This window comes from Nitrosospira multiformis (genome assembly GCF_900103165.1).
Classification (GTDB): Bacteria; Pseudomonadota; Gammaproteobacteria; order Burkholderiales; family Nitrosomonadaceae; genus Nitrosospira; species Nitrosospira multiformis_D.
Map to the genome: position 1 here is coordinate 2,018,212 of NZ_FNKY01000001.1, position 113,600 is coordinate 2,131,811.

Here is a 113,600-nt window from a genome sequence, read left to right on the forward strand (position 1 = left end):
CCGCTACCGGCTTTTGTGCTGGACATGATGTTTACTTTCAATATCGCGCTCTCCATCATGGTATTGCTGGTCAGTATTCATACGCACAAGCCATTGGAGTTCGCGGTATTCCCGACGGTGCTATTGCTCACGACCTTATTGCGGTTGTCGCTGAATGTGGCTTCAACCCGCATTGTGCTGATGGAGGGCCATACCGGCCCGGATGCGGCCGGCAAGGTGATCGAGGCATTCGGTCACTATCTGGTGGGAGGCAACTACGCGGTAGGCATTGTTGTGTTCATTATCCTGGTGGTGATCAACTTCATCGTGATCACCAAAGGCGCCGGCCGCATTGCGGAAGTTGCTGCGCGCTTTACACTGGATGCGATGCCAGGCAAGCAAATGGCGATCGATGCCGATTTGAACGCCGGTCTGCTGGGCGAGGAGGAGGCGGGCAAGCGCCGTACCGCTATCGCTCAGGAAGCGGAATTCTACGGGTCGATGGATGGCGCCAGCAAGTTCGTTCGCGGCGACGCGATAGCGGGCATCCTGATTCTCTTCATCAATGTGATCGGCGGCTTGCTTGTCGGCGTACTTCAGCACGACCTGGACATGGCCACCGCTGCCAAGACCTATACGCTGCTCGCCATCGGGGATGGCCTGGTGGCGCAGATCCCTGCGCTCATCATCTCCACCGCAGCGGGCCTGGTAGTGAGCCGCGTCGGCACGGATGAGGATATCAGCGGCCAGCTCGTGAGCCAGCTTTTTTCCAGGCCGCAGGTACTGGTCCTTACCGCCGCCATCATCGGCCTCATGGGCCTGATACCCGGCATGCCGCACATTGCCTTCCTGTTGCTGGCCGCTGTGCTGGGCGGTGGCGCGTACATGATGACTCAGCGCGAGAAGCGGGCCGCGGGGCGAGTGGCGGTCGCACCTGCCGTACAGCCTGAAGTCCAGGACGCGAGCTGGGACGATGTAACGCCGGTCGACGTTCTGGGGCTTGAGGTGGGCTACCGGCTGATCTCACTGGTGGACAGGGCACAGGACGGGGAACTCCTGCGGCGGATCAAGGGCGTACGCAAGAAGTTCGCACAGGAGATCGGGTATTTGCCGCCATCGGTACACATTCGCGACAATCTGGAGCTGCGCCCCAATGCTTACCGCATTACCCTCAAAGGCGTTGCGATCGGTGCCGGCGAGGTCAACGTGAGCCAATATCTGGCAATCAACCCCGGCGGCGTCTCCGGCACCTTGCCGGGACTCGCCACCAGCGACCCCGCCTTTGGACTGCCGGCCGTCTGGATCGAGGCCAGCCAGCGTGATCAGGCCCAGATAATGGGTTATACCGTGGTCGATCCCGGCACGGTCGTGGCGACTCATTTGAACCATTTGATGCATACCCATGCAGCGGAATTGCTTGGCCGCCTTGAAGTGCAGCAGTTACTCGACCGTGTGGCGAAAGATTCACCCAAGCTGGTGGAGGATCTGACTCCCAAACTCCTCCCGCTTTCCACCGTACAAAAGGTACTACAGAACCTGCTCGACGAGAGTGTCCATATTCGAGACATGCGGACCATCATCGATGCCATGGCTGAGCATGCCGCCCGGGTGCAAGACCCGCACGAATTGACGGCTTTGATTCGCATTGCCCTGGGTCGCGCGATTGTTCAGCAAATCTGGCCCCAATCCGGCGAATTACAGGTCATGGCACTGGATGCTGGGTTGGAAAGGTTGTTGACACAGGCTCTGCAAGCGAGCCCGAATAGTGCCGGCATTGAGCCGGGGCTGGCCGATACCCTGATGCGCGAAGCCGCGGGGGCGAGTCAGCGCCAGGAGCAGGTAGGCCTCGTTCCGGTATTGCTGGTACCCGCGCCGCTGCGGACGCTATTAGCACGCTTTCTGCGCAGGGCGCTTCCACAGCTCAAGATCCTGTCGCACGCCGAAGTACCTGATTCCAGCAACATTAAAGTTACCTCTATTCTGGGAGCAAGAGCATGAGCATTAAACGATTTTTCGCAAAAACGACGCGTGACGCATTGCATATGGTGCGCGATGCGCTCGGGCCCGATGGGGCGATTATTTCTAATCGCGCGGTGGATGGGGGCATTGAAATACTGGCATTGGGTCCCGACGACATCACGGCGCTGATGCCGCCGTCTATAGCGGACGGGATTGAAGGTGCTTCAACTCCGGGCAATGGAGCGCGGGAAGTCGAGTTGCTCAGCGAACCGCTAATCGAACCGCTGAATCAGGCGCGGGACATGGACCCCACTGCCACAGGAAAGTTTGCTGAACGTGGAGTGCCGGCCGATGCCGGAGTCAAAGATTTGCCGCGGCTTCATTTCCCCGTTTTTGACGGGAACCAGGAGCAGCAAGCCGAACGCTGGATCATTCCGGATCTTTCGGCTGAATCCCGTCAAACGAAAAGCCGGACGCTGTCCGGAGTGCATGAGGCGAAGGCGAAACCGGATTTCATCAACGGAGACGACCATGGGCAGTCTACTATAGGGTCTCGCAGCTGGGCAGACATATCAATGGAGCGGGTAGTGGGCCGGATAACGGGTGGGCGGGAGCCGGTGGATCTGCCAGCTCCGGAATCCGGGACCCCTCGCAAAAAACGGCGTGCCGCAATCAATCCACGCGAAAAATCCAGCCCGGGGACTCAAGTTACCCGAGCTACCCGAGCAGCTCCGGTTCCTGCAAAAAAAACACCACCCGTATTTGATCCCCGTCAGATCGCTGACGAGGTTGCCGCAAGCGTACTCAGCGAAATCCAGTCGATGCGCGGCACTCTGGAACAACAATTGGCCGCACTGAGCTGGAACGAACAACAACGGCGTTATCCCATACGCGGGCAAGTGTTGCGTCAACTGCTGGCGGCAGGCTTTAGCGCCTCCCTTGCACATGATTTGCTGGATCGGTTGCCCGTAGGACAACTTACGGGACAACGGACGGGACAACCCACGGAACAATTCGCGGAACCCATCACGGGTCAGGAAGGACAGCGGGCGGAGAAGCGCGAGAAAGATGCGATGAACTGGGTAAAGACGGTATTGGCAGGCAATCTTCCAACGATTGGCAACGAGAACGAAATGCTTGAAAAAGGTGGTGTTTACGCGCTGGTGGGGCCAACCGGTGTGGGTAAGACCACTACCACGGCCAAGCTTGCAGCGCGTTGTGTCGTGCGCCATGGGTCGGACAAGCTGGCGTTGCTGACGACGGATGGTTACAGGATCGGCGGGCACGAGCAACTGCGCATCTACGGCAAGATTCTGGGCGTCTCGGTCTACGCGGTGAAAGATGCCCAGGACCTGACCCTTGCCTTGGCGGAGCTGCGAGGCAAACATATGGTACTGATAGACACGGTGGGGATGGGCCAGCGCGACAAGATGGTAACCGAGCAAGTGGCAATGCTGGCCGGATGCGGTACCGGGATCAAACGTTTGCTGTTGCTCAATGCGGCATCCAGTGGGGACACGCTGAACGAAGTGGTTCACGCCTATCAGGGCGATGACCTGGCGGGAGCCATCATCACCAAACTGGACGAAGCGGTTACCACGGGTTGCGTGCTTGACACGGCGATCCGCCATCAGTTGCCGCTTTACTATGTCGCTACCGGCCAGCGTGTTCCGGAGGATCTGCATCTGGCCGATTCCACCCATCTGGTTGACAACGCATTCAACAATCTACCCGTCGCATCCCCTTTTGCTGTGCCGGAGGATGCCTTGCCGATGCTCATGGCGGGTGTAAAGAGGGGTATGGCGAATCCGGATAGTAATGGAGCTTATTTTGGCTAATCCAACCGAAGACCAGGCCGAGGGATTGCGCCGCCTGCTGGCGCAGGACTCCCCGCATATCATAACCGTCGTATCGGGCAGCGTGGGGGCGGGCAAGACAAGTACCGTAATCAATCTGGCGGCGGCCCTCGCGCGCAACGGCAAGGATGTGCTGGTGATCGACGAGAATGCAGGTGCCACCAATCTGGCTGGCACGCTGGGACTTAGCGCTCACCGCGACTTGCTGGACGTAATCCGGCGCGACAAAACGCTCGATGAAGTGATAATTTCCGGCCCCGATGGAATCCGTCTTTTGCCGGCGGGGCGCGGTATGCCGGTACTCGGGAAGCTGGGCCTGCCTGATCAGACCCACCTGATCAATTGTTTCGACGGTTTTTCGCAGCCGATGGACGTCCTATTGATCGACGCTGCGCCAGGCCGGATCAGCCGGATGCTGTCCCTTGCCCTTTCCAGCCATGAAATTGTGGTGGTGGTTTCGCCTGAACCGGCCTCGATTACCGCGGCGTATGCATTGATCAAGCATATCAGCGGTGACCATGGCATCCAGCGGTTCAGCGTGCTGCTCAACAGGACCGTCATCGAGACCGAAGCGCAGATGATATTTGACAACATGGCGGGAGTAGCGAGCCGCTACCTGGCAGTCTCGCTCGATTTCATGGGTTTTATCCCGCCGGACGACAAGCTCAGGCAATCGAACCGTCGCGGGCACTCGGTAATCGAAGCATTTCCGGCCGCCATTTCAGCGACGGCGTTCCGCCGCGCGGCGGAGGCGCTAACCCACGGGCCGCGCTGCGAGGGTGAAGGCAATGAAAGCAACGAAAAGGGACTGGGAGGCTTCATGCAATGCCTGATGCAGGGCAGTCAGAGCCAACGTCAGCATGCCAGCAATAATGGCGGTAATCAGGATGGTTCCATCAAACAAAGCGCCTCCAATCACCCCGTCAAGCAAGGTGATCGCAGCAGCCCGGTCAGGCAGATCAATCGTAATAACATAGCGGCTAAGGGTCCAAAGGGCCCGGTGGTGAGACATGTATAACGCGGCCGGGGTCATCGATAAAAAACAGTCACTGGCCGAATTTGCGCCCCTGGTCAAACGCATCGCTAATCATATGATTGCCAAACTACCTCCTAGCGTGGAGGTGGACGACATGATCCAGGTAGGCATGATCGGCCTGATGGACGCACTGAGCCGTTATGAGGAAACCGCAGGCGCCCAGTTCGAAACGTATGCGGCGCAACGTATCCGCGGTGCGATGCTGGATGAACTGCGCCAAATGGATTGGCTGCCCCGGGGGGCGCGCAAAAGTATGCGCCAGATCGACGCGGCGGTTCATGCGTTGCAGCAACGTTCAGGCCGGGCCCCTACCGAGGCGGAGATAGCCAGCGAGCTCAAAGTGCCTGTCGCCGAGTACCAGCAGATGCTGCTGGAAGGCCGGGGGACACAGCTTATCCATTACGAAGATTTTCTGGAAGATGGCGACGACGATTTTCTGGAGCGCAATTGTGCCGACAGCAGTGCCGACCCCCTGGCGAGCCTGCTGGACGACAATCTGCGGGAGGTGCTGATCGACGCGATTGCCAATCTCCCCGAGCGGGAGAAAACGCTGATGGGGTTGTACTATGAACAAGAGTTGAACTTCAAGGAGATCGGCGCGGTTCTCGGCGTGTCCGAATCCAGGGTATGTCAGATACATAATCAGGCGGTTTCGCGGCTGCGCGTCAAACTCAAGGAGTGTGCATGGACTTCAATAGCGTAATTGGTGTAGTCATTGCTTTAATCGCCGTCTTCGGCGGCCAGGTGCTGGAAGGCGGCCACCCCGGCTCGCTTCTCCAGCTTACAGCCTTTACGGTCGTGCTGGGGGGGACCCTGGGGGCGGTGCTGTTGCAGAGCCCTGTGCGTCAGTTTGTATTGGGCATGAAAATGAGCCGCTGGGTATTTGTTCCGCCGCTACTCGACGCTACCGCGTTGGTGGAGCATATCGCAGCCTGGAGCACTACTGCGCGTAAAGAGGGATTGCTGGCGCTTGATCCGCATATTGCGGGTATCGACGACCCATTCGTGAAGAAAGGACTGCAACTGGTGGTGGATGGCACCGAGCCGCGGGAATTGAAGCGGGTGCTGGAAGTAGAGATCGAGACTTTCGACGATCTGCATCGCCAGGGGGCCAGAGTGTGGGAGGCGGCCGGCGGATATGCGCCGACTATAGGCATTCTGGGAGCGGTGATGGGGCTTATCCAGGTGATGGAGAATCTTGCTGACCCGGCTCATCTGGGTGCCGGCATCGCGGTGGCATTCGTGGCGACCATTTATGGCGTGGGGCTGGCAAACCTGGCATTTCTACCCATTGCCAACAAGCTGAAATCGCTTATCGCGCGCCAGGTATTAATGCGGGAAATGCTCGTGGACGGGCTGGTGGGAATCGCCAATGGCGAGAACCCGAGATTGATTTCGGGTCGATTGAAAGGATATGTGGTGTAAGAAATGCATACGGTTTGCCATTGGGCTATTCGCGAACCAGAGTCCGAGCCCGAATTTCAACCTTGCGTTGCAAATACAGTTTTATGCAGGATAGTTGGGACGAAGCATAACCCGGAATATTTTCCACACAACAACGCGGCCACATTATGACAAAGTATCGGCGCAATTTCCTCAGGGGTGACAGAACTTTTTTCGACGCCATGCTCGCCGGCCGTAACCAAGGCCTGCTGGTAAACCATATTGCAGCCTTATGGGCATCATGGCGCAATGTTAATGCCGTCTATACATCCGGCATCGAATTGAAATCATATAATCCGAGAGTCGGGCTAAGAAACCTAAGGAAGCGATTACCTTGAAGCTCAGTATGCGGCGCGGTCATAGGCCGGAAGAGCAGGCAAACCACGAGCGCTGGCTGGTATCCTATGCGGACTTCATTACGTTGCTGCTCGCGGTTTTTGCGGTAATGTATGCGCTCTCCCAGGTAAATGAGGGCAAATATCGCGTGATGGCCGGTTCGCTCCTGAATACTATCGCCAAGGAACAGGGTCGCCGCGATAACCTGATCGTGGCACACGAGCCGGCGCCGCCGCCGATTGCACCGATCGACGACCTGGCGGCAAAAAGAGCAAGCCGCATTGGGGAAGCGCAGCTCCGGCAACAGGAAAGGATGCGCATCATCGCCCGCGATATCATGGCGGCATTCGCTCCGCTCGTGAAAGACGGGCAAGTGCGGATGACCCAAAGTGAGCGCGGTGTTCGTGTGGAGATCAACGCCAGTGCGCTGTTCCCGCTTGGCGAGGCGACGCTGCAGGGAGATTCCATCAAGGCACTTAACGCCGTGGGGCAAGTGCTACGGAACAGCGAACATGCGATTCACGTGGAAGGGCATACCGATGACATACCAATCATAACTCCAAAATTCCCCTCCAACTGGGAACTATCGGCGGTGCGTGCCAGCAGCGTGGTGCGATTGCTGATTGAAAACGGCGTTCAGGCAACAAGGCTTACGGCGGTGGGTTACGGTGAAAACCGTCCCGTGGAATCGAATGACAGCGAAGAAGGCCGCGCACGCAACCGGCGCGTCACGCTGATGATCCTGTCCAGCTTGCCTGATGTTTCATCCGATAGCTTTTCCGATACCGAAGATTTACCCGCTGCTGCCGTGCCTGATCCCGCATCCGATCCTTTGCCTGGCATCTCAGCTTGATTGATTAACCTAAATCCGTTCTGTAGCGACTTACCATAAAGGTGAAAGTCGTCCTGGAAAAAGACGTTAAGAATCTTTTTATGGGCGGTCAACTGCCGAATTTAGGAGTAGGAGGTCACCGCCATAATAAGGATAATAGGGCGCGGTTTACGAAGAAATTGTTGCACCGAGGGGCCCATCATTGGGAAGCTCTATTCCCCAAATTTCCCAGAATGTTGCTGCAACGTTGGGTCAGGCGGCTTCTACTGCATTAACCAGGCGTAAATAGTTGTAAGGGCAGGTAACGAAATATGTTAATGAATAAGAAATGCAAAGATTTACTTAATTTAGCTGACCAGTACGTAATGAGCGACAAACGAGAGGAAGCCAAGGGGTTATTGATGAGGCAATCCTTCTTGCCCCAACCAATAAACGGGTCGTTTCAGATTCCATAAGCATTCTCAAGTCTGGGGAGTTATACAGCAGCGCAAGAAAGTATTACGAAAATTACCAAGCGCTAACGGGAGAGAAACTGATAGCTTATTATGAAGGAATCATCCAGCGGGAACAGGAGAACTTAATGGTGGATGACATCCCCGTCTTCGATCTAACCCTGGGATCGATCCGGTTTAAAAGGATGTCGGATCTGGAACGTGGAAGTCTTTTCAGCTATGTCTCAACCTCAACACCAGTTGAGGAAATCGAAGTTTCGGAACAGGGATTAAACATTACTCAATCCAAAGTGAAGTCTGCATACAAATGGGATGAGATCACCCGGGCGAGCATCGTTACAAGAACAATATTTAAGGGCATAGGAGTCACTGGCCGTGATGAGCCACAAAAGATTATCACGCTGGAGGCACCGGGGAAACGATTCCAGTTCGACATCTCGCCAACTTTTCCTGATCTGAAAGGAACAACGCTGCTGCGTACGATCGTGACCCACTATCTGACCATTGAAGAGATTGATGAGAGAGTACCCGGATTTAAACCTCGAAAAGACGATCCTATCCGGAATCTGAACCAAGGTGAAAATCGCAGGATCTGGATGGTTGTTGGTGCATTCCTTCTGTTCGTTATATATCTTATTTATGAACGCGCTAGCTCTTGAGTAGCGGGCCACTCATTGACAGTCAACCCAAATTCAATTCAATGGTTAGCCCCAATTAAATTTGTAAGCTATTGGATTTATTAATTCTTCACTTGACTAATGTACGCTTTTTTCTGTTTCGTGAAGCAAGCGAAATAGTCCCGAACATGGGGGAAATGCGGAGGAGAATCAGCCTTCGCCGAGCTGGCGTCCGCCGGAGAAAAGTGTGGGCTGCCCATCCGCGCCGTACAGACCGGCACTACGGGTTGCGGCTTGCAGCACCGAGAGTGCCTGCTGGTTATAGCGCAGACGCTGACCGATGAGAATGCCATTGATTTTATTAAGCTGGCTGGCGGTTTCCGCCAGTTGAAGCAGCTCCCGCCAGGCATCGGCGGCACCCGGACTATCGCAGCTTTGTAATCCCTGTTCCATGCCATTGCGATCCCGCGTATAGCCGAGTGTGACAAGCCAGCGGTTGCGTACATCGGCCAGCCGAATCAGCTGCTGTGCTTGCTGCGCTTTTTCCTTTGCCAGCGTCAGCAGTGAAGAAACGTCCGCCTGGCGCAACGCGCGCTGCTCCCGCTCCAGGAGGTCAATGAAATTTTGCGTCTCATCACGCTCGCAGGTAATAGCGGCGAGTGGATCAAAGACCATAGCTTGCATGTCAGGTCTGCCTGGTCTGGATCAGGTCGCGCACCGTTTCCAGCAGACGATCCGCGACTTTCTCAGGATTCACGACGAAATGACCCTGGCTGATTGCCTGCTTGATTTCTTCGACTCGCGCGGCGTCGAATACTTCGCCATTGGCGAGGTTTTTCTCGATACTCCGCAGTTGCGTACTTAACTGAACACTATCATTCGAATTTGCGACATCCTCGGTTCTTTGCCCGGTCTTGCCGGGGCGTGCCTGCGTATCGCTTAGTGATACGGTAGTCTGGATGGAATTGTCAATTTTCATGGTATATCTCCTACGGTTGACCATAAATAGTTTAACGGCGGCTTGGCGGAAAACTTGAGGTTAATCCAGATTAAGAATGATTTGAATAGGCTGTAAACAGCCTTTTCAGGAGAAAGCTGCCTCATCACTTTCAACCGGGCTCCCGCAGTAACCGCCTTAGTAGCTTACTTCCACTACCGCACCGGGGCGAGCGATCCCGCTCACAACGGGGCCCGACGCGCTTCGAACCTGTACCAACTGTCCATCCAGCGCGTTGCCGAGGGCCCTGCCTTCCGCGCTCACACTGAATCCACGTCCATTCGAAACCAGTTTCACGCTCTGGTTTACCATCACGGCTGCCTGTGCACGCAGCATATCCTGGCGCAACGGACTGCCGAACGGGATGCTGCCGGCCATTGTCCTGCCGAAAGCCTGGTTAACGTCGGTTACGATGCCGGGCGGCAGTTGGGTCAGGTCTCCCCTGCGAATTGTCACATCCGCGGCGGTGAGCATCTGTCCATGCGTCAACGGTCTGGCGCTGACCACATAATCAGCTACTACCTTCACGGTGGCACGTACGTAAACGGTCCAAGGGTGCGGCACGGCACAATTTACTATCACGGTCGTGTTGCCCCATGGGCGGCTGCCAGGCGGCAATGCTGGCTCAAGGGCCGCGCAGGCCGGAAGATTGACCCGTGCATCCACCGCGCCGGGCGCGATTTCCACTTGCCCCGGCAAACCCGCCGACTGGGTGCGCAGGAAGTGTGCGACCGCTTCCTGTATAAGGCGCGGGTCTTGCTTCCCGCTGGTTGATGCCAACGCCGGCTTTGATCCGGAAAAAATGGCAATCAGAGCCAGGCAGAACGATAACCGCCGCAAATACGTGATATGCATGATGAGGTTCCTCCAATAATGTTTTCCGGATCGGTGAGCCGAGAATGAGGGCCATTCTAGCCTGCACCCGCCGCAAGCAGCAGCCGGAAATGAAGCCGGTTTCGCTCGCTATTCGTTGGATTGCCCGGATGCGGCTTCACTATCATATTGTCATCATCGGCCTGGAATCGGCGAAGGACCGGGGAACGGATGCAGCTCATTGGTGGATACAGAGTTTCAAAGCCCGGATATAAGGGAATTTTGCCTCGCTGCTTGGCCATTTGAATGAAATCGCCATGCAATACCATGCTTATGCAGCATTTAACGGCAAGAGAATGCACGACTTGAGGAGATTTTATGATTGACAAGCTTGATACGGCATTTCGTTTTTATCAGGACTCCGCCAATTTGCGAGCCCACCGTCAGCAATTGATCGCTTCCAACATCGCCAACGCGGATACACCAGGCTACAAGGCGCGTGACATTGACTTTAAAGCCACGCTACAGGGTGCGCTGACGGGTAGTGGAGCAGTGACGCTGGCCACTAGCGCAGCCCATCATATTGCCCCCGACACCAGTAGCGCATCGGGTGGCGGCGGCGCGCCCTTGCTGTACCGGAGCGTCGTGCAGGGCAGTGTGGATGGCAATACGGTCGATATGGACGTGGAGCGAAGCCAGTTTGCCGACAACGCGATCCACTATGAAGCCAACCTGACGTTTATCGGCAACCAGATCAAAATGATGCTGGCTGCTATTCAGAGCTAAGGAGAAACATACCATGTCACTGTTCAATATATTTACCGTTGCCGGCTCGGCGATGACGGCCCAGAACCAGCGTCTCAATGTGGTTGCGAGCAATCTGGCCAATGCCGATAGCGCGGTGAGTTCCAACGGACAGCCTTACAAGGCCAAGCAGGTGGTATTCGTAAGTACCCAGCCCGCGGGAGGGGCCGAAGCGGGCAGCTCCGCCAGTAGCGTCAATGGTGTCAGGGTGGGGAGGGTGATCGAGGATCAATCGCCGATGAGAATGGTGCACGAACCCAGCCATCCGCTGGCCAACAAAGAGGGCTTCGTGGCCATGCCCAATGTGAATGTAGTGGAAGAGATGGTCGATATGATTTCAGCTTCGCGCTCATACCAGAACAACGTGGACATGATGAATACCGCCAAGACACTGCTGTTGAAAACTTTAACCATCGGACAATAAGGAGAATCACCATGAGTTCTGTTCAAGATACCGGACCTGCTTCCAATCTATTTACGTCGTATAACACCAAGAATGCCGCGAAGCCAGCTGCAGAAGATCCGCAGGACCGGTTCCTCAAGCTATTGGTCACTCAAATGAAGAACCAGGATCCTCTAAACCCTCTCGATAATGCTCAAGTGACTACCCAGCTTGCGCAAATCAGCACCGTAAACGGTATCGAGAAGCTAAACGCCACGCTGCAAGGCATGGCAAGCGGCATTACCGCAGGACAATCCCTGCAGGCTGCGAACATGATCGGACATGCCGTTCTCGTACCCGGTTCAGCATTGCAACTGGCGGGCGGCGGCGGTGTATTCGGTGTTGATCTGGCTCAGCCCGCGGACAATGTAAAAGTGACCATATACGATAGCGCCGGCCAAGCGGTACGGGTCATGGATCTGGGTGCGCAAGTAGCCGGGCCGCTAACCTTGCAGTGGGATGGCATGTCTGATAACGGCACGCCCGCAGCTGACGGCAACTACACCATGAGCGTCAGCGCATTACGCGGCGATCAAAAGGTTGATGCGCAAACGCTCGCGTTTGGTACCGTCCAGGGTGTTTCCCAGGGAAGCCAGGGTATTCAGCTGAACGTGGGGGGCGTGGGATCGGCGAGCCTGGCGGATGTCAAACAGATTTTTTAAACAGGTATTTCCGAATATTCGCAGGAGCGCCGGAGAAGTATTAACCCGATTTGTCTTCCCTCCCTGTTTCCCAGGGTGAAACGACCTTTACTAAGGAGTGCATCATGAGTTTTCAGCAAGGTTTAAGTGGTCTGAACGCAGCAGCAAGGAACCTGGATGTCATCGGCAACAACGTCGCCAACACCAATACGGTGGGTTTCAAGCAGTCGCAAGCGCAGTTTGCTGACGTTTACGCCAATTCGTTGTCGAACGGAACTCAGCCGGGTCTTGGTGTCAAGGTGGCCGCGGTTGCGCAGCAATTCAGCCAGGGCGGCATTACTGCTTCCAACAACTCACTGGATATCGCGATCAGTGGCAATGGCTTCTATCGTCTGAGTGACCAAGGCTCCATCAGCTACTCGCGCAACGGTCAGTTTCATCCGGACAAGGACGGATACATTGTCAACAGCAGCGGCCTGCGTCTCACCGGATATACGGCGGATGCCGCCGGCCAGATTAATGCGGGTGCACCATCCGATATTCAGATTTCCACGGCTGATTTACCGCCGCGTGCAACGACTTCGGTGAATACCCTGGTTAATCTGGATTCGCGCGAAGCAGCGCTGAGTTCCGCTGCCTTCGATCCGGCCGATTCAACCACTTACCACAGTTTTATCCCCATGCCGATTCACGACAGTCTGGGTAACTCGAGCACGGTGTCGACTTATTTCGTCAAGACTGCTGCCAATAGCTGGGATGTGTTTGCCGCCAGCGAAGGAACGCTGCTCAATGGCGGGGCACCGCTGGGTGCATTGAATTTTCTGTCTACCGGCGGCCTTGATCCGTCAAGCTCCGCAATATTCAGTGTGACGAAGCCCGTGACCACCGGTGCGAACTCGGTGGTTTTCGATATGGACTTTACCGGCACGACACAGTTTGGCTCCAACTTCGGTGTCAACGCGCTGGCCGAGGACGGCTATGCCTCCGGCCGGTTGACCGGTTTTGATGTCGGTGCCGATGGCATGATCCGCGGCAGCTACTCCAGCGGCAAAATCTTAAACCTTGGGCAGGTTGTACTGGCTAATTTTTCCAATCCGCAGGGCCTGCAGATACAGGGTGACAATACCTGGACGGAGAGTTCGGCGTCCGGCGCCCCCCTGGTGGGGGCGCCGAACACGGGTGGCCTCGGGAGTTTGCAATCCGGCGCAGTAGAAGATTCGAACGTGGAGCTGACCTCCGAGTTGGTCAATATGATCACGGCGCAGCGAGTTTACCAAGCCAACGCTCAGACCATCAAAACGTATGACCAATTATTACAGACATTGGTGAATCTGCGGTAATGAAATAACGAAAATGGGTGATGGATGACGCACCGCCCATTTCCGGCCATTATGAAATACAGGAGTAAAAAATGGATCGCATGATCTATACAGCAATGACCGGTGCCAAGCATACGATGGGGCAGCAGGCTGCCATGTCGAATAATCTGGCGAATGCGAATACCACCGGCTTCCGCGCAGAAACGAGCGTATTGCGCGCGGTCCCGGTCTTCAGCGAAGCCCTCGCGACCCGGGCATTTGTGGTGGATTCAAGTGCGGGCGCGGATTTTCGTCCGGGTACCGTACAGCAAACAGGGCGCGACCTCGATGTGGCGGTAGAGGGGCGGGGATGGATCGCCGTGCGGCTGGAGGATGGCAGCGAGGCCTATACCCGCAACGGCAGCCTCCACGTCAGCGCCAATGGGGTATTGCAGACGCGTGACGGTCTGAATATACAGGGTGATGGCGGCGCGATTGCCATCCCTCCCGGCTCGACCATCACGATTGCGAAAGATGGGACCGTTTCCACCGTGGCCATTCGTCCGGGATCGAACGAGTCGAATGTCGTGCTGACAGCCGGCCGCATCAAGCTGGTCAATCCACCCGAAGCCCAGCTTACGCGTGGTGCGGATGGCCTGTTCCGGCTTGCCGGCGGCGTGGCGAATGAGGATGCCAATGTCACTCTCATCAACGGCGCTCTGGAAGGGAGCAATGTCAACGTCGTGGAGGCGCTGGTTGACATGATTTCGCTGTCCCGCCAGTTCGAGACGCACATGAAATTGTTGAAGAATGCCGAAGGCAACGCGCAGCGGGCGAGTAGCCTGCTCAACCTAAGTTAACCATCGATTGAAGCAGGGGTTGAAGTGGGGCGGGTCAGGGTGAAACCGGAAAGTAAAAGGCAATTGTCCCTCTTTTTCAGGCACTGACTTTGCCCGCTCTGTCATAAGATGCCGCAAATGATTTTCCGTATAGCTTGACCTGGCAATGCCTAACTTTACCCCAGGATAGATTTACTCTCAGGAGATTTACATGATCCGCTCGTTATGGATTGCCAAAACCGGTCTCGATGCGCAGCAGACGCAGATGGACGTCATCGCCAATAATCTGGCCAATGTCAGCACCAATGGATTCAAGCGCTCACGCGCGGTTTTCGAAGACCTGCTCTATCAGACCTTGCGCCAGCCCGGTGCACAGTCGTCACAGCAAACGCAGCTGCCATCAGGCTTGCAGATCGGCACCGGTGTCAGGCCCGTCGCAACCGAACGCGTATTCACCCAAGGCAATTTGCAGCAAACCGGAAATTCGAAGGATGTTGCCATCCAGGGCCAGGGGTTCTTTCAGGTGCTGATGCCCGATGGCACTACCGCTTATACCCGGGATGGCTCGTTTCAATCCGATTCCCAGGGTCAACTCGTGACATCCAGCGGCTATCAGATTCAGCCGAACATCACCATTCCTGTCAATGCCCTCAGCATTACCATCGGCCGCGACGGCACTGTTTCGGTTACCCAGCCGGGCTCCAGCACGCCGGTTGAAGTCGGCTCTTTGCAACTGGCCACGTTCATCAACCCGGTCGGGTTGCAGAGTGTGGGTGAGAATTTCTATGTGGAAACCTTCTCCAGCGGCCCGCCCAACATCAATACACCCGGCATAGATGGCGCCGGGGTGCTCAACCAGGGCTATGTGGAAACTTCCAACGTCAACGTGGTGGAGGAACTGGTCAATATGATCCAGACCCAGCGTGCTTACGAAATCAATAGTAAAGCAATTCAGACCTCGGATCAGATGCTTCAGCGTCTGTCCCAGATGTCATAAGCGATGACAGCGGTGAGAACAGGGATGTATCGGCAATATAAAGATAACCCGATGGCTGCATATTCTTCCGGAAAGCGCAGTGGGCCGCTTGTGTGGCATGGAATACCCATGGTCATCATGGTGCTTGCACTCTCCGGCTGCATAACCCTGCCCGCTCCCCAGGCGATCGTACAACAACCGATGTCCGCCCGTACGGGAGTGGGCGGCCCCCCGCCTGCCAATGGTGCCATTTTCCAGGCAGGTACGCATGACCGGCCGTTATTCGAGGATCGCCGTGCGCGCGTGGTAGGCGATACCCTGGTGATTGTTCTTAATGAGCGGACCAACGCAAGCAAGAAATCTGCCAGCAGCGCGAACAAGAGCAGCGGCATAAATTATGAAGTTCCGCCCATGATATTCGGAGTGCCCATCACCAAGAATTTTGATTTAGGTGCGTCGACTACCAACGATTTCTCGGGTAAGGGCGAGGCAGCTTCCACCAATAATTTCACTGGTACGATCACTGTCACCGTGCTGGAAGTGCTGCCCAACCGCAACCTGGTGGTGAGCGGAGAAAAGCAACTGGCCATGACGCAGGGCACCGAATATATCCGTTTCTCCGGAGTGGTGCGTCCCGAAACGGTCATCAATAATACAGTATCATCGATCCAGGTAGCGGATGCAAAAATCGAGTACAAGGCCAACGGCTATATCGACGAGGTGCAGACCATGGGCTGGCTCTCGCGCTTTTTCCTGACCATATCACCGTTCTGAGCGAGGCTGATCATGCCGCATGACATACTTCATTCGCCACCGCGTACCGCGATTCTTAAACAGGTCAGCTTGCTGTTTCTTATGCTCTGGCTGGGGTGGGGTGCCATGACTACTCCGGTGCAGGCCGAACGGATCAAGGATCTGGCCACGATCCAGGGCGTGCGGGCTAACCAGCTCATCGGATACAGTTTGGTGGTGGGTCTGGATGGCACGGGCGATCAGACCAGCCAGACGCCATTCACTGTGCAGACCATCGTCAGCATGCTGATGCAAATGGGCATCAATCTGCCGCCCGGCACCAACTTGCGGCTGCGGAACGTGGCTGCGGTGATGGTTACCGCTTCGCTGCCGCCATTTGCCCAGCCAGGCCAGGTCATTGACGTGACAGTATCCAGCATGGGTAATGCCCGCAGCCTGCGTGGCGGCACGTTGCTGATGACTCCGCTCAAGGGCGCTGACGGCCAGGTTTACGGCATGGCGCAGGGTAATTTGCTGGTCGGCGGTTTCGGCGCTTCCGCCAGCGGCAGCCAGGTACAGGTCAATCACCTAAGTGTCGGGCGTATTACCGGCGGCGCGACAGTCGAGCGCGCGGTGCCTGTCGCCTTGGGCCAGGATAACGTCATCCGGCTTGAGCTTAACAGCACCGACTTTTCCAATACCAAAAGAATCGTGGATGCCATTAACGGGAAGTTCGGCACGGGTACCGCAGCGGCGCTGGACGGCAGGGTGATCCAAGTGCGTACGCCGGAGGGAAGCGATCAGCGCGTGGCATTCGTTGCGGACATGGAAAGCCTGAATATAAATCCGGCACCCACCTACGCCAAGGTCATTGTCAACAGCCGTACCGGCTCGGTGGTTATGAATCAGGCGGCTACGGTCGATGCCTGTGCCATTGCACACGGCAATCTATCGGTGGTCATCAGCACTGAACCGGTAATCAGCCAGCCGGGGGCTTTTTCCAGCGGGCAGACGGTGCAGGCGCAGCGTTCGACCATCGAAATCAGGCAGGAGTCTGGCATGCTCACAATGGTCGAGGGCGCCTCGCTGGCCGAAGTGGTGAAGGCCTTGAACGCGATCGGCGCGACGCCGCAGGATCTGCTGGCGATCCTGCAGGCGATGAAATCCGCCGGGGCGCTGCGGGCGGATCTGGAAATCATCTAATGATGACTTCGGCCGACCTCTCGGGCAAATTCGCGCTTGATGTGCAGGCGGTCAATGAGCTGCGCACCGATGTTAAAAGAACCGACAAGGCCGGGCTTGAAGCTGCCGCAAAGCAATTCGAGGTCCTGTTCATGAACATGATGCTGAAGAGCATGCGCGAGGCGACTTCCCAGGATAGCTTGATGGACAGCGACCAAAGCCGTCTTTATACCTCCATGCTCGATCAGCAGTTATCGCAAAGTATGGCTTCACGTGGCATTGGCCTGGCCGACATGATGGTGCGCCAATTGGGCCGCGGATTGCCGGTAGATTTGCCGGGGGAAGGCACTGCACCCGCTTCCGCGCATTCTGGGACCGGTGTTCCGGAGACATCGCCGCAAGAGAACATACCCGTACAGCAGCAGCCGCTGCAACAGACGCAGCCGCCGCCGCAGCAGCAGAGCAGCGCGCTGACTCCGCAGCCCTCGCAGTTGCCGCAGGCGCCTCAACAGGCTGCACTTCAACCGGGATCGCAATCGCAAGTGGCCGAATTTCAGAGCAGGCTAATGCCGCATGCAGTCCAGGCCAGCCAGACGACAGGTATACCGGCGCGGTTTATGCTCGGACAAGCGGCGCTCGAGAGTGGTTGGGGCAAACGCGAGATTCGCGCGGCGGATGGCACCCCCAGTCACAATCTGTTCGGCGTGAAGGCCGGCAGCAACTGGAAGGGCTCCGTGGTGGAAACGGTAACGACCGAATATGTCAATGGCGTAGCGCAGAAGAGCGTGGAAAAATTCCGTGCCTACTCTTCATATGCTGACGCCTTCCGCGACTATGCCAATCTGCTGCGCAACAATCCGCGTTATGCGGACGTAGTGGCGCAAGCAACGCAAGGGATCGATGCGGCGGGCTTCGCGCAAGGATTGCAGCGTGCGGGCTATGCCACTGATCCGAACTACGCGGACAAGTTGACCCGCATCATCAAGACGACGCAATGGTCCTGAGGACCATCATTGCCGGTACTGCTGCCAGTTCCGCCATCTTGCCGTTTGACCAGCGACGCGGGCGTAGAGTCATTTGGTGCCTACCGCTAAATATTTTCTGCCAGCAGCCGTTAATATTGGATATAGCTATGGCCATCGCTATGGGTGAGGAGAAATTACATGAGTAACGGAATTTTCGGCATCGGACTGAGCGCGCTCAATGCCGCGCAGAGGGGATTGCTTGTTACCGGCCATAATGTCAGTAACGCAGCCACCCCCGGCTATACTCGCCAGCAGATCGTGCAGTCGACCAACCCGGCCCAAGGCACCGGCACCGGATTTATTGGCCAGGGAGCGAAGGTCGATACGGTGAGCCGTTCATATAATCAGTTTCTGACCCAGCAGGTTACTCAGGCAAAAACGGAATCCGCCCAGCTCGATACGTATTTTGCCCAGATGCAGCAGATCGATAAGTTGCTGGCCGATCCGGGCGGAAACCTCGGCCTCGCACCGGCACTTCAGAATTTTTTCGGAGGCGTGCAAGACGTCACCACCAATCCGTCCGACATGCCTTCCCGGCAGTCGATGCTATCCAGCGCGGAGGTGCTGGTACGGCGATTCCAGTCACTGGATAGCCGCCTTAACGAAATACAGGACGGGGTAAACACGCAAATAAAGGATAGCGTGTCGCTGATCAATACACTCGCGGCGCAGATCGGTAAGCTGAATGCGACCATCAGCCAGGCTGAAGGCTCCGCCCGAGGCCAGCCAGCAAATGATCTGCGGGATCAGCGCGATGAGCTGGTGGGACAGCTCAATCAGGAGATTCGTACCAATGTCGTGCAGCAGGGTGACGGTTCGTACAGCATCCTGATCGGTAACGGTCAGCCGTTATTGGTCGGCACCCAGGTTTTTCAGCTCGCGACAGCGACTTCTCCGACCGACGCGCGCCGTATCGACGTGACTTACGTTGCTGACGGCAGCAGCACGCCGATCCGAGAATCGACTCTGGATGGCGGCAAGCTCGGCGGGTTGCTGCAATTTCGCAGTGAATCGCTTGATGCTGCCCGCAATGGTCTGGGGCGTGTCGCCATCAGCCTAGCGGGGACCTTCAATGAGCAGCACCGCCTAGGGCAGGATTTACACGGTAATCTGGGTGGCGATTTCTTTACCGTGCCGAGTCCTTCGGTGGCGGCCTCCACCAATAATAGCGGCAGCGCGGTTATCGCCGCGGAAATCACCAGTTACAGCGCGCTCACTACCAGCGACTACCGTCTCCGCTATGATGGCGCCAATTATACTGTTACGCGCCTGAGCAACGGTGTCGCGCAAGGAGCCGCGCAGACCTTTACCACATTTCCGCAGACGGTGGACGGCGTACGCCTGGATATTGCATCGGGCACCATTGCCGCGGGCGACGAATTTCTGATCCGGCCTACCGTAAACGGGGCCGGTCAGATTGGGGTCGCCATTCAGGACACCAGCCTGATCGCGGCCGCTGCGCCCATCCGCACCGATACGCCGCTTGTGAATACCGGCACCGGACGCATCAGTGCCGGGACGGTCAATGCGCCGCCGCCGGCCGATCCCAACCTGCAACAGCCCGTGACGCTTACCTTCACCAGTGCAACCACTTTCGACGTGAGCGGCACCGGCACCGGCAATCCCTCCGGTATTGCGTTCACGCCGGGCGGCACCATCAGCTACAACGGATGGACTGTTCAAATCACCGGTTCGCCCCAGCCGGGCGATACGTTCAGTATCGGCCCCAACATCAATGGTGTGGGCGACAATCGCAATGCCTTGCTATTAGGGGCGTTACAAGGCAGCAACACCATGGCGGGTGGCACGATAAATTACCAGACCGCCTATGGTCAAATGGTCAGCCAGATGGGCAACAAGACCCGCGAGCTGGAAGTCACCAGTGCCGCCCAGGCCAATCTGGTAAGCCAGACCCAGGTTTTGCAGCAATCAGAGTCGGGGGTCAACCTGGACGAGGAGGCGGCCAACTTGCTGCGCTATCAGCAGGCGTATCAAGCAGCCGGCAAGATAATACAGACCGCCAGCCTGATGTTTGACACACTGCTTGAGATGTCGAGATAGCAAAGCAGGCCCTCAAATGCAATATTTGAGACCCCTGATTCGTATTCATGTCTATGAACCATTCTCAATTTGAGGCTTATGTAGGATGGGTGGAGCGTTGCGTAACCCATCAAAATCCTACATAAAGCGAACCATCAGATCATGACCGTACTCGTGTGATTGTGGTTTGGTGAGGTGTGAAAATAATCCAATGATGGGTTGTGCTACGCTCCACCCATCCTACCGGAAGCCGTATAGATGCATGCAGCAAAGCACGTGATGAAATGAATAGATAACAGGCCGGATAGCAAAAAAACAAAGGAGAAATCACCATGCGCATTAGCAGCAACACCAGTTATGAACTCGGCATCGCTGCCCTCAATCGCCAGCAAGCCGCGCAGGTCAAGACCCTGGAACAGATTAACAGTGGCACGCGTCTTCTTACGCCTTCGGAAAGCCCGGCAGCCTATGTTCGCGCGCTAGGGGTATCCCAGGCCGATGCAAGCAATACCCAGTATGCAGCTAACCGGCAGAGCGCCACGAGTAGCCTGGGGATGCTGGAAGGCACCCTGAAGGACGTAGTAAATCTGGTGCAGAATGCGCAGGAACTCGCCGTGTACGCGGGTAACGGTACGCTTAACGACAGCGGCCGTACTGCTATCGCCACCGAATTACGCGGCAATCTTGATGAATTGTTGAGTCTTTCCAATCGTACCGACGCCAACGGGCAATACCTGTTTTCCGGCTATCAGGGATCGACCAAACCTTTCGTGGATACAGGCAGCGGCGTGCAGTACATGGGCGACGATGGCAAGCGCCTGGTACAGGCCAGCGATTCGCGCCAGCTCGCCGTGAACGCATCGGGGCAGGAGGTATTCCAACGCATTCCGGCTTCCGGTGGCGGCTACCAGAGTCTGTTCAAGACACTCTCTGATCTGATCGGCGTGCTCGAAATCCCAGTCGTCACTGCTGCCGACAAAACTGCGCTCGCCAGCGGCCTGAACGCAGCCCAGAGCAATTTATCCAGCTCACTGGACAATGTGCTGCGCGTCCGCTCCGACGTGGGCACACGCATGAATGAAGTGGACACGCTCAACAACACAGGTGATGCGTTGAGCATTCAGTACAAGCAGCAGCTTGCTGACCTGCAGGATGTCGATTATGCCAAGGCCATTAGTGACCTGACCCAGCAGCAAGCATACCTGGAGGCGACGCAGAAGGCATTCCTGAAAGTGCAGGGGTTGTCGTTGTTTGATTATATTCGGTAGTGATGTACTACTGAACGTTATTTACTGCACGGTTTATTCAAGCCGGTGGGATTGTCGTTGCCCCAGCACAAAAGGGGATGATTTAGAGATTGGAGCCAGACAAAATTTAAATTTCTGTAATTTGATATCTAAAAATCGGACGACTTTACCCAAAGTCTTGGTTAAACGGTATATTTTTGCAGGGGCTGAGGCGAAAGTATTTCATCAAAATCATACACAAGCGCGATGGTATCTTGTGCGAATGGTTGTTCTTTTATTATTAAATTTCCTAACTAAATCCATCGATATGATGGGCAACTTCATTGCTCATGCCTGTATATTTCCTTTATTCCTTCTCGACAATTGTGCGGTGGTTGAATGATCTTGATCCCTGCATTGCAGGCTCTCGTCGTTTGGTGCCCTACGGGTAGTAAAGTCGACAGGGCCTGCTAAAATGCAATTTTTCCGCGTTATAATCTTCTTTTCTAATTAGATAGAATTTCTGGCCTATAAATAATAATTTACCTCAATTCTACGCACTGAGTCATCTCAAGCTCACCATAGCAAAGACTGGAAGAGAGAATAACCTTGCTGCTCACTGGAGCAGCTCCATCGCTCGGTATCCTCACCAAATTAACAATAAAAGCTACTGGGCTTAAGTACGTTTCTTTGGGAATACATGAGAGCATAAAGCTGGAAATTTTCGAATCTTAACGGATAGACCTGAACAGCAGCGTACCGATGAAAGACGCGGATAAATCAGAAGAAAAAATAGAAGACGCCATGCAAGCAGCGGAAGGGGAAGCGCAGTCGCTTGCCATCGTTGCCAATGCGCCCGGCATGGTATTTCAGTATGTCCGGTATGAGGATGGCCGGCACATTATACCGTTTGTCAGCGACCAGTGTTTTAACCTGCTCGGCATCACGGTTGAGGCATTACAGGCTAATCCCGAGTTGTTTATGGATATCGTACTGCGGGAAGACCGGGAGGGTTTGCGCCGCTCCAGGGATCAATCAGCCACCAGATTGAATACATGGAATTGGGAGGGCCGCCTGTGGATTGAGTCGTTCCGAGATGTAAAGTGGGTGAGCCTGCGAGCCAGTCCGCGCCGGGAGAAGGACATTGGCGTGATCTGGGAAGGCATCATCATCAATATCACGCAAAGCAGGCGGCGGGAGACGGAACTCAAGGAATCCCACGAACGCCTGAGGGAAGTATCATCGCATGTCATGGCGGCGAGGGAGCATGAGCGCATCCGCATCGCCCAGGAGATTCACGATGATCTTGGCGGCAATCTGACAGCTATCAAGATCGACCTGGATTGGCTGGGCCGTCATATCACGGATGAAGACTCGGTATTGCTCGCAAAGATCCATACCATCGATCAGCTGGTCGACCGTACCATCGATTCGATACGGCGCATGTCCCGCGATCTGCGTCCCGGCATCATGGATTTCGGCATCGTTGCGGCAATCGAATGGGAGGCAGGTGAATTCAGCAAGCGGCTCGGCATTCCGTGCGAGGTCGTGTGCGCTCAGGAGGATATTGAACTGGACCAGGACGCGGCGGTCGCCGTATTCCGGATCTTTCAGGAAGCGCTTACCAACATTGCCAAGCATGGGCGGGCTTCGCATGTCTGGGTACGGCTGGATGCGGATATATCCGCTAAAGGGCAGCTGGAGCTGGAGGTGCGTGATAACGGTCGCGGCATTACAGCAGCGGACACGGGGAAGTTAAATTCTTTCGGCATTCGCGGCATGATCGAGCGCGCAGGTCTGCTTGACGGCAAACTGACCGTCAGCGGCGCGCCAGGGGAGGGCACTGCGGTGCATTTGTCGATCCCGCTCGCGCTGGGGCGGGATAGCCTTGCGATCCCGCGATCGAACATCCGGCCGTCATAGCAGATGAATATACTGATTGTCGACGATCACGCTATTGTCCGGCAGGGCTTGCGGCAAATCCTGATGGAAAGCGGTGAAGCCATTTTTATCAAGGAAGCGGATTGTGGTTCCGACGCAATCCGGCAGGTACGCGAGGGCGAATGGAACGTGGTGGTGCTGGATATATCGCTGCCGGACAGGAGCGGTATCGAGGTTCTGAAACAGATTAAGAAAGAGTGTCCAAGAATTCCCGTGTTGATGCTCAGCATGCACGAAGAAGGTTTATATGCCATCCGGGCGCTGAAAGCGGGTGCATCAGGATATATCACCAAGCAAAGCGCGCCTGGCGAGCTGATGGCGGCTATCCGCCAGGTGGCGCGGGGCCGCAAGTATCTCACCGCGACCCTGGCCGAGGCGATGGCGGATAGCCTGGGTGCCGATTATGAGCGGCCGCCTCACGAGACTCTTTCCGACCGGGAATACCAGACGTTGTGCCTGATCGCTTCGGGTAAGGGCCTCACCGATACGGCTGAGGAAATGCGTCTGTCCGTCAAGACCGTCAGCGTCTACCGCGCGCGGCTGCTGGAAAAGATGAAGCTCAAAAATAATGCCGAATTGACCCATTATGCTATTAAAAATGGGCTGGTCTGATCGGCGCACCGCCATTTCCTGTTATTCCGCTTTTACATTGGCGCGCAGGAAAGCGGCGTAATCCCCTTCATCGAGCGAGCCGCCCGCCAGCTTTAAAACACCCTGCGCCGCGTCCTCTTCGCTGGCGGTAAAGCGGTAGCCGTTCAGTTCGAGAAACAGGATGCCGATAACAAAGCCGGTACGCTTGTTGCCATCTACAAAGGGATGGTTGCGCACGATGCCTGCTGTGTACGCCGTCGCCATGCCGATGATGTCAGGTGTATCCTCATAGGCGTAAAGCTGCTGCGGCCGTGCGAGGGCGGATTTCAGCAGGGCACCATCACGCAAGCCCGTAGCACCGCCATGGAGCGCGAGCAAGCGATCATGCAGCGTAAGCGCATCCCATTCTTCTATCCAAACCGGTTTCGTCACTTAGCCAGCGTGTGCAGTGTGTTGCGATAGCGGCTGATGATGTCTTCGGCCTTCGCCATTTTTTTTTCGAAGGCGGGATCATAGGAGGTCAGCCGGTAGCTGCCATCCGGTGCTTCGATCAGGAACAGAGGTTCTCCATCTTTCGTGTGTAGACGGTTGATAACATCTTTGGGCAGGACGACTCCGAGCGAATTGCCAAATTTACGGACCTTGAGTTCAACCATGACGGTCTCCTATGTTGTTATTACTATTGTAATAACATTTTAAATGCTTTGGCAACCGTGTTGTTGCGTGGTTTTGATGGGTTACGCTACGCTTCACCTCATCATACATAAGCTTCATATCCAAGTTCAGATATAGAACGTGTATTTCTCATTAATCGAGAGATTGCGCATCTCTCTGTCCGCTTATCATAACGGTCTGATTATTTGTTGAGTCTCACGGTGGATAGCAGTAACTGGGACGCTCCGGGCCGGTTGGAATTACGCAGAAAAATCTTGCCAAATCGATTAAATTTATTTTGTGAGGCGCCGTTAATCAACATAACAGCGGTTGATCAGCCTTGGATTTGGGTGGATCAAAGTCGAAAGCTGTAGGGTTTAATTCCATCACACTTTAATCGAGGAGATTTTGAAATGGCTGCAATTATCAACACCAACGTAATTTCGCTGAATGCGCAACGCAACCTTAGCAGTTCGCAAAGCGCGCTTGCCACCTCCCTGCAACGCCTGTCTTCCGGCATGCGCATCAACAGCGCCAAGGACGACGCGGCGGGATTGGCGATTTCCGATCGGATGACTTCCCAGATTCGCGGTCTGAACCAGGCGGCACGCAACGCCAACGACGGCATCTCGATGGCGCAGACCGCCGAGGGCGCGTTGGGAGAAATCGGCAACAACTTGCAGCGCATTCGCGAGCTGGCGGTGCAATCGCGCAATGCCAGCAACAGTGTTAGCGACCGTACCGCGCTCAACAACGAAGTCCAGCAGCTCAAGGATGAAATCGACCGGGTATCTTCAACGACCGCATTCAACGGCATCAAGCTGCTCGATGGCACATTTACCAATCAGGCATTCCAGGTTGGCGCCAACGTTGGCGAAACCATCTCCATCAGCGGCCTGGTCAACGCACAGAGCACATCTCTCGGCACGAGCACCAGCAGCACCGCCAATGTTACCGGCGTCGCCGCCACGGCTTTCACCGCGATCACTGCGGGTGACCTGACCATCAACGGCACCAGCGTGGGCGCGGTTGCCGCCGGTGGTAACGCCGTGACGCAGGGCGCCAACATTGCGGCTGCCATCAACACGGTATCGGATACCACCGGCGTTACCGCCACCGCCGACGCCGCCGGCGTGGTCTCGCTGACCAACGTATCGGGCAATACCACGGTCGTGGCCTTCGCCGGCGCCTCCGCCACCACGGCGACCACCGGCCTGACAGCCGCCACGACCGCGGTAACGACCGCGACGGGCGCGGGATTCGCGAATCTGGACATCAGCAATACTACCAATGCCGACTTCGCCATCGCTGCGATGGATTCGGCACTGAGCGCACTCAATGCGGGCCGTGCCGACCTGGGTGCCTATCAAAACCGTTTCTCATCGGCGATCTCAAACGTGCAAACCGCCGCGGAGAATCTGACTGCATCGCGCAGCCGTATCGTCGATACCGATTTTGCGGCGGAAACCGCCACATTATCGAGGAACCAGGTACTGCAACAGGCGGGTACGGCGATGCTGGCCCAGGCCAATGCCATGCCGCAGTCCGTGCTGGCGCTGCTGAGAGGATAATTGAAGGAATCAGTCTTACTCAAAGCTGATTGACGGATGCAACCCCGGGGCGAAGCCCCGGGGTTGCATTTGTACCTTAGCCGTTCAGATGGTTTATACCTGCTTTACCACTTGATGGGTTACGCTACGCTTTACCCATCCTGCATAAAGTAAGCATCGCCGAGGTTCTCACATTCACTTTGCGATGCAATGAGGCCCAGGATGTTTTGGTGCGGGCTTCTCACCGCTGTTTTTATGGTCGAAATCCGGATATACGGTGTGGATTACCCGTTAATCGTTGGATTGCGCAACGTCCCCTCCGCTTATCATTCCAAGTCTGGCTATTTGTCATTGACGTTCTGAGAAATCTTGATAAATCGATTAAATTTATTTTGTGAGGCGCCGTTAATCAACATAACAGCGGTTGATCAGCCTTGGATTTGGGTGGATCAAAGTCGAAAGCTGTAGGGTTTAATTCCATCACACTTTAATCGAGGAGATTTTGAAATGGCTGCAATTATCAACACCAACGTAATTTCGCTGAATGCGCAACGCAACCTTAGCAGTTCGCAAAGCGCGCTTGCCACCTCCCTGCAACGCCTGTCTTCCGGCATGCGCATCAACAGCGCCAAGGACGACGCGGCGGGATTGGCGATTTCCGATCGGATGACTTCCCAGATTCGCGGTCTGAACCAGGCGGCGCGCAACGCCAACGACGGCATCTCGATGGCGCAGACCGCCGAGGGCGCGTTGGGAGAAATCGGCAACAACCTGCAGCGCATCCGCGAACTGGCGGTGCAATCGCGCAATGCCAGCAACAGTGTTAGCGACCGTACCGCGCTCAACAACGAAGTCCAGCAGCTCAAGGATGAAATCGACCGGGTATCTTCAACGACCGCATTCAACGGCATCAAGCTGCTCGATGGCACATTTACCAATCAGGCATTCCAGGTTGGCGCCAACGTCGGCGAAACCATCTCCATCAGCGGCCTGGTCAACGCGCAGAGTTCAGCTCTGGGTTCCACGACCAGTACTACAGCCAATGTTACCGGCGTCGCCGCCACGGCTTTCACCGCGATCACTGCGGGTGACCTGACCATCAACGGCACCAGCGTAGGCGCGGTTGCCGCCGGTGGTAACGCCGTGACACAGGGCGCCAACATTGCGGCCGCCATCAACACGGTGACGAATACTACCGGTGTAATCGCCACCGCCGACGCCGCCGGCCTGGTCTCGCTGACCAATATGTCGGGCAGCAATACGGTCGTGGCTTTTGCCGGCGCCTCCGCCACCACGGCGACCACCGGCCTGACAGCCGCCACGACCACTGCGACAACGACTACTGTCGCCGGTTTTTCAGGGGTGGATATCGGCAATACGTGGGGTGCCGACATTGCTATTGCCTCAATGGATTCGGCGCTGAGCGCGCTCAATGCGGGCCGCGCCGACCTGGGTGCCTATCAGAACCGTTTCTCGTCGGCGATCGCGAATGTGCAAACCGCTGGAGAGAACCTGACCGCATCACGCAGCCGTATCGTCGATACCGATTTTGCGGCGGAAACCGCCACATTATCGAGGAACCAGGTGCTGCAACAGGCGGGGACGGCGATGCTGGCCCAGGCCAATGCCATGCCGCAGTCTGTGCTGGCACTGTTGAGAGGTTAACCAGGCAGGCGATTAACCGGTCAAGAGCCGGTTATCAGGAACGAATCCGGGGGTGATCCCCCCGGATTCGAGTTTTGAAATCAAACGCTTTGTAATCCGATTTCGACTGAAGTCGGATTACAAAGATAGCAGCGAATTGAATAAACCCGTGCCGGATCGCCAGCAAGCTTCCGGCCGCGTGGTAAATGGGACCAATAGGACCCTAACGAGTATAGGCGGAGACATGGGCATATCTGCAGCAGGCATTGGCTCGAATCTGGATGTGGATGGAATCGTCAGCCAGTTGATGGCGGTCGAACGGCAGCCGCTTACGCTGCTGGCGAAACGCGAAACCGACTACCAGGCGAAGCTGTCCGCGTACGGGACACTGAAAGGCGCGCTGGCATCGTTCCAGACGGTGATGAAAGGAATGGCTGATGGGACCAAGTTTCAAGCGCTCACAGCCAGCCCGGGGGATGCTTCCATATTAACCGCCACGGCCAATGCCGCTAATAAAGCGGTGCCGGGGAGCTATTCAATAGAGGTGCAGCAACTGGCGCAACAGCAGAAAATCCGTTCCGACGGCTTTGCCAGCACCGCCAGCGTGGTGGGTAGCGGTACCCTGACGATTCAGTACGGGAGTTACGACAGCGGTAGCAACAGCTTCACCCTGAACAGCGCAAAACCGGCGCAGACGGTGGTTATCGATCCGTCCAACAACACGCTTGCCGGCGTGCGCGATGCGATCAATACTGCCAATATCGGCGTTAGTGCGACGATCATCAACGATGGCACCAGCAACAGGCTGGTGTTGACCGCAAAGGATACCGGCGCCGCCAGCAGCATCAAGATCACTACCGCTGACAGCGATGGCGTCAATCTGGACGCGGCCGGCTTGTCCCGGCTCGCCTTCGACCCGACGGCGGCAGCAGGTTCCGGCAAGAATCTGACCGAAGTGCAGGCTGCGCAGGACGCCAAACTTGTAATCGATGGGATCGCCATCAGCAAAGGCTCGAACATCGTTACCGATGCAATTGAAGGTGTGACGCTCAATCTACTCAAGAGCAGTATCGGCACCCCGACCACGCTAGCGGTGGCGCGTGACAGCGCTGGCATCAAGGCGTCAGTCGAAGCATTCGTCAAGTCTTACAACAATGTCAACCAGACGCTTTCGGATCTCAGTTCCTATAACGCAGCGGCAAAAAAGGGCGGCATACTGCAGGGCGACTCGGCAGCTTTATCGATTCAGATCCGCATTCGCGCCACGCTATCGGTCGCGGTGGGAGGCGTGTCGGGTGGCATTGACTCATTGTCCCAGATAGGCGTCGCTTTCCAGAAAGATGGCAGCCTGGCGCTGGATTCCACCAAGCTCCAGACAGCGCTCGACAATGGCTTCGATGGCATCGCCGGTCTGTTTGCCGTGCGTGGTACGCCGACGGACAGCCTGGTTTCCTATGGCGGAGCCACCAATAAGACGGCAGCTGGAAATTATGCGGTCGCGGTTACGCAACTTGCGGCCCAAGGCAGCCTCATCGGCAGCCAGGTGGCGGGACTGGGCATTATCGCCGGAGTCAACGACCAATTGAATATCAATGTGGATGGCGTAGCGGTCAGCGTCACACTTGCCGCAGGGACTTACGCATCGGCGGATGCGCTGGCGGCTGAGGTGCAAAGCAAGCTGAACGGCGCCGCCGGCCTGATGGGTGCGGGTAGTTCAGCCGTGGTTTCACAAGCAGCCGGGGTGCTCAGCATCACGTCGGCACGCTATGGTTCCGCCTCCAGTGTCACCGTCACGGGTGGTAACGGTGCCGCCGGTCTGATGGGTGCAAGTCCCGCGTCGGCGGCCGGAGTGGATGTGGCCGGCACTATCAACGGTGTAGCCGCGACCGGAACGGGACAGACTCTCGCGGCTGCAACCGGGAACGCCGCAGAGGGCTTGCGCCTGACCATCAACGGCGGCGCGCTGGGCGTCCGCGGTACCATCAGTTTTTCGCGCGGTTATGCCGATCAGTTGAACACGCTGGCGGCAGACCTGTTGACGAGCGACGGCATCATCGCCAGCCGCACCGACGGCATTAATGCCAGTATCAAGGATATTGATCGCCGCCAGGAGGACTTTACCCGCCGCCTGGAGGGTATTGAGGCGCGTTACCGGGCGCAGTTCACCGCGCTGGACACGATGCTCAGCAGCCTGAACCAGACCAGCCAGTTTTTTGAGCAGCAACTGGCCAGCCTGCAACAAAACAAATCTTAAAAGGAGAAATCTGATATGTACACCGCGTCCGGCTATGGCATTCATGGCGTCAGCGCCTACGCCCGGGTGGGCCTGGAAACCGGCGTTATCGCGGCTAGTCCGCACAAGCTTATTCTGATGCTGTTCGAGGGTGCGCGCACTGCGTTGTCATCCGCTCTCCTCCATATGAGAAATGGCGAAATTACCCCCAAGGGGGAAGCAATTTCCAAAGCCATTGCGATCATCAGTTCCGGGTTGCAGGCCAGCCTCGATGTCAAGGCCGGTGGCGAACTGGCCCAGCAGCTTCATGCGCTCTACGATTATATGAGCCGCCGGCTGTTACAGGCCAATCTGCACAACAAACCCGAGTATATCGAGGAAGTGGCCCGCCTGCTGGGCGAACTGAACGAAGCATGGGAAGCGATAAGTTTATCCCCTTCGCCACAAGCGGGGGATTCCAGTGTTCAAGCAGCGGGGCTTGCCGCCGGTTATGGAAAGGCATGAATCCCATGAATAGCACGGATACGCTCGCCGCCTACCAGAACATTTCCAATGTTACCGGCGAAATGGTCGCAGCTGCCCAAGCCGGTGAATGGGACCGTCTGACGGTACTGGAACGGCATTACGCCACACTGGTGTCGCGTCTCGCGACCGCGCAGCCTGCGCGGCTTACAAACGAAATGCTCCGGCAAAAAATTGAATTGATTCACAAAATCCTGGCTGATGATGCCGAAATACGCAGCCACACCGAGCCCTGGCTGGGGCGTGTGCAGAGTTTGCTCGGCAATGCGGGAATGGAACGGCGTTTACGCCGCGCGTACGATCAGGAGCCGGGTGGCACATAACAAACCGGATGGGGCGGCGACCTTACAAAGTACCCTGGACACACGATATGTTTGCATTCAATGCACTCAACGCATTAACCCGTATTTATCCCGGCCTGATGCTGGCGCGCCGGCAATCCGGCGACACCCAGTTGCTGGCGGGACTGGAACCGGGCCAGCGGCTGCGGGCCACGGTACAGAATAGTCTTGCCAACGGCGAGTTTATGGTGGCGCTGGATGCCCGCAATGCAGGCAATACGGGGAGCGGGCAGACATTACACATGAAGCTGCCCGCAGGAGTCAGCTCAGGTGACGTGTTGAACCTGATTTTTGTCTCCCGCGAGCCCCAGCCAACATTTACGCTGACCACTGAGGCGTCACCTGCGGGAGTTTTTTCACGATTGAGCGAGACTGGCCGTCTTATCGATAGTCTGCTGCGCCACCCGATCTTCCCAAGCGGTTCCGCAACGTCGTCAAGCGCGACTTCCTTTCATTTTCCGTTGCTCGCCATGCCGCCGGCCGATGGCACTGACCTGGCACGGAGCCTGGAAAGTGCTCTTAGCCGTAGCGGGCTATTCTACGAATCTCATCTGGCACAGTGGGTCGCGGGCACAAGGTCGTTGGCGGAACTGCTGCTGGAGCCGCAGGCGCGCCTGTCCGGACAGCCAATCCGGTTCTTTGCGGACGCCGAGTCGAACGCGGCCATCGCGCTACACAACAATAGCGCTGATGATACCGGCACCGCTGACGCCACGTTCGCATCCGAGGTGCCCGATCCGGTGCATCCCTCCGCCATGGCTCTTGTGCGGCAACAACTGGAAGCTTTCGAGATGCGCCATTTTTCCTGGCAGGGTGTGGCATGGCCCGGTCAGGCCATTGCATGGGAGGCGCTCGAAGAAGCACCGCAAGAGCAAGAAGAGCGGGAAGGGCTGGAAGGGCTGGATCAGCCCGCCGCAGCCTGGCAAACCCGCTTGCGGTTGACGCTGCCGAACCTGGGGCTAATTACCGCCAGTTTGCGGCTCAACACTCGCGGCACGGGCGAGATGAGCAGCGTGGATGTGCGGCTCACCGCGGCGGAGTCAATGACGGCGACCGCTCTACGGGCAGGCGTTGCACCGCTGGCGAATGGTCTGGAAGCCGTTGGAATCAAACTGCTGAACATGGGCGTGGATCTTGATGAAGAGGCCTGATCCACGCGAAGCCGCCGTCGCGCTGGCCTATCGTGCCGGGCAATCCGCCCCGCAAGTCATCGCCAAGGGACGTGGCATGGTTGCCGAGAGTATTATCAGGAAGGCGCGAGACCACGGCGTCTACGTGCATGAGTCGGCGGAGCTGGTATCGCTATTGATGCAAGTGGATCTGGATCAACGTATCCCGCCTCAGCTATATCAGGCGGTAGCGGAATTGCTCGCCTGGCTTTACAAGCTGGAGGCGGGCGCGGCTCTTCCACTTCCCTATAAGGCTTTGCCCTCTCCATCCGAATCCACCGGAAGAACGGAAACCCTTCTACTCGACAAACGCGGCACCCTGCCGGATAAATCTAAATCCGGTAGTTGACTGCTCATTCATGAGTTTAGTTCTATGATTCATAAAGATTTCCTGTGTCATTTGAGGTTTACCTTTTGGGTGAGTCCGCTACAGGGCGGATCGCACGGTTTTTATGGCGCATGGCGGTGTTGCAACGCCTTGAAATGGAACGGTGCCCCGAAGCGTCGCACGAGGGGCCCCGCGAAGCGGGGATCGGGCAGCGTAGGGGATGCCGCGCCCGCGCCCAACGTCCATGGGGCGCCCGCATCCCGCTTCGGGGTCGCACCTTCCTGCGGAAGGCACTGCTCCACCCTACGCGGTCGCATTTCGCGTTGTTACGTCTTGCCCCGCACCCCAAAAACCGCACGCTCCACCCTGTCCAACTACCGGATTTAGGTTAAACCGCCAGATCGATAAATGCCAGTTTTACACCGGCATGTTCATGATGTCCTGATATGCCATGACTAGTTTGTTGCGAACCTGCAAGGTGTATTGAAGTGAAATGTTCGCTTTTTGCATCGAGATCATCGCTTCGGTCAGATTGGCGCCCGGCGCGCCTATTTCAAAATCCTGCATGAGTTTTGCGGCATTTTGTTGCGAGTTATTGACCTGATCCAGCGAGTGTTTGAATACCGTGCTGAAATCAACGCGTCCACCTTCATTCGTTTCGCGCACGCCTGGCGTGGTTGCGCCGGATACCGGTTTGCCGGAAGCCACCGCCGCACCGGCCCGCAATTGCGCGAGCATTGCGTCTATCTTCGATACATCCATACGGTCCCCACTTTTCATATCCGAATATGCGCACGATAGCATTCCCGCCTTAAATCCGTGCCCTGAAATGGCGGTAAAACTGGCTTCTGTTCTCCGCTTTAAATTCGGCCGGGACATTGATAATGCTGTCATTCGGTTAAAGCAAGCGTTGCATCCAATGATTGGACGCGAGTTGCGTTCGATGATCGCGAGTAGGAAAACACTTTTGATTGATATTGAATCACCGGGGAGAGCATGATGACGGCGGGCGCGGAAGCGGTTGCGGTAAGCAGTCCAATGAGTTTGAGTGGTCCACAGATTTTCCTGAGCCGGATGTCCAGCCAGCAAAAGATGGGTTTTATGCTGGCCGTTTCCGCCATCATTGCATTACTCGCGGGCGGCTGGATGTGGAGTCAGGCTCCCGACTACAAGGTGCTGTTCAGTAACGTGTCCGACCGCGACGGCGGCGCCATTATTGCAGCCCTGCAGCAAATGAACGTGCCGTATAAATACGCCGACGGTGGCGGCGCCATCCTGGTGCCTGCCAAGGAAGTACACGATGCCCGTCTCAAGCTTGCTGCACAAGGGTTGCCCAAAGGCGGCCTGGTGGGCTTCGAGTTGATGGAAAACCAGAAATTCGGTACCAGTCAGTTTCTTGAACAAGTGAATTTCCAACGCGCACTGGAAGGGGAACTTGCACGTTCGGTCCAGGCGCTGGCGGCGGTCAGCAGCGCCCGCGTTCATCTGGCCATGGCCAAGCAATCGGTATTCATGCGTGAACAACAGAAACCCAGTGCCTCGGTGCTGGTTAATCTTTACGCGGGACGCACACTTGATTCGCAGCAGGTGAATGCGATCGTGCACCTGGTATCGAGCAGCGTTCCGAATCTGCCCATCAAGAATGTGACAGTGGTGGACCAGACCGGCAGCCTTCTAAGCAAGACGGATGAAGCCAATCCCGGCACCGGCCTGGACCCCAACCAGTTGAAGTACGTGCAGGCATTGGAGCAAAGCTATGTGAAACGGATCGAGGCAATCCTGATTCCGATCGTCGGACAGGAAAACGTGCGTGCCCAGGTTGCGGCAGATGTGGATTTCGCCCATTCGGAGCAGATGGATGAGCGCTACAAGCCCAATCAGACGCCGGAAAGTGCCGCGTTGCGCAGTCAGCAGACGTCGGAATCGATGACCTCCGGTCAAGGCGAAGGCGGGGTGCCCGGCGCGCTCTCCAATCAGCCTCCCGCGTCCGCGACAGCCCCGATTACGACAACCCCGGCCACGCCGCCCAATCAGGCGCCGATACCCGGAACGCCTGGCGCACCCGCCCAGGCGGGCGGCGAGCCCGCCGTCCCAGCCGTGCCACCGCCGCCCGTCAATACGCGCAAGGATGCCACCACCAACTACGAAGTGGACAAAACCATCCAGCATGTGCGCAAGCAGGTTGGCGGAATCAGACGGCTGTCGGTTGCGGTGGTGGTCAATCACCGCAGGGTGACGGACGAGAAGGGAATAACCAGCATGCAACCCCTGGGCGAAGCGGAAAAGGCGCAGATCATGGATCTGGTGAAAGAGGCCATGGGTTTCAGCAGGGAGCGCGGCGATACCCTGAACGTGGTCAACAGCCCCTTTACGGATATAGAGAAAGAATCTGTGCCGGAGCTTCCCTTGTGGCAGCAACCGGAGATGATCGAGCTTGCCAAGGAAATCGGCAAGAATGTGCTGATCGGCGCACTGATTCTGTATCTGGTACTCGGCGTGCTGCGGCCGATGCTGAAGCGCATGAACCAGCCACCGGCGCAGGCGCCCGCATTACTAACTGGGAATAATGAGGATCAAGAGATGCAATCGACGTCTGCTCTAAACCAAGCGCCGCAGCTTTCCCAGTACGATGAAAAACTGGCTCTGGCCCGGCAACTGGCAAGGGACGATCCGAAGATGGTGGCGAGCGTGGTCAAGAAGTGGGTGGCCGGCCATGACTGAGCTGGGTGTCAATAAAAGCGCGATCCTGCTCATGTCGCTGGGTGAGGACGAAGCGGTGCAGGTGCTCAAGCATCTCACTCCCCGTGAGGTGCAGAAGGTCGGCACTGCCATGGCAAAGATCAAGAACCTGAGCCGGGATCAGATCGATAGCGTGATCAGCGATTTCTGCAGCCAACCGAAAGATAAGACCACCGCTTTGGCTCTCGACCCGGAGGGCTATGCCCGCTCGGTGCTTCATAAAGCGTTGGGCGAGGACAAGTCCGCGGATCTCATCAGCCGCATTCTGGAAGGCAGCGATACCAGCGGCATAGAGGGCCTCAAATGGATAGATTCGCCGTCGGTGGCGGAGCTGATCAAGAGCGAGCATCCGCAGATTATCGCCACCATCCTGGTGCATCTCGACCGTGATCAGGCAAGCGAGATTCTGGGACAGCTTCCCGAATTGCTGCGTAACGACGTGCTGCTGCGTATTGCCACGCTTGACGGCATCCAGCCTTCGGCATTGCGGGAACTCAACGATGTGCTGACCGACCTGCTGTCGGGGAGCGAGAATATCAACAAAAGTCCGGTGGGGGGCACCCGCACCGCGGCAGAAATCATTAATTTCATGGGCAGCGCAGCTGAGACTTCCGTACTCGACAATTTGCGCGAATTCGATCCGGATCTGGCCCAGAAAATAATAGACCAGATGATCGTGTTCGAAAACCTGATGGATATCGATGACCGCGGCATACAGCTGGTGCTGCGCGAGATCCAATCCGACACGCTCATCATCGCGCTGAAAGGCGCCGTGCCGGAACTGCGGGAGAAAATATTCAAGAACATGTCCAGCCGGGCTTCGGAAATGCTGCGCGAAGATCTGGAAGCAATGGGTCCGGTGAAAGTGCGAGAAGTAGAGGCCCAGCAAAAGCAAATACTGCAGACCGTCAGGCGCCTCGCTGATGAGGGTCAGATCGCATTCGGCGGCAAGGGCGAAGAGAGCTACGTTTAACCCGATAATCCATTAAGGCACTAGCACCCAGGTAGGTTTGGAGAGCCGCCTGATGGATTATCCGGGCTTGAATAAATAGTCTCCCTGTAAATTTGGTTTCAGGTTTTGAATTCATAAAGGCGCTTCAAATTTCGACTCCCAGCCGGGAGGGAATGACGCAGGAAATAACAGCCAATGGTCAGTCAAATTATTCCTAGAGAACACCTCGCCACTTATGAGCGCTGGGAAATGAGCGCCTTCAAAAAAACCGGTGCCTCCGCCATGGCACCGGCATTTGGTTTCGAGATCGAGGAGCCGGAACAGCAGTCAGCGGTCATTCTGCCTACTGTCGAGCAGATCGAGCGGATACATCAGGAGGCGCAGCAGGAAGGCTACGCGACGGGGCACAAGGCGGCTCAAGAGGCGGGTTACGGGGCGGGTTATGAAGCCGGGCGCGAACAGGCCACGATGGAAGCTGAAAGATTGCAGAGCCTGCTCAGCGGTTTCCAGCGGGCATTGACTGACGCCGATCGGACCATCGGCAACGATTTGCTTGCTCTGGCTCTCGATCTTGCCAAGCAAATGGTACGCGAGGCCCTCAGAGTGAAGCCAGAACTCGTGTTAACGATAGTGCGCGAAAACATACACCATGAGTCCGCATTCAGTCAGCCGCCACAGTTATACCTGCACCCGGAGGATGCCGCTCTGGTACGCGAATACCTGAACCACGAACTCAACGACTGCACAGTGCACGTCGACACCCGTCTGGAGCGTGGCGATTGCAGGGTAAAGACGGGCCACGGCCAGGTCGATGCCACCCTTGCCACCCGGTGGCAGCGTATCACGCAAGCACTGGGACAGAATAGCGCCTGGCTGGAACAACCCTAAACCCGACGGATGAACAATGACGCAAATTCCTGCCCATAACCCGATCGACACCCATGCCGGCCGATGGCGCGGCTTCCTCAATGGCTGCAGTGATATAGCAGCCGGTACCGAATCCTTTCAGCGGTCAGGCAGCCTCACTCGCGTCACCGGGCTGGTAATGGAAGCGGTCGGGCTCAAGCTTGCGGTGGGCAGCGGTTGCACGGTGCTGATGCCCAACGGCAACAGGGTGGAGGCGGAGGTGGTGGGCTTTCATGGGGAGAGGCTTTACCTGATGCCGACCCAGGACGTGTTTGGATTGACACCTGGCGCCAAGGTCATTCCGTGGGAAAACACCGTGAACCCCGCAACATTGTCTGAGCCCGGCGTTGCCAGTCATCCGCGCCGCCGCGCCTCCGACCGGGTCAGGCATTTCCCGGTGGGGGAAGGCCTGCTGGGGCGGGTGCTCGATGGTGCGGGGCGTCCACTGGATGGGCTCGGGCCATTAAAGGCTGAACGTGACGCGCCGCTCGTCAACCAGTCGTTCAACCCGCTTGACCGGGAACCCATCAAGCAAATACTGGACGTCGGGGTGCGTGCCATCAATGCGCTGCTCACGGTGGGGCGCGGCCAACGCATGGGTCTGTTTGCCGGTTCCGGGGTGGGGAAGAGCGTCCTGCTCGGCATGATGGCACGCTATACCAGTGCCGACGTGATTGTGGTCGGATTGATTGGCGAGCGGGGCCGCGAGGTCAAGGAATTCATCGAACAAAGTCTTGGTCCGGAAGGGCTGGCCCGCTCGGTGGTGGTTGCCGCACCTGCCGATACCTGGCCCTTGATGCGATTACAGGGCGCGTCCTACGCTACGTCCATTGCCGAGTACTTTCGCGACCAGGGCAAAAACGTGCTGCTGATCATGGATTCACTTACGCGCTATGCCATGGCGCAGCGAGAGATTGCGCTGGCGATCGGAGAGCCGCCGGCCACCAAGGGATATCCGCCTTCGGTGTTCGCCAAGCTGCCGCAACTGGTGGAAAGAGCCGGGAATGGTGTCAAGGGCGGGGGCTCGATCACCGCGTTTTACACCGTATTGACCGAAGGGGACGATCAGCAGGACCCAATCGCCGATTCAGCACGCGCGATTCTTGATGGCCATGTTGTCTTGTCGCGCCAGCTCGCAGAAAGCGGACATTACCCCGCTATCGACATTGAGGCTTCGATCAGCCGCGCCATGTCCGGTCTGATCACTCCTGAGTACTTCGAGCAGGTGCGCGGCTTCAAGCAGCTCTACTCGCGCTATCAGCGATCGCGCGATCTGATCAGTGTCGGTGCTTATGCGCCGGGAAGCGATCCATTGCTGGATCGGGCGATCATGCTGCATCCCCAGCTGGAGGCATTCCTTCAGCAGGGCATGTTCGAGTGCGCCGATTATACGGACAGCGCCGCTAAATTAGGTACATTGCTCGCCCCACGAGGCTGATTAGTCTTATTAAACCCTGACCGAGATTCTGATTAAAAAAATGGCAAAAAAATCTGCTTTGGATACGCTGCTCGAACTCGCCCAGACGCGCACCGACGATGCGGCAAAACGCCTGGGCGCGCTAAATGCGCAAGGGTTGGACATGGAAGCGAAGCTGGCGTTGCTGGTGCAATATTGGCAGGAATACTCCGCTCGCTTCCAGGCTTCAATGCAGCAGGGGATAACAGCATCTGATTGGCGCAACTACCAGGAATTTCTTAACAAGCTTGACGCCGCTGTTATGCAGCAACGCGAGCTTCTAGCCGCCACACAGCAACGCGTCGAGGTTGGCCGGGTGGCCTGGCAGTCGGCCAGGCGTACCCTCAAGTCCTATCACATGCTGGCACAGCGTCAGATGAGAGCGGAATTACTGCACCTGGCAAGGCACGAACAAAAGGAAACCGACGAGCGTGCGGTGAACGCCGCCGCGCGTCCGAAAGAATCGTACTAAGCGTACAACCACCCACCTTATGACAATCGGGAATATGCGATGCTAACCTCACCCATGATACAGAATTCGCCAAGTAATATACCCTCTTCCACAGTCAGGAATACTGCCTACGCTAATACCGATGAGGATATGCAGATTCCCAGCTTCGGCAAGGCGCTGGCGCAGGAAATGAACGCTAAAGGCAATGCGCCTGAAACCCGTCCAGCGGATACGAATACAAAGGCCGGCGATATCCCCGAGGAGACGGATACGGCTGCTGGCGATTCAAAAAATATGACAGATGCTAAGGATTCAACGGAATTGGAGGATTTGCGAGATTTGAAGGATACAAAGGAATTGAAGGAATTGGAGAATTCAAAGGATATGAAAGACATAAAGGATGTGAAGGATGTGAAGGGCATGGCCGTCAACAGCCCGGAGATGCGGGAAACAAGGGAAATGATGATCGATACGGCCGCCGCTTCTCCCCAATTGATGGATCTCGGCAGTATCCTGCACGGTCTGATCGCCGCGTACCGGCCTGAAGGCAGAACCGATACTCAAGCCAATACCGCAACCGATGCCGCAAATGCTTTAACCGATATACGGACAGGGCTGGCAGCTACCACCGAACAGCAGGCCAGTCTCGGGGCCATGCAGCCCGGCATGGCCGCTGTGCATCTCGGTAAAGATGGAATACCTGGGGTGCCTGATGCAGCGGCAATCGCGGATACCAGCGATCTAATGCCCGGGAACCCCAGCATGCTGGCCGCTGCGTTGACCACACCGGCAAAAGCGAAACATGCCCCAGATATCCAGGATATCCGCAGTGGAACGGCGATCAAGCTGGAACCGGGTGCCACGCAGAGCGATTTGCAACAAATCGTGCCTGGCGTGCCGGCATCCGATCAGCCCATCAACACCACAGGGCCTGGAAAATCGTTGCTGGAATCCGCACTCAGCGCGCCCAAGGATTTCCTTATAGTGGATCCTTCCGTTGCGGGATTAACCAATACGCCGATGCCGCTGGGGGCCGTATCGGCTGAACGCAGCGTTGCACCTGCCGCTGGCGCATTTGCTCATAGCGCGTTTGGCCTGGAGCCTCGTATTGGCGCGACCGGCTGGGACAACGCTCTGGGACAGAAAGTCCTGTGGATGGCTTCCAATCAGCAGCAGGTTGCGGAGTTGACCCTTAATCCATCCGATCTGGGTCCCTTGCAAGTGGTCCTGTCCGTCAACAATGACCAGGCCAGCGCAACATTTATTTCTCAAAACATTGATGTGCGGCAGGCGCTGGAAGCCGCGCTGCCGCGACTCAGGGAAATGATGGCGGACAGCGGAATCAACCTGGGCGAGACCACCGTCAGTGCCGACACTTCGCAACGGCAGGGGACATTCGGGCAGCAGGATCGCTCCCATGCACGCAACAGTGGAAGCAGAGAAACAATGATTGGGCCGAATATCGAAAGTACCGGCATCGGCATGGGCCATATTCCTGCTGGTGGGAACCGGTTGGTGGACACGTTTGCCTAAGGCCTGTTAACACTTATTTCGCACCCGCGACGGCGACGGATTTCATCCAGCACGAGGCATGAGCCGCGCGGCGGAGCAGGGCTCCGTAAGCGGCGAGTAACGAAGGGCTGGATGAAATCCGTCCCGTCCCTTCGGGTTGCGCAAAAAAACGCGGATGCCGCGTTGCAAAGCTTAGCCATAGGCCCACTATGGCCTGCGCTTCGTGCCTTGCCTCCACGTTTTTGTGTAGCAACGCGGGTGCGAAACAAGTGTTAACAGGCCTTAGCAGTCTGTCGGATTTAAAGGAAATCGGCTGCAGAAGCGTCTGGCTGGTCCATATTTCGCCGCTTTTTCGTCCAAAAATGAGTTGCGTATATCACCGCTAAAGAAAGTGCCAGCACCGCCGTTATCAAGTTATTGCTACTAAAATCATATTATGGGGATCGGCATGCACAGCACCTATGATTACTGGCTCGTCGCGCTATCGCTTGTCGTGGCCACGCTTGCCTCTTATACCGCGCTGGATCTGTCGGGCCACATTTCCGTATTGACGCGGCCCAGGCTACGCCACGCATGGCTCGCAGGTGGCGCGGCGGCGATGGGTATCGGCATCTGGTCGATGCATTTCATCGGGATGCTCGCCTTCTCGCTGCCCGTCCCGCTTGGCTACGATTTTGTAACTACCGGTTGCTCGCTGGTGATCGCCATGCTGCTCTCCTATTCGGTGTTGTATGTCGTCACGCAAACGAAACTGACACTTCTGCGTCTCATCACCGGCGGCACCCTGATGGGCTTCGGCATCTCCAGCATGCATTACACCGGTATGGCCGCCATGGAGATGCACCCCACCATTCACTACGATCCGATGCTGTTCGTCACGTCAATTGTCATTGCCATCGCCGCGGCCAATGCCGCCCTGTGGATTGCGTATAAGCTCAGTGACGCGGATCAGACCCACCTGATCGCCAAACGTATTGGCGCTGCCTTCCTGATGGGTATCGCGATTACCGGGATGCACTACACTGGCATGGCTGCTGCCCATTTCCCGCACGGTTCGGTGAGCGGCGCAGCCAACGACATCGATTCGCAGTGGCTTGCCACCACCATCATTTTGCTTACATTCGCGACCCTGATCGTGACGCTCATGTTGTCGCGTTTCGATGCGAGGACGAATGTTCTTATCGGCTCGGTATCTCAACTCAACGGCCAGATCGTTCGCCTGGCGACATTCGATACGTTGACGAATCTGCCGAATCGCTGGACGCTCATGGAGCGGATGGAACAAGCGATTCACGCATCCAGGCATCACCAGAAGATGTTTGCCATCCTGTTCATGGATCTTGACGGATTCAAGATTATCAACGACTCGCTAGGACACTCAGCGGGCGATGAAATCCTGAAAGCATTCGCGCAGAGGTTGCTGCATTGCGTGCGCGGCGGCGACACGGTCGCCCGGCTGGGCGGTGACGAATTCGTGGTGTTGCTCGAAAACCTTGCGTCCCCGGACGACGCAGCGGAAATGGCGGAAAGCGTGCTCAGCCGCATGCGCCAAGGCCTATGGGCCGATAGCCAGCCTCTGCAGGTAATGCCGAGCATCGGTATTTCCTTGTTTCCGCAAGATGGCGAAACTGTCGAAGCGCTGCTGAAGAATGCGGATGCCGCGATGTACGAAGCAAAACGGGGCGGGCGCAGCACCTACCGCTTTTTCGAGGCGAGCATGAATGAGGCGGCCACTCGCACTTTACAGATTCAACATGCCTTGCACGAAGCACTCAAAGCCGACTATTTTTCCCTGTGTTTCCAGCCAAAATTCCGTGGTGACAATAGCGAACTGACCGGTGCCGAAGTACTGCTCCGCTTGCGTCATCCAGAGCTTGGACCTTTGCTGCCAATGGAATTCATCCCGATCGCCGAACGCTCCGGACAGATTGTCCAGATCGGCTACTGGGTCGTACGCGAGACATGCCGGCAAATACGTCGCTGGAGGGAAAATGGTTTGCCGGCGGTCAAGGTGGCAATCAATTTGTCGCCCCGGCAATTGGAACAGTCGGATCTAGTCGCGAGAATGCTGGATATTGTCCGCTCCGAACAAGTCCCATGCGAACAAATCATGTTTGAAATCACCGAGACCGTGGCGATGCAGGACGCACCCAAAACGACCAACATGATCCGAGAGTTCCAGGAAAACAATTTCGAAATCGCCATCGATGATTTCGGAACCGGCTATTCAAGCCTTGCCTACTTGCAACGCTTTCGCGCCAAGCAGCTGAAGATAGACCGTTTCTTCACCAATGGCCTGGACGAATATGGTCGCGAAGGCAGCGCCATCGTTTCCGCGATTATTAAGCTTGCCCACTCCCTCGAGATGGACGTGGTGGCCGAGGGCGTCGAAACCGCTTCGCAACTTGAAAAATTGAAAGGCATGATGTGTGACGAGATGCAGGGGTTCCTGCTTGGGAAGCCTTTGGCAGTGGAAGAATTCAGTGCGCTATTGCATGGGCATAAGGGTGGGAGTTTGCTGATGTTTAAGAAGCACAGGGCAAGCGCGTAGTGAGCCCGTCTTGACCGGGAGCGAATGATCTCTGCTGCGTTTGGTCGATTGGAATAATTAGTTATTTGCCGATGCGGTCATCGTTCGCCAATTCCATGGATCTTTAGCGTCACAACTATTGGTTTCCAACCTAAATCAGGTAGTTGGACGAGGTGAAGTGTGCTGTTTTTTGGGGTGCGGGGCAAGGCGCAACGACGCGGAATGCGACCGCGCAGGGCGGAGCAGTGCCTTCCGCAGGAAGGTGCGACCCCGAAGCGGGATGCGGGCGCCCCATGCACGTGGAACGCGATCGCGGCATTCCCTACGCTGCCCGATCCCCGCTTCGCGGGGCCCCTCGTGCGACGCTTCGGGGCGCCGCTCCATTCCAAGAAGTTGCAACGCAGCCATGTGCCGCAAAAACTGTGCAATTCACCCCGTAGCGGGCCTCATCCGGAAGGTGAAAGTCAAATAATACGAAATATTGTTATCAACATGACGCTGATCTATCAGATGAGCGGTCAACTACCGGATTTAGGTTCAGGATTCTCAGAATCTTGATCCGGCAGGCGCCTGACCTGGTACGACTCATGTACCGAACTTTAGTTCTTCCAGCTATTTGCATGGATGATGTTCCGGCATCAAATTCCGAGATGACGCCTTTTTCCCGCTCTGTTTTCGGCATTATCCACCGGCAATTGGCTTGATAATCCGTATCACACTATGCAACGGAGCACGATCATGGCAAGCAAGGCAAATGCACCAGGCAGGGAAGATAGGGGGGCCAGAGTGGAAAAAAAATCCGGAGGCAAAAAAATGACACTGATTATCGCTTCCGCGGTACTGCTGCTTGGGGCCGGGGGCGGAGGCGCAGCGTGGTATATGAGCCGGACTCAGGATGGAGCGCCGTTCCAGACAAGGCACGAACCACCGGTTTTTGTGAATCTGGAAACATTCACGGTCAACTTGCAATCCGAACACGGTGATCAGCATCTTCAGACCAATCTGACCCTGAAAATGGAAGACTCCTCCGCGGCTGATTTGATCAAACTTCACATGCCGGAGGTACGTAATCGCGTCCTGCTGCTGCTTTCAAGCAAGGCGGCATCACAAATCAATGGCGTTGAGGGGAAGAAAAAGCTCGCTTCCGAACTGCTCGAGGAAATAAAACAGCCATCCAGCGAGCGCAGTCCCGGGCATGCGGTTCAGAGCGTGCTTTTTACTTCGTTCGTCATTCAGTAGTTATCGATCGTGAATAACGACTTTCTTTCGAAGGAAGAAGTGGAGGCCTTGCTCAAGGGCGTCATTGGCGGCGACGGAACCGACGGGGAAAAGCCGGCCTCGGGTTTCCGTCCCTACAATCTGGCAACACAGGAGCGTATCGTGCGCGGGCGCATGCCCACGCTTGAAATCATCAATGAGCGTTTCGCGCGGCTTTTGCGCCTTGGCTTGTTCAATTTTTTGCGCCGTAGTGCGAATGTGACAGTCGGCCCGGTGCGGGCAATCAAATTCAGCGAGTTCGTACGCCACCTGGTGGCGCCGAGCAACCTGAATCTGGTCCATGTCAAGCCATTACGCGGTACATCGCTGTTCGTATTCGACCCGACGCTTGTGTTTCTGGTGGTGGACAACTTGTTCGGAGGCGATGGCCGTTTCCACCCCAGCTCGGAGGGCCGGGATTTCACTCAGACCGAGCAGCGCATTATTCAGCGATTGCTGAACCTGGTGTTCGACAGCTATGGCAAATCGTGGCAACCGGTTTATCCAATCGAGTTTGAATATATACGGGCGGAAACAAACACTCAATTCGCAAACGTGGCTACACCCAACGAGGTGGTCGTAGCCACCACTTTCGAGGTCAGCATCGGTTCCGCGGTGGGAGAAATGCACATATGCATGCCGTATTCCATTCTTGAGCCGATCCGGGACTTGTTATCCAGCAGCATGCAGGGGGAGTCGCTGGAGGTGGACAAACGCTGGGTGGGGCGGCTGTCAAAGCAGGTCCAGGCGGCAGAGGTAACAATGCTGGTGGATCTGGCACACGTACAGGTCACGCTTGATCAGATACTCAATATGCAAGTGGGGGACGTCATTCCGCTGAATATTCCCGAGCTTGTCACCGCCAGCGTGGATGGGGTGCCGGTAATGGAGTGCCGCTATGGTATTTCCAACGGCCAATATGCTCTGCGCATGGAAAAGATGCTGGGCTCAGCCATTAGCGAATGATGTCCGCCGAACGCCGCAACCTGTCGAAACGACCCTTTACGAATAAATCCGAGGAACCGAACATGCCTGCCAATAAAACCAGCGCCGCCCGTATGACCGAACAGGAAGACGCCGCGGCGCTCGCCAACGCTGAAACCAACGTTGCGCCAGCCCAGATTTTTGAACAATTCGCGGATACGCGGAAGGCAGAAATCCATAACGATATCGATATGATCATGGATATCCCGGTCCAGCTGACTGTCCAGTTGGGACGCACGAAAATCGCCATCAAGAATCTGTTGCAACTGGCCCAAGGCTCGGTGGTGGAGCTGGATGGCCTGGCGGGTGAACCGATGGACGTGCTGGTCAACGGCTATCTCATCGCCCAGGGGGAAGTGGTAGTGGTGAATGAAAAATTCGGCATTCGTCTGACCGACATCATTACCCCGAGCGAGCGCATTCGTAAACTGAATCGCTGAATCTGTAATTGCGAATTTATGCACATGTGCTTTTTTTGAGGAAATCGTGATCGTGATGGATTCATTGTGTTGTACCGCCCCTGTGCATCGCGCGGAGAACTGCCGGAAGAATTACCGGACTACGTTGGGACAATGGGTCTTCGTATGGTCTTTTGGTTATTGCGCATTTCCAGCCAACGCCGCACCGGCGGCCGCTGCTCCGGCTGCCGATGGCGGTATGCTCCAGGTCATGCTCGGCCTGGGGCTGGTGCTTGCCGTGATCGCCGGCGCCGCATGGCTGCTACGGCGGTTTGGCGGTATGCCAAGAGGTCCTGCCAATGCAATCAGGGTTATCGGCGGTTCGTCCGTCGGTCAGCGCGAGCGGGTAGTGCTGGTGGAAGTTGCCGACACCTGGCTGGTAATCGGCGTTGCACCGGGTCATGTGACGGCGTTGCATAGTATGCCAAAGGGGGAGAATGTTGCATTGAATGACCCCACGGACCGTGCGGCGGGAATCGACGCGCGTTTTCCCATATGGCTCAGGCAGGTGATGGAGAAGCGGAATGAAAAATAACAAGACTATGTCTTTTACCCGCATTGTGCTGGGAATGGCGCTGTTTGGGGCTTCATTCGTTGCGCTGGCTCAGGTGCCCGGCTTGCCCGCTTTCACCAGTACACCGACCGCAGGCGGAGGACAAAATTATTCGCTGAGCTTGCAAACCCTGCTGTTATTGACGGCACTTACTTTCCTGCCCGCCGTGCTGCTGATGATGACCGGCTTTACCCGTATCATCATTGTGCTTTCACTGTTGCGCATGGCGCTCGGTACCCAATCCTCACCACCCAATCAGGTGCTCGTCGGGCTTGCGCTGTTTCTGACTTTTTTTGTCATGGGTCCGGTATTCGACAAGATCCATACGGACGCCTACGAACCCTATACCCATAACAAGATTACGCAGGCCCAGGCGCTGGAGAGAGGTGTCGCACCGCTCAAGGCTTTCATGATGAAGCAGACCCGGGAAGCGGATCTGGCATTGTTCGTCAAACTCTCCGGTCATCCGCAGCTGAATGGACCCGAAGATGTACCGTTGCGGGTCCTGGTCCCGGCCTTTGTCACCAGCGAATTGAAAACCGCATTCCAGATCGGCTTCGCGGTGTTCATTCCCTTTCTCATCATCGATATGGTGGTGGCTTCCGTACTCATGTCCATGGGCATGATGATGGTATCGCCCGCCCTGGTGGCGCTGCCCTTCAAGCTTATGCTGTTTGTATTGGTGGACGGGTGGCATATGCTGATTGGCTCGCTGGCGGAAAGTTTCTACTAAGACGTCCGGCAGGCTTGTTGATAGATTATTGAATACCGGGTGCCGGCCCTAACCAACCATCTTTGTCATTGATGAATCACCAAGGAGAAAACCATGACACCTGAAAGCGTAATGACTCTGGGCCAGAAGGCTATGGAAGTGACCTTGATGGTCTCCGCACCCATGTTGCTGGTGGCGCTGGCGACCGGCCTGGTAGTGAGCATTTTTCAGGCCGCCACTCAGATCAATGAAATGACACTATCATTCATTCCCAAGCTGGTGGCCCTGTTCGCAACCATGGTGCTGGCCGGACCCTGGATGCTTTCCGTAATGGTCGACTATATGCGGCAGGTGCTGGAGGGAATTCCCGCAATGGTGGGGTAGCGATAACCATTGCATACCGCTGAGAACCTCCGATAGATTTAAAGCCTCCTTTGTAAATGATAACCTTCGGCTCCGCCGATCTTAATGCCTGGATGACGTCCTTCATATGGCCGCTGGCGCGTATCCTGGGGCTTCTGGCGGCGGCGCCGGTACTCGGAAACGCCGCGATTCCGACGCGGGTAAAAATCGGGCTGGGGGTACTTGTCACATTGATTGTCGCGCCAGCTATCGGACCACTGCCGAAGGTCGAACCGGGTTCGCTTGAAGGGTTGCTGATTCTCGGCCAACAGATCATTATCGGGCTGGCGATGGGCTTTGCGGTACGCATCATATTCAGCGCGGTGGAGATGGCCGGCGAAATAGCGGGCCTGCAAATGGGATTGGGTTTTGCCACTTTTTTCAGTCCCCGCAGTGACGGCAGCACGCTGGTAGTGGGGCGCTTTCTCGGCCTGCTGGCGACGCTCACTTTTCTCACTATGAATGGCCATCTGTTGATGTTGTCGGTGCTGGCGGAGAGCTTCAGCGTATTTCCCATTTCCGCGGAGCCGTTCTCGGCTGGCGGCTGGAAGATGCTCGCGGGGTGGGGTGGCAAGATTTTCGAGGCGGGCCTGGGGCTTGCGCTGCCGGTGGTAACGGCATTGCTTGTCGTCAACCTGGCACTGGGTATTCTCACCCGCGCCGCACCCCAATTGAATATTTTCGCGGTGGGTTTTCCGATCACGCTGATGGTGGGAATGGTGGCATTGATGCTGTCGCTCCCTTATTTTATCCCGGTAATCGAGCGGCTGGTTACGGAAGCGCTGGAAACCATGCTGGAGGTGGCTCGCGCCGCTACCGGCCACTCATCAGGCAATCCTCCTGGGGATTTGCCGTGATTGCCTCAATTTTCAGATTGAAACTCTACAATCATTGCCCAAATTGCGAATTGCTTACGAAGGGGCTTGCCTCCTCAGCAGCTTGACGAAATAGCTATTATCAATTCCAGGAAGAAGGGATGAGTATATTCACGAGTTTCCGACAAGTAATCGCTGTAGGTGCAGTTTACGATACATCATTCCAGGCGAAAGACTATCCTGATGGTGCGAACGCATCCTCTACACATGCTGATCAATATAGGTAAGCCCCCGGTTATGCCGGGGGACTCACCGGAGTTTGACCTTTACGATGGTCGGTGTGAATTTCTGATCTCTACCAAGAGAAAGAGGATGAGCACTATGATCAACTCAAACTTGGCATGTGATGCCGCCTTTAGGCGGCGCCAGTTTCTTGCCCCTTTGAGGGGTTAACAGAAATAGGCCTCCGGCTTTGCCGGAGGTAATTTGACTTGTTCTATACGCACCCATTCCAGCGTATGAACCACCTTCTCCAGCTTCGGTGTCAGCGAATCTGCTTCCAATCTCAATTCCGGCATCAACTCACCCTGAACCACCTGCCACCGTTGCATTACTCCTGTGTGTTGCGTAGTATCCATATCGGACGTATAGATGAAGTATTCAGGACCCCCCATCTTGCCAGCATGGCCGCCCATTTCTACCCCATCCGGCGGTTAATCCCGTTCACGCGGGGAGTTTTGCAAGAAACTCACTTGTTATTTGTCGACTTTGATCTATGAATAAACTTCAGGCTAGTTCGTCATGCTGTGGATAGTGGATCAAGGTTGTGCTCAATTCACCCTGAATTCCACTATAAGCGCGATGGCAGCATAGCCGCCAGGCACCAAGAGCAGGACAACGAAGAAGGGCAGGATCATCAGGGAAGCTTCTTTTAAAGAACATTTGTTTTTCCTATTTTTCCAATGTATTTGTTCCACTTTCGGGGCAGAGTATTGACAGAAGGAGCAGACAATGGGTTGGGCACCGAATTGGGTTGGCATCAAGGGCGGTGTTGCGGCACCGTCGACTTCCATTACCTCGGTTGCGAGGTATCCGCGGCATCTCGATATCTTTTGCGTGGGCACCGACCACGGAATTTACAGCGCCTGGTGGGATATCTCCACGGGATGGTCGAACTGGTTTCATATTGCCGGTGGCATCGCGGCGCCGGGGACGACCGTCACCGTGGTCGCCCGCAATCCCGACCACCTCGATCTTTTCGTGGTGGGATCGGACCACAAGATCTACAGCATCTGGTGGGATGCGAACGGCGGGTGGGCCAACGGCTGGTTCCGTGTTTCCAACCTGACCGCGGCGCCGAGGACTTCCGTCGCGGCCATTGCCCGAAACCCCAACCACCTGGACCTGTTCGTGGTGGGATCGGATCACAAAATCTGCAGCATCTGGTGGGACGCCCAAGGCGGCTGGGCGGCGAACTGGTTCGTTGTCAGCGGCGGCGTCGCCGCAGGCGGGACATCAATCACGGCGGTGACCCGCAACCCCAACCATATCGACCTTTTTGCGGTCGGGTCCAATCATGGCATCTTAAGCACCTGGTGGGATGCCAGCACGGGCTGGGCAAGCTGGTTCCAGGTTGCGGACGGGTTCGCCGCCGCGGGCAGTTCGGTTGCGGCCGTGGCGCGTTATCCGACCCACCTGGACCTTTTCGCCGTCGGCATGGACCATAGAATCTACAGCATCTGGTGGGACGCCAATGGTGGCTGGGCCCAGGACTGGTTTGTGGTGGCGGGCGGCACAGCGGCTCCCGACACGTCTATCAGCGTCGTGTCGCGCTATCCCGATCACCTCGATGTCTTCGCCGTGGGCACGAACCACGGCGTTTTCAGCATCTGGTGGGACGCTAGCACCGGCTGGGGCTCCTGGTTCCAGATCGCCGCAGGCGCCGTCGCGCCGGACAGCCCGCTCAATGCACGGAGTCCCTGGGACCGGCACGGTATGATTCGAGGTTTGCCGGTCGTCGCGCCGGGAACCTCGATCAATGCATTGAGCCGCTATCCCGACATCCTCGATGTCTTTGTCGTGGGAGTCGATCAGCACGTCGACATACGCAATGACTTTGTCGTGGGAGCCGATCGCCACATCGATACGATCTGGTGGCTCGACCAAATCTACTTCTTCATGCAGCCCCAGCAGCAATCGAACTGGTGCTGGGCGGCAACCGCGGCCAGCGTCGCCCTGTTCTACCAGCCGGGAAGCGGCTGGCAGCAGTGCGACGTGGCCAATGGCGAACTGGCGCGAACCGACTGTTGCGGCGCAGGGGCATCCGGCCCCTGCAACGTCTACGGCTTCCTCGACCAGGCGCTCACGGTGGTGGGCCACTTCGACCACTGGGTGGGCGGCATCGCCACTACCGCCCAGATCGAGAACGAGGTCACCTTCGCCCGTCCGCTGGGGATCCGGGTGGCCTGGTCGGGCGGCGGCGCCCACTTCCTGGTCATCAAGGGGCAATATAGTGCGGGCGGTATCGACTATGTGTCGGTTGACGATCCGATCTACGGCCGCTCGGACGTCAATTACGCGACCCTGCAGACTGCCTATAAAGGGTCGGGGACGTGGACCCATACTTACTACACCAAATACTGAGGAGTTTCCGATGGCCCTGATCGCTCCAAAACCTCCGCAACAGGCGCTGGATGCCATGCATTCCACCTTCCTGGACTTGAGCAGGAATCGCGCCTTCAGAATCCCTGCCTTGCGCAACGCTGCCGGGCCCCTGCAGCTTGCCGAGCCGCATCAAGTGTTCACGCTCGGTCTCACCGACCTTGCGGCCGGAAAAGGCCTCGATGCGGCCAGGCCAACCGGATGGCGCTATCTCGTGCAGGAAGGTGACAATGTCCTCGCCTCCGCCGAAACGGTTGCCGGGCCCAGGGGGGAACAGGTTTTCTCCACTCTTAACGAAGGCCGCTTCGTCGATTCGAGCGCGAAGGCGATGCGTGCGGCAAGGGACTCTCCGGAAGTGGGGCAGGGCGGCTTTGAACTGCGGCTACTCAATGTTCCCGGACTCTATGTCCTGGCTCTCTGGCTTCATGGTGCTCAGGGAAAAGGCGATCTCCTGGTACCGCTGGCACCCTCTCCAGTGGAAACTCCGGCAGGCAAACCAGTTGCTGCCGCCGTGCTGCTCAAGGAGCTTGCAGACAAGGCCCGGGCACCTATCGGGGCTGCCGACCGGAGCGGCGGGTAGACTGTTGAACAAAGCGCCTGCATTCAAGGCAGGTGCAACGCTCAAGGCACCGCCTCAGTGTTTAACGGCCGGTGTGGCCTGACGGCGGGGAATGAAATCAGGAGATTCGCGGACGCGAGAAACGTTCGCGGTTTAGCACGCCGGTTTTAGCGAATCAGGAATTCTTTGGATAGCTGTTCAGCTAGCCGTTTAGCGTGCCACCGGAACCGGTGAATCCGAGCGTATTCAGCCATGCCGTGATCTCCGAAGCTCGGTGATATCACCACGTCTCCAGATTGATGTAAAAAAGATCAATTTGCCCCTGGTAGTGCGTATGTTGGGTTTACCCCTTGTAGGGGGATTTTGAGAAGAGTGGCGTAGTTATTCATACGCCCGGCTGAACAAAATTTCCATACGAAACAAAAGTCCAGCAAGGACGCGCGTCAATTTATGAAACATTCGGGTTAACATTGATCTTTCGCAAATTGATGCTAAAGTTAATAGCACGTTTTGTAAATAGGTGAAGCGAGAGGCAAACTGTGCGAGCAGCCTCCGCCATTACGCCACTTTTTCTTCGCTGAACCGCCAGGAGCCGCATGATGCCAAAACTCGACCATGCCACTTTCATTAATCGTTTAAAGGGCAAATCCATCGACGCCGCCGCGCTGCGGAGTGCTTACCCGGATTTGAACGTGAGGACCATCGCCGCTAATGGCGTTATCACAGGCACGGCACAGAATCTCGAGAAATTGTGGGAGATCATCGATAACTACGATCACGATGGCAACGTCAACACCATCTCCGATGCGCCGGCCTTATCCATTGCAGAGTGGTTGTTTACCAAGGCGGAAAGTCCTGTGTCCCTGGGCGGCGAGACGGGGAGTTGGAGGAAGGTTGCGGAATTCGGCGACAGAAGCATTACCAGCAATAGTAATGCTCATCGATCCGCCATCGACAGCACCGGTATTGGCCTCTACTACGGGGATCATTCGCCTTTCCGTGAAAATATCCTGAGAGGGGATCGCCAGGGCCTGCAAATGCAGTTGGACGCCATGGGGGCGGGAAGCTGGCGTATGGAGTCCATCGAACCTGGATCCGTTGTTATCGAAAACACATCCGGCCAATCTGCCCGCCTTCAGGAGAGCTCATGTATCGGCTGGGTGATGCAGAATGCCAAGGCGGCTTATGAAGGCGCCGGCATGGGCGCGCGCTTCGCCGAGATCAACAACAGAGTGAAGGATGCCGATCTGCGCGGCACTGTTTTGTGCGAGGAGCTGCAGAAAGACGGCTGGACGGCTGTCTTCTACTCACCACGGACCGCCGCAGACCTGTCGGATTCGGGCGAGCGCGAGAAATTGGGCGCGCTTAACATGGCAAAGGCCGGCGCGCGCGTGTGGAAGTCACCAATTCCGGAATCGAGCGGCGTGCGTTGCGACGCGGTTATCACCGGCTATCGCGGGGTCACGCCAGACCGCAATACCGAGGCGCTGCTGGAGAAGCTGGAGAATGTGCCCTTCTTCGTCGGCGTTGCCAATGGTGGCATACACACTTTCGTGGGGCACAATGGAAGCGTCTGCGATTTTCACTGGACGGCGCAGCCTGACGACAGGAATGCCATGACCGAGAACCCCATTCGGGAATGGAAGTGGGATACGGGGCTCTACATGGTGCCGCCGGGATACTGGTAAAACTTTACAGCTGGGCTGCGTAAATTTCTTTTTTACCCATTTGACTCATTTCCATCCATCCAAAGGATCGGAATAAAATCATGAGCACTTTCGAAGAAAAGGTTTGGGGTAACGCAAATGCCTGACCGGTTTGCGGTATGGATGACTCTGGTGATGACACCCCTGATCCTGGGTTGCGCCCAAATCAAATCCTTCACGGTGGTGCCGAGTACCATTTGTCCTGGCGAGACCGTCAGGGTTGACTGGCTTACTTCGGGCGATGCGGGCAATGGAACATTGGATTCGGTTCCGGTACTGGCGGGCGCAGGGGAGGTACCTGAGGAAGGATCGCGGTTCTTTACCCCCGCACAAAGTACGCGTTTCATACTCAAGGTTCCGGGTGTGCTCAAGAACGCTCAGCGCGAGTGGGATGTGCAGGTAGCCCCGGAGCAGAGTTCCAGGCTGCTGGGAGGCATTGCCCAATGTGGCGGCGAACCTCAATCGGTATCGGCTTCATTTACGATTCAGCGTGAGGACTCTTCAACACGTATTCGCGCCATATTGATCACGAATAGCTACCCCCGGCTGTTATCGATCAGCAAAGACGGCATGGAAATTGATATTCCACCAAACGGCACAACCGATGGCTTCAAAAACGTATCCATGATTGGAACCTGGATAGTTCGTAGTCCCGTCGGCCCTGATGAAGCATGCGATAACGCACTCCAAGCGGTTGCGCGCAGGTTGATTATCAAAATACAGATGGCCTGCAAGGAGTAATCCATGGCGATTCTTGATCAGATTGAGACCATTGTGATCGTGATGCTGGAGAACCGTTCTTTCGACCATATGCTTGGTCATCTCAGCATGGCCCGGTTCGGCAATCGAAAAGATGTCAGGGGCCTGGTCGATCCCGAAGCAAATCTGGACTATACGAACTTCCTCGATGGTCAGGGTTACCAGCCCTTCGAGTTGAAGGATGGACCCCTGCTGCACGATCTGCCCCATAGTAGACCTCTCGTGGCGGCTCAGTTAGGGACGCCTGGCGCTCCCTTCACCATGAGCGGTTTTGCCGAGGCATACTATCGTGCCAGCGGAAGCAAGGTAAACGATCCGCCGCCGATGGGTTTTCTCTCGCCTGCCGATGCATCCATGTCGAGTTTTCTGGCGGCGCAATATGCCGTGTGCGACAACTGGTTTGCGCCGCTGCCAACGGATACCCAGCCAAACCGTTCGGTGGCTTACACAGGCTACTCCCTGATCGAAGACACGAAACCGCGTCCTATTCCTACCATCAAGGGAAGCTTCATTTTCGAGTGGCTGAAAGCTCATAACGTCAGTTGGCGTGTGTATCACTGCGGAATATCGTTCTTTACGCTGTTTGATCGGTTTGATGAAGTGCTGGGCCCCAACTTTCGCAGTTTCAGACAATTTCCGGGAGATTTTGAGTCCGAATCGGTATCGGAGATGCCAAAAGTCATGTTCATCGAGCCTGAATATAGCGATTCGCCTGTCCATTTCGGCTGGACCGCCAACGACAATCATCCGCCCACGCCTGTCGGTCCCGGTGAAAATTTTCTGCGTGATATTTACAGGCTGCTGACCAGGGATGCCGCCAAATGGAATCGTACGCTGCTGATTGCCACGCATGATGAACATGGGGGTTTCTTCGATCATGTTCCGCCGCTGACGATTCCCACTCCGGTGCCGCCCGGCGCGCTTTTCTCGACGGGATTCGAGAGTACCGGCCCCAGGGTCCCGGCGCTCATCGCATCGCCATGGATTGCGCCTGGCACCGTATGCAAGGGTGCGATGGACCATACCTCCATACTGCAGTTGCTGTCCGAGAAATTCGCGGGCACCCCGGACTATAATGACGAAGTCAAGCGGCGTAGAAAATTGGGGATACAGAGTGTGTCGCAAGTACTGGCTCAGCCACTCGCCCAGCCGAGAATCGATATCCCGTCCCCGCCACAGGATATTATTTCAAGTTCGGTCGTGATGGCGCCGTCGACCGAGCCACAGACCGATAGTCAGCAGGCTTTTACCGAGGCGGCAAAGAAACTATTGAAGTATGACCGTACGCGCGCACTCGAGAAGTATCCGGAACTTGTGCATATGCCGGAAGAATAATATTTCCGAAAATGCGATCGTCATTCAGACTCTGGCAAGCTGTTAGCCAAGCGCTTTCGCGATGCGCCGTAATGCATTTTCCAGGTTGGTCATGTGGGTGGCGAAGGAAAGCCGGATATAGCCTTCGCTGCCGAAGGCTGACCCAGGCACCACCGCCACACCGCTGTGTTCCAGCAGATATTCGCTGAAAGCGATATCCGTGGAATCGTTAATCACTCCTTTGGCATGCAACCCGCTGATGGCTTCCCGGACATCGGCAAAAGCATAAAATGCGCCTTCAGACAACAGGCATACGACGCCAGGGATGGCATTGAGTGCGCCGGTTATGAACTGATTACGTTCCTTGAATGCTTCCACCATGGGTACAATACAGGACTGATCGCCATTAAGCGCCACTTCCGCGGCGGCCTGTGAAATGGAAGCGGGGTTGGAGGTGCTTTGGGACTGGATATTTTCCATGGCGGTAATGATATGTGCCGGGCCGCCGCAATAGCCAATGCGCCAGCCTGTCATGGCATAAGCCTTGGATACGCCATTAAGCACGATGGTGCGGTCATGCAGGGCAGGGCAGGCATTGAGGATATTCACGAATTTGCCGCCCGAAAGCAGTATATGCTCGTACATGTCATCGGTGGCGATTAGGATATTAGGATATTTCAGCAGAACTTCGCCCAGCGCTTTAAGTTCATCGAATGTATAAACACCGCCGGAAGGATTGCTGGGACTGTTGATAACAAACATTCGGGTTTTGGGTGTAATAGCTTTTTCGAGCTGCGCCGCAGTTATTTTGAAACCCTGTTCGATACCGGCTTCGACAATCACCGGCTTGCCTTCGGCGATCAGAACGATGTCAGGATAGGAAACCCAGTAGGGCGCGGGAATGATGACCTCGTCGCCGGGGTTGATGACCGAAAGCGTCAGATTGAAAAAGCTTTGCTTGCCGCCGCACGAAACCAGAATTTGCTTCGCGGAATAGTCAAAATTATTATCGCGCTTGAATTTGGCGATAATGGCATTTTTCAGGCCGGGGGTGCCGCCCACCGCCGTATATTTGGTGAAACCTTTATTAATGGCGGCAATGGCCGCATCCTTGATATGTTGAGGGGTGTCGAAATCCGGTTCGCCGGCACCCAGTCCGATGATATCCTTTCCTTCCGCCTTGAGCCGGGCGGCGCGGGCGGTGACGGCAAGGGTGGGGGAGGGCTTGATGGCCTGAACGCGCTTTGAGAGTTCCACGATAATGTCCTTAGTGTCCTTGCACTGATGCGGGTTGTGTCCGCATGATAATATAGGCGGATAGTCAAAAAATATTGGACCGGGCATTATACCTGTGATCGTTACCTTCCCCAATAGCCCTTACAAGCTGCATCAATCGTTCACGCCCGCTGGCGATCAACCTGAAGCCATCGACAAGCTGGTGGAGGGGATAGAGGATGGCCTCGCGTTCCAGACGCTGCTGGGGGTGACAGGTTCCGGCAAAACTTTCACGATGGCTAACGTGATAGCACGGCTTGGCCGTCCCGCGATCATCATGGCGCCGAACAAAACGCTGGCAGCTCAGCTCTATGCTGAAATGCGCGAGTTTTTCCCCGAGAATGCCATCGAGTACTTTGTATCCTACTACGATTATTATCAGCCGGAAGCCTATGTTCCTTCGCGCGACCTGTTTATCGAGAAGGATTCCAGTATTAATGAGCACATCGAGCAAATGCGCCTGTCCGCAACCAAGGCGCTGCTTGAGCGGGATGACGCCATAATTGTCGCCACCGTATCGTGCATATACGGTATTGGCGACCCGGTGGATTATCATGGCATGATTCTGCACCTGCGCGAGAATGAAAAAATCACTCAGCGCGAGGCCATACAGCGGCTGATCGAAATGCAGTATGAGCGTAATGAGTTTGAATTCGGCCGTGGAACCTTCAGGGTGAGGGGTGACGTACTCGACATATTTCCGGCGGAAAGCTCGGAAACCGCTGTGCGAGTATCGCTGTTTGACGATATTGTCGAAAGCATGGTGTTGTTCGATCCGCTCACCGGGCGCACGCTGAAACAAGTGTCGCGTTATACGGTTTATCCCTCCAGTCACTATGTAACGCCCAGAAGTACCACATTGCGCGCCATCGAGACTATCAAGGAAGAATTGAGGGAGCGCATCGATTTTTTTCAGCAAAACCATAAGCTGGTGGAGTTGCAGCGTATCGAACAACGTACCCGCTTTGACCTGGAAATGCTCAATGAACTGGGGTTCTGCAAAGGTATCGAGAACTACTCGCGGCATCTTTCAGGGAAAAAACCGGGGCAGCCGCCACCCACCCTGATAGATTATCTTCGCTCCGATACGCTGATGGTGATCGATGAGAGCCATGTGACCATTCCACAGACAGGCGGAATGTACAAGGGGGATCGTTCCCGCAAGGAAAACCTGGTGGAATATGGTTTCCGCCTTCCTTCCGCGCTGGATAACCGCCCGCTACGGTTCGACGAGTTCAGGCAAATGATGCCGCAAACGGTATTTGTCTCGGCAACCCCTGCGGAGTTTGAGCGGGTTCACAGCGGCCAGGTGGTGGAACAGGTGGTGCGTCCCACCGGCCTGGTGGACCCGCAGATCGAGATTCGCCCCGCAACTACCCAGGTCGACAACCTGATGTCGGAAGTCAGTCTGCGCACGGCCAAGGGCGAACGGGTGCTGGTGACGACGCTGACCAAGCGCATGGCGGAGGATTTGACCGATTATTTTTCCGATCATGGCATCAAGGTGCGCTACCTTCATTCCGACATCGATACGGTGGAGCGGGTGGAGATCATTCGCGACCTTCGGCTGGGAAAATTCGATGTCCTGGTGGGTATCAATCTGCTGCGTGAAGGATTGGACATTCCGGAAGTGTCGCTGGTGGCGATACTGGATGCCGACAAGGAAGGCTTTCTGCGTTCGGAACGTTCACTGATCCAGACAATAGGCCGGGCGGCGCGCCATATCAATGGTACCGCGCTTCTCTACGCCGATAGGATTACCGATTCCATGCGTCGCGCCATGGATGAAACCGAGCGCCGGCGCAATAAACAAATCCTGTTTAACCTTGAGCATGGCGTTACGCCGCGAAGCGTGCACAAACGTGTCAAGGATTTGATCGATGGCGTTTACAACATTGAAACCGCGCAGCAGCATCTAAAGGCGGCGCAGGTACAAGCCCGTTATGATTCCATGAGCGAGGTGCAACTGGCAAAAGAAATCAAGCTACTGGAAAAGCAGATGCTGGATGCCGCAAAAAATCTTGAATTCGAGCAAGCCGCTCAATATCGTGATGAGTTAAAAAGGTTAAAAAACAAGCTGTTCGTGGGATTTATTGAACCTGAACCTGAGGTAAGCCAGGAAAAGACAGCGCCACTCAAGAAGAGGGCGCTTAAATAACATAAGAATCAAGTATATAAACTTGAATATTAAGGTTAATTCTTATTTAACAATTGTCGCGGAATTGACAAAAATAATTTGATCGAAGGTACGATTCAGTGTGCTGCTTTTGAAATTTTTCATGACCAGGCTTTGCTCGAACCGTACATGATCACCCACTTTTACCCGGGTAGTGGGCGCTGCAATCCAGAACCGTTTTTCGGTGGTGGCCAGCTCCATGTAGGTATAGCCTGGCGCATCCAGGGTGGAGAGGACCTTACCCTCATTGCTTGGCATTCCCGCTGCCGCAGTCGTTGCACTGGTGTTCGCTTTCTCGGCAGCTGCGTATAAAGGGCTTGCCAGCGCAATTCCGATAGAGAAAGCGACTGCAAAATAAGATATTTTCAAAACCGCCTCCGATAGGGGTAAATTTTCCAGACGGCATGATACACCTCAATTCCCTGGAGTTCCAATCGAAAATACCGGGTATAAATACTGAGCGTGTTGCTGGTAAAATCGAGATGATTCAATATTAGAGCATGGAGGGCTGGGTCATGGAATTTGAATGGAAAGTAGTTGATGAACACCATCAGGAGGTATTTGTAGAGAAGCATATCAGAGGCCTGTTTATAGAAAAGCATGTCAGAGGCCTGCTATGGGTTACATCTGCCGGTTTCTCATTCTGGCATAGCTATCCTAACCCGGCGGTGGATCTCTCCCATGTAAAGAGTATTGACGAAGCAAAGAAAGTCGTGGAGACCGCGCTTTGTTTAGAGGAGTACTCGGCTCCCTCAGCTAATGACGGGCATTAAGGCTGCTGACACTCGAACGGGGCTCATAGGGTTAAGGTTTTCCAGTCCAGGGATCCGTTTGGGAATCTGTCCGGGAGCTAGTCCGGGAATCAGTTCCAGGAACACTCCGGGGATCAAAGACAAAAATGGAGGGTGCCGACCCGTCCAGGAATGTCGATGAGCCTGGTACGGTACGTTGCATCATGGTCACGCCCGGGCCCAGAAATGATTCCGTGGCAGGTTGTGCAGATTGTTGCGGGGATTGCCCGGCGCTGAGACCCGCCGGTTTATTTTTCTGTGCGCAGATCGCTGCGCCTTCCTCTGCACTCCTGCCCGCTTTTTGCTCCGCGGCTTCACAGGCCAGCGTTTGATAGACCGGCATGAATTTCGATGCTTCTGCGTAACGGCCGGTTTTCATCAGTTCTTGCACGTGGAGCTGGGCATCCCTGAATTTGCTTTGAGCATCTGGCGATTGATAAATTGGATTCGTTTCCTGGGCCTGTGCAGTGGCCGCAATCAGCGCCACGAAGATAGCCGCAATGATAAATTTCACGTCTTCTCCTTCTTATAAGATGGGCTTGGCTCTAATCCCAGAAGCCATTGCCGATAGTTCTTGATAATTAGAATATTTATCCCGAAATATAGCTTAATCTTACTCTATTGGCAGATCTGCGTGGGGGAACGTGATTGCCAATTGCTAATGCCTTCTCATATTGCCGATTATCCCAAATCCGGCAATTGACCGCCTCTTTAGGTTAAGATTATGATTCACAATGGTTTTCTTGTCTTACTCGACCTTCATCTTTGATTGGTGCGCGTATCGCTGCAAAAACCGTCACATAAAATTCACGTGGAATGAGTGCGCGATAGGATTACTTCCAGAAAACATGTCCTCCCGCTTATTCGGCGTATGGTAATGAGACGGAATTTTCGGCGGTTTGGGCTTATCCATCCCTAATAGCTGATCAGGCACATCAGGGCGAGCATTTCCGCGCCGGGAAAGAGCAAAATGAATACGCCGCAGGTAAGCGAGCTCTGTAAATGAAAAACGGGAACCTGGGTTCCCGTTCCGGAGTGTTTCTTCCTGAATCAATTCATGGAAGCTTTACGGCGACGGCTTATTGCACCTATCAGCCCAAGACCCGCCAGTAGCATGGCATAGGTTTCTGGCTCGGGCACAGGTGCGGCATATATGAAATCATCCATGGCAACGACATCAATCACGTTATCCGGGCCAAAAGGGGCGCCATCATTGACTCCTGCACCCAGTGCCATGTTTCCGCTGGTGATCTGGACATGCGAAATGATGGCGCCTTCAGTGAAGGATACCCTCAGGAATGACAAGCTCTCGGAGTCAACTGTGCCAACGGGCACATTGAAAACCCCCAGTGAAGCATTAGCAGCGTCGAAAAACTCAATCTTTGTTGAACTGGTCAGATCGACATCCGTAAATACCGACCCGAAGCCCGAAACCAGTGCGGGGGTAGTAGTGCCTGGTAAAAAGAACGAAACATCCACGACATTGCTACCCACGCCAGTAAAGAGGCGCTGCGAACTGAAAACTCGAAAATCTGATGAGTAAGTGGGATTGATATTATCGAATTCAACAGGGGCTATTCCGCTATTCGCACTCACCTGAACACCTGTGAATGAAAAAGTAATTGCTGCGGTTTGTTATCAGTACAAAACGGGCCACGGCCTTATAACGATACTCGTTATCCTGAGACGTTCGGTGCGCTATCCAACATAGATAGGGAATCGATATGAATGGGTAGCAAATTGGGTACGAAGAGGAAAGGCTGGGATTGAAACGGTGGGGTGATTTGCTTTGAAACGGCGTAAAAGAGGCCCGGCAAGGAGTAGTTGGCCTGTGCCGGGCCAGTGGTATCTACTACAAGAGGGAGAAAAAAGCAGATACCAGTGCGTATTATCTTCTCCCTTGATCTTGGCTTCTGTACGGAGCCACACATAAAGCGTATTTATCTTGCTTGATGGTCATGCGTACATTAAAACGAAATCATTTGCAGCCAAGCCAGCTGTTTCGTATAACTCAATATTTTCCCGACCCTGACCATTGGAAGCGGATGAACCGATTAAATTGACAGAATCCCGGCATGTTTAATTTGCGCATAATGTATATTATGTTAAATAGATGATAAATGGAGGCAAGCCAGCGCTGCAATCTTTTTTGCATTATTCCTTCTTCTCTTCCGTAAATGCGGGCCACTTCGCAAACGCAATAACCCACAGCAGGATCAGGATACCTCCAGGGATGAGTGCGAGTAATGAAAATACGGGCTTGAAACCCGCCCGGGCGAAAATTCTCCAAAATGGCACGACAATAAAAATTGCGGCTCCTATCAGCCAAGGTACGATCTCGAAGTCATCCATGTAACCTCCTGAAGTAGATTGATGTTTAATAGTTATAGTCAAGCAGAAATACGCTAGCGAGAAATGCTAGGCTGACTTCTTTATTCATACGCATAAAAAGCGACGGAGAATGTGGATTGAATCGGAGTTCTCCACAAAATAACTTTTCTATATCAATATGATATAGTATATTTTTAATGTAAAAATAGCGCATGCACGGCAGGTTTAGTGTTTCTTTCCTAGCGTTCAAACTGCGAAGGAGAACCAAGTTCCGTTTTATCAATGTCCGCAAATTCTTCCATTTGCATATCTTTTTGCAAAAACCTTATTGTCGTCGCCGTGCAAGGTGAAACTCTACTCCGATGGGGAATTTTGGGGCCAGATCCTGAGCGTCATACCGCACCCGCCGCAGTCGTTGCAAGACAAGAAGAAATCATCGGTCTGGTATGATGGATCGTGGTGAGCCAATAATATCATTTTGCTCATGCTGGTCGGAAAGTCGGAAGGAATGCCGGCTGACCGGGGTGCTGTGTTTTATGCTTAACGGAAACTGTGGCTGTTACCACTCGAAAGTAGCGGCCAGCTCTAATGTCCGGATTCTTGTGCGCTGCGTGAGTGGTGGTTATCGTTACGAAGGCTCCCTCCCCTCCAGCGCGCATATTCCTTCTTATTTTCCTCCTTCATGAATCATCCTACCGTCAAGCGATATCTGCCCTGGGTCGTCGCTACCGCGTTATTCATGGAGCAATTGGACTCGACCATTGTCAATACCGCGATTCCGGCCATGGCGGCCAGTCTGCATGCAACGCCGCTGAGTCTAAAGGCCGTTGTTGCCAGTTATATTCTGAGCCTGGCCGTCTGTATCCCGGTGAGCGGCTGGATGGCCGACCGTTACGGAACACGGCGGGTATTCAGCATTGCCGTCATCATTTTTACATTATCGTCCATTTTATGCGGGTTGGCTGTCAATGTGCCTATGCTGATAGCGGCGCGCATTTTGCAAGGAATGGGTGCCGCCATGATGCTGCCCGTGGGAAAACTCGCCATCATACGAACCTTTCCCAAGTCCGAGCTGCTGATGGCAATGAATTTCGTAATCATACCGGCTCTGATCGGTCCGTTGCTGGGTCCTACGGTGGGTGGTCTTATCGTGCACTGGCTATCGTGGCGGGAAATATTCTTTATTAACGTTCCTGTTGGCCTGGCGGCGCTTTATCTTATACATCGGCACATGCCGGATTACCGTGGTGACACGCCTCGCCCGCTGGATTTCATCGGTTTGGCTTTGTTTGGCAGCGGTGCAGCGCTCCTTTCGTGGCTGCTGGAAATATTCGGCGAGCACGAGATCGGCATGACTCCAGCCATTATTCTGTTGCTCATTTCCTTGAGCTTGCTGGTTGCTTACGGCTGGCATGCCAACCATACGGCTTATCCATTGCTGCGGCTGACTCTATTTCGGGTTCGCACGTTTCGCGTTGCGGTGGTCGGAGGTTTCGTCACGCGCTTGGGTGTGGGCGGCCTTCCCTTCCTGCTGCCCCTGCTCTATCAGCTAGGCCTGGGCCTGCCCGCTTGGCAGTCGGGCCTTCTGATGATGCCTACCGCGGCCGCGGCCATGGGAATGAAACTCCTGTCAGGACCGATATTGAGACGGTATGGGTACCGGCGGGTGCTGATTCTGAACACCGTAATGATGGGACTTACGATAAGCTTTTTTTCATTAGTGGATGCGGCCACCCCCATGGCGTTGATCGTGGTCCTGGGATTGGCGCAAGGCTTCTTCAACTCGCTTCAGTTTTCCAGCATGAATTCCATGGCCTATGCGGATATTGAAACATCGGACTCAAGCATGGCGAGCACCATTTCAAGCTCGCTACAACAAATGTCGTTGAGTTTTGGGCTTGCTTGCGGGTCGCTAATTACCAGCGGGTACCTGGGTGGATTACCACAAACCGACCATCTGGCCGTGACGAATGCGCTGCATTATGCATTTTTAACGCTAGGGGGACTCACCATTCTGTCATCCCTTTCATTCTGGACGCTGCATTCTCGAGATGGCGAAAGTGTCAGCAAGGGAAACTTGCAAGACATGCAATAAGTTGAACACAATGTGTGTCTGCATGGGATTGGCTGATAATAGAAACACTTCAGGTTTTATCTGGGGCATTCGCAGGAGAGCGAGCGCCTCGTCCGAACCCGGCTTTATCCACTCTTTTCCGCTTCATTAACAGAGACAGAGCTCCTGCAAATTCCCCGCCTCGTTCCGTACGCGAATATCTTGCATGTCTTTTTCGCGCACATCATATTTCAAGGATAATAACGGTGTTGACTCCGCAAACCAGGATCCCATTTTTTGCATGCACCTCTCAATTATCATTCCAGCTTTTAATGAAGAGCGTCTGATTGAACACTGCCTGCACTCCATTTCTGCATCACTCGCCGAAAATGACAGGCCCGGTTTTACGTCCGAGATCATTGTGGTGGATAACAACTCCACCGATAGCACGGCCGAACTGGCGAGGCAGGCGGGTGCCCAGGTCGTTTTTGAGCCAATCAATCAGATTGGCCGGGCACGCAATGCCGGCGCAGCGGTGGCGGCGGGCGACTGGTTGCTGTTTGTGGATGCCGACAGTATTTTAAGCCCCGGATTGCTTGCCGATATCTTGCGGCTGATTGAAGACGGCAAGAGTGTAGGTTGTGGCAGCACGGTAAAGATGCACGGGTTGCCGTGGTGGGCACACTGGATGCTGCAACTGTGGACACGCATATCGATGCTGTGTCGCTGGGCGGCAGGCGCGCTCGTTGTGTGCCGCAGCGACGCGTTTCGTGATGTCGGCGGGTTCAACCAGGAACTCTACGCTGCCGACGAAATAGACTTGAGTCAGCAATTAAAGAAGTGGGGCCGGCGACGCGGCCTTCAATTCGCCATCCTGACTAGGCATCCGCTGGAAACATCATCGCGCAAGGTACAACTTTACTCCGCGCAAGAGATGGCCGGTCAAATTCTGCGCGTTATGCTGCATCCACGCCGGTCCCTGCAGGATAGGAAGCAGTTACCGATCTGGTATGATGGCCGGCGTTAAGCCGATACGTTATTGTCGTTTGATACTTTTTTCTATCGCGGTAACAAACCCAGACGTCGTTCGTCACCAGGATCAGTCGCTCCTGTAGGAGCCGGATCTGCTCCTCACCATCATGTTCCTCAAGTTTCATATCCCCAAGTCGTAATAGACACATAACCCCTTACTTGGAGGATATGTCATGTTATACCTGTTTTTAAATCACAGCTCCTGGATGATAGCCGGGTCCGTACTGATCGCAAGTTTTGCCGCCCATAGTGCGGATAGCACGCTGCTGGTCTTGGCGTTGCCTGTCTTCATACTCGTGATACGCATGCACCTTTCAAAGTCATTGAAGGCTGCCAACGCGCGACTGGAATCCGCCAATGAAGAGTTGCAGAAGCGCGCCCTCCTCGATCCGCTTACGGGATTGCCCAATCGCGTGTTGTTCGAAGATCAGTTAATGCGCGCGGTCTCGGTCTGCGATTGCGGGGAGGAACATATCGCCGGGCAAAACCCGAAAAAGCTTGCGGTATTGTTCGTTGATCTTGATGGCTTCAAACCTGTCAATGACTCCTTCGGCCACGCTGCCGGTGACCTGGTGCTTAAGGAAGCGGCTTCGCGGCTCCGCGGCATCGCACGCAACAGTGACACAGTGGCGCGTCTGGGCGGCGATGAATTCGTACTCCTGATGGAAGACGTCCGCAATGTGGCTGACTGTACCCAGTTTGCAAACCGGTTGGTGAAGGCGCTGGCACAGCCGTTTGACATTAATGGTCAGCAGGTTGAGATATCCGGTTCGGTGGGCGTTGTGGTCTATCCTGATCAAGGTCGCCGCGATAAGCTGGTGGCATATGCCGACGCCGCGATGTATGCCGCCAAGCGTTCCGGTGGGAGTGGTTATGCATTATTCGAGCCTCAAATGGAAGACAATGCGGTGGATCAGCTGAACTTGCAGAAAGACCTTCGTCATGCCGTAGAGCTTGGACAGCTGGAACTTTACTATCAGCCCAAGGTGGATGGACGTAGTAGCGAGATTAAGGGTATGGAGGCACTGCTGCGCTGGAATCATCCGGAGAGAGGCATTATCAGTCCGGAAGTGTTCATCCCGATCGCTGAACGCTTTGGCTTGATTAACGGGTTGGGCAACTGGGTCATCAATGAGGTTTGCCGCCAGATGCAGGCCTGGTTAGATGAGGGAGTGCGGGTGAATGTAGCCATCAATCTATCGGGACACCAGTTGCACCAGGAGGATCTTATCAGCAGCATCAGCCAGGCGTTGAAGCGTCATCAGGTGGATGCGTCGCAATTGATGTGCGAACTCACCGAATCGGTCGCAATGAAAGATATCGCAGCAACACAACGTTTTTTCAAGGGGCTGGCGGACATCGGCGTGCGCCTATCGATTGACGACTTTGGTACTGGCTATTCCAGCCTGAGCTACCTGCGCCAGCTAACAGCGAAGCAGTTGAAGATTGATCGCAGTTTCATCAATGATATCGAGTCGAGCAGCGATGCGCGTGCGATAGTTAAGGCGGTGATCAATCTGGCACATGTGCTGAACCTGAGCGTCGTCGCGGAAGGCGTTGAGACAGAGGCGCAACGGAAGATTCTTCAAGACTTCGGCTGCGATGAACTGCAAGGCTTCTTTTTCTCCAAGCCCATGCGTGAAGACAAAATGATCGCCTGGATAAGCAGGCAGAAGCTGACGAGTGCGACCGATCGTTCGCCTTTGACCATGCCCCGGCTGCTGGTATTGAGCCAAGGCTAGCCTGACGTAGCTTAACACCATGTGCCGGTTCAATTTTCTGACTGATCCTTCTGGACAGCCCTTGTAGGATTGAGCCGGTAAAAATACTGCCCTACCGGGAATATATCAGTCCAAACATCTTCAACTTTTCGATCCCCAAATCCCTCAATCCCCTAAAGCGGCACAAGCCAAACCATAGAGCAGCACTGCCAAGAGAATTACTACGGCAAAACCCAGGTGAATAGCCAGCAAGGTGGCGAGGACGGCCCCTATCACCGAGGCAAAACCATTGATTGCCCATGCCCAGGGAATGGCGTCTTGCGCTGTGTGCGCGAGCCGCATCATACCCGTGGGAAAAGGGATTCCCATGCATACCGCGATGGGCGCGATCAGCGCTATGGAAATAACTATTTTTACCGCATCGGGCAAATGGATGAGCGCCTGAAACACGTCTGGCAAGGCGGCAAGGTAGAGTGCCGCCAGGGCGCCTATTATCATTACCGCCAAGGTAACATTGCGGCTGCCGGCCACCCTGCTCTGCCACCGCTGGGCAAGCCAGCTCCCCACGGCGGCGAACACCAGAAATGCGCATAACACGACCGCTACGGCATACAGGGGGTGAGCCAGAAATAGCACAAATTTCTGGATGAATGCGATTTCCATGAACATGAAGGCCAGGCCGATGGCGAGAAAATACAGTACCACCCGCGCAGTGGGTAATGTGTGGCGGCAACGCGACACCGCAAGCGGCACCAGGATAAGAAGGATACTTGCCAAGAACGATTGTCCCAGCGTTGCCACCAGCAGCGGATAGCTCCAGTCGAGCAGCGCCATACCGCCCTGCTCGCGCAAGGCAAATAATTCCGCGGCGGCGTTCCATTTGAACAAGCGGAAAAAATAAGGCCGATCGTCTGTTGCCGGCTCGATATAGAACTTGTACCGGTCGAGGAATGCTTGCCGTTCCGTACCCAGCAGCGCAACCGCCCCCTCGAAGAAATAGGGCTGCGCCAGCAAGTTGTAACGGTTCGCCTCGTCAGCGCGCATCCCGGGGTAGTAAGCCAGATCAAAGGAACGTGCGCGGCTGAATTCCTTGATCGCTGCGATTTCGTTCGATGTGAAATCGCTGTTCTTCACCAGCAGCGTGACGGTTTTCCAGCCCCGTATCATTGCCAGCCGCGCGGCGGGGTTGGATACACCGGCCCGCTCCAACGCGGCTACGGCTGTGGCAAACAGTTTCAGTGAATCGCGCGGCGGCAGGTTGAGCCAGCGGGTGACAGCCAGCATGCCACCCGGGGTCAGGCGGTTCAGGTAGGTTTGCAATGCCTCAACCGTATAGAGATAGCTTTCGCTGAGGCCGTATAGTCCGGCGGAGGCGACGCCAAATGAATCCAGCAGCGCCACCTGGATCAGATCATAGCGGTCATGGCTGATATTGACGAAGCCACGCGCCTCGCCTTCATGCACCTGTACACCAGGACGGGTGTAGAGGTCCCCGGCAAAATCATGAAAGCGGTGCTGAAGCAGATCGATGACATTGTGGTCAAGTTCCACGGCATCGATCTTGCTGGCGCCGTAATACAATGCCTGCAATACATCACTGCCTGCCCCTGCCCCCAGGACCAGCACGTGCGGCTTACCACGTGGCTGCTCCAGCACGTGATAAGGCAACGCCGAGGTAAGCTGGTCAAGATAGGCCAGCGGCGCGAGATTGCCGTCAAATCGCGTGATGACCGCCGGACCGTTTCCGTCCACGAACACCGCCAGTTGCGGTGGTGGTTCATCTGTGGCGTTGAAGCTCATTCCCGGCGCATGACGGAACGGAATTCGACTGCTTTCCACCACCGTAACCTGCCCTAGTGGACTGGAACTTTCCTCGATTACCCGCATTCCGGTAATGTTCAAGGTCTGGCTCAAATCCTTGTAAAGGGAGGGTTGCATCAGCAGCCAGTTGCCGGGTAGCGCCATAGGCGCCAGTATAGCCAGCCCAAAAAATACCTTCGCCATCCATTTCGGCCGCATTTCCAGCTCGATGACGGCAATGGCGGCGGCCAGCAAAGCTAGCGTCGTGAGAATGATCAGCACCTTGTGGGGTGGCACGATATAGAGCAGGCCGATAACGCCCAGGCTGCCCGCCCCCGCACCAAAAATGTCGAATGCATAGATGCGCCCCGCGTTGTCGCCGAAGTACCATAAAACCAGACCTATGCACAGTCCGCCGAAAAAGAAGGGCAACATCATCAGCAGATAAATGACGAGTAGTTTGGCGGGCTGGGTACTATCCCATAGCAGTTCGAGTGGATTGAAGGGAACTTGTTGCGCGAGCAGGAACGCCAGGGGCATCATAAAAGCCATCCCGGCGGCGGCGATGAGATACACCGCACCGACGTGGGGCGCAATTTTTTCCTTGAGTAAGGTTAGCGCTGTACCACTTGCCCCAAAGCCCAGCATCGCCGCGCTGATGATCATATAGGCGAAGTGATGCCATAGCACGATACTGAATAAGCGTGTCAGCAGTACCTCATACGCCAGCAGGCAACCGGAGAGCAGCCCAATGGCGAAAAACGGCGGCCTCGTCACGAACATGAGTGTCGGCATAACCCCGGGCTACCAAGGTTCCTGATACCGCCTAATGGCCGCCAGTGAGCGGAACGAACGCCACCGGCGTAATTTGACGGCTGGTGATCGAACCATCCATATGTTTCTCCACCAGCATTAAATACTGGGTCATGAATTGCGCACCGAGCGGAATCACCATACGGCCACCTGGTTTGAGTTGTTTGATCAGAGGTGGCGGGACATGGCTCGAGGCGGCGGTCACCATGATGGCATCGAACGGAGCCGCTTCCGGCCAGCCATAGTAGCCGTCGCTCAGCCTTACTTTTACATTGCCGTAGCCAAGAGATTTCAACCGCTCGGCCGCTTCTTTTTCCAGTGGCTCAATAATTTCGATGCTGTACACCGATTCGGTTATTTCCGCCAGAACAGCGGCCTGATAGCCTGAACCGGTACCGATTTCAAGCACCCTGTCGCCAGCCTTGACCTTTATCAGGCTGGTCATCAGTGCCACGATGACTGGCTGCGAAATCGTCTGGCCATGGCCGATGGGAAGCGGGCGATTGAGATAGGCAAACGCAGTCAGCCAGTTTGGCACGAAGCGATGCCGGGGTACCTTTTCCATCGCCGCCATGACGCCGGGGCTGAGCGTGAAACCATCGTTGGCGGCTATATCAGCCAATACTTCTTCCATCATTTTATGGCGTTTTGCGTCGAACTCCTCGCCATGCGATGGAAAGGCGCAACAGAGATAAAGGAATGTGCCCAGGATGAAGTGCTTCATGTTTTCATTAAAGCAAATTCCTGGCGTGATGCCAGGAATCTCTGAATAATTCCATATCCGGCAGCTGATCGCTCATTTTCTTGCTGGATGTATGATTCACGAAAACTTTTATGATCCCATTTGTTTATGACCGATACCGATTTACAGGCCAACGAGGAGAACTAAATGACGATAGCTTCCAATCTCTTACATCAGCATATTCAGACATTTGTCGGGAACAACACGCAATGGCAGACACTGATCGCCGATGATCTCTTGTGGGAGCTACCTTATGCACCCTCCCTTGGCCATCCAGCACGGCTGACGGGACGACAGGAGGTGATGAATCATGTAACGTGGTTCCTGGAGGCAGTAGAGAATTTCCGTTTCTTCGACGCCAAGGTCTACGCCTCAACCGATCCAGAAGTGGCGATTGCCGAATTTAGTGCAGAAGGACTCATCAAGTCGACAGGACGTGTCTATATCCAGAATTACGTGCTATTTTTGCGGGCTTCAGAAGGAAAAATCATATTCCTGCGCGAATATTTCGATCCCGTGCAGGCAGCCAAGGCTCTGGATACGCCGATTCTCGGTATCGAATCCTGAGAACAATGGGTGCATCCAGGCGCGATGAATCGTCAAAAAGTATCTTCACGGTGATATGTCGATGCCGGAAGCGTGGCTGATCTTCACAAAAGCCACGGCCGGTTGCTGCCAGGGCTTTTGATTTCGATATTATGGATGCGACGCAAAGGCAGTTTTTGTATTTACCCGATCGGAATTACCCGACCGGAATTGCGGTATGAATCGATGCTGAATGCGCCGGCTCCGAAAGCCATCACTTGAATCAAACCCCCCGTCATGGCGATATTCTTCATCAGGTGAATGAACTGATTCTGATCGCCAATGACGTTATGAAACACTACACCCGTGACCACGGAGAAGATCGCCAAAACCAATGTGGTAATACGTGTCTTATAGCCCAATGCAAGCAGAAGACCGCCGATAATTTCTACGGCTACGGCGATCGCCAGTCCCAATGCTGGAAAAGGTAAACCGACCGACGCGATGTAGCCAATAGTCATTTGCGGAGCTGCGGCTTTGGCGAAGCCGCTGACCAGGAAAATTGCTGCCATCATCAAGCGGCCGATCATCGGAAGAGCGGGAAATGTTTTTTCAACGTTGTTCATGGTGACTCCTTGAAAGTTGATTAAAAAGCTGGTTATGGCGTGTAATGGTTAAATCGGATTATCCAGAGGCTGGGAGCGGCGTTTTCGATTGAATATGTTATTTGTTGACCAATCCGTTTGATCTCGGCTTCGCCACGTTCGAGCGCTTTACTGCTGGTGTGTACCGAGTAGTAACCCAGGACTAATTCGTGAGGATGTTTGATTGACGAGCCAAGGACAAATTCGGTGTCCCCATCCGCGGTGAAATCGATAGCCAGGTTGGATTCGTCAAATACCGCGATCTCGTTTTGCAGTGTGCCGGTAGCAGTGCATAATTTCCCCCGGTTTGTGGCAATCCAGGCGACGGTATGATCGGTCGGCGGCTGATAGCGCCAGTGTTCGCCGTCTTTCAAGCGCACGTGTAGATAATTCATCGGGGTGCGGGTCCTGATCAAACTTTTCGCCTGGCCATACTGACCGAGAATGACTCGTGCCGGGCCACTCGATGGCACTTGTTCCGGAGGAAGATACCGGCTATATGCAGTGCCGTTTTCGTCTTCCGGAGGCAATGCCACCCATAGTTGATAACCCTGGACACGCTCGTTCTCAGCTGCGCCGCCGTCGTGCCACACACCACCGCCGGCGTTCATCCATTCGATGCCACCTGCAGGCAGCGTTCCATGCATGCCGGTGGTATCGGCATAGTCAAGCTTTCCGGACAGGATCACTGCCAAGGTTGCGATGCCGGAATGCGGATGCATGTTCATCCGGGCTCCGCTCGATACCATGTCAAAGTAATCCAGGAAAACAAAAGGCTTGATCGAATTGCCCAGATCGGATGGACTGACGAGACGGGTAATGCCGCCTTGGTTCCGGCCCTGGGTGCGATAATGGACTCGCCGTTGAAAAATTTTATTTTGGTCTGAAAAGACGGCAATATCTTTAACGATGTCATTCATTTTTTCTCTCCGGTTAATTTACGTTTGTTCAAGACCCATGTCTTAGGTAACTTGGGTCGTTTGAGCATGGTTTTGCATTGCTGAAACGATGAGTGAATGATAGATACTGGATTAATATCTGGGAAGTCTATATATTTAGATATAAAGTATCGTCAGGAGAGATAGATGTTAGACGCGATGTCCATGGATCAACTGCGCACCTTCATAGCTGCCGCAGACGAGGGAAGTTTTTCGGCTGCCGGTCGCAAATTGCGCCGAGCGCAGTCAGTCGTGAGCCAAACGCTGGCTAACCTGGAATTGCAGGTGGGGTTTCCCTTGTTTGATCGGACTGGACGCTATCCCCGGCTGACAGAGGCGGGGCGGGCATTACTTGCAGATGCACGCATTGCTGCCAATAGCATGGATGCGTTTAAGGCAAAAGCACGAACCCTGGAAGAAGGGCTGGAGCCGGAATTGGCGGTTGCAGTAGACGTGATGTATCCCATTGCCGCATTGACCGAAGCAGTGCACGCGTTTCATGGGGCTTTTCCCTCAACGCCGCTACATCTGTATGTTGAGGCGCTTGGCGCGGTCCTGCAGCCAGTTCTGGACGGACGCTGCCGCGTTGGAGTAATTGGTTCATTTCCCGATGTCCCGGCACACTGCTCTTCCGAGTATCTTTTGAGCGTGCGTGCGGTAACGGTGGTGGCGCCGTCGCATCCTCTGGCAAAACAAACGGGTATCGTTCTTCGGGCTGATGCCGCCGATCACTTGCAACTCGTGCTTACTGATCGTTCTACCTTAACGGAAGGGCGCACTTTCGGCGTTTTCTCACCAAAAATCTGGCGGCTCGCGGATCTGGGTGCGAAACATGCATTTTTACGGGCAGGTTTGGGTTGGGGCCATATGCCACTGCCAATGGTGGAGGAAGATCTGTCGCGCGGTACCCTGGTCCGTATTGAGTTGGAGCCTCACCCTTCCGTCGGTGCTGCATTTTCCATGCATGCCATTCACCGCAAGGATGCACCTCCCGGCCCGGCAGGCCGGTGGTTCGTCAAGAAATTAAAACAAGGATAAATTTAGCCCTCACCAGGCGGCGGAACACGCACATAGCCGAGTGCGGCGGCACGACGCTTAAAGGGGATCTGGTCAGACTCCAGGGGATTACCATAGATCCCCCAGTACCCTATTGATAATAAAGAGCACGACGGCGAGGGCAATCAAGCCCAGTAACGGCCGATTCTCTTCAATTACGTTGGTTGCCAGGTCAGATATTCGAGTAGACCGGCGGAGATAGTACAACGCAGCAATAACGCCAACTACCAATGCCGCATACAATAGTTCCACATACCCCGTTTCATAATACCATTCGTTGTTGTCCATGCTAACTATCCCGGATCAGCAGTTGACCGCTCATTTATACCCCGTTTTTCAGCCTGACGCCACGATCCAGAAAATTCAGGTGGAGCGAAGCAGCTTCAGCAGCTCTTCCGCGCCTGGCCCCGAAGAGGCCGGATTCTGGCCGGTTACCAGCTTGCCGTCCACCTGGACGTAGGGAACCCAGTTGGCAGTCTTGCTATAGATGCCACCCCGTTCCTTTAACCTGTCTTCCAGCAGGAAAGGTACCACTGTGGTGAGGTTCACCACCTCTTCTTCCTCATTGGTAAATCCGGTTACACGCTTGCCTTTAACCAGATACTCGCCATCTTTTCCTCGCACATTGACAAGCGCGACCGGCGCATGACATACCGCGGCCACTGGTTTGCCGGCCTTTACGAAGGCTTCGATCAGCGCAATGGATGTCGCGTTCTCGGCCATATCCCACATCGGGCCATGTCCGCCGGGGTAAAAAACCCCATCGAAATCATCCGCTGATACGTCAACGAGTTTTTTCGTGCTGGCAAGTTCAGCCTGCGCGGCGGTATCCGTGCGGAAGCGCTGCGTTAACAGGGTCTGATTTTCGGGGAGATCGCTCTTCGGATCGAGCGGAGGCTGGCCACCTTTTGGCGAGGCCAGCGTGACCGCTACGCCGGCATCCTTCAGTACGTAATAGGGAGCGGCGAATTCTTCCAGCCAGAAACCGGTTTTTTTGCCGGTGTTGCCGAGCTGGTCATGCGACGTGAGAACAATGAGCACCTTCATGGCTGACCTCCTTTCTTTGAGAAACTTTTTCTGCTACTTCTACTACTTGAGCGATTAGTAGCCTGTCGGAAAAATACAGTAACAGAGGATGGTTCAATAAACTACAGACTTCTGCCAACCGGCAAAACTCCTCACAGCCCGTCTCGCCATCACTCGCGTCCTAATGGACTATTTGGGGTAAACCGGCTGTTCGCACCGGCGATAGAAGCGCGCGTATATCGGATTCCCAGCCCTTGAACTTTATTGCCGCATGTTTTCTTTGTGCCGCGCTTGTGGTGCCATGGAAGTTCGACACAAAAGCGCAGTTATATTGCGATAATCGCTCCGTGTATTTTCGATAGTCATCATTGGGCGAGCGGTGAATACGCTCGACGTAAGCGCGCAACCTAGCCTGCGCCTTTTCCTGACTCAAGCCATTCTCCCTCAATTGACGCAGCACCTGCATGAAATCCTGCTGGCGCCGTAGACGTTCGGTATTCCATATATTGACGTCATAGGGCGAAAGGGTTACCAACCGGGTGATGAGTTCTTGTTGCGTGTTATCGAGATCACCATAGAAAAACTCCGCTCGTTCAACCGTGCGCTTGATCGATTTCTTGAGCCGCTGAGAGGCGTCGCCCCGCAGGTTTTCGTCATGGAATTCCTTGTTAGACTTGATATATCGCTGTTCGATATTCTGTATCTGCTGTGGTGTCAGCGTTGAGGCTATTTCCACGGTTGACGGTATGGCGCGCTCGAATGCCTCATCCATGTAGCCGCGTACTTCAGTCCACAAGCCGCACGTACGCTCGGCGGTGATATCTTCCGCTACGAGATTTTGCGCGTGAGCAAGCAGATTGGCATATTCGGGCAAGTGCGCACGCCGATGCCAGGCAAACCATTGTGTGAGCGCCTCGCGGGTGCGCGGTTTTTGCGCATCGTTGAAATCGACAAAACCGTCAAGCCACCAGTAAGTGAGATAATCCGCCTGGTTGTAGCCAAGGCGCATTACACTGCAGCCCGCAAAGGTAGACAGGACCAATGCGAGCACCACGATCGTTGGCAGCCTTAAAGAAGATTTAATCATGTCTATCATGTGCCGCACGGCAATCTGGATCTTATCCCGAATGTTTCATAAATTTGCGCGTCCTCGCTGGTCTTTTGTTTCGTATCGAAATTTTGTTCAGTCGAGCGTATGAATAACTACGCCACTCTTTCACAGAATCCCACTACAAAACAAGATCCTGTGAGATCATCACGCAAATTTATGAAACATTCGGGTTATATTTTCGATAGCGCTACGATACAGTCAACTCCATCAGAAATCCATTTTCTGCTTTATTTGCTCTGACGGAAAGATGCAGGTAGGCTTTGCAAGAAATTCGGACGCTCCTGACAAGCAAATGACGGAAACCTACGACGTAGTCGTCATCGGTGGCGGCATCCACGGTGCGGGTATTGCCCAAGCGGCATCAGCGCGAGGCTTTTCGGTGATGGTGCTCGAGCAGACCGGGATCGCAAGTGGCACCTCCAGCCGCTCCAGCAAGCTCATTCACGGCGGGCTGCGCTATCTGGAAAGCAGGCAATTTTCGCTGGTGCGCGAATGCTTGCGTGAACGCACCCTGCTGCTCGAGCTTGCGCCACAACTGATTGAGCTTAAACCATTTTACATTCCGGTATATCAGGACACCACGCGCCGCCCCTGGCTATTGCGCGCAGGATTGAGTCTTTATGCGGTGCTGGGTGGTTTGCATCCGGCAACGCGCTTTCGCCGCGTACCGCAAGACCAGTGGAAGCGCCTGGATGGGTTGGACACGGCTCACCTTGAAGCCGTGTTTCAGTATAACGATGCGCAGACCGATGATGCGGCACTGACTCGTGCGGTCATGCGTTCGGCGCAGCGGATGGGCGCGCAATTGAAAATGCCCGCCACATTTACCGGCGCCCATCTTGATGACCGGTACAACACAATCGAGTACCGGCACAACGGAACCATTGAAACATGCAGGGCGGCGGTGCTGGTCAATGCAGCCGGACCGTGGGTGCGGCAGGTATTGAGCCGGATTACGCCAGCCCCTCCTCAGCTCAAAATCGAACTGGTCCAAGGCACCCACATCATGGTGCCGGGCACGCTCACGCAAGGGATCTATTATGTCGAAGCACAAGACGAACGGGTGGTATTTGTGATGCCCTGGCAAGGAAATATACTGGTGGGTACAACCGAATCCATCTATCAGGGTGACCCGGCGGATGTCAGACCGCTGCCGCAGGAGATTGCTTATCTGATGGAAACGCTCTCGCACTATTTTCCACGCTATCGATCCGGGTTACCCATTCTTGGAGCCACTGCGGGTTTGCGTGTTTTGCCCTCAAGCGGAGACGGAACTGAAAGTAGTGCGGTATCCGTCAATGCGCGTTTACGCGAAACAGTTTTGCAATCCGATCGGCGGAATCGCCCCCGCCTCCTTACCGTGTATGGCGGCAAACTGACAACGTACCGCTTGACCGCCGAGCGGGTAATGGCGCATCTGGCGGACGTGCTGCCGGTGCGTGAAATGGTTGCGGATACCCGTCATCTGAAGTTGACTTGAATCGATCAGCCGTGGCGGCGAAGCCCCAGCCTGCGGTTTCTTCGTCCATAATCTACTTACGCCGGATGGACCCCAGTTCCTGGCCAATCTCGTTTACCGTCCTGATGCCTCGGAGCGCTTCCAGTACCATGCTGGCCTTGCATTCATCCGCAAAATTCTTGTGCTTCATCTCACTCATCACCCGCTCCTTTTTACCGCAGGCTGCATCCCAAATTATTATCCGGAAATCGGGTCCGTTAACTGCCGGGATTTCTTATGGCGGCTGGCTATTTTGAATTTTAAGATCTATAAAACAAAGGCACAATGTTGTAAATCGCTCCTGAGTATTTGTCCACCAAGTGCTGGTTCAACCGTTATTCCCTATACTCATTCTTTTAAATTTGTTCCATGGAGAATCTCATGTGCCTGCCTCTTTTACTACTCTCCGCAAATCGCCTGATTATCTCCGCTATGCTTTTTCTTGCGATCGCCTCCCCCACGGCGTTTGCGCAGGTACCACAGCCCGCAGAGGCGCCGCAGCCCGTTGAAAGAACCATGAAAAGCATGATTTCAGCTATTCGGGCCAACTTCTTACCGGATTTCGTAGCACCCGGAGATGAAGCGTTTCAAGCTGGGATGACACGGGAAATGCTCAGTAGTATTAACCAATCCCTCGCCTCTCGTCTCACGCAGGGCACCACCACTACGTTCTTGACCAGGCTGAATCAGCAGGGATTCGAGGTTTACGTCTGGAAGTTGGAGTTCAAGGACGGCAATGATGATGTGCTTGTATTCATGGCCCTAAAGGACGGAAAAGTCGGCGGATTCTGGCTGAGGTAGTTTATCCATAAATACCTGACTCAGCAGCTCAACTATTCGTGCGAACCGGAGGCGTGAATGAAAAAGATCAAATGGATGTGCCTTGTCCTTATCCTGTTTGGATTGATTTCTGGCACTTCTGCATGGGCGCGGGGTGGTGGGGGTGGAGGCGGAGGTGGGGGATTTCGCGGTGGCGGGCACATGGGGGGCGGAGGCTGGGGGCATGGTGGTGGCGGACATCCCGGAGGGATGCATTATGGGGGTGGAGAGCATTTCGGTGGAAGTGTAGGTTATTATCGGGGCGGTGGCGTCGGTTTCTATCGTGGGGGTGGATTTGGCTACTATCGTGGCCCAAGAGGTTTCTATCGCGGTTATGGTTATGGCCTCGGATTTGGTTTTGGCGGATACGGGCTGGGATTAGGGCTAGGGTATGGACTTGGGTATAGCCTGGGTTATGGCGGTTATGGTTATGGGCCGCCTTATTACCCGTATCCACCCGTGGTAACCGTGCCTGCGGCACCGCCAGTATACATACAGCGACAAGACATGCCGCCACAAGACGATATGCAGCGCTCGACGCAGCCACCACTCAACTATTGGTATTATTGCAGAGCATTAGAAGGCTATTACCCGTATGTCAAGGATTGCCCGAATGGCTGGGAGCAAGTGGCTCCGCAGCCACCTGCCCAATAATAAGTAGCGGCTGCTGTAGATGGCCCTCCTCCCAACCTTCGGTCGACACACCATGCTGGCTATCGATATCCGGCACCCCGGAGGGCCGGAAGTGCTGGTGCCTGTCTCACACCCGATCCCCCAACCCGCAACCGGACAGATCCTGATCAGGGTGGAGGCGTCCGGCGTCAATCGTCCTGACATTGTGCAGCGGCGCGGGTTGTATCCCCCGCCGCCGGGCGTTTCGGAGATTCCGGGGCTTGAAGTTGCCGGAAGGGTTGCCGCGCTGGGCCATGGAATGGTCCGTTTCAAGTTGGATGATGAGGTATGCGCACTCGTCGCGGGTGGCGGTTACGCTGAATACTGCGTCGTGCATGAAAGCAATGCACTGCCAGTGCCGCAAGGCTTCAGCATGGTGGAAGCAGCGGCCTTGCCGGAGACTTTTTTTACGGTTTGGACTAACGTATTTCAGCGAGGCGGGCTCAAAGGCGGCGAAACGGTGTTGATTCATGGCGGTTCCTCGGGCATCGGCACGACCGCTACAATGCTCTCCAAGGCATTTGGCGCGACTGTGCTGGTGACCGTTGGCTCGGAAGAGAAGCGGGAGGCCTGTCTGGCGCTGGGCGCCGATCTCGCGATCAATTACCGCACACAGGATTTTGTCGAAGAAACCAAGAAATTCACTGGCGGCAAAGGTGTCGATGTCATCGTTGATATTATCGCCGGCGACTACGTCGCCCGGAATTACAAGGCGGCTGCGCTGAATGGCCGTATTGTACAAATTGGGGTCCAGAATGGTCCTGCGAAGGAGTTGAATCTGATGACCATGCTAGCCAAGCGTCTTACGCATACGGGGTCGACGGTGCGATCCCGCAGCGTTTCCGAGAAAGCCCTGATTGCTAGGGAACTGGAATGCCAAGTCTGGCCTTTGCTGAATGAGGGAAAATTAAAACCCCTGATATTCAAGGTCTTCAGGTTGGAGGAAGCGGCCAAGGCGCATGCGTTGATGGAATCCGGCACGCATATTGGCAAGATTGTTTTGACGACCACTGCTCAGCATGCGGATCGCGGTTTGTAATACACCACTCGGGAATGTCCCCTATTCTCTATGGATTCGATGGAGCAGCCATCGATTGCCCGCGATGGACAATTATGCTCACCAGCGCCAGCCCGGCAAGCAGCATGGCATTCGTCTCGGGCTCAGGTACCGCGGTTATCTGCAAGGCAACGAACTGAGTAAATTGTGCGTTGTTGAAGTTGTTGTCCGACACGAGAATCAGAGTTTCCATGCCGTTGATTTTCGGGCCGAAGGTAATGCCTTCGATGTTGTCGAGTGCCAGCGGAGTGCCGTCGTCATGCTTCAGGTCGGATAGGTCAAGCAGCAGGGTTTTGGTCACGGCATTGATGTTTTGACCGGAAATCGATTCCAAGCCGGAAACATCGGTGGCGTTCCGCGCATCGGCGTAGAACAGGCGAATGGTATTGCCGGTGACCGGTGTGCCAGGCGTCTGGGCGCCCACCGCAAAAGAGCGCTCGATCGTAATGAACTGGCGATCGCCAACCACGATAAAATCGGTCAGCCCGTTGGTGGCAAACAGATCTGCCGGAACGGGCGCGATGGCGACCGGCGACACATCATAAATATACTCGGCCTTTGATTGTCCTGTTGCGATGTCGAAGGACAGGATGCGCGAGCGGGAGCCGCTGGAAATGGATGCCGGCAAGCTGTCCTGGGTCAGACCATTCTCGGTGGCGGTATACAAGGTGTTGCCGTCTTTTGAAATAGCCAGATTCTCGAAGCCCAGGTTGTTGTGAACGCCCTTGTCACCTGCGGCAAGTCCGGCAGCAGAGCCGGAAGGATGATAGCGATGGGTACGGCAAAATCGCGCACCTGACTGCCATCCATGTTCATCTCGCGTACAGTAGGATTCTGAAATCCAGCCCCGCTGCGCTGGCCTTCATTGCTCCAGTAGGTCCTGTTGCGGGCGGGATCGAAGCGTAAGCCCTCGGGGTCCACCGTGTTGGCGGCGAAGGCGCCGCCACCCGCTTTCTGAATGGTGGTAACCGTATTGAAGCTTACGCCGTCCTGGCCGGGAGCGGATGAGCGTCGAAATTTTTCGAGATCCAGGCTCAATTCATAAAAACGGGCTGGATTGATATTGCTGCGGTCATCGCTGATGGCAAGGTATCGACCCGTGCCATGATTGTAATCCAGGGAAGAAAGACCATCCACGGTGGTGCCATTGAAGGTTGTCCCGGTAGGGATGATTTGTTGACCCAGATAACTCAGTCTGGAATTTACTGAGAAATCGACTGCGTAGACCGGCGTGGTGATACTGGCGGCAAATAAGCTGGCGGCAAATACGACGGCACACGTTTTTCGAATGAAATCCATTGCGGAAGTCCTCGTTCCAGGTTGAGATCTGGATAGGTATTTTAGACCCTCCAGATGTCAGTTATGTGATGGGAGTCATGTCCCAGATCAAACCGTCCAGCGGGGAGCGAGCTGTCTGACCAGATACCGCCCGTTGCACCTTCATTCAGAAAGATAATTAAAGAACTGAGGGCCGCTTACTTGACTTTTCCTAATAATTCGATGATTATAGAACTATGGAAACAAAAGAAGCAGTCATTGCCCTTGCCGCACTAGCCCAGGAAACGCGCCTTTCGATATTTCGCCTCCTGGTACAGATAGGACCAGAAGGGATTCCTGTGGGGCAGATCGGTGAAGAGGTGAAAGTCGCGCCCGCCACGCTATCGTTTCACTTGAAGGAGCTCTATCACGCAGGGCTGATTTCATCGCGCCAGGAAGGCCGGTTTATCTACTACACGGCCAATTTCGAGCGTATGGCTGCAATCATGACCTTTCTCACCCAGAATTGTTGTCAGGGTATGCCGCAGGAGTGCCTTACCGTGGTTGAAACCGCTCTTGGAGGATGCTGTCCGCCGCAATCCAACCCTAAATCTACAAGGAGCCAATCATGAAACGTTTTCACGCTCACATTGCCGTTGATGATCTTGAAGCCAGCATCCGCTTTTACTCCGCAGTATTCGGAGTGCCTCCTACGGTAGCAAAACCTGATTACGCAAAATGGATGATCGAGGATCCGCGGATTAATTTTGCTATCTCGAACCGTAGCGCAAAAACCGGGCTGGACCATTTGGGGTTTCAAGTCGATTCAGATGAGGAGCTGAACGAATTGCGCCAGAAAGTAGCCAATGCGGAGATTGCCGCGCTTGATCAGCCACTCTCGGAATGCTGCTATGCGCGTTCGGATAAATATTGGATCACCGACCCGCAGGGTATTGCCTGGGAAACCTATCATACGCTCGGCGCGGTCGAGATTTATGGGATGGATATGCCCAAAGCCGCAGAACCTGTCGCTGAACGGGCCGCATGCTGCGCCCCCAAGCCCAATTTAATTAAAGCCACCCCGAAGCGCGCAAGCTGCTGCTAAAGATCATGACCATTCGCCCCCTCAATGTCTTGTTTCTGTGTACTGGTAATTCTGCACGAAGCATTCTTGCCGAAACTTATCTCAATGCGTCCGGACAAGGCCGGTTCCGCGCCTACAGTGCTGGAAGTTTTCCAACGGGCAAGGTAAATCCCTATGCGCTTGAGCTTCTGGAGAAAAATCACCTTCCAACCGAAGGACTCAGGAGCAAGGCATGGGATGAATTTGCCAAGCCCGAGGCGCCGAAAATGGACATCATCATTACGGTCTGCGACCAGGCCGCAGGGGAAGTGTGTCCAGTCTGGCCTGGGCAACCTGTTACGGCACACTGGGGCGTGGAAGATCCGGCGGGAGGAGCTGGCGATAGTGATGCCAAGCGGGCCGCCTTTCTCCACGCCTTCTCGGTACTACAGCGGCGCATTAACCTTCTTGTAAATCTCGACCCCGGCGCGGTTACCCGCATGGCTATGCAGCAGGAGCTGCAGGCGATCGGTGAAACGCAATAAGGTCGCGTCAAATCCTGAAATATTACTGAATATCGCTTCTGGCAAACTCCACCCCCCGGACTCCCCGACACACCGTTTAGCCCGTTCTGTTTCAGACTCAGCTGCTAAAGCCTGCTAGTCACCGTGAGCGGTTGACCCGTTTAAAGGGAGAATGACATGCTTGTCGCCTTACTGATTTTTCTTGTCACCATTATTCTGGTGATCTGGCAACCGCGCGGGCTCGGAATCGGCTGGAGCGCTACGCTCGGGGCCTCGGTGGCGCTGCTATCCGGCGTGGTCCATCTCGCCGATATCCTAACAGTCTGGCAGATTGTCTGGAATGCAACGGCTACCTTCATCGCCGTTATCATCATCAGTTTGCTGCTGGATGAAGCCGGTTTTTTCGAATGGGCGGCCCTGCACGTGGCACGGTTGGGCGGTGGACATGGCAGCATGCTATTTGCCTTGATCGTCCTGCTTGGAGCGTCAGTTGCTGCCTTATTTGCCAATGATGGCGCGGCCCTGATCCTCACGCCTATCGTAATGGCGATGCTCCTGGCGTTGGGATTCAATCCGGGAACGACTCTCGCGTTCGTAATGGCGGCAGGTTTCATCGCCGATGTTGCCAGCCTCCCCTTTGTCGTTTCCAACCTGGTCAATATCGTGTCAGCCGATTTTTTCAAGATCGGTTTCAAGGCGTACGCCGCCATCATGCTTCCGGTGAATATCGCTGCCATCACCACCGCTCTGGCGGTGTTATTGCTCTATTTTCGTAAAAGTATTCCGGCACGCTATGACGTGAATCAGCTTAAACGGCCAAATGATGCCATTCGGGACGGGACCACATTCCGCATGGGCTGGGTGGTGCTCGTGCTGTTACTGGTCGGATTTTTTGGACTCGAACCGCTTGGGATACCTATCAGCGCGGTGGCCGCTGGCGGTGCCGTACTTCTATATATCGTGGCTGCGCATGGGTATGTCATTAGTACCCGCAAGGTACTTCGGGAGGCCCCCTGGCAGATCGTAATCTTCTCTCTTGGCATGTACCTCGTCGTTTATGGGCTGCGCAATGAGGGGCTTACCGACTATCTCACCAGGCTGCTCGATTACTTTGCACAGGGAGGGATATGGGGAGCCGCGTTCGGAACGGGCGTTCTTTTCGCGCTATTGTCCTCAGTCATGAACAATATGCCAACGGTGCTGCTTGGGGCGCTTGCCATTGATGCCACAAATGCAACAGGTGCGGTCAAAGACGCAATGATCTACGCCAATGTGATTGGCTGCGACCTGGGCCCCAAGATCACGCCTATCGGTTCATTGGCAACTTTGCTATGGCTTCATGTTCTGGCACGCAAGGGCATGAGGATTACCTGGGGCTATTATTTGAAGGTAGGGATAATACTTACCACGCCGGTATTGCTTGTTACACTGGCGGCGCTGGCATTACGTTTGTCCGAGCAATGAAGACGTGAGCATGCGCTATGAGGGAGATATTAGAGAAGTATCAAATAAGCATTTACTTTTGGGGCTTGGACTGGAGCCATGCCTCAAAACTTGTCGGGCCGATGCGCGCGTTGTCGCCGGGGACAAGGGATTGATCGTTCAATTCCGCACCGGAGTAACGTGAGTGGACGTCTGCGATTACCTTGCGTGCGTCGTGCTTTGCACTCAAGAATCGCTGGACAATTTCGGCAAGAGGTGCCCGCTCGGGACCAGCTATCTCGACGGTGCCGTTGACCGGCGCCCCCAGCGTGGCGTCGGCCATCGCGGCAGCCACGTCATCCGAGGCGATGGGCTGCATAAGAGCAGGTGACAGGTGAACCGTTTGTCCATCCGTTTCCGCTAGAGCGACGATGTCACCCAAGAACTCAAAGAACTGCGTCGAGCGGACGATCGTGTAGGGAACCTTGGATGCCTTGATCAGCTTTTCCTGGGCCATCTTTCCGCGGAAATTGATAGGTAAACAGAACCCCGGTCAAGCCCAGGAATACAGCTAAAAAATAGTTCATCGTATATTTTTCCATTTTGCCTGTTAGAAGGTTAGCCATGCTTACGCTTTCACAGGATAACGGCTGGAAATGGCAATGCGATTCCAGGCATTGATGACTACCGAAAGCCACTCGACAGCCGATATTTCATCTTTTGACAGATTGGCTGCGGCTTGCTCATAGATGGCATCTGGCACTTGCCCGTCAGAGATCAGTGTAATGGCTTCTACCAGTGCCAATGATGAGCGTTCCTTTTCGGTGAAATACGCGGTTTCCCGCCAGGCCGGTAAGATGCTTATGCGATCGCTTGACTCGCCACTGGATAAGGCATCTCGAGTATGCATCCTGATACAGAATGCGCACTGGTTGAGTTGAGATGCACGAAGGCGCAACAGATGTGCAAAACCTCCGGGATGCTTGCAGAAGCAACGGCCTCGGTCGCCAGCTTCTCAAGGCCAATGACTGCCTGGTAAAGCGCTGGAGCGGATTTACCAAGATTGATTCTTTCTGACATGGCATCTCCTTACGTGTATGTACAAGGCTAACGAATAAGCTCACCGGCCCGGCCGCTCAACACCTGCGTGATAACGACAAGCCGGCGAGCAGAGTGAGCTACAAAATAAGCGGTGTCAGCTTTCGTCATCGTCATCATCTTCATGGCCATGACTCTCATCATCGCAACAGGCGTCGATACCCTGGGCAATACAAGATCCATCATGGTGTTTCTCGCAACACCCCTTACGGCAATCGCTGCACTCGCAATCGCTCCAGATCGTGTAAGCCATAACATCGAGCGTTTTCACAGGGATCTCTGGATCATCGCTCATGATGACCAGTTCGCAGCATCGCGGGCATTTCTCAGTTGCCTTGTACCGGATCAAGACGCTCAGGCACGAACCGGGCACTAGCGTCGCCGGGAAGGGATTATTGATCAGCTTCCAGTGCTTGCTTTTGCGCTTGAATGCAACGCTTGTCACGTATAGTTTGCAGTCGCCTACGTTGCAGATGGAGATGGTACGCTCGCCGAGGCAACATGCCTTCACGCCCCCGATGCATGTAGAGCCGGTGACGACGAGCTTTCCGGAAGGCGCATTCCCGGAGACGGCGACGGTCTTTGCGCCTGCCGGATTGTCACTTTTGATCGTGATCATGGCCGCCCTTGGGCCGAAGCTATTTGGTTCAAACCGAATAGGCACCTGCAAGGAACCGCCAGCCGCTATAGCGATTGGATACGCCAGGACGTTGGGGGCAAGGAACTCGGCAGAAGAGGAAGTGATGCTGGTTATTGTGAGTGTGCAATGGCCGCTATTGCTTAAGGTCACCATCTCATCGACAAAAGATCCGATGCATGCATTACCAAAATTGCCTGCATTCGCGATTATCGCAACCAACCTTGGCGCCCCTACTGCTCCTGATATCTCCACAGATTTCGGACTGTTTGGATCGTTGCTGAACACAGTAATAGTTTCCGCTTTTGGACCGGGACTATTCGGTTGTAGCCGGATGGGTACTTCAATAGCGTTTCCTGCCTCAATGGTGATGGGATATGACAATACGCTCGGAACAAGGAACTCAGCAGAAGAGGAGGTAATGTTGGTTACGGCAAGCATATTGCCACCGCTGTTACTCAAGCTCAGGACCATATCCTGAAAGGCCCCGATGCATACCTCGCCAAAGTCACCGCTATCTGCGATCACCGTGACCAGTCTCGGTAGAATTGTTTCAATTATCGAACGTAAATCTGGCATCACACCAATGTTGCCAGGTACACCCCCGCCTTGGGCAGTACCCGTAGCTGGATCTGACAACAGTGCGCGCATCTCGAGAGGCGATAGCGAATAACCATTATTTGCCTTGTTCATGCCCTGAACAATGAGCGCCGCTCCTGAAATAATAGGCGATGCCGAGCTAGTGCCATTAAAGCCCGCGGTATACGTCTTATCGTTATCACCACCGCCATTGTCGAGATCCCCATAACCTGCAGTTACAACGTTTTCACCCCAGGCATAACAGTCGACGCGGCTACCAAAATTCGAGAAATTTGCGCGATTGTGAGGCAAAGGTGAAAGAGCGGCACCCACCACAATTGCCCCTGATTCCCTGAAATCAGCGCTCCCTCGATTAAGTACGAAATTGCCGCCTCCATCTGTATAGCTGTCCAGATCAAAAGAACCATTTCCCCCTGCTTCCACTACAACGATTCCGAGCGCCACGGCGAGCCGTATCGCGTCGAAATCTGCGTCATCGGTTTCAGTAGGTAAAAGACCTTTCTGAATCTCCAGCAATAATACGTCACCAATCTGCAGCGTCGGCAGAGCACCCGCAATCGCGTCAGCTACGTGCCCTGACGAGCTGCTGGCGGTATCCCAGTGACTTGTTACATTGACCGACAATACCGAGGGGGCGATCCCGACAACACCCACCGTATTATCGTCAGCAATCACTTCGCCCAGCACTGCAGTTCCGTGATTACCCACATACCCATCCACGCCATCGTGGTTATCACCGTACAAAAGCGTGGGGGATTTACTTGAAAAATCTTCGTGATTCAGAAACCAGCCTTGTTCCAAGTCAACAAATCCAACACCATTGCCTTCCCCGTTCGGTTGAGTCCAGGCCCAGCGTGCGTCGATTCCAACAGGAGCTGCGTCCTGGTAATTTTGATTGGCATTATAAGGATCGTCAGCCGGGTTAACTGCAGGATCCGTAGCCTCCAATTCGCGATATGCAACGTCCACTTCATTGAGGGCACTGAAACGTTTTATGATCTCTTCCGATTTTTCAGGAGAATGGCGAACATCGAGTTTCCAGTAAGAAGTGAGGCTATGTAATGGCGGTAGTTCGGTTTGAGCCGCCTGTTTTTCGAGTTCAAATATCTTTTTCGGTGGCAACGCGCGTATCACGGGCCGTGTTTCTTTGATTTCATACAAATCAAGCAGTTTCTCGATACCATGCAATTTGCACTCAGCGGCAAACGATCGTAACGATTTTATCGACTCACTCGCAGGAGCGGCTTCCTGTGCGATTCGAATGACGATAAATCCGCTATAGCGAGGGGGGTAGACCTTTCCTGTTTCCATGTCAAACTCCTTTTAGGGATTCTGAAATCCAGCGGAACGAAAACGCTGAAGGGTTAATACCACCTTAGATCATCAATACAAATTGTCAATGAAGCGCATCCAAGAATCAGTCAAGGAAAGCGCGATCATGCCATTCACCACCTTGTTCTATCACGCATTGCAACGTGCAGAACTCTGCTCCTGGTCAAGGATTTCAGGCAAGAACGGTGAGGTGTTGACGCAGCCTTACCGGCAAAGCAGGTTCACACTCCGCGACTATGCTGCGTTGACTCCGCAGATATGGGAGCACGTGAACCCATATGGACGGTTTGATCTGGACATGAATGTACGATTGGCTCTGCTGTGACCGCAATGGTGGCTGATGGCACGACTGTTGGCCTACCCCTGATTGCAGAGCATGAGGATAATTTCCATCCCCTACTTCGCACTTCTTCAGAAAATGATAGTCAAAGTTCTTTAAGGAGGGGGATTTTAAGTACGGAGGTCATCATGAAAACGATGCTAGAGATTTTGATGACGGCACCGCCGGAACAAGTGACGCGATGCAAAATAGCTTTGGTGGAAATTGCGCACGGTCACTGGGATGCCGCCGCCTCGACAATGGAAGACGCGATAGATGAATCCGAAGTGGGAGAATGGGCGTTTGATTGCATGGAAATGCGGGATTTTTGCCTGACCATGGATAGAGTGAAATCCCAGGGGCTCACCGCCATAGAGAGGGCTGGATCAGACAGGGTTTATTTAGTAGTCTGAAAGCGTAAGCCAAGGAGTCGAAAGGATAAATATTGTGCTTCGGTAGTTTTTCTACCGAGGAGAGGGATTCTTCGGAATCTCTTTTTTTATGCTTAGTGAAAATCGGCAACGGTGGCATGGTGGAATGTCTTGCCGCTGTTAGCCGCCAGTCGTCGAGATACGAAACTCGCGAACCATTTCCAGCGTACGCAACGCTTCTGCAAGAGCGGATGCATTGTCAGGATTGGTCGTTCGAATATCCATGCAATATTCGAATAATCCGGCTTGGGTAATGCGATAACTTGTATTTGCAACGGTAAATCCATGATTAATCAGAAGGTTCTTAACTTCTTGCTCCAGCATCACGTTGTTCCTGTCGAAGCTGACGTAATATTGGGCATATGACTGCAGGGGAACCCGATCTTCAATCAGTTGAAACAAAGTGAGAATACCGAGTGTGAGAATGGTTCCTACAATGGCCGGAAAATAAAATCCTATACCCATCAGTATGCCAATCGCGGCCGTGATCCAGATGGAAGCGGCGGTTGTCAATCCGCGGATGCTTAAACCTTCCTTGAAAATCACTCCAGCGCCAAGAAAGCCTATGCCTGTCATGATTCCCTGGGCCATTCGGGTCGGATCTGTCCGTACGCTCCCTGCCGGCATGCCGGGAAGCCACATCCATTCATACAGCGCCACCAGCATCAGCAGACTGGACGCAAGACATACGAGCGCGTGAGTTCGGAAACCGGCGGGATGACCGTGGAGGCTTCTCTCGAAGCCGATGATCCCTCCCGCAATGAGTGCACCCACCAGATGCAGGGTGATGACGGAATATTCAGCACTCATACCAGCCTCCAAGTTATTGGACCCCGGTGGCCTAGCAGCCTGTCGGACTTAAAGAAAATCGGCTGCAAAAGCATCTGACCAATCCATATTTCGCCGCTTTTTCAGTCAATAGAACAACTATGGGCCTTCAAAATCGTCAAAATCTGCCCTCGTTCAACCACTTTCTCGCTTCGATTCTTTAAGTCCGGTAGACTGCTAAGGCAATAAAACGTTACGTTTCGGATAAGCGCTATTTTTTCCACCAGACAGCAATAGGGATTCCCGCGAATTCTTTTTTTCTACGATTCAGATCTGGCGAGCCGATTTCGGATCACGCCACTCCGCCACTGGCGCTGATGTTCTGTCCCGTAACCCAGCCGGCGTCGTCACTTACCAGAAAAAGGACTACCCGGGCTATGTCTTCCGGCTCCCCCACACGGCCAACAAATGACATGCCCGCCATGCGCTTGATCGTTTCCTCGCTTTTGCCGGTGGTAAACATTTCCGTATTCACCGGCCCTGGCGAAACAATATTGGCAGCAATACCACGCCCGCCCTGCTCCTTCGCGAAGACGCGCGTCAGTTGCTCCACGGCACCTTTGCTGGCTGCGTAAGCACCATAATTTGGCAGCATCAGCCGGGTAACAGTGCTGGACAGACTGACCACCCGGCCGCCATCCGCAAGCCGCGTTGATGCCTCGCGTAAAGCATAAAAAACGCTCTTGACATTGATATTCAAAATCCGGTCAAAGTCCTCATCGCTGATCTCGGCCATGTTCCTGGAAATAAGCACGCCCGCATTGTTGACGAGAATATCCACGCGGCTGAAGTGTTCGATTGCAGCATCGAAAAGTTTGCGCATTTCAGCCGAATTGCTGACGTCCGCCCTGACCGGGAGCGACTCGCCCCCTGCTTCCGCTATCGTGGCGCAAACGGCTTCGGCAGCCTTCCGGTTGCCAAGATAGTTGACAATGACTTTCGCTCCCGCGCCGGCCAGCGTACGTGCAATCTCGGCGCCGATGCCACGCGACGAGCCGGTGATAATGGCAACTTTATCCTGAAGTGGTTTCTTCATTTCAGTGACTCTGGAGGGCATCTTGCCTAATCAACGCACTCAACGTTCTTTACGTTCCTGCGTGATGGCAGATGCTGGAACCTTATTTCCTTCCTACTCCCTTATACCTATGCACGTTGTTTCTTCGCAATCTCCGCCACATGCCTTCCCTGAAAACGGGCAATTTTCAACTCATTTTCCGAGGGCTGGCGCCTGCCGTCGGCACCAGCCAGCGTCCCTGCACCGTACGGCGATCCGCCGGTAATTTCATCCATGTTAAGCAGTTCCTGACAGGTATAGGGAACGCCCACAATAATCATGCCCTGATGCAGCAAGGTGCTATGAAAAGACGTAATCGTGGTTTCATGCCCCCCGTGTTGCGTGGCCGTGGAGGTGAACACGCTGGCGATCTTGCCGGCCAGACCGCCACTTAGCCACAACCGGCCGGTCTGGTCGAGAAAATTACGCATCTGCGCACACATGTTGCCAAAACGGGTGGGTGTGCCGAAGATGATGGCATCGTACGTAGGCAATTCGTCTACCGTGGCAATAGGTGCCGTCTGATCGAGTTTGGCGCCTGCTTTTCGCGCCACCTCTTCCGGCACCAGATCGGCCACGCGCTTGATGGTAACCTCAGTGCCCTCCACACCGCGCGCACCTTCGGCTACCGCTCCCGCCATGGTTTCGACGTGACCGTACATACTGTAATAAAGAACAAGAATTTTTGTCATGTCATGTCTCCGTTTTAGAATGTACTGATGCATTGAGTATGGTCACAAGAAATAGAAGTATCAGGAGGCCCTCTCGGCAAAGTTCAATTCCACGCCGTTTCCTGCCGGATCTTTAAGGAATAATTGAGTGATCCCCATCGAGGGTACCTGGCCCGTCGTAAATGAAATGTTATGCCGTTTCAGGTGCGCTTCCATTTCCGCGCGGTTGGTGCAGGTGAACGCCACGTGATCAAAGGTGGTTGGGGTGTGTGTGAGGCGCGTTTCATCCGGCTTTGTCTGGCTCAGGTGAAGAACGCATTGATTACCGGCGTAAAGCCAGTAGCCAGGGGTCCCAAGATCCGGCCGCTGGCCTTGTTCGAGGCCCACTATGTCGCAATAGAACGCTTTAAGTTCATCCATGAGTTCACGCGGGGCGCGCAGATTGAAATGGTTGAAGCCGATTGTGGTCATAGAGATTCCCGATAGTTGATGCACAAAAGACGGAAAAGTCATTATTATGCCTATGCACCATTCATGTGGTGCCGGTTAACAAGCTTAATCCCCGGCAATCACTTCCTGTCTGCTTTTCGTCGATTATGGCCGGGTTACGCTTTGCCAACCCGACTTACTTCAACCAAAATGTCGGCACAATTGCTGCTGCAAGAGGTTTGCAGGCAGCCCAGTGATGGGCTGCGCTTTTGTTCTATTCATCATATGGAAAATCGGCCAGAGCCATTATTCGCTATTCCTTGGCTCCGCCGCTTTTCAGTAATTCGGCAGCGTTAAGATATTCCCTGCTCACCGCCCATTTCAGCGCGGTTCCGCCCGACTCATTGCGGATATTGGGGTCTGCTCCGTTTTTCAACAGGACTTTGATGGTGTCGGTGTGATTTCCCCTTGCCGCCATCATTAATGCGGTTGTCCCGTTCTCGGATGTGGAATTGATCGCCGCGCCTCCATCCAATAATAACTGGATAATTTTCGGATGCCCGGTAGTTGCGGCATACAGCAAGGGATTCCATCCCGCATGATTGATCTCGGCACCCTTGACATAAAGTTTCTCCACGATATTGTAAAGGCCATTGTAGCTGGCAAGCATAATGGCGGTTTCACCATACTTATTGCGCAGATTGAGCCGGGCGCCGGCGTCGATCAAAAGATCGACCAGCTTGGCATTTTTATGCCGGACGGCTACCATCAGCAGCGTATTCCCCCGCTCATCGGGTGTGTTGGGATCGGCGCCCCGGGCCAGCAGCTTTGCTATTTCCGAGGTTTGATCGTTTTCCACTGCCGAGCGCAAGTCTTCATAGACTCCCGCCGCGGCAACCGGCGGTTGGCACAAACTGGCGGCGAGCAGAATGCAAGCCAGGGAAAAGGATTTTCTTGACGCATTCCTCATTCAGGCGGCCTTGAAAAGGTTGAAAAAATTAGCTGAAGTGGCGGAAGCGACTTCATTCACGCCGATATTGCGCAATACCGCTATTTCTTCCGCAACGTGCCGTACAAAGGCGGGTTGATTCATCTTGCCGCGATGAGGCACGGGCGCGAGATAAGGCGAATCGGTTTCTATCAGCATTCTCTCCAGTTTGATTCTTTTGGCGACATCCTTGAGAGCAAGGGCATTCTTGAAAGTGACAATGCCCGAAAAAGAAATATGGAAATTCATTTCCATCGCTTGTTGCGCAACTTCCCAGCTTTCCGTAAAGCAATGCATCACCCCGCCGACGCTATCCGCGCCCTCCTCCGCCATGATGCGCAGTGTATCCGCCGCGGCTTCGCGGGTATGTATGATGAGCGGCTTGCCGCATTGCCGTGCCGCACGGATATGTTGACGGAAACGCTCCCGCTGCCACTCCAGATCACCTTTCAGGCGAAAATAATCCAGTCCGGTTTCACCGATGGCGATGACTTTGGGGTGATTAGCCAGAGATGCCAGTTGCGCCGCTTGCGGCTCGGCCAGGTTTTCATAATCGGGATGAACGCCGACAGAGGCAAACAGGTTGGAATGGGCTTCCGCCAGCGCCAGCACGCGGGGAAAATCTTCCAGATTAACGCTCACGCAAAGAGCGTGGCTGACATCGTTCTCCCGCATGTTATCCAGCAGTTCATTGAGATTGCCGGCAAGATCCGGAAAATCAAGATGGCAGTGGGAATCAACAAACATGATTTATCCTAAGCAAATATCGCAAGTATCCGGGCAACCGGCGCATTCCCCTGGACAATCTCCCTCAATCACGATGCCTGTTTCGGCCGGGAGACGCGGGGGCAATCAACATCACGTAGGAAAACAGCATTTCCTCCAGAAATAACCTGGGGTTGAGGGGATGGCGCGCCAGCCGTTGCGTTGCATTCAAGGTGCGCAAGTAGGCTGCCAGTGCGCGCGGGTCGATTTCCAATGACAGCGATTTTATGGTGGTAAGCATATTCAGATGGTAGCGGACTTTTCCGGTGGTGCAAAAACTCATCAAATCATAGCACCATTTCTGCAGCCAGTTGACCAGTGTGGGCAAATCCAGCTTTTGCATTTCCTCGGCCAGCATGATCGGGTTAAAGTTTCCCGGCACGCTGATTTGCCTGATGAATGCCTCATGCCGCGCAAGATAATCGTCGTCGTTGAATTCCAGCGCGGCCAGCGGTGTGTAGCCTGCGGAAGCCAGACACGTCGCGGGGTCTTTGACCCCCTGCTGTTCAAGCCAGGCAGCCGCGGTTGCGGGATCAGGCGCCGGCATGGGGATTTGACGGCACCGGCTGCGCAGGGTCGGCAGCAAATGTTGCGCGTGGTGCGTTACCAGAATGAACAATGTCAGCGGCGGCGGCTCCTCCAGATTCTTCAGCAAGGCATTGGCGGCGGCAGGGTTCATTGTTTCCGCCGGATGAATCAGGACAACTTTGTAGCCGTTCTGGTGGCTGGATATATTAATGAAATCGGTAACGTCACGAACTTGCGCAACACTGATTTGTTTGCTGGGTTTCTTCCTGGATTTCGCACTGCCGGATTCCCCGGCGGAGGCTGCGAGGGGTTCCATTTCAGCACCTGTCCCTGCATCGGCGTTATCCTCACCTGAACCGCCATCGGACGATTCCGCCATTGCCGTCATCGCTTCAGGTTCTATCAGGCGAAAGTCCGGATGACTTCCTTGCTCAAACCATCTGCAGCTTTGGCAATTTTCGCACGCATACCCTTCAATCGACGGATTCTCGCATAGCCAGAATTTTGCCAGCTGGCGTGCAAATACAAGCTTGCCGATACCTTGCCTGCCTCTTAGCAATAAGGCATGGCCCAGGGACGCGCTGTCTTGCGTCAATATTCGCCATGTCTCTTTTTGCCATGAGTAAATATTATTCATTAACAAATTGTTGAGATGATTTTATCAAGTGATTTCTTAACTTCTTCCAGAGGCTGATTTGCGTCTATAATGCTTATGCGCCGGGGAAATTTATGCGCCCTTTCCAGATAAGCGTCTCGTACTTTCCGGAAAAATGCATCGTGTTCTTTTTCGAATCGGTCAGCCGGCTTGATGACACTTATCCGTTGCCTGCCTAATTCGACGGTTACATCGAAATAAAATGTGAGGTCAGGTTGAAATTCTCCCTGCACCCATTGTTCCAGACTGTCGAGCTTCTGCATAGCCAAACCTCTACCTCCTCCCTGGTACGCAAAGCTGGCATCGGTGAAACGATCTGAAATCACCCAGTCGCCCCGAGCCAGAGCCGGCAGAATCACCTTGTCCAAATGCTCCCGCCGTGCCGCGAACATCAGCAGCGCCTCTGTTTCGGCGTGCATTGTCCCGTTATCGTCGAGCAGGAGTTCGCGTAACGCCTCACCCAGAGGGGTACCCCCCGGTTCGCGCGTCACGACGACGGTTTTCCCCCTGCTCCGAAAAATGTTTTCAAGCCAGCCGAGATGGGTACTTTTGCCCGCACCGTCTATGCCTTCGAGCGTGATGAATTTACCGGGGATCATTGTCGTTCATTATTATCTAACGCAGTTTAGCTTATATTCAAAAGCGGCAATCGTTTCCAACTGATTTTGCCGGGAATTCAATGCGAGGGAAATCGTCATGACACCAGATTATAATTGAAAATCTTTGCTAAGCAGGTATACCATCATACTTGGAGAAACCATAACCGCTGCCGTAGATTTACACCATTTTTCAAAGAAAGACAAAAGTATTCAGGAGCTTAACCATGGCTTACAATCGCAGAAGCTCATTGACCCGGTACATCGATTTGATGGTGTTGACACTATTTATATCCGGCATCTGCCTATCCACAGCCTATGCCGGGCCAGCGGAATCGCATGTGGCGGTGAAGGAGGCACCGGAGTTATCCCGCTCTGCCAGCGAACCCATGACGGATCTCGAGAAGATGGAATTGCACTATCGACGTTATAGCACCGCCGCCAATAATATGGCTGAATTAGTCAAGCAACTGAATCAAAAAATTCAGGATGTCTCCCTGGCCGCCAAGACGGTTGAAGCAAAAAACAGTTCGCATAACAGGCGCCTGCTGGAAGAAAAATTACGCCATCTGGAAAATGCCCGCACATCTGTCAGCCATCAATACGCGCAGCTGCAATCGCAATTGCAAAATGAATATCGTAGCTATACTGCCATCAGCAACGACCTGAGGGCTCAATACGCGCGGGGCAGCGATTCAAGGACCACACAGGCGCCGGAAAGCGTCACGGATACGAAGACAAAGCCCACGAAAACTAAAGATCCGAAGGTTAAAAACGCGAAGGCTAAGGACTCAAAGGCTGAAGATCTGAAGGCCAGCGAGCCCAAAACCAAAGAGCCTCAAGTTGAAGATCTTCGCGCTAATGATCCGCAGATCCTGGATTTGGATACAGCAGAACTGAGGGCACGACGCGACGCGGCTAAGAATTTGAATCCAGGCCAAGTTCCAACCCCACCTGCTTCAGAATCGGTTTTAAACCCCGTCCGCTAAGTTGCTATTGGATCCGGCGCAGGAATACCAGGCGTTTCTCATTTCGGGCTTGACCCGGAATCCTGTCCACGAACAACGGCATGCCTTGAACGCCACTGGATACCGGTTTTTGCCGGTATGACGTTGGTACGGCTGCGCGCCTAATCAATTATATTATCGTGTAATGCCCCACACTTCAGCCAGATGTGCGTCACGGCCGCAGTTGCTGCGGTAGTACGAATAGCGGATCGGGTTCTTAATATAATAATCCTGGTGGTACTCCTCCGCCGGATAAAATGTGGTGGCGGGCAATATTTCGGTTACGATGGGTTGCGTAAAACGGCCGGAAGCAGCGAGCTCTACTTTGGATGCTTCGGCTTGCCGCTGCTGATCGGCATCGTGATAGAAGATCGCGCTGCGGTACTGCGAGCCGTCATCGCAGAATTGGCGGTTGGGCGTAAGCGGGTCGATGGTGGGCCAGAACGCCGTTAACAGCTTGGAGAAACTGGTTTTTGCGGGATCAAAACGCACCTGTACCGCTTCGATATGCCCGGTTTTTCCTCCCGATACCTGTTTATAGGTTGGATTGACGGTCTTGCCGCCAATATAGCCTGATGTCGTGGATATCACACCCGGCACCTTGTCGAAGTCCGCTTCGGTGCACCAGAAGCAACCCCCGGCAAAGGTGGCGATACCCGCTGGTGATCCGGAGGGGAGATCAGTGTTTACAAGCTTTCCGCGTGTATCCGTGCGCGTGTCCGGTTGTCCGCATGCGGCTAGCGCGGCGATCAATATCGCGAGTGGCAACAGCATGCCGCTGCGCATCGGGCGGACATGATGGCGATGGGCAGGATGAATCCGGGCATCCATCGTCAGCTCCTGAGTGCCGGTAGCGGCGCACCCCTTAGTACAAATTTAAGGGCGACCCCATTGTTGCACCAGCGCTCGCCGCGGGGAAGCGGCCCATCCTGGAACACATGACCTTGATGGCCGCTGCAACGCGCACAGTGGTATTCAGTGCGCGGCAAAATCATCTTGAAGTCGCGCGCCGTACCAATATGCCCTGTAACAGGTTGCGTAAAACTGGGCCATCCCGTGCCGCTTTCGTATTTATTTGCGCTATCGAACAGCGGCAGGTAGCACGCGGCGCAGAGGTAAGTGCCTTTGCGATCTTCCTTATTCAGTGCGCTACTCCCCGGCGGCTCGGTATTTTCTTCGAACAGCACTTGATAGGCTGCGGGCGAAACCAGCCCGCGCCACTCTTCATGCGACTTGTTCAGGGGTTTAATTTTGATTGCACTGGATGTGTCCCCGGCTGTTTTACTACGGGAGCATGCCGAAAGTAACGGCAGCGTGGCCAGCGTGGCGAGACTTTGAAGTGCGGCGCGTCTGTTCATGAATTCTCCTCACACAAACTCCCTTGTAGCCTCCGGGTATTATCAAAAACTTTGACTACTGATGGGGCGGTATGGTTCTGGAGAAGTTGACTTCCCTCAGGGCTGCAAGTCGGTTTCAGAATACCTGTTTTTAATACTAACAACAAATAAAATTATTCATTCTGGATTATTTTTGAGTCTCCTTTTAACTTCACGAAATCTCAACGGAAAAAGAACAATTCCCTAACATTAATCATGTTATATGTGAAATACTCACCCAAAAAAAGGTTTCGTAATTTGCAAAGTGTTTTCACTGCAAATTGCGAGTCATAAAGCTTCCTGGTTTGCGCCAGGAAAAGGGTAGAGAACCCAACTACGCCGGGAAGGGAGAACCTGCACGTGGCATTGAAATTCTTGTAAATTATTTTAGGAGAACTATCATGCGACACATCCGATCCCGTCTACCTTCATTCGTTACAGGTGCGATTTTTGCTCTTCTGGCCATTCCGGCTTGGGCTGGTCCGTTTATGGCAACCAACCTGGTGACCGATGATCCAGCCGCCAATCCAGGCCAAATCACCGATCTCGGACTCAAGAATGCATGGGGGTTATCATTTGCTCCGACAGGTCCATTTTGGGTTTCATCGAATCATACGGGCACATCCCCCCTGTACAGGGTTAATCCAGCAGACCAGACAACCATCCAGCAGGCGCTGACTGTTGCGACCGGTGCCGGTGTAACCGGGCAAGTCTTCAACAGTGGCGCATCGTTTAACGGTAATCGCTTCCTGTTCGTGAGTGAAACTGGCAGTGTTACCGGTTGGCGCCCCGCATTGGGTACTACCGGTCTGGTACCGGCCGAAACTATCGTTCCGCCATCGGCAGCAAATAGCTATAAGGGTGTAGCGATTGGCAGCGTTTCAGGAAACGATTATCTCTATGCCGCCAACTTCAAAACCGGTGCAATAGATGTCTATAAAGGTACCTCCGCAGCGCCAAATTTGACCGGAACATTTATCGATTCGGGGATTCCGGATGGATACGCTCCCTTTAATGTCCAGAATCTTAACGGATCGCTTTATGTCGCTTATGCCGAGCAGGATGCTGCCAAGGAGGATGAGGTTGCCGGACTCGGAAAGGGTTTTGTCGACAAATTCAGCTTGAATGGAGTCTTTGAGGGGCGCGTTGCATCAAATGGCACCCTGGATGCGCCGTGGGGACTCGCGATTGCGCCCTCCTCTTTCAGCGCCATGGCGGGTGACTTGCTGGTGGGCAATTTTGGTGATGGTCACATCAACATTTATGATTCGACTACTTTTGCGTATCTGGGACAAGTGCTGGATGTCAACAATCAACCCGTTGTGATCGATGGCTTGTGGGCCATTTCGCCGGGTAACGGCGCGTTGGCAGGGAGTAGTAATTTATTGTACTTCACAGCGGGTCCCAACGATGAGACCCATGGCGTGTTAGGTGTCCTGACTCCGATACCCGAGCCCTCGGCTTATGCGATGATGCTTGTTGGGCTGGGAATGCTGGGGCTGCTGATCAGACGCCGTGCCTTGAGGATAGAAGGAATCCTGGAGAACTAAGCGTACGGCATGGTACGGCATATTCAGACTGCAAGAATCGAGGCTGCGCATTGCATATTGCAAGGTACTTGACTTTATTTTCTAAAGGCTTATTATGTAAATCGTTGGATGAGTAGTTCCTCTCCTTTGTAAGTGGAAACTATAAACCCGAAGCCGTTCATGCGGTTTCGGGTTTTTTTATGCCTGCCGGAATATCAAATCGGGAATAAATGGGTCCTGATCCATCTTGCGTAGCATGAAAGCGAATTGCACTACGCTGTTGCAGGTTTTATTTACGATGTCCGAGCACCAGTCCCGCTATTTCTACGCCAACTCCAAGGACAAAAAGAAGTGCACCAATCCAGATGTTTTCGGGTGCGAGAAACATCAGCACACCTCCCAGAATAAGCAGGGTGACGGACAGGAATCGTTTTGTGCGGGGGTTTCTGATCATGGTTGCAAAGAAGTACCAAGCATCAAGCAATCTAACTATAGACTCTAATTGGTAAAATACCAGTGACGGTCTCCTTTCAGTACCGTGTCAGCCTTGACGCCCACCGAAAGGCCGCTTGGGGCAAATAAGCCCACAATGATGGGTTGCGCTTCGCATCCTATTAAATATAAAAGCATATGAGAAAACCTTCTGCCGTTTCTGCCATGGATACCACGTGGCGTCTGGCCAATCTGCCAAAACCTGTTTATCCGGAAGACTTGCCTGTGGTGGCGCGGCGGGACGATATCATGCACGCAATCCGGGAAAATCAGGTGGTGATCGTGTGCGGCGAGACGGGCTCAGGTAAAACGACGCAGCTGCCGAAAATCTGTCTTGAACTCGGGCGCGGGGTAGCGGGAATGATCGGGCATACGCAGCCGCGGCGTATTGCGGCGCGCACGGTGGCGATGCGGATTGCTTCCGAACTGAAGAGTCCATTAGGTCACGCGGTGGGTTACAAGGTGCGCTTTTCAGACAAGATCGGCTCAGGCACCTATATCAAGCTCATGACCGACGGCATTCTGCTGGCGGAAACCCAGGGCGATCCTTCCCTTCTCGCCTACGACACCATCATTATCGATGAGGCGCACGAGCGCAGCCTCAATATCGATTTTCTGCTCGGCTATTTCAAGCAGCTATTGCCCAGGCGGCCGGAGCTGAAGTTGATCGTTACCTCCGCCACGATCAACGCGCAGCGCTTTTCCGCGCATTTTGATGATGCGCCGGTTATTGAGGTGTCAGGCCGAATGTATCCGGTGGAAGTGCGTTATCACGCTATCGGGCCGGATCAAAATAGAACCAGGGATGAAGACAAGGAAGACGAAGGCGATCTTGAGCAGGCCATTCTTGATGCGGTGGATGAAACCACTCGTTCCGGCATGGGTGACATATTGATCTTTCTTCCAGGCGAGCGCGAAATCAGGGAGACCGCCGAGGCATTGCGCAAGCATGCGTTCAATAGACTCGGCCCTGGTCAGGGTGTTGGCGCAGGCGCAGAAATTCTGCCGTTGTTTGCGCGCCTGTCATACGCCGAGCAGGAGCGTGTATTCAAACCAGATGGTAACGTCAGACGTATTGTGCTCGCCACCAATGTGGCGGAGACATCCCTCACGGTGCCCGGCATTCGCTATGTGATCGACACGGGATTGGCGCGCCTTAATCGGTACAGTTATCGCAACAAGGTGGAGCAGCTGCAGGTGGAAAAGATTTCGCGGGCTTCCGCCAACCAGCGGGCGGGGCGTTGCGGGCGAGTGATGAGCGGCATTTGTATCCGGCTCTATACCGAAGAAGATTATCTGGGCCGCCCGGAATTCACCGACCCGGAAATTCTACGCTCGTCACTGGCGGCCGTGATTTTGCGCATGAAATCTCTCAAGATCGGCGAGGCGGAGAATTTCCCCTTCCTTGAGCCTCCTCTTCCACGCATGATCGCGGACGGCTACCAGTTGCTGTCGGAACTGGGTGCGATGGACGACACAGCGGACAACAACAAGGCATTGACCAGCATTGGCTGGCGGTTGGCGAAGTTTCCGATCGATCCGAAAATTGCACGCATGATACTGGCCGCCAAGGAAGAGAACTGCTTGAGCGAAGTACTCATCATCGCCTCCGCCTTGAGTGTGCAAGACCCGCGTGATCGGCCATTCGAGCGGCGTGAAGCGGCGGATCGGACGCATCAGCGCTTTCAGGACGAACGCTCCGATTTCCTGGGCTACCTGAAGCTGTGGGATTTCTTCGACGAGCTGTTGAAGCATAAAAAATCCAGCCGCAAGCTGATGGCGCATTGCCAGGAAAATTTTTTGTCCCATCGCAGAATGCGCGAATGGCGTGAAATCCACGGCCAGTTGCATGTGCTGGTAACGGAGATGGGGTTGAGACCCAACCAGATTCCCGCTGGCTACGATGAAATTCACCGCGCACTGCTGGCGGGGTTGCTCGGCAACATTGGTTTCAAGACCGAGGAGGACGGCGAGTATCTGGGCGCGCGCGGGATCAAGTTTTCCATTTTTCCCGGTTCGGTGCTGAAGAAGGCCAAACCAAAATGGGTCGTGGCTGCGGAATTGACCGAAACCACAAAGCTCTACGGACGCTGCGCGGCGAAAATCGACCCGCTTTGGGTGGAAAGAATCGCAGGCGGGCTATGCAAGAAGCACACCTTTGATCCGCATTGGGAAAAACAGCCGGCGCAGGTAGTGGCCTATGAACGGGTGACTTTGTATGGCCTCGCGGTGGTACCGAAGCGGCGGGTTTATTACGGTACGATCAATCCGAAAGAAGCACGTGAGATTTTTATCCGTTCGGCGCTGGCGGCGGGCGAATACGTCACCCAAGCACCTTTCTTCGAGCATAATCGCAAGCTGATCGCCACCGTGGAAGCGCTGGAACACAAGGCCCGCCGCCAGGATGTACTGGTGGATGAAGGAGAAATTTTCTCCTTTTACGATGCCATTGTTCCAGACGGCATCTGCAACGGGGTGGAGTTCGAGAGATGGCGCAGGCAGGCTGAACGGGAAAACCCGCACCTGCTTTACCTCACCCAGGAATACCTGATGCGGCATGAGGCGAACAGGATCACTGGGGAACAGTATCCTGACAGCATGGTCGTGGAGGGAGATGATCTGCCAGATGGGATTGCGTTGCCGCTCGCCTATCGATTCGATCCAGGGCACATACTGGACGGTGTGACGGTTAGCGTGCCGTTGCCGCTGCTCAACAAGCTGGATGCGGCGCGATTCGACAGGCTGGTTCCCGGATTGGTTCGCGAGAAGATTACCTGGTATCTGAAGGCGCTTCCCAAGCAGATACGCCGTCATGCGGTGCCGATCCCGGAGTTTGTAACCCGGTTTCTGGAAAGCGAGGAGTCGAGCGTTACCACGCTACCGCTACGCCCACTCTTGCCCGTATCCTTGACCAGTGCGTTATCCCGATTTGTTCAGGCCAAAACCGGGGTAGCCATTCCACAGGATGTGTGGCGGGACGAAGAACCGCCGCCTCATTTGCTGATGAATTACAAAATAGTCGACGATGCGGGGCAGGAGTTGGCGATGAGTCGTGATCTCTCGCAGCTCAAGGCGCAGCTTGGCCAGGCGGCGCAGTTGACATTCTCGCGAGCGGATTCAGGGGAACGCCTACCGATTGAACGCGACGACGTGAAATGCTGGGATTTTGGTGATTTGCCAGAAGAAATCGCCTTTACGCGTGCGGGAAAAAAACTTACCGGCTACCCGGCGCTGGTAGAGCGTGAGGGAAAAGTAGCCATCCATTTGTTCGATACGCGCGAAGCGGCGCAAGCCAGCATGCGCGGCGGTGTGCGGCAGTTGCTGCGTTTCGAGCTTAAGGAGCAATTGAAGCAACTGGAAAGGAATCTACCGGGCCTGAGCCAGGTTGCCTTGCAATTGCAAACGCTTATCAGCCCTGGTGCTCTTAAGGAAGACATGCTGGGTGCCATCATGGACCGTGCCTTTATTGCCGATGATACGCTGCCACGGCGCGAAAAAGATTTCGTCGCGCAGCGGCAGCGGGCAAGGGTGCGTCTACCCGCTGTTAGCGAGGCTGCAGCACGGATCGTGCAAAATATCGCCAATGAGTGCCAGTCACTGCTGATGAAATTGTCTATGGCAGGTGGGAGTGCCGCAGGGCAACCGGGTGGGAAACTGCACGCACAACTGCGCGCGCAGTTGGACAAGCTCGTTTATCCGGGATTTTTGGGTGCCACGCCATGGGATCGGTTGCAGCATCTGCCGCGTTATTTGAAAGGTATGGTTCTTCGTTTCGATAAGTATCCCGCCAACGCCGAGCGCGATGGCCACCACGGCGCCGTTATCACCGGATTGTGGAATCAATACGAGCAACGCCTGGAGCGGCACCGCAAGACAGGAATCAACGACAGTGCCCTCACCGAATTCCGCTGGCAGATCGAAGAGTTGCGCATCTCGCTGTTTGCCCAGGAACTGAAGACGCCCTACCCCGTTTCCGCCAAGCGGCTACAGAAATTGTGGGAGGAAGTCAGCGCTTGAAGCAACGGTGAGATGGCAGGATGGGTGCAAGGTGGAAGTCATCACTGTCACTTGTCACTCATAAGCCAAGCCATCGATCCAGTTGATGGGTTGCGCTTTGCTCCACCCATCCTGCGTGTTTTCAGGAATTGAAGACGCCCTACCCTGTTGTGACGGGTTGAGTACCCTTCAATACATGCGACAAGTCGTGCTCTATACGGTAATTTGCCACCAGGCGGAATTCGCTATCGGGGGCAATTTCCACCACATCCAGGTCGGCGTTCGCGGTTTCGACGCACAGGAGGCGCTGATAATCATCGTCCTTCAAGTCCGCCATTTCCGCCGAGATTTTTGCCCAGGGGTTCCACACGACGGCAGTATTGCTGCCTTGGGATGTGATGCAAATCCTGCGGCACTGCGCAGCGTCATCGATTACCAGCTTACCCTGTGCCTTCCGGTAGATGCGGTCGACTTCCGCACCAATGGAGACCGTGCCAGTCTGGAGTTTGTGAGCGGCGTTATCAGCTTTATCAATGTAGTCAAGTCCGTCCAGTCCCAGGACAGCCACCTGATTAATATGCCCCACCTTGAAATAGGTATGAAATGCCTGGGTGATAAAAAACGGCCGTGTATCGGTATTGCGCGTGACTAACTCCAGATTCAGCGATTCCCCGATCGTAATTTCCAGCGAGAGGTTGAACGAATGCGGCCAGATCGCTTTCGTTTCAGGCGTATCGATCAATCCCAGCGTAACGATGGCATCGCCATCCGCGGTAACCCCGGTTCGTACCACGTTCCAGAAACGATTGCGCACAAAGCCGTGGGCCGGGCGGCCAAGCCCATCCGGGTCGAGTCCAAACCACGGCCAGCAAATCGGGACGCCTCCCTTGATGGCCTTGCCGGGCTGATAGTATGCCGCCTCACTGAGGAACATGAGGTTGTTTGGGTCATTGGCTGGCTGGAAAGAGAGTACCTGTCCCGCATAGACCGAGATAACGGCGCTGGCTTTATCATTGTCGATTTTGATAAAGGGGAATCCGCCCGCACCCTCGACGAATTTAAGTTGATCATCAATTCCATAATCGGCATTCAGCTGTTCGATATTCATAATGTCAGTGTTTTTCTGATAATGAACATCATCATAACACGCCAGGATTTTGCCGGGAAAGGCATTAGGGTTTGCCGGTTAACAGGCCCTGGGCAGCGCTGCGCCGATATGCCTATTGCAGCCAAACCAGCCGGGGAATGGCGTCCGAATCAATCCATACGATAGCGTTCTGCCCGAATTCCCTACCGAGTGCCTGTGACGTCTCAAGATCAAGGCCGAGCACAAGAAAACTCTTCTCCACCGGCCATACGCCGGATGGATCATGACTTTCGCCTTCAAATATCCGGCCTATTTGAGTCAGACGCTCCAATCCATCGCGCAGATGCGCGCAAACGGCAAGGTTTTCCTCATGACTCTGGCGCATACTGAATGGATTACAGGCCGTAATAAAAGCCGCACAACGATCACCCAATACGGTGAAAAGTCGCGATAGCGGTTCGGAATACTCATCAATGCGCAGGATGATTGCGCCGGAATCGAATCCCGCTCCCACTGTTACCCGATACTCGGCTGTGCGGTAGGCAGCGATCAGGTCCGGAGAAATTTTCGATTGTGCCAAAAATAGCGGCCGGTCATGTCTTCAGAAGTTAGCCCGGCATCAATTAAAATAAGGTAACAACATAGTGCATTCGGTCATTTTGAGAATTTGCGCTATATCAGGCAAGGTTTCGTATTACGTTACAAGGATTTCCAGCAGCAAAAACATCTGGTGGGATATCCCGGGTAACCACACTGCCCGCCCCGATAGTTGTCCCCTTTCCTATCGTCACACCCGGATTGATAATTACGCCGCCGCAAATCCAGACGCTATCCTCGATGATGATGGGTTTAGCGGCTTCCAGACCCTTATTACGTTCTTTCACCGCCAATGGATGCGTTGCGGTATAGATCTGGACATTCGGTCCCAAAAATACATTGTTGCCGATAGTCACCCTGGCGCAATCCAGAATAATACAGTTGAAATTGGCGTAAAAACTATCACCGATACAAATGTTATATCCATAATCGCAGTAAAACGGCGGCTCGATTTCAGCCTGCCCGCCCAACGCACCCAGCAATTCTCGTAACATAACGACACGTTTCTCATTTTCATTCGGAAGCGTGTCGTTGAATACCTTAAGCAACCGTCGGGCCCGCTTTCTTTCCTCACGCAGCAAGTCATCACTGGACCGGTACAATTGTCCGGCAATCATCTTATCTTTTTCTGTCAGTTGCGCCATTTTTACCCCCACGATTCGCTACCAGAAGAAACCTGGCAAGTCAGACGAGCGAAAGGAAATATTTCCTTCACATACTCTATTTTTGGAAACCATACCCCGATTCAATAGTCAAAAAACTTTGAAATCAATGAGATTTAGCCCGTTTATTGATCGTGTCGATCATTGTCGTCAACTTCAAAGTGCTACGTTCGTTAATTTTGAATTCGGTAGTGGGACTAGGTGAAGTACGCAGTTTTTGGGCATTGCTCCATTCCTAACGAAAATCGGTAAGAGTATATAACCTGATCATCCATTAGCGAACGCCGGAAGTTAGTTACCTCCAAAAAGGATTACTGATCAATTTAGTTGCATTATGCAATCGATCCATTATACTTTTGTTGTGCAACTTACCGTGAATGAGGGAATGAGACGTTATTTGATCAGCGGGACGTTGAATGTTTGAATTCCGGGTATTCAATACTATAAGATAGAAGGGCCGAATCCGCATATCGGATAGTATGCCTAACCCAGTCAAGGCAAGGCAGTGAAATTGTGACGGTGAGTTTTTCATGGGATGAAACAAAACCCGGCTCAACCATAATGTTTTTGCTGGCTTGGTTCAAGCGCATGAATTCAACGCGCCGAGCCGGGCAAACGTAGACCAAGAGGAGTTTCAATGATGATCAAGCAAGTGATGCAGGGCGGTGTATCGATCCTTACCGTCGTCATGGCGCTCTATTGCGGCGCCGCGGTTGCGCATGGAAAAGTGGCTATGGAAGAAGATACATGCATGCGCCGGCTCGGCGACAACAGCATGGTACATTTAAGTGCTTACCAGCCACAACATGAGCCAAGCGACCAATATTGCACAGAGATACCTAAAGAAGGCGATACTTTTCTGGTGGTGGATCTGGTCGACCAGGCGCTTCGTGACATTCCGATAGGAATAAGGGTGGTGAAAGGAACCAGCGAGGTGGAAGACGAGACGGTGACGTATTTACGTCCGAGCTATCACCCTGATGGAGTGATCAGGGGAGAAACCAGTCTGGATCAGGGACTCTATACGGTATTCATTACGGGAGAGTCGGTGCCCCCCGTACACTATCAGTACCCATTGCGGGTAAAGATGGTTAATTATGCGAATATTTTTCGTGCATCGATAGGGCCATTGATAGCCATGCTGCTGTTGACCCTGTTTACTTACAAGATCATGAAATCAAAGCGTATGCAGAATTGGCGGTCTTCCCGCCGTTCATAGGTTATTGAAGGATAGGCTCAACCATTGCGTTGAGAGCGGTCGAAGTTGATCAGCCTTCAATTTTAGCTGTCGCGGCGCCTCGGTCGGGCTGGAAGTGTGATCGTAGAACAGAAACCGTGGGTAGTTGTTCGTGCCATAGTCGGCAATAGCGCTGAATCCGGTGGTTGACGTTTATTTATCAGGTTGGCGCTATGATTAGTAAGGTTATGTGCTATTTACCCCGGCATCGTTGCGCATTGCCTCATACCCCAGAAATTGCACACTCCGCCTCGTCCAACTGCTGGACCGGGAATAATAAAAGATCTGGTTATGGGTAAGAAAGATAACGAAAAAAAAGTGAGCGAGCCCCTGCCGGAGCTATCCAAAGAAGACTATGAGGATACGCTCTATAAACTTCAGATTGAACTCGTCAAGCTGCAACGGCGCTTTATCAAGTGCGGCGACAAGATTCTGATCATCTTCGAGGGACGGGACGCGGCCGGTAAAGACGGCACCATCAAGCGCATCATTCAACACCTGAGTCCGCGCGAAACGCGCGTCGTGGCGCTTGGCAAGCCCACGGACAGAGATCGTGGCTCATGGTATTTTCAGCGTTATACCCCCTATCTGCCCGCGGCCCAGGAACTGGTGTTATTCAACCGCAGCTGGTACAACCGGGCGGGAGTGGAGCCGGTAATGGGTTTTTGCACGAACGCCGAGTATGATGAATTCATGACTTCGGTGCCGGAGTTCGAACATATGCTGGTCCGTTCAGGTATTAAGCTTCTGAAGTACTATCTTGATATCAGCAAATCAGAGCAGGCGAAGCGGCTGGATGATCGCAAAAAGGATCCGCTCGCGCAATGGAAGATCAGTGCGCTTGACGAACATGCAATCAAGAAATGGAAGGAATACAGCCTGGCACGCGATAAAATGCTGGCGCATACCCATAGTCTCACGGCACCGTGGACAATAGTCCGTGCCGACGATAAGCAGTTGGCGCGTATCAACATCATCAAGGATCTTCTCAGCCGCCTCGATTATGAGAATAAAGACGAACGGTTGGTCATGCCGGACAAACGCGTCGTGATGGAGTTTGAAATTTCGTTTATTGAACGCGGTGTACTGGCGTCGTAATTAACCCGGGATGCTTCATAAATGCCGCGTCCTCGCTGGTCTTCTATTTCTTATGGAAGTTTTATTCAGCGGGTGTATGAATAACTACGTCATTCTTTCAAAAAGTTTCCCTAAAAACAGAATCCTGCGCAATTATCACGCGAGTTTATGGAACATCCGGGGTTACCGCCGACCAGAGTCTTTGCCCATGGGGCCGCTGGCACCCGATCACCTGTTGGCTATTCATAGCCGCTACCCTCCATAAGTCATCGGAAGTCATCGCCGGCGGGTGATCATTGCAATATTGTTGCAATGATCATGGTCTAAAATTGCTAATGAGGGACGAAAAATGAGACGAATACAGCGTTTCCCGGGGCAGGCAGCACTTGCCGCGATCATCGTACTTGAATCGGCCCTGCCCGTCTGGGCACATGAGCCTGGTGTTCATGTGCATGGCCGCGCCGCGCTGGAAATTGCGATTGACGGAGCGATAGTGCAGGTCAACCTGAATAGCCCATTGGATAATCTATTGAGATTCGAGCATGCCCCTAGAAATGAAAAAGAACATCAAGCCGTCACGGCCATGACATCGAAATTTAATCAGGCTAATAGTCTTTTCATTTTTACGCCCGCAGCTCAGTGCCGGGTAGAATCCACTGATTTGACGTCTCCGGTGCTTTCTCCGGACTTGCTGGCGCCTGCCTCCGATTCTGGTAAAAGTGCCGATAAAAGTACCAGAAAAGACAGTGGTGCATCCAGAACGACTCCTTCTACTCCGTCTCCGGCAGCGGATATGCATGCGGAGCTGGAGGCCACCTGGCAGTTCCGGTGCGCCCAGCCGCAGGCTTTGCAAGGCGTCGATGTGCGATTATTCCAAATGTTTCCCGGTCTCCAGCGTCTCGATGCCGCCGTAGCGGGGCCCAAGGGACAATCAAGCGCGAAGCTATCGCCTGAGTCTACCCGGTTGAAATGGTAGCTGAGAAGGTGGGTCAGGAATGAGTCCGTTTGTCATTGACATTCAGGATCTGGTTTTTCAGTGGCCTGGCAAGCATGGATTCCGCCTGTCGATCCCCCAATTTCTGGTAAGACGCGGAGAGCGTGTTTTTCTGCAAGGCGCGAGCGGGAGCGGCAAGAGTACCCTGCTGAGTTTGCTGGGCGGCGTGCTGCTGCCGCAGCCGTGCCACCTGCGCGTACTCGATACCGACCTGACCGCACTTTCATCCAGCGCCCGCGACCGGTTTCGCGTAGATCATGTCGGTTTCCTGTTTCAGCAGTTTAATCTGGTGCCTTATTTGTCCGTGCTTGAGAACGTGCTCCTACCCTGCCGTTTTTCGCAGCGCAGGCGGCGGCAAGCGCTTGAATCAGCCGTATCGCTCGAACAATCGGCGGCCCGGCTGCTGGATCAGCTGGGACTGGATGTGACGCTGGCACGACAACCAGTCACCGCTTTATCGGTGGGGCAACAGCAGCGCGTGGCGGCTGCTCGGGCACTGATCGGCCACCCCGAGCTGATCATCGCCGATGAACCGACTTCCGCACTGGATGCGGCCCGGCAAGCAGAATTTCTTGATCTTCTGCTAGGCCGCTGCGATGATGGGAATGTCACGCTGATCTTTGTCAGCCATGACCAGCGGCTGGGGTCCCATTTCAGCCGTACCGTCGACTTGAATGAATTGTGCGTAACCACAGTCCCTTGATCAATCGAATGGAGAAAAAAATGTCGCTATCATATAATTTTAAAGTATTGGGTGCAGCCGCTGTACTGGGTGCATTGATGAGCGTTGAGGGCATTGCAGGCACCGATACGGTCATAAAAGTCGATGGCTCCAGCACGATGTATCCCATTACCGAAGAGGGGGCGAAGAAATTTCAGGCGACCAAAAAAGAGGCGGTCAAGGTATCGGTCGGCATCTCCGGTACCGGCGGTGGCTTTACGAAATTCTGTCGCGGTGAAATAGATATCGTCAATGCTTCCCGTCCCATTCAAAGAGCGGAAATGAAGGCGTGCAATAAAGCCGGCGTGCAATACGTAGAATTGCCGATGGCGTTTGATGCATTAACGGTGGTGGTGAATCCGAAGAATACCTGGAGCAAAACCATGACTGTTACCGAATTGAAAAAAATGTGGGAACCCGCCGCTCAGGGTAAAATTACCAAATGGAGCCAGGTAAATCCAGCATGGCCTGACGAAAAATTCAATCTCTATGCCGCAGGCCCGGATTCCGGCACGCTCGATTACTTTACGCAAGCAATTGTGGGCAAGGCTAAATCCAGCCGTAGCGACTTTACGGCATCCGAGGAGGACAATAACATACTGATGCAGAACGTGGCGAACGACAAGAATGCGCTGGGGTTCGTTGGTTTCGGATACTATATGCAGAATCAGGACAAAATTAGTGCTGTCGCGGTGGATGATGGTAGAAACGGCGGAGTTATTCCCTCTGCCGAAACGGTGGAGGATGGAACCTATCAGCCTTTGTCTCGTCCCATTTTTATCTATGTGAACATGAAGGCGGCGGAGAAACCCGAACTTAAGGAGTTTGTTGCGTTTTATATGAAAAATGCATCCGCTCTGGTGAGGGGATTCCAGTACATTCCACTACCACCCAGAGCCTACGCCGCCAACATGGAATTCTTCAAGACGAAGCGGGTGGGAACGGTATTCGATGGCTATGTGCCAGGAGGCCTCACCCTCGACGACCTGCTTCGGCGAGAAGCCCGTTTTTATGAAAATTGATCATGGTATTGCCGTTTCCAGCGAAACGCGATCGCGGCTCCATTCCGGACGAACCACCGTCTTGAATGAATTGGGCCGAAACGCAGGAGGGGCGGACTGAAATCACTGTTTTCCCTTGCGTTTGCCAGCGCCTGGAACCGGCGCGCCACGCTGGGATTGATGGCGGTCAGTATTGCGCTTTCAGTTATGCTGTTGTTGGGCGTCGAGCAATTGCGTACCCAGGCGCGGGAGAGTTTCTCTCAGTCCATATCCGGGACCGACTTGGTGGTGGGTGCGCGCACTAGTCCAATCCAACTCATGCTCTATGCCGTGTTCCGCCTGGGGGATGCCACCCATAATATCCGCTGGGCAAGCTTTCAGGCGATGGCGGCCCACCCGGCGGTGGCGTGGGCAGTGCCGATTTCCCTGGGCGATTCGCATCGCGGTTTTGCGGTAATAGGCACCACTCCCGCGTATTTCGAGTATTTTCGTTATGGCGATCGCCGATTGCTGGCATTTGCGGCGGGAAAGCCGTTTACGGATATTTTTGAAGCGGTAATCGGTGCGGATATCGCCGCGCAACTTGGCTATCAAGTGGGCGACAGTATCGTGCTCAATCATGGTGCGAAAGGCCTCGGTTTGACCGATCACGCCGACAAACCGTTCAAGGTGAGCGGCATTCTCAAGCGGACCGGCCTGCCCGTGGATCGCAGCGTTCATGTCAGTCTTGCGGCTATTGAAGCTATTCATCTCGACTGGCAGGGCGGCGCCCCGATGCCCGGGGTATCCATTCCGGCTGAATATGTGCGTAAATTCGATCTGGCGCCAAAGGAAATTACGGCGGTGCTCATCGGGCTGAAAAGCCGCGCGGGTGTTTTTCAGATGCAGCGGTTCATCAATCAATACAAGGGAGAGCCATTGCTGGCCGTGCTTCCCGGTGTGGCGCTGGATGAGCTGTGGTCCATCGTCAGCATTGTGGAAAAGTCGCTGCTGGCTATTTCCGCATTGGTGGTGGCGGTGGGTCTGAGCGGTTTGGTGGCTGTTGTGCTGGCCGGCCTGGGGGAACGCAGGCGCGAATTGGCAATTCTGCGCTCGGTGGGCGCTGGCCCGCGCGTGGTTTTTCTGCTGCTGGCTATCGAGGGGCTGATGGTGGTCGTGGCTGGTGCATTGCTGGGTGTGCTGGGGTTGACCGTGCTCAGCCTGTTTGCCGCGCCCGTTCTGGAGGCGCACTTGGGTATTTCGCTGGCGGCAGGTATGCTATCGGCCGAGGCTTGGCAATTACTGTTACTGGTCATGGCAACGGGGTTTCTGGTCAGCCTTATACCCGGCTATCGTGCCTACCGATTATCCTTAAGCGATGGTTTGACGCCAAGATTATAAAAAAGGATACCAAATATGACTGCTTCTCTGTATGCCACCCCTCTCCGCTTTCGCATTTTATTTTTAATCGCCTTGCTGATTTTTACGGCACAGACAGCCATCTCGGCCGATAAGGATTACAAGGTTGGAGATAGATTGTCAGTGCCGGCGCCCGGTGCAGCGAAAAATAAGCCCGCACCTTCGGGAACTGCTTCAGCCGGTTACAAGGAAAAGACCTGGGATGATCTGATGCCCAAGAACTGGGACCCGATGGCGCCGCTGAAGGGATTGAAGCTGGACAACCTTAAGGATGGCGACCCCCGTGCCATCGAAGCGCTGGAAAAAATACGCGCAGCCTGGAATAACGCACCCATCGAGCCCGCGCTGGATGGAGAGCGTATCCGTATTCCGGGCTTCGTGATTCCTCTGGAACGCGCAGGCAATAAAGTCAGCGAATTCCTGCTCGTTCCCTATTTCGGAGCGTGCATTCATACGCCCCCGCCGCCTTCCAACCAGATCATTCATGTGCGGACATCAAAACCCCTGTCCAATATGCGCACCATGGATACAATGTGGGTCAGTGGAGTGCTGCACGCCGGCAGCATAGATACGGAGATGGGCCAGGCGGGCTATCAATTGAAGGCTGAGTGGGTTACGCCTTATCCGTAAGGAACTCATGAACAGGAAAGAGTTCGAATGTTCCTGCACACCCCCACATCGCCCGCCCGCCTTACGAAGTTTTACCGGGATTGTATTGATGGCGCCGGGACTGATCAGCGCAAATTTTCATTCTGAATTTCATTCGCATGTTTTAGAGCATGCCATTCGAGGTCGTTAGCCAGGCCTGGCCCTTATTTGCCTCAACTTTGGAATCCCCTCAAATCAATACACACTCGGCACAAGCATTTCTGTAGATACCGGATGCCGCAAGTAGTCTGGGTTATGCACCCGGTCCGGCAGAATAATGGGTTCATGCTCAATTTCATTGTAAGGAATCTGAGCCAGGAAGTGATGAATACAATTAAGACGGGCTTTTTTCTTGTCGACCGCCTCGACTATCCACCAGGGAGCCTCGGGAATATGGGTGCGCTCCAGCATGGTTTCCTTTGCTTTGGTGTATTGTTCCCAAAGACGGCGGGATTCAAGATCCATCGGACTCAGTTTCCATTGCTTCAGGGGGTCGCGGATTCGCATCAGGAAACGCATGTACTGCTCATCATCGGTAATCGAGAACCAATATTTGATCAGGATGATGCCGGAACGAATGAGTATCTTCTCAAATTCCGGCACGCTACGGAAGAATTCTTCATATTCTTCTTCGTCACAGAATCCCATGACTTTTTCCACGCCGGCCCGGTTATACCAGCTCCGGTCAAATAGTACGATCTCGCCGCCGGAAGGTAAATGTGACACGTAGCGTTGAAAATACCACTGGCTGCGCTCTCGTTCGCTCGGAGCAGGCAGCGCAGCCACCCGGCAGACCCGAGGATTCAGGCGCTGGGTGAAACGCTTGATGACTCCGCCTTTACCTGCAGCGTCACGCCCTTCGAACAGGACTACTACCTTGAGTTTCTTTTGCACTACCCAGTCCTGTAACTTGACCAGTTCTCCCTGAAGACGAAAAAGCTCCTTGAAATAGAATTGCCTGCCCACCTCGGTCTCGTTATCAGGTGTGGTGATTTCAGCCACCAATTTATCCAGCCGATGATCATCGATTTCCATTTCCAGTTCTTCGTCGAGACTGTCCAACATATCGGCATGAATGTGGCGTTCTAGGTCCGCATGTTCAAGGGTTTTATCTGCGCGCATCGGGATCTCCTGGTATTTGTTTTAAAATAGTTTCGTAAACAACCCGTACAGGGAACCGGAGAGAGATATTGAAGCACCCAAGCCATGGCCAAATTTCATACAACCCTACTGCAAGCTTGATTTGTTGACAACCATCGTGCCAGCTACGCCCGATG

At 54.5% G+C, this 113,600-nt stretch carries 115 protein-coding genes and 1 pseudogene (1 of these 116 running past the window's edge); 74 read left to right on the forward strand and 42 right to left on the reverse strand.

Going from position 1 to position 113,600, the window contains the following annotated elements; translation table 11 throughout:
- From flhA to BLR00_RS09070, 7 genes are all read left to right on the forward strand, one after another.
- Window positions 1-1,977: the 3' portion of a flagellar biosynthesis protein FlhA gene (flhA, locus tag BLR00_RS09040; RefSeq protein ID WP_107797653.1), read on the forward strand. Its footprint begins 102 nt before the window's first position; 1,977 of the gene's 2,079 nt are visible here — the last part of the coding sequence; its start codon lies off the left edge, out of view; the stop codon is at window positions 1,975-1,977.
- Window positions 1,974-3,776 (forward strand): flagellar biosynthesis GTPase FlhF, encoded by a 1,803-nt coding sequence (flhF, locus tag BLR00_RS09045; protein ID WP_074632048.1) that lies wholly within the window; start codon window positions 1,974-1,976, stop codon window positions 3,774-3,776. Before flhA ends, flhF begins: the two co-directional genes overlap by 4 nt.
- Window positions 3,769-4,812 (forward strand): MinD/ParA family ATP-binding protein, encoded by a 1,044-nt coding sequence (locus tag BLR00_RS09050; protein WP_176759962.1) that lies wholly within the window; start codon window positions 3,769-3,771, stop codon window positions 4,810-4,812. Before flhF ends, BLR00_RS09050 begins: the two co-directional genes overlap by 8 nt.
- On the forward strand, window positions 4,805-5,533 hold the full coding sequence (locus tag BLR00_RS09055) for an RNA polymerase sigma factor FliA (RefSeq protein WP_074632050.1): 729 nt from the start codon (window positions 4,805-4,807) through the stop codon (window positions 5,531-5,533). The genes BLR00_RS09050 and BLR00_RS09055 overlap by 8 nt, the downstream gene beginning before the upstream one ends.
- A complete protein-coding gene (locus BLR00_RS09060) occupies window positions 5,515-6,255 on the forward strand; it encodes a flagellar motor protein (protein ID WP_074632051.1) in 741 nt (246 codons plus the stop codon). The genes BLR00_RS09055 and BLR00_RS09060 overlap by 19 nt, the downstream gene beginning before the upstream one ends.
- A 352-nt stretch (window positions 6,256-6,607) precedes the next feature.
- Window positions 6,608-7,462 carry a flagellar motor protein MotD gene (gene motD / locus BLR00_RS09065; RefSeq protein WP_107797655.1) on the forward strand — a complete coding sequence of 285 codons (855 nt, stop codon included), beginning with the start codon at window positions 6,608-6,610 and terminating at the stop codon, window positions 7,460-7,462.
- Between the two features lie 559 nt (window positions 7,463-8,021).
- Window positions 8,022-8,552 (forward strand): hypothetical protein, encoded by a 531-nt coding sequence (locus tag BLR00_RS09070; RefSeq protein ID WP_074632053.1) that lies wholly within the window; start codon window positions 8,022-8,024, stop codon window positions 8,550-8,552.
- 168 nt (window positions 8,553-8,720) lie between these two features.
- Here BLR00_RS09070 and BLR00_RS09075 read toward each other — a convergent pair whose 3' ends face one another.
- From BLR00_RS09075 to flgA, 3 genes are all read right to left on the reverse strand, one after another.
- Entirely contained in the window at window positions 8,721-9,194 is a 474-nt protein-coding gene (locus BLR00_RS09075) for a flagella synthesis protein FlgN (RefSeq protein WP_074632054.1), read from the reverse strand.
- A 1-nt stretch (window position 9,195) separates the two neighbouring features.
- Entirely contained in the window at window positions 9,196-9,489 is a 294-nt protein-coding gene (gene flgM / locus BLR00_RS09080) for a flagellar biosynthesis anti-sigma factor FlgM (protein WP_074632055.1), read from the reverse strand.
- Between the two features lie 156 nt (window positions 9,490-9,645).
- A complete protein-coding gene (gene flgA, locus BLR00_RS09085) occupies window positions 9,646-10,362 on the reverse strand; it encodes a flagellar basal body P-ring formation chaperone FlgA (protein ID WP_074632056.1) in 717 nt (238 codons plus the stop codon).
- Window positions 10,363-10,406: 44 nt separating this feature from the next.
- Between flgA and BLR00_RS16305 the strand changes: the two genes are divergently transcribed.
- The 14 genes from BLR00_RS16305 to BLR00_RS09155 all read left to right on the forward strand — a co-directional run bounded on the left by BLR00_RS16305 (window position 10,407) and on the right by BLR00_RS09155 (window position 24,078).
- On the forward strand, window positions 10,407-10,595 hold the full coding sequence (locus BLR00_RS16305) for a hypothetical protein (RefSeq protein WP_143007634.1): 189 nt from the start codon (window positions 10,407-10,409) through the stop codon (window positions 10,593-10,595).
- A 103-nt stretch (window positions 10,596-10,698) separates the two neighbouring features.
- Entirely contained in the window at window positions 10,699-11,106 is a 408-nt protein-coding gene (gene flgB / locus BLR00_RS09095) for a flagellar basal body rod protein FlgB (protein ID WP_074632058.1), read from the forward strand.
- A 13-nt stretch (window positions 11,107-11,119) separates the two neighbouring features.
- Window positions 11,120-11,548 carry a flagellar basal body rod protein FlgC gene (gene flgC / locus BLR00_RS09100; protein WP_074632059.1) on the forward strand — a complete coding sequence of 143 codons (429 nt, stop codon included), beginning with the start codon at window positions 11,120-11,122 and terminating at the stop codon, window positions 11,546-11,548.
- Window positions 11,549-11,559: 11 nt separating this feature from the next.
- A complete protein-coding gene (gene flgD, locus BLR00_RS09105) occupies window positions 11,560-12,228 on the forward strand; it encodes a flagellar hook assembly protein FlgD (protein ID WP_074632060.1) in 669 nt (222 codons plus the stop codon).
- A 104-nt stretch (window positions 12,229-12,332) separates the two neighbouring features.
- On the forward strand, window positions 12,333-13,547 hold the full coding sequence (gene flgE / locus BLR00_RS09110; RefSeq protein WP_074632061.1) for a flagellar hook protein FlgE: 1,215 nt from the start codon (window positions 12,333-12,335) through the stop codon (window positions 13,545-13,547).
- Between the two features lie 71 nt (window positions 13,548-13,618).
- Entirely contained in the window at window positions 13,619-14,365 is a 747-nt protein-coding gene (flgF, locus tag BLR00_RS09115) for a flagellar basal-body rod protein FlgF (protein WP_074632062.1), read from the forward strand.
- 190 nt (window positions 14,366-14,555) lie between these two features.
- The gene (gene flgG / locus BLR00_RS09120) at window positions 14,556-15,341 is read left to right on the forward strand and encodes a flagellar basal-body rod protein FlgG (RefSeq protein ID WP_004175440.1); all 786 of its coding nucleotides are present in this window, start codon (window positions 14,556-14,558) and stop codon (window positions 15,339-15,341) included.
- Between the two features lie 51 nt (window positions 15,342-15,392).
- Window positions 15,393-16,094: a flagellar basal body L-ring protein FlgH gene (locus BLR00_RS09125; protein ID WP_074634231.1), complete on the forward strand. Its 702-nt coding sequence runs from the start codon at window positions 15,393-15,395 to the stop codon at window positions 16,092-16,094.
- A gap of 81 nt (window positions 16,095-16,175) precedes the next feature.
- Window positions 16,176-17,255: a flagellar basal body P-ring protein FlgI gene (locus BLR00_RS09130; protein WP_302847667.1), complete on the forward strand. Its 1,080-nt coding sequence runs from the start codon at window positions 16,176-16,178 to the stop codon at window positions 17,253-17,255.
- Window positions 17,255-18,238 (forward strand): flagellar assembly peptidoglycan hydrolase FlgJ, encoded by a 984-nt coding sequence (gene flgJ / locus BLR00_RS09135; protein ID WP_074632064.1) that lies wholly within the window; start codon window positions 17,255-17,257, stop codon window positions 18,236-18,238. Before BLR00_RS09130 ends, flgJ begins: the two co-directional genes overlap by 1 nt.
- A gap of 159 nt (window positions 18,239-18,397) precedes the next feature.
- Window positions 18,398-20,320: a flagellar hook-associated protein FlgK gene (flgK, locus tag BLR00_RS09140; RefSeq protein WP_074632065.1), complete on the forward strand. Its 1,923-nt coding sequence runs from the start codon at window positions 18,398-18,400 to the stop codon at window positions 20,318-20,320.
- A gap of 311 nt (window positions 20,321-20,631) precedes the next feature.
- On the forward strand, window positions 20,632-21,567 hold the full coding sequence (flgL, locus tag BLR00_RS09145; protein ID WP_074632066.1) for a flagellar hook-associated protein FlgL: 936 nt from the start codon (window positions 20,632-20,634) through the stop codon (window positions 21,565-21,567).
- A 720-nt stretch (window positions 21,568-22,287) separates the two neighbouring features.
- The gene (locus tag BLR00_RS09150) at window positions 22,288-23,448 is read left to right on the forward strand and encodes a sensor histidine kinase (RefSeq protein WP_074632067.1); all 1,161 of its coding nucleotides are present in this window, start codon (window positions 22,288-22,290) and stop codon (window positions 23,446-23,448) included.
- A 3-nt stretch (window positions 23,449-23,451) separates the two neighbouring features.
- A complete protein-coding gene (locus BLR00_RS09155; protein ID WP_074632068.1) occupies window positions 23,452-24,078 on the forward strand; it encodes a response regulator in 627 nt (208 codons plus the stop codon).
- A gap of 21 nt (window positions 24,079-24,099) precedes the next feature.
- Here BLR00_RS09155 and BLR00_RS09160 read toward each other — a convergent pair whose 3' ends face one another.
- Both BLR00_RS09160 and BLR00_RS09165 read right to left on the reverse strand, forming a co-directional pair.
- A complete protein-coding gene (locus BLR00_RS09160) occupies window positions 24,100-24,489 on the reverse strand; it encodes a type II toxin-antitoxin system death-on-curing family toxin (RefSeq protein ID WP_074632069.1) in 390 nt (129 codons plus the stop codon).
- A complete protein-coding gene (locus BLR00_RS09165; protein ID WP_074632070.1) occupies window positions 24,486-24,713 on the reverse strand; it encodes an AbrB/MazE/SpoVT family DNA-binding domain-containing protein in 228 nt (75 codons plus the stop codon). Before BLR00_RS09165 ends, BLR00_RS09160 begins: the two co-directional genes overlap by 4 nt.
- Before the next feature lie 411 nt (window positions 24,714-25,124).
- On the opposite strand from BLR00_RS09165, the gene BLR00_RS09170 reads away from it, so the two are divergent.
- The 7 genes from BLR00_RS09170 (at window position 25,125) to BLR00_RS09200 (ending at window position 32,519) form a co-directional block, all read left to right on the forward strand.
- Window positions 25,125-26,282: a flagellin N-terminal helical domain-containing protein gene (locus BLR00_RS09170; RefSeq protein ID WP_074632071.1), complete on the forward strand. Its 1,158-nt coding sequence runs from the start codon at window positions 25,125-25,127 to the stop codon at window positions 26,280-26,282.
- Window positions 26,283-26,768: 486 nt separating this feature from the next.
- Window positions 26,769-27,926 (forward strand): flagellin N-terminal helical domain-containing protein, encoded by a 1,158-nt coding sequence (locus BLR00_RS09175; protein WP_074632072.1) that lies wholly within the window; start codon window positions 26,769-26,771, stop codon window positions 27,924-27,926.
- A 223-nt stretch (window positions 27,927-28,149) separates the two neighbouring features.
- Complete coding sequence (gene fliD, locus BLR00_RS09180) at window positions 28,150-30,159, forward strand: flagellar filament capping protein FliD (RefSeq protein ID WP_074634232.1); 2,010 nt, start codon at window positions 28,150-28,152, stop codon at window positions 30,157-30,159.
- A gap of 15 nt (window positions 30,160-30,174) precedes the next feature.
- Complete coding sequence (gene fliS / locus BLR00_RS09185) at window positions 30,175-30,642, forward strand: flagellar export chaperone FliS (protein ID WP_074632073.1); 468 nt, start codon at window positions 30,175-30,177, stop codon at window positions 30,640-30,642.
- On the forward strand, window positions 30,639-30,983 hold the full coding sequence (locus BLR00_RS09190; protein ID WP_074632074.1) for a flagellar protein FliT: 345 nt from the start codon (window positions 30,639-30,641) through the stop codon (window positions 30,981-30,983). Before fliS ends, BLR00_RS09190 begins: the two co-directional genes overlap by 4 nt.
- 47 nt (window positions 30,984-31,030) lie before the next feature.
- On the forward strand, window positions 31,031-32,152 hold the full coding sequence (gene fliK, locus BLR00_RS09195) for a flagellar hook-length control protein FliK (RefSeq protein ID WP_074632075.1): 1,122 nt from the start codon (window positions 31,031-31,033) through the stop codon (window positions 32,150-32,152).
- On the forward strand, window positions 32,139-32,519 hold the full coding sequence (locus BLR00_RS09200) for an EscU/YscU/HrcU family type III secretion system export apparatus switch protein (RefSeq protein ID WP_074632076.1): 381 nt from the start codon (window positions 32,139-32,141) through the stop codon (window positions 32,517-32,519). Before fliK ends, BLR00_RS09200 begins: the two co-directional genes overlap by 14 nt.
- A gap of 101 nt (window positions 32,520-32,620) precedes the next feature.
- Here the strand turns inward: BLR00_RS09200 and BLR00_RS16310 are convergent, their stop codons facing one another.
- Window positions 32,621-32,815 (reverse strand): hypothetical protein, encoded by a 195-nt coding sequence (locus tag BLR00_RS16310; protein WP_143007635.1) that lies wholly within the window; start codon window positions 32,813-32,815, stop codon window positions 32,621-32,623.
- A 100-nt stretch (window positions 32,816-32,915) separates the two neighbouring features.
- Window positions 32,916-33,278 carry a flagellar hook-basal body complex protein FliE gene (fliE, locus tag BLR00_RS09205; RefSeq protein ID WP_074632077.1) on the reverse strand — a complete coding sequence of 121 codons (363 nt, stop codon included), beginning with the start codon at window positions 33,276-33,278 and terminating at the stop codon, window positions 32,916-32,918.
- 219 nt (window positions 33,279-33,497) lie between these two features.
- Here fliE and fliF point away from each other — a divergent pair, with 219 nt between their 5' ends.
- From fliF to fliR, 14 genes are all read left to right on the forward strand, one after another.
- Complete coding sequence (gene fliF, locus BLR00_RS09210) at window positions 33,498-35,219, forward strand: flagellar basal-body MS-ring/collar protein FliF (protein WP_074632078.1); 1,722 nt, start codon at window positions 33,498-33,500, stop codon at window positions 35,217-35,219.
- Window positions 35,212-36,210: a flagellar motor switch protein FliG gene (gene fliG, locus BLR00_RS09215; RefSeq protein WP_074632079.1), complete on the forward strand. Its 999-nt coding sequence runs from the start codon at window positions 35,212-35,214 to the stop codon at window positions 36,208-36,210. Before fliF ends, fliG begins: the two co-directional genes overlap by 8 nt.
- A gap of 228 nt (window positions 36,211-36,438) precedes the next feature.
- Entirely contained in the window at window positions 36,439-37,077 is a 639-nt protein-coding gene (locus tag BLR00_RS09220) for a flagellar assembly protein FliH (protein WP_256324096.1), read from the forward strand.
- Window positions 37,078-37,093: 16 nt separating this feature from the next.
- Complete coding sequence (fliI, locus tag BLR00_RS09225; protein WP_074632081.1) at window positions 37,094-38,533, forward strand: flagellar protein export ATPase FliI; 1,440 nt, start codon at window positions 37,094-37,096, stop codon at window positions 38,531-38,533.
- Between the two features lie 40 nt (window positions 38,534-38,573).
- The gene (gene fliJ, locus BLR00_RS09230) at window positions 38,574-39,023 is read left to right on the forward strand and encodes a flagellar export protein FliJ (RefSeq protein WP_074632082.1); all 450 of its coding nucleotides are present in this window, start codon (window positions 38,574-38,576) and stop codon (window positions 39,021-39,023) included.
- A 39-nt stretch (window positions 39,024-39,062) separates the two neighbouring features.
- Window positions 39,063-40,535: a flagellar hook-length control protein FliK gene (locus tag BLR00_RS09235; RefSeq protein WP_081346700.1), complete on the forward strand. Its 1,473-nt coding sequence runs from the start codon at window positions 39,063-39,065 to the stop codon at window positions 40,533-40,535.
- 427 nt (window positions 40,536-40,962) lie between these two features.
- Window positions 40,963-43,065 carry a putative bifunctional diguanylate cyclase/phosphodiesterase gene (locus BLR00_RS09240; protein WP_074632084.1) on the forward strand — a complete coding sequence of 701 codons (2,103 nt, stop codon included), beginning with the start codon at window positions 40,963-40,965 and terminating at the stop codon, window positions 43,063-43,065.
- 717 nt (window positions 43,066-43,782) lie between these two features.
- Window positions 43,783-44,283 carry a flagellar basal body-associated protein FliL gene (gene fliL / locus BLR00_RS09250; RefSeq protein ID WP_081346701.1) on the forward strand — a complete coding sequence of 167 codons (501 nt, stop codon included), beginning with the start codon at window positions 43,783-43,785 and terminating at the stop codon, window positions 44,281-44,283.
- Between the two features lie 9 nt (window positions 44,284-44,292).
- Entirely contained in the window at window positions 44,293-45,267 is a 975-nt protein-coding gene (fliM, locus tag BLR00_RS09255) for a flagellar motor switch protein FliM (protein WP_074632086.1), read from the forward strand.
- Window positions 45,268-45,329: 62 nt separating this feature from the next.
- Window positions 45,330-45,725 (forward strand): flagellar motor switch protein FliN, encoded by a 396-nt coding sequence (gene fliN, locus BLR00_RS09260; protein WP_081346852.1) that lies wholly within the window; start codon window positions 45,330-45,332, stop codon window positions 45,723-45,725.
- A 55-nt stretch (window positions 45,726-45,780) separates the two neighbouring features.
- Complete coding sequence (gene fliO / locus BLR00_RS09265; protein ID WP_081346702.1) at window positions 45,781-46,278, forward strand: flagellar biosynthetic protein FliO; 498 nt, start codon at window positions 45,781-45,783, stop codon at window positions 46,276-46,278.
- Window positions 46,268-47,029 carry a flagellar type III secretion system pore protein FliP gene (gene fliP, locus BLR00_RS09270; protein ID WP_107797659.1) on the forward strand — a complete coding sequence of 254 codons (762 nt, stop codon included), beginning with the start codon at window positions 46,268-46,270 and terminating at the stop codon, window positions 47,027-47,029. The genes fliO and fliP overlap by 11 nt, the downstream gene beginning before the upstream one ends.
- Window positions 47,030-47,122: 93 nt before the next feature.
- Entirely contained in the window at window positions 47,123-47,392 is a 270-nt protein-coding gene (gene fliQ / locus BLR00_RS09275; protein ID WP_004178655.1) for a flagellar biosynthesis protein FliQ, read from the forward strand.
- Window positions 47,393-47,448: 56 nt separating this feature from the next.
- Complete coding sequence (gene fliR / locus BLR00_RS09280; RefSeq protein WP_074632089.1) at window positions 47,449-48,267, forward strand: flagellar biosynthetic protein FliR; 819 nt, start codon at window positions 47,449-47,451, stop codon at window positions 48,265-48,267.
- A gap of 449 nt (window positions 48,268-48,716) precedes the next feature.
- On the opposite strand, the pseudogene BLR00_RS16985 reads toward fliR, so the two are convergent.
- Window positions 48,717-48,863 (reverse strand): annotated as a pseudogene (locus BLR00_RS16985) (IS1182-like element ISCARN109 family transposase); the annotation flags it as partial.
- A 373-nt stretch (window positions 48,864-49,236) separates the two neighbouring features.
- On the opposite strand from BLR00_RS16985, the gene BLR00_RS09295 reads away from it, so the two are divergent.
- The 5 genes from BLR00_RS09295 (at window position 49,237) to BLR00_RS09315 (ending at window position 55,245) form a co-directional block, all read left to right on the forward strand.
- Window positions 49,237-50,868 carry a DUF8189 domain-containing protein gene (locus BLR00_RS09295; RefSeq protein ID WP_074632092.1) on the forward strand — a complete coding sequence of 544 codons (1,632 nt, stop codon included), beginning with the start codon at window positions 49,237-49,239 and terminating at the stop codon, window positions 50,866-50,868.
- Between the two features lie 10 nt (window positions 50,869-50,878).
- Window positions 50,879-51,466 (forward strand): hypothetical protein, encoded by a 588-nt coding sequence (locus BLR00_RS09300; protein WP_074632093.1) that lies wholly within the window; start codon window positions 50,879-50,881, stop codon window positions 51,464-51,466.
- 575 nt (window positions 51,467-52,041) lie between these two features.
- Window positions 52,042-53,133 (forward strand): hypothetical protein, encoded by a 1,092-nt coding sequence (locus BLR00_RS09305; RefSeq protein ID WP_143007637.1) that lies wholly within the window; start codon window positions 52,042-52,044, stop codon window positions 53,131-53,133.
- Window positions 53,134-53,250: 117 nt separating this feature from the next.
- Window positions 53,251-53,892 carry a hypothetical protein gene (locus BLR00_RS09310; protein WP_074632095.1) on the forward strand — a complete coding sequence of 214 codons (642 nt, stop codon included), beginning with the start codon at window positions 53,251-53,253 and terminating at the stop codon, window positions 53,890-53,892.
- 3 nt (window positions 53,893-53,895) lie between these two features.
- Window positions 53,896-55,245, forward strand: a complete 1,350-nt coding sequence (locus BLR00_RS09315) for an alkaline phosphatase family protein (RefSeq protein WP_074632096.1) — start codon at window positions 53,896-53,898, stop codon at window positions 55,243-55,245.
- 42 nt (window positions 55,246-55,287) lie between these two features.
- On the opposite strand, the gene BLR00_RS09320 is transcribed toward BLR00_RS09315, so the two are convergent.
- Entirely contained in the window at window positions 55,288-56,481 is a 1,194-nt protein-coding gene (locus BLR00_RS09320; protein ID WP_074634235.1) for a pyridoxal phosphate-dependent aminotransferase, read from the reverse strand.
- A gap of 94 nt (window positions 56,482-56,575) precedes the next feature.
- Here BLR00_RS09320 and uvrB point away from each other — a divergent pair, with 94 nt between their 5' ends.
- Window positions 56,576-58,657, forward strand: coding sequence for an excinuclease ABC subunit UvrB (gene uvrB, locus BLR00_RS09325; protein ID WP_074632097.1), 2,082 nt, complete (start codon window positions 56,576-56,578; stop codon window positions 58,655-58,657).
- A 42-nt stretch (window positions 58,658-58,699) separates the two neighbouring features.
- Here uvrB and BLR00_RS09330 read toward each other — a convergent pair whose 3' ends face one another.
- Window positions 58,700-59,044 carry an NrfJ-related protein gene (locus BLR00_RS09330; protein WP_074632098.1) on the reverse strand — a complete coding sequence of 115 codons (345 nt, stop codon included), beginning with the start codon at window positions 59,042-59,044 and terminating at the stop codon, window positions 58,700-58,702.
- Window positions 59,045-59,190: 146 nt separating this feature from the next.
- On the opposite strand from BLR00_RS09330, the gene BLR00_RS16320 reads away from it, so the two are divergent.
- Window positions 59,191-59,448, forward strand: coding sequence for a hypothetical protein (locus BLR00_RS16320; protein WP_107797661.1), 258 nt, complete (start codon window positions 59,191-59,193; stop codon window positions 59,446-59,448).
- 31 nt (window positions 59,449-59,479) lie between these two features.
- Here the strand turns inward: BLR00_RS16320 and BLR00_RS09340 are convergent, their stop codons facing one another.
- The 3 genes from BLR00_RS09340 to BLR00_RS09350 all read right to left on the reverse strand — a co-directional run bounded on the left by BLR00_RS09340 (window position 59,480) and on the right by BLR00_RS09350 (window position 61,818).
- Window positions 59,480-59,980, reverse strand: a complete 501-nt coding sequence (locus tag BLR00_RS09340) for a hypothetical protein (protein ID WP_074632100.1) — start codon at window positions 59,978-59,980, stop codon at window positions 59,480-59,482.
- A gap of 536 nt (window positions 59,981-60,516) precedes the next feature.
- Window positions 60,517-61,062 (reverse strand): PEPxxWA-CTERM sorting domain-containing protein, encoded by a 546-nt coding sequence (locus BLR00_RS16990; RefSeq protein ID WP_074632101.1) that lies wholly within the window; start codon window positions 61,060-61,062, stop codon window positions 60,517-60,519.
- 558 nt (window positions 61,063-61,620) lie between these two features.
- Window positions 61,621-61,818, reverse strand: a complete 198-nt coding sequence (locus BLR00_RS09350; protein ID WP_074632102.1) for a hypothetical protein — start codon at window positions 61,816-61,818, stop codon at window positions 61,621-61,623.
- Between the two features lie 661 nt (window positions 61,819-62,479).
- On the opposite strand from BLR00_RS09350, the gene BLR00_RS09355 reads away from it, so the two are divergent.
- The 3 genes from BLR00_RS09355 (at window position 62,480) to BLR00_RS09365 (ending at window position 66,624) form a co-directional block, all read left to right on the forward strand.
- Window positions 62,480-63,892, forward strand: coding sequence for a DHA2 family efflux MFS transporter permease subunit (locus BLR00_RS09355; protein WP_074632103.1), 1,413 nt, complete (start codon window positions 62,480-62,482; stop codon window positions 63,890-63,892).
- A 259-nt stretch (window positions 63,893-64,151) separates the two neighbouring features.
- Window positions 64,152-64,877, forward strand: a complete 726-nt coding sequence (locus tag BLR00_RS09360) for a glycosyltransferase (protein WP_074634236.1) — start codon at window positions 64,152-64,154, stop codon at window positions 64,875-64,877.
- A 178-nt stretch (window positions 64,878-65,055) separates the two neighbouring features.
- The gene (locus BLR00_RS09365) at window positions 65,056-66,624 is read left to right on the forward strand and encodes a putative bifunctional diguanylate cyclase/phosphodiesterase (protein WP_074632104.1); all 1,569 of its coding nucleotides are present in this window, start codon (window positions 65,056-65,058) and stop codon (window positions 66,622-66,624) included.
- A gap of 144 nt (window positions 66,625-66,768) precedes the next feature.
- Here the strand turns inward: BLR00_RS09365 and BLR00_RS09370 are convergent, their stop codons facing one another.
- Window positions 66,769-69,198: a spermine/spermidine synthase domain-containing protein gene (locus BLR00_RS09370; RefSeq protein WP_081346704.1), complete on the reverse strand. Its 2,430-nt coding sequence runs from the start codon at window positions 69,196-69,198 to the stop codon at window positions 66,769-66,771.
- A 31-nt stretch (window positions 69,199-69,229) separates the two neighbouring features.
- Window positions 69,230-69,940, reverse strand: a complete 711-nt coding sequence (locus BLR00_RS09375) for a protein-L-isoaspartate(D-aspartate) O-methyltransferase (RefSeq protein WP_081346705.1) — start codon at window positions 69,938-69,940, stop codon at window positions 69,230-69,232.
- 165 nt (window positions 69,941-70,105) lie between these two features.
- Between BLR00_RS09375 and BLR00_RS09380 the strand changes: the two genes are divergently transcribed.
- Window positions 70,106-70,525: a nuclear transport factor 2 family protein gene (locus tag BLR00_RS09380; protein ID WP_074632105.1), complete on the forward strand. Its 420-nt coding sequence runs from the start codon at window positions 70,106-70,108 to the stop codon at window positions 70,523-70,525.
- A gap of 161 nt (window positions 70,526-70,686) precedes the next feature.
- Here BLR00_RS09380 and BLR00_RS09385 read toward each other — a convergent pair whose 3' ends face one another.
- Both BLR00_RS09385 and BLR00_RS09390 read right to left on the reverse strand, forming a co-directional pair.
- Window positions 70,687-71,109, reverse strand: a complete 423-nt coding sequence (locus BLR00_RS09385; protein WP_074632106.1) for a DoxX family protein — start codon at window positions 71,107-71,109, stop codon at window positions 70,687-70,689.
- A 32-nt stretch (window positions 71,110-71,141) separates the two neighbouring features.
- Window positions 71,142-72,047: a pirin family protein gene (locus BLR00_RS09390; protein ID WP_074632107.1), complete on the reverse strand. Its 906-nt coding sequence runs from the start codon at window positions 72,045-72,047 to the stop codon at window positions 71,142-71,144.
- Between the two features lie 165 nt (window positions 72,048-72,212).
- Between BLR00_RS09390 and BLR00_RS09395 the strand changes: the two genes are divergently transcribed.
- Window positions 72,213-73,103 carry a LysR family transcriptional regulator gene (locus BLR00_RS09395; RefSeq protein ID WP_074632108.1) on the forward strand — a complete coding sequence of 297 codons (891 nt, stop codon included), beginning with the start codon at window positions 72,213-72,215 and terminating at the stop codon, window positions 73,101-73,103.
- A gap of 87 nt (window positions 73,104-73,190) precedes the next feature.
- Here BLR00_RS09395 and BLR00_RS09400 read toward each other — a convergent pair whose 3' ends face one another.
- From BLR00_RS09400 to BLR00_RS09410, 3 genes are all read right to left on the reverse strand, one after another.
- Complete coding sequence (locus tag BLR00_RS09400; RefSeq protein WP_074632109.1) at window positions 73,191-73,409, reverse strand: hypothetical protein; 219 nt, start codon at window positions 73,407-73,409, stop codon at window positions 73,191-73,193.
- Window positions 73,410-73,484: 75 nt separating this feature from the next.
- Window positions 73,485-74,168 (reverse strand): type 1 glutamine amidotransferase domain-containing protein, encoded by a 684-nt coding sequence (locus BLR00_RS09405; RefSeq protein WP_074632110.1) that lies wholly within the window; start codon window positions 74,166-74,168, stop codon window positions 73,485-73,487.
- A 160-nt stretch (window positions 74,169-74,328) separates the two neighbouring features.
- Entirely contained in the window at window positions 74,329-75,234 is a 906-nt protein-coding gene (locus tag BLR00_RS09410) for a DUF6279 family lipoprotein (RefSeq protein ID WP_081346706.1), read from the reverse strand.
- A 316-nt stretch (window positions 75,235-75,550) separates the two neighbouring features.
- Here BLR00_RS09410 and BLR00_RS09415 point away from each other — a divergent pair, with 316 nt between their 5' ends.
- Complete coding sequence (locus BLR00_RS09415) at window positions 75,551-76,738, forward strand: glycerol-3-phosphate dehydrogenase/oxidase (protein ID WP_074634240.1); 1,188 nt, start codon at window positions 75,551-75,553, stop codon at window positions 76,736-76,738.
- Between the two features lie 52 nt (window positions 76,739-76,790).
- On the opposite strand, the gene BLR00_RS16995 is transcribed toward BLR00_RS09415, so the two are convergent.
- On the reverse strand, window positions 76,791-76,916 hold the full coding sequence (locus BLR00_RS16995) for a hypothetical protein (RefSeq protein WP_256324097.1): 126 nt from the start codon (window positions 76,914-76,916) through the stop codon (window positions 76,791-76,793).
- Between the two features lie 221 nt (window positions 76,917-77,137).
- Between BLR00_RS16995 and BLR00_RS09420 the strand changes: the two genes are divergently transcribed.
- From BLR00_RS09420 to BLR00_RS09435, 3 genes are read left to right on the forward strand one after another with little or no spacing between them, the layout of a single operon-like run.
- Complete coding sequence (locus BLR00_RS09420) at window positions 77,138-77,557, forward strand: hypothetical protein (protein WP_074632111.1); 420 nt, start codon at window positions 77,138-77,140, stop codon at window positions 77,555-77,557.
- A 57-nt stretch (window positions 77,558-77,614) separates the two neighbouring features.
- Window positions 77,615-78,229: a hypothetical protein gene (locus BLR00_RS09430; RefSeq protein WP_143007638.1), complete on the forward strand. Its 615-nt coding sequence runs from the start codon at window positions 77,615-77,617 to the stop codon at window positions 78,227-78,229.
- Window positions 78,230-78,248: 19 nt separating this feature from the next.
- Complete coding sequence (locus BLR00_RS09435; RefSeq protein ID WP_074632113.1) at window positions 78,249-79,286, forward strand: NAD(P)H-quinone oxidoreductase; 1,038 nt, start codon at window positions 78,249-78,251, stop codon at window positions 79,284-79,286.
- Between the two features lie 28 nt (window positions 79,287-79,314).
- Here BLR00_RS09435 and BLR00_RS17000 read toward each other — a convergent pair whose 3' ends face one another.
- Both BLR00_RS17000 and BLR00_RS17005 read right to left on the reverse strand, forming a co-directional pair.
- Window positions 79,315-80,013, reverse strand: a complete 699-nt coding sequence (locus tag BLR00_RS17000; protein WP_308811289.1) for an esterase-like activity of phytase family protein — start codon at window positions 80,011-80,013, stop codon at window positions 79,315-79,317.
- Window positions 79,944-80,603, reverse strand: a complete 660-nt coding sequence (locus tag BLR00_RS17005) for an esterase-like activity of phytase family protein (RefSeq protein WP_074632115.1) — start codon at window positions 80,601-80,603, stop codon at window positions 79,944-79,946. The genes BLR00_RS17000 and BLR00_RS17005 overlap by 70 nt, the downstream gene beginning before the upstream one ends.
- Before the next feature lie 215 nt (window positions 80,604-80,818).
- On the opposite strand from BLR00_RS17005, the gene BLR00_RS09450 reads away from it, so the two are divergent.
- The 4 genes from BLR00_RS09450 to BLR00_RS09465 all read left to right on the forward strand — a co-directional run bounded on the left by BLR00_RS09450 (window position 80,819) and on the right by BLR00_RS09465 (window position 83,612).
- Window positions 80,819-81,193, forward strand: a complete 375-nt coding sequence (locus BLR00_RS09450) for an ArsR/SmtB family transcription factor (protein ID WP_074632116.1) — start codon at window positions 80,819-80,821, stop codon at window positions 81,191-81,193.
- The gene (locus tag BLR00_RS09455; protein ID WP_074632117.1) at window positions 81,190-81,666 is read left to right on the forward strand and encodes an ArsI/CadI family heavy metal resistance metalloenzyme; all 477 of its coding nucleotides are present in this window, start codon (window positions 81,190-81,192) and stop codon (window positions 81,664-81,666) included. The genes BLR00_RS09450 and BLR00_RS09455 overlap by 4 nt, the downstream gene beginning before the upstream one ends.
- A gap of 5 nt (window positions 81,667-81,671) precedes the next feature.
- Window positions 81,672-82,169: an arsenate reductase ArsC gene (locus BLR00_RS09460; RefSeq protein WP_074632118.1), complete on the forward strand. Its 498-nt coding sequence runs from the start codon at window positions 81,672-81,674 to the stop codon at window positions 82,167-82,169.
- A gap of 156 nt (window positions 82,170-82,325) precedes the next feature.
- The gene (locus tag BLR00_RS09465; protein WP_074632119.1) at window positions 82,326-83,612 is read left to right on the forward strand and encodes an arsenic transporter; all 1,287 of its coding nucleotides are present in this window, start codon (window positions 82,326-82,328) and stop codon (window positions 83,610-83,612) included.
- A gap of 52 nt (window positions 83,613-83,664) precedes the next feature.
- Here BLR00_RS09465 and BLR00_RS09470 read toward each other — a convergent pair whose 3' ends face one another.
- The 4 genes from BLR00_RS09470 to BLR00_RS09480 all read right to left on the reverse strand — a co-directional run bounded on the left by BLR00_RS09470 (window position 83,665) and on the right by BLR00_RS09480 (window position 87,216).
- Window positions 83,665-84,087 carry an SDR family oxidoreductase gene (locus BLR00_RS09470; protein WP_218124319.1) on the reverse strand — a complete coding sequence of 141 codons (423 nt, stop codon included), beginning with the start codon at window positions 84,085-84,087 and terminating at the stop codon, window positions 83,665-83,667.
- Window positions 84,088-84,198: 111 nt separating this feature from the next.
- Window positions 84,199-84,480, reverse strand: coding sequence for a carboxymuconolactone decarboxylase family protein (locus tag BLR00_RS17195; RefSeq protein WP_371130372.1), 282 nt, complete (start codon window positions 84,478-84,480; stop codon window positions 84,199-84,201).
- Complete coding sequence (locus BLR00_RS16835) at window positions 84,432-84,650, reverse strand: hypothetical protein (protein ID WP_218124362.1); 219 nt, start codon at window positions 84,648-84,650, stop codon at window positions 84,432-84,434. Before BLR00_RS16835 ends, BLR00_RS17195 begins: the two co-directional genes overlap by 49 nt.
- A gap of 115 nt (window positions 84,651-84,765) precedes the next feature.
- Window positions 84,766-87,216 carry a choice-of-anchor D domain-containing protein gene (locus BLR00_RS09480; RefSeq protein ID WP_074632120.1) on the reverse strand — a complete coding sequence of 817 codons (2,451 nt, stop codon included), beginning with the start codon at window positions 87,214-87,216 and terminating at the stop codon, window positions 84,766-84,768.
- 88 nt (window positions 87,217-87,304) lie between these two features.
- Here BLR00_RS09480 and BLR00_RS09485 point away from each other — a divergent pair, with 88 nt between their 5' ends.
- Window positions 87,305-87,562: a hypothetical protein gene (locus tag BLR00_RS09485; RefSeq protein WP_074632121.1), complete on the forward strand. Its 258-nt coding sequence runs from the start codon at window positions 87,305-87,307 to the stop codon at window positions 87,560-87,562.
- A gap of 143 nt (window positions 87,563-87,705) precedes the next feature.
- Window positions 87,706-87,969 carry a hypothetical protein gene (locus BLR00_RS09490; RefSeq protein ID WP_074632122.1) on the forward strand — a complete coding sequence of 88 codons (264 nt, stop codon included), beginning with the start codon at window positions 87,706-87,708 and terminating at the stop codon, window positions 87,967-87,969.
- A gap of 138 nt (window positions 87,970-88,107) precedes the next feature.
- On the opposite strand, the gene BLR00_RS09495 is transcribed toward BLR00_RS09490, so the two are convergent.
- From BLR00_RS09495 to tmk, 8 genes are all read right to left on the reverse strand, one after another.
- Complete coding sequence (locus BLR00_RS09495) at window positions 88,108-88,797, reverse strand: MgtC/SapB family protein (RefSeq protein ID WP_074632123.1); 690 nt, start codon at window positions 88,795-88,797, stop codon at window positions 88,108-88,110.
- A gap of 310 nt (window positions 88,798-89,107) precedes the next feature.
- Window positions 89,108-89,851 carry an SDR family oxidoreductase gene (locus tag BLR00_RS09500; RefSeq protein ID WP_074634241.1) on the reverse strand — a complete coding sequence of 248 codons (744 nt, stop codon included), beginning with the start codon at window positions 89,849-89,851 and terminating at the stop codon, window positions 89,108-89,110.
- Between the two features lie 107 nt (window positions 89,852-89,958).
- Window positions 89,959-90,561, reverse strand: coding sequence for an NAD(P)H:quinone oxidoreductase (gene wrbA, locus BLR00_RS09505; protein WP_074632124.1), 603 nt, complete (start codon window positions 90,559-90,561; stop codon window positions 89,959-89,961).
- A gap of 60 nt (window positions 90,562-90,621) precedes the next feature.
- Complete coding sequence (locus BLR00_RS09510) at window positions 90,622-91,011, reverse strand: VOC family protein (RefSeq protein ID WP_074632125.1); 390 nt, start codon at window positions 91,009-91,011, stop codon at window positions 90,622-90,624.
- A 271-nt stretch (window positions 91,012-91,282) separates the two neighbouring features.
- Window positions 91,283-91,939 (reverse strand): ankyrin repeat domain-containing protein, encoded by a 657-nt coding sequence (locus tag BLR00_RS09515; protein WP_074632126.1) that lies wholly within the window; start codon window positions 91,937-91,939, stop codon window positions 91,283-91,285.
- Entirely contained in the window at window positions 91,940-92,704 is a 765-nt protein-coding gene (locus BLR00_RS09520) for a TatD family hydrolase (protein ID WP_074632127.1), read from the reverse strand.
- Window positions 92,705-92,768: 64 nt separating this feature from the next.
- Window positions 92,769-93,887: a DNA polymerase III subunit delta' gene (gene holB, locus BLR00_RS09525; protein ID WP_074632128.1), complete on the reverse strand. Its 1,119-nt coding sequence runs from the start codon at window positions 93,885-93,887 to the stop codon at window positions 92,769-92,771.
- Window positions 93,887-94,504 (reverse strand): dTMP kinase, encoded by a 618-nt coding sequence (gene tmk, locus BLR00_RS09530; RefSeq protein WP_074632129.1) that lies wholly within the window; start codon window positions 94,502-94,504, stop codon window positions 93,887-93,889. Before tmk ends, holB begins: the two co-directional genes overlap by 1 nt.
- Before the next feature lie 224 nt (window positions 94,505-94,728).
- Between tmk and BLR00_RS09535 the strand changes: the two genes are divergently transcribed.
- Window positions 94,729-95,490: a hypothetical protein gene (locus tag BLR00_RS09535; protein ID WP_074632130.1), complete on the forward strand. Its 762-nt coding sequence runs from the start codon at window positions 94,729-94,731 to the stop codon at window positions 95,488-95,490.
- 153 nt (window positions 95,491-95,643) lie between these two features.
- On the opposite strand, the gene msrA is transcribed toward BLR00_RS09535, so the two are convergent.
- Window positions 95,644-96,339: a peptide-methionine (S)-S-oxide reductase MsrA gene (gene msrA / locus BLR00_RS09540; protein WP_074632131.1), complete on the reverse strand. Its 696-nt coding sequence runs from the start codon at window positions 96,337-96,339 to the stop codon at window positions 95,644-95,646.
- Window positions 96,340-96,341: 2 nt separating this feature from the next.
- The gene (gene msrB / locus BLR00_RS09545; RefSeq protein ID WP_074632132.1) at window positions 96,342-96,866 is read right to left on the reverse strand and encodes a peptide-methionine (R)-S-oxide reductase MsrB; all 525 of its coding nucleotides are present in this window, start codon (window positions 96,864-96,866) and stop codon (window positions 96,342-96,344) included.
- Between the two features lie 419 nt (window positions 96,867-97,285).
- Between msrB and BLR00_RS09550 the strand changes: the two genes are divergently transcribed.
- On the forward strand, window positions 97,286-98,434 hold the full coding sequence (locus BLR00_RS09550) for a TIGR03118 family protein (RefSeq protein WP_074632133.1): 1,149 nt from the start codon (window positions 97,286-97,288) through the stop codon (window positions 98,432-98,434).
- Between the two features lie 268 nt (window positions 98,435-98,702).
- Here the strand turns inward: BLR00_RS09550 and BLR00_RS16670 are convergent, their stop codons facing one another.
- Window positions 98,703-98,867 carry a hypothetical protein gene (locus tag BLR00_RS16670; RefSeq protein WP_176759916.1) on the reverse strand — a complete coding sequence of 55 codons (165 nt, stop codon included), beginning with the start codon at window positions 98,865-98,867 and terminating at the stop codon, window positions 98,703-98,705.
- 176 nt (window positions 98,868-99,043) lie between these two features.
- On the opposite strand from BLR00_RS16670, the gene hrpA reads away from it, so the two are divergent.
- Window positions 99,044-102,922, forward strand: coding sequence for an ATP-dependent RNA helicase HrpA (hrpA, locus tag BLR00_RS09555; RefSeq protein ID WP_074632134.1), 3,879 nt, complete (start codon window positions 99,044-99,046; stop codon window positions 102,920-102,922).
- Window positions 102,923-103,061: 139 nt separating this feature from the next.
- Here hrpA and BLR00_RS09560 read toward each other — a convergent pair whose 3' ends face one another.
- The 3 genes from BLR00_RS09560 to BLR00_RS09570 form a co-directional block, all read right to left on the reverse strand.
- Complete coding sequence (locus tag BLR00_RS09560) at window positions 103,062-104,009, reverse strand: D-hexose-6-phosphate mutarotase (protein ID WP_074632135.1); 948 nt, start codon at window positions 104,007-104,009, stop codon at window positions 103,062-103,064.
- 112 nt (window positions 104,010-104,121) lie between these two features.
- A complete protein-coding gene (locus BLR00_RS09565; RefSeq protein ID WP_074632136.1) occupies window positions 104,122-104,568 on the reverse strand; it encodes a DUF3293 domain-containing protein in 447 nt (148 codons plus the stop codon).
- Window positions 104,569-104,665: 97 nt separating this feature from the next.
- Window positions 104,666-105,229, reverse strand: a complete 564-nt coding sequence (locus tag BLR00_RS09570; RefSeq protein WP_074632137.1) for a sugar O-acetyltransferase — start codon at window positions 105,227-105,229, stop codon at window positions 104,666-104,668.
- A 658-nt stretch (window positions 105,230-105,887) separates the two neighbouring features.
- On the opposite strand from BLR00_RS09570, the gene BLR00_RS09575 reads away from it, so the two are divergent.
- The 7 genes from BLR00_RS09575 to BLR00_RS09605 all read left to right on the forward strand — a co-directional run bounded on the left by BLR00_RS09575 (window position 105,888) and on the right by BLR00_RS09605 (window position 112,305).
- Window positions 105,888-106,466, forward strand: a complete 579-nt coding sequence (locus tag BLR00_RS09575; protein ID WP_074634242.1) for a hypothetical protein — start codon at window positions 105,888-105,890, stop codon at window positions 106,464-106,466.
- A gap of 309 nt (window positions 106,467-106,775) precedes the next feature.
- Window positions 106,776-107,582: a polyphosphate kinase 2 gene (gene ppk2 / locus BLR00_RS09580; RefSeq protein WP_074632138.1), complete on the forward strand. Its 807-nt coding sequence runs from the start codon at window positions 106,776-106,778 to the stop codon at window positions 107,580-107,582.
- A 328-nt stretch (window positions 107,583-107,910) separates the two neighbouring features.
- Window positions 107,911-108,537, forward strand: coding sequence for a DUF2796 domain-containing protein (locus BLR00_RS09585; protein WP_074632139.1), 627 nt, complete (start codon window positions 107,911-107,913; stop codon window positions 108,535-108,537).
- Between the two features lie 19 nt (window positions 108,538-108,556).
- Complete coding sequence (locus BLR00_RS09590; RefSeq protein WP_074632140.1) at window positions 108,557-109,258, forward strand: ATP-binding cassette domain-containing protein; 702 nt, start codon at window positions 108,557-108,559, stop codon at window positions 109,256-109,258.
- 20 nt (window positions 109,259-109,278) lie between these two features.
- Complete coding sequence (locus tag BLR00_RS09595; RefSeq protein ID WP_074632141.1) at window positions 109,279-110,298, forward strand: PstS family phosphate ABC transporter substrate-binding protein; 1,020 nt, start codon at window positions 109,279-109,281, stop codon at window positions 110,296-110,298.
- 159 nt (window positions 110,299-110,457) lie between these two features.
- Window positions 110,458-111,657: an ABC transporter permease gene (locus BLR00_RS09600; RefSeq protein ID WP_256324099.1), complete on the forward strand. Its 1,200-nt coding sequence runs from the start codon at window positions 110,458-110,460 to the stop codon at window positions 111,655-111,657.
- 15 nt (window positions 111,658-111,672) lie between these two features.
- A complete protein-coding gene (locus BLR00_RS09605; protein WP_074632143.1) occupies window positions 111,673-112,305 on the forward strand; it encodes a DUF3299 domain-containing protein in 633 nt (210 codons plus the stop codon).
- Window positions 112,306-112,518: 213 nt separating this feature from the next.
- Here the strand turns inward: BLR00_RS09605 and ppk2 (BLR00_RS09610) are convergent, their stop codons facing one another.
- Window positions 112,519-113,445, reverse strand: a complete 927-nt coding sequence (gene ppk2 / locus BLR00_RS09610) for a polyphosphate kinase 2 (RefSeq protein ID WP_074632144.1) — start codon at window positions 113,443-113,445, stop codon at window positions 112,519-112,521.
- Window positions 113,446-113,600: the final 155 nt, after the last annotated feature.

Bases quoted from the DNA above. Each gene is read 5' to 3' on its own strand.
- BLR00_RS09385 (WP_074632106.1), bottom strand. From the start codon at position 71,109: ATGAACAACGTTGAAAAAACATTTCCCGCTCTTCCGATGATCGGCCGC.
- BLR00_RS09495 (WP_074632123.1), bottom strand. From the start codon at position 88,797: ATGAGTGCTGAATATTCCGTCATCACCCTGCATCTGGTGGGTGCACTC.
- msrA (WP_074632131.1), bottom strand. From the start codon at position 96,339: ATGGATGCCCGGATTCATCCTGCCCATCGCCATCATGTCCGCCCGATG.
- BLR00_RS09590 (WP_074632140.1), top strand. From the start codon at position 108,557: ATGAGTCCGTTTGTCATTGACATTCAGGATCTGGTTTTTCAGTGGCCT.
- BLR00_RS09575 (WP_074634242.1), top strand. From the start codon at position 105,888: ATGATCAAGCAAGTGATGCAGGGCGGTGTATCGATCCTTACCGTCGTC.
- BLR00_RS16670 (WP_176759916.1), bottom strand. From the start codon at position 98,867: ATGATCAGAAACCCCCGCACAAAACGATTCCTGTCCGTCACCCTGCTT.
- tmk (WP_074632129.1), bottom strand. From the start codon at position 94,504: ATGATCCCCGGTAAATTCATCACGCTCGAAGGCATAGACGGTGCGGGC.
- BLR00_RS09165 (WP_074632070.1), bottom strand. From the start codon at position 24,713: ATGGTTGAACTCAAGGTCCGTAAATTTGGCAATTCGCTCGGAGTCGTC.
- BLR00_RS09480 (WP_074632120.1), bottom strand. From the start codon at position 87,216: ATGGAAACAGGAAAGGTCTACCCCCCTCGCTATAGCGGATTTATCGTC.
- BLR00_RS09355 (WP_074632103.1), top strand. From the start codon at position 62,480: ATGAATCATCCTACCGTCAAGCGATATCTGCCCTGGGTCGTCGCTACC.
- BLR00_RS09130 (WP_302847667.1), top strand. From the start codon at position 16,176: ATGCTCTGGCTGGGGTGGGGTGCCATGACTACTCCGGTGCAGGCCGAA.
- BLR00_RS09515 (WP_074632126.1), bottom strand. From the start codon at position 91,939: ATGAGGAATGCGTCAAGAAAATCCTTTTCCCTGGCTTGCATTCTGCTC.
- wrbA (WP_074632124.1), bottom strand. From the start codon at position 90,561: ATGACAAAAATTCTTGTTCTTTATTACAGTATGTACGGTCACGTCGAA.
- fliN (WP_081346852.1), top strand. From the start codon at position 45,330: ATGCCTGCCAATAAAACCAGCGCCGCCCGTATGACCGAACAGGAAGAC.
- BLR00_RS09465 (WP_074632119.1), top strand. From the start codon at position 82,326: ATGCTTGTCGCCTTACTGATTTTTCTTGTCACCATTATTCTGGTGATC.
- fliJ (WP_074632082.1), top strand. From the start codon at position 38,574: ATGGCAAAAAAATCTGCTTTGGATACGCTGCTCGAACTCGCCCAGACG.
- flgC (WP_074632059.1), top strand. From the start codon at position 11,120: ATGTCACTGTTCAATATATTTACCGTTGCCGGCTCGGCGATGACGGCC.
- flgF (WP_074632062.1), top strand. From the start codon at position 13,619: ATGGATCGCATGATCTATACAGCAATGACCGGTGCCAAGCATACGATG.
- BLR00_RS09150 (WP_074632067.1), top strand. From the start codon at position 22,288: ATGAAAGACGCGGATAAATCAGAAGAAAAAATAGAAGACGCCATGCAA.
- BLR00_RS09450 (WP_074632116.1), top strand. From the start codon at position 80,819: ATGGAAACAAAAGAAGCAGTCATTGCCCTTGCCGCACTAGCCCAGGAA.
- BLR00_RS09490 (WP_074632122.1), top strand. From the start codon at position 87,706: ATGAAAACGATGCTAGAGATTTTGATGACGGCACCGCCGGAACAAGTG.
- flgL (WP_074632066.1), top strand. From the start codon at position 20,632: ATGCGCATTAGCAGCAACACCAGTTATGAACTCGGCATCGCTGCCCTC.
- BLR00_RS09360 (WP_074634236.1), top strand. From the start codon at position 64,152: ATGCACCTCTCAATTATCATTCCAGCTTTTAATGAAGAGCGTCTGATT.
- BLR00_RS09305 (WP_143007637.1), top strand. From the start codon at position 52,042: ATGATGCCAAAACTCGACCATGCCACTTTCATTAATCGTTTAAAGGGC.
- flgE (WP_074632061.1), top strand. From the start codon at position 12,333: ATGAGTTTTCAGCAAGGTTTAAGTGGTCTGAACGCAGCAGCAAGGAAC.
- BLR00_RS09405 (WP_074632110.1), bottom strand. From the start codon at position 74,168: ATGAAGGTGCTCATTGTTCTCACGTCGCATGACCAGCTCGGCAACACC.
- BLR00_RS16310 (WP_143007635.1), bottom strand. From the start codon at position 32,815: ATGCGACCGCGTAGGGTGGAGCAGTGCCTTCCGCAGGAAGGTGCGACC.
- flgD (WP_074632060.1), top strand. From the start codon at position 11,560: ATGAGTTCTGTTCAAGATACCGGACCTGCTTCCAATCTATTTACGTCG.
- BLR00_RS09055 (WP_074632050.1), top strand. From the start codon at position 4,805: ATGTATAACGCGGCCGGGGTCATCGATAAAAAACAGTCACTGGCCGAA.
- BLR00_RS16320 (WP_107797661.1), top strand. From the start codon at position 59,191: ATGGAATTTGAATGGAAAGTAGTTGATGAACACCATCAGGAGGTATTT.
- flgB (WP_074632058.1), top strand. From the start codon at position 10,699: ATGATTGACAAGCTTGATACGGCATTTCGTTTTTATCAGGACTCCGCC.
- fliK (WP_074632075.1), top strand. From the start codon at position 31,031: ATGTTTGCATTCAATGCACTCAACGCATTAACCCGTATTTATCCCGGC.
- BLR00_RS09370 (WP_081346704.1), bottom strand. From the start codon at position 69,198: ATGCCGACACTCATGTTCGTGACGAGGCCGCCGTTTTTCGCCATTGGG.
- BLR00_RS09390 (WP_074632107.1), bottom strand. From the start codon at position 72,047: ATGAATGACATCGTTAAAGATATTGCCGTCTTTTCAGACCAAAATAAA.
- fliF (WP_074632078.1), top strand. From the start codon at position 33,498: ATGACGGCGGGCGCGGAAGCGGTTGCGGTAAGCAGTCCAATGAGTTTG.
- BLR00_RS09520 (WP_074632127.1), bottom strand. From the start codon at position 92,704: ATGTTTGTTGATTCCCACTGCCATCTTGATTTTCCGGATCTTGCCGGC.
- fliG (WP_074632079.1), top strand. From the start codon at position 35,212: ATGACTGAGCTGGGTGTCAATAAAAGCGCGATCCTGCTCATGTCGCTG.
- fliE (WP_074632077.1), bottom strand. From the start codon at position 33,278: ATGAAAAGTGGGGACCGTATGGATGTATCGAAGATAGACGCAATGCTC.
- BLR00_RS09075 (WP_074632054.1), bottom strand. From the start codon at position 9,194: ATGCAAGCTATGGTCTTTGATCCACTCGCCGCTATTACCTGCGAGCGT.
- fliD (WP_074634232.1), top strand. From the start codon at position 28,150: ATGGGCATATCTGCAGCAGGCATTGGCTCGAATCTGGATGTGGATGGA.
- BLR00_RS09500 (WP_074634241.1), bottom strand. From the start codon at position 89,851: ATGAAGAAACCACTTCAGGATAAAGTTGCCATTATCACCGGCTCGTCG.
- ppk2 (WP_074632138.1), top strand. From the start codon at position 106,776: ATGGGTAAGAAAGATAACGAAAAAAAAGTGAGCGAGCCCCTGCCGGAG.
- BLR00_RS09395 (WP_074632108.1), top strand. From the start codon at position 72,213: ATGTTAGACGCGATGTCCATGGATCAACTGCGCACCTTCATAGCTGCC.
- BLR00_RS09415 (WP_074634240.1), top strand. From the start codon at position 75,551: ATGACGGAAACCTACGACGTAGTCGTCATCGGTGGCGGCATCCACGGT.
- BLR00_RS09295 (WP_074632092.1), top strand. From the start codon at position 49,237: ATGGGTTGGGCACCGAATTGGGTTGGCATCAAGGGCGGTGTTGCGGCA.
- BLR00_RS09550 (WP_074632133.1), top strand. From the start codon at position 97,286: ATGCGACACATCCGATCCCGTCTACCTTCATTCGTTACAGGTGCGATT.
- BLR00_RS17195 (WP_371130372.1), bottom strand. From the start codon at position 84,480: ATGCATACTCGAGATGCCTTATCCAGTGGCGAGTCAAGCGATCGCATA.
- flgG (WP_004175440.1), top strand. From the start codon at position 14,556: ATGATCCGCTCGTTATGGATTGCCAAAACCGGTCTCGATGCGCAGCAG.
- fliR (WP_074632089.1), top strand. From the start codon at position 47,449: ATGATAACCTTCGGCTCCGCCGATCTTAATGCCTGGATGACGTCCTTC.
- fliP (WP_107797659.1), top strand. From the start codon at position 46,268: ATGAAAAATAACAAGACTATGTCTTTTACCCGCATTGTGCTGGGAATG.
- BLR00_RS09600 (WP_256324099.1), top strand. From the start codon at position 110,458: ATGGCGGTCAGTATTGCGCTTTCAGTTATGCTGTTGTTGGGCGTCGAG.
- BLR00_RS09485 (WP_074632121.1), top strand. From the start codon at position 87,305: ATGAAGCGCATCCAAGAATCAGTCAAGGAAAGCGCGATCATGCCATTC.
- BLR00_RS16835 (WP_218124362.1), bottom strand. From the start codon at position 84,650: ATGTCAGAAAGAATCAATCTTGGTAAATCCGCTCCAGCGCTTTACCAG.
- BLR00_RS09605 (WP_074632143.1), top strand. From the start codon at position 111,673: ATGACTGCTTCTCTGTATGCCACCCCTCTCCGCTTTCGCATTTTATTT.
- flgK (WP_074632065.1), top strand. From the start codon at position 18,398: ATGAGTAACGGAATTTTCGGCATCGGACTGAGCGCGCTCAATGCCGCG.
- BLR00_RS09460 (WP_074632118.1), top strand. From the start codon at position 81,672: ATGACCATTCGCCCCCTCAATGTCTTGTTTCTGTGTACTGGTAATTCT.
- flhF (WP_074632048.1), top strand. From the start codon at position 1,974: ATGAGCATTAAACGATTTTTCGCAAAAACGACGCGTGACGCATTGCAT.
- BLR00_RS09300 (WP_074632093.1), top strand. From the start codon at position 50,879: ATGGCCCTGATCGCTCCAAAACCTCCGCAACAGGCGCTGGATGCCATG.
- BLR00_RS09380 (WP_074632105.1), top strand. From the start codon at position 70,106: ATGACGATAGCTTCCAATCTCTTACATCAGCATATTCAGACATTTGTC.
- BLR00_RS09175 (WP_074632072.1), top strand. From the start codon at position 26,769: ATGGCTGCAATTATCAACACCAACGTAATTTCGCTGAATGCGCAACGC.
- BLR00_RS09190 (WP_074632074.1), top strand. From the start codon at position 30,639: ATGAATCCCATGAATAGCACGGATACGCTCGCCGCCTACCAGAACATT.
- BLR00_RS09560 (WP_074632135.1), bottom strand. From the start codon at position 104,009: ATGAATATCGAACAGCTGAATGCCGATTATGGAATTGATGATCAACTT.
- BLR00_RS16305 (WP_143007634.1), top strand. From the start codon at position 10,407: ATGAGGGCCATTCTAGCCTGCACCCGCCGCAAGCAGCAGCCGGAAATG.
- BLR00_RS09125 (WP_074634231.1), top strand. From the start codon at position 15,393: ATGGCTGCATATTCTTCCGGAAAGCGCAGTGGGCCGCTTGTGTGGCAT.
- BLR00_RS09170 (WP_074632071.1), top strand. From the start codon at position 25,125: ATGGCTGCAATTATCAACACCAACGTAATTTCGCTGAATGCGCAACGC.
- BLR00_RS09365 (WP_074632104.1), top strand. From the start codon at position 65,056: ATGTTATACCTGTTTTTAAATCACAGCTCCTGGATGATAGCCGGGTCC.
- BLR00_RS09200 (WP_074632076.1), top strand. From the start codon at position 32,139: ATGAAGAGGCCTGATCCACGCGAAGCCGCCGTCGCGCTGGCCTATCGT.
- BLR00_RS09240 (WP_074632084.1), top strand. From the start codon at position 40,963: ATGCACAGCACCTATGATTACTGGCTCGTCGCGCTATCGCTTGTCGTG.
- BLR00_RS09350 (WP_074632102.1), bottom strand. From the start codon at position 61,818: ATGGATGACTTCGAGATCGTACCTTGGCTGATAGGAGCCGCAATTTTT.
- BLR00_RS09400 (WP_074632109.1), bottom strand. From the start codon at position 73,409: ATGGACAACAACGAATGGTATTATGAAACGGGGTATGTGGAACTATTG.
- flgA (WP_074632056.1), bottom strand. From the start codon at position 10,362: ATGCATATCACGTATTTGCGGCGGTTATCGTTCTGCCTGGCTCTGATT.
- BLR00_RS09420 (WP_074632111.1), top strand. From the start codon at position 77,138: ATGTGCCTGCCTCTTTTACTACTCTCCGCAAATCGCCTGATTATCTCC.
- BLR00_RS09375 (WP_081346705.1), bottom strand. From the start codon at position 69,940: ATGAAGCACTTCATCCTGGGCACATTCCTTTATCTCTGTTGCGCCTTT.
- holB (WP_074632128.1), bottom strand. From the start codon at position 93,887: ATGAATAATATTTACTCATGGCAAAAAGAGACATGGCGAATATTGACG.
- BLR00_RS09070 (WP_074632053.1), top strand. From the start codon at position 8,022: ATGGTGGATGACATCCCCGTCTTCGATCTAACCCTGGGATCGATCCGG.
- fliL (WP_081346701.1), top strand. From the start codon at position 43,783: ATGGCAAGCAAGGCAAATGCACCAGGCAGGGAAGATAGGGGGGCCAGA.
- fliQ (WP_004178655.1), top strand. From the start codon at position 47,123: ATGACACCTGAAAGCGTAATGACTCTGGGCCAGAAGGCTATGGAAGTG.
- BLR00_RS09235 (WP_081346700.1), top strand. From the start codon at position 39,063: ATGCTAACCTCACCCATGATACAGAATTCGCCAAGTAATATACCCTCT.
- BLR00_RS09585 (WP_074632139.1), top strand. From the start codon at position 107,911: ATGAGACGAATACAGCGTTTCCCGGGGCAGGCAGCACTTGCCGCGATC.
- BLR00_RS09455 (WP_074632117.1), top strand. From the start codon at position 81,190: ATGAAACGTTTTCACGCTCACATTGCCGTTGATGATCTTGAAGCCAGC.
- hrpA (WP_074632134.1), top strand. From the start codon at position 99,044: ATGAGAAAACCTTCTGCCGTTTCTGCCATGGATACCACGTGGCGTCTG.
- BLR00_RS09535 (WP_074632130.1), top strand. From the start codon at position 94,729: ATGGCTTACAATCGCAGAAGCTCATTGACCCGGTACATCGATTTGATG.
- BLR00_RS09060 (WP_074632051.1), top strand. From the start codon at position 5,515: ATGGACTTCAATAGCGTAATTGGTGTAGTCATTGCTTTAATCGCCGTC.
- fliI (WP_074632081.1), top strand. From the start codon at position 37,094: ATGACGCAAATTCCTGCCCATAACCCGATCGACACCCATGCCGGCCGA.
- BLR00_RS09315 (WP_074632096.1), top strand. From the start codon at position 53,896: ATGGCGATTCTTGATCAGATTGAGACCATTGTGATCGTGATGCTGGAG.
- BLR00_RS16995 (WP_256324097.1), bottom strand. From the start codon at position 76,916: ATGAGTGAGATGAAGCACAAGAATTTTGCGGATGAATGCAAGGCCAGC.
- fliO (WP_081346702.1), top strand. From the start codon at position 45,781: ATGGATTCATTGTGTTGTACCGCCCCTGTGCATCGCGCGGAGAACTGC.
- BLR00_RS17005 (WP_074632115.1), bottom strand. From the start codon at position 80,603: ATGGATTTCATTCGAAAAACGTGTGCCGTCGTATTTGCCGCCAGCTTA.
- flgJ (WP_074632064.1), top strand. From the start codon at position 17,255: ATGATGACTTCGGCCGACCTCTCGGGCAAATTCGCGCTTGATGTGCAG.
- ppk2 (WP_074632144.1), bottom strand. From the start codon at position 113,445: ATGCGCGCAGATAAAACCCTTGAACATGCGGACCTAGAACGCCACATT.
- BLR00_RS09310 (WP_074632095.1), top strand. From the start codon at position 53,251: ATGCCTGACCGGTTTGCGGTATGGATGACTCTGGTGATGACACCCCTG.
- BLR00_RS09470 (WP_218124319.1), bottom strand. From the start codon at position 84,087: ATGGCCCAGGAAAAGCTGATCAAGGCATCCAAGGTTCCCTACACGATC.
- BLR00_RS09430 (WP_143007638.1), top strand. From the start codon at position 77,615: ATGAAAAAGATCAAATGGATGTGCCTTGTCCTTATCCTGTTTGGATTG.
- BLR00_RS09595 (WP_074632141.1), top strand. From the start codon at position 109,279: ATGTCGCTATCATATAATTTTAAAGTATTGGGTGCAGCCGCTGTACTG.
- BLR00_RS09220 (WP_256324096.1), top strand. From the start codon at position 36,439: ATGAGCGCCTTCAAAAAAACCGGTGCCTCCGCCATGGCACCGGCATTT.
- msrB (WP_074632132.1), bottom strand. From the start codon at position 96,866: ATGAACAGACGCGCCGCACTTCAAAGTCTCGCCACGCTGGCCACGCTG.
- flgM (WP_074632055.1), bottom strand. From the start codon at position 9,489: ATGAAAATTGACAATTCCATCCAGACTACCGTATCACTAAGCGATACG.
- BLR00_RS09510 (WP_074632125.1), bottom strand. From the start codon at position 91,011: ATGACCACAATCGGCTTCAACCATTTCAATCTGCGCGCCCCGCGTGAA.
- fliS (WP_074632073.1), top strand. From the start codon at position 30,175: ATGTACACCGCGTCCGGCTATGGCATTCATGGCGTCAGCGCCTACGCC.
- BLR00_RS09435 (WP_074632113.1), top strand. From the start codon at position 78,249: ATGGCCCTCCTCCCAACCTTCGGTCGACACACCATGCTGGCTATCGAT.
- BLR00_RS09570 (WP_074632137.1), bottom strand. From the start codon at position 105,229: ATGGCGCAACTGACAGAAAAAGATAAGATGATTGCCGGACAATTGTAC.
- BLR00_RS09410 (WP_081346706.1), bottom strand. From the start codon at position 75,234: ATGATTAAATCTTCTTTAAGGCTGCCAACGATCGTGGTGCTCGCATTG.
- BLR00_RS09155 (WP_074632068.1), top strand. From the start codon at position 23,452: ATGAATATACTGATTGTCGACGATCACGCTATTGTCCGGCAGGGCTTG.